Origin of the sequence: Frisingicoccus caecimuris (assembly GCF_004340975.1) — a bacterium.
In the GTDB taxonomy this organism is placed as follows: domain Bacteria; phylum Bacillota; class Clostridia; order Lachnospirales; family Lachnospiraceae; genus Frisingicoccus; species Frisingicoccus caecimuris.
Genome location: NZ_SLXA01000003.1, coordinates 57,672 through 173,014, shown reverse-complemented (window position 1 = coordinate 173,014; position 115,343 = coordinate 57,672). Strand labels below are relative to the sequence as shown.

At 43.7% G+C, this 115,343-nt stretch carries 105 protein-coding genes and 3 pseudogenes (2 of these 108 cut by a window edge); 14 read left to right on the top strand and 94 right to left on the bottom strand.

The genetic code is table 11. The features are described 5' to 3' along the window. The 3 genes from pepF to EV212_RS04900 form a co-directional block, all read left to right on the top strand. Nucleotides 1-1,678: the 3' portion of an oligoendopeptidase F gene (pepF, locus tag EV212_RS04910; RefSeq protein ID WP_132090008.1), read on the top strand. 125 nt of this gene lie to the left of the window's left edge; the window shows 1,678 of its 1,803 coding nt (coding positions 126-1,803); its start codon lies beyond the left edge, outside the window; its stop codon occupies nucleotides 1,676-1,678. A 227-nt stretch (nucleotides 1,679-1,905) separates the two neighbouring features. Next, the gene (locus EV212_RS04905) at nucleotides 1,906-2,244 is read left to right on the top strand and encodes a P-II family nitrogen regulator (RefSeq protein WP_132089724.1); all 339 of its coding nucleotides are present in this window, start codon (nucleotides 1,906-1,908) and stop codon (nucleotides 2,242-2,244) included. Between the two features lie 60 nt (nucleotides 2,245-2,304). Beyond that, complete coding sequence (locus EV212_RS04900; protein ID WP_132089721.1) at nucleotides 2,305-3,546, top strand: ammonium transporter; 1,242 nt, start codon at nucleotides 2,305-2,307, stop codon at nucleotides 3,544-3,546. Nucleotides 3,547-3,642: 96 nt separating this feature from the next. Here the strand turns inward: EV212_RS04900 and EV212_RS04895 are convergent, their stop codons facing one another. The 15 genes from EV212_RS04895 to EV212_RS04825 form a co-directional block, all read right to left on the bottom strand. Next, complete coding sequence (locus tag EV212_RS04895; RefSeq protein WP_132089718.1) at nucleotides 3,643-4,110, bottom strand: signal peptidase II; 468 nt, start codon at nucleotides 4,108-4,110, stop codon at nucleotides 3,643-3,645. Nucleotides 4,111-4,156: 46 nt separating this feature from the next. Continuing rightward, nucleotides 4,157-5,011, bottom strand: a complete 855-nt coding sequence (locus EV212_RS04890) for a putative manganese transporter (RefSeq protein ID WP_132089715.1) — start codon at nucleotides 5,009-5,011, stop codon at nucleotides 4,157-4,159. Between the two features lie 93 nt (nucleotides 5,012-5,104). After that, entirely contained in the window at nucleotides 5,105-7,099 is a 1,995-nt protein-coding gene (gene htpG, locus EV212_RS04885) for a molecular chaperone HtpG (RefSeq protein ID WP_132090005.1), read from the bottom strand. A gap of 131 nt (nucleotides 7,100-7,230) precedes the next feature. Beyond that, nucleotides 7,231-7,728 carry a DUF5721 family protein gene (locus EV212_RS04880; protein WP_132089711.1) on the bottom strand — a complete coding sequence of 166 codons (498 nt, stop codon included), beginning with the start codon at nucleotides 7,726-7,728 and terminating at the stop codon, nucleotides 7,231-7,233. 16 nt (nucleotides 7,729-7,744) lie between these two features. After that, on the bottom strand, nucleotides 7,745-9,175 hold the full coding sequence (gene purB, locus EV212_RS04875) for an adenylosuccinate lyase (RefSeq protein ID WP_132089708.1): 1,431 nt from the start codon (nucleotides 9,173-9,175) through the stop codon (nucleotides 7,745-7,747). A 16-nt stretch (nucleotides 9,176-9,191) separates the two neighbouring features. Then, the gene (purF, locus tag EV212_RS04870) at nucleotides 9,192-10,622 is read right to left on the bottom strand and encodes an amidophosphoribosyltransferase (protein WP_132089705.1); all 1,431 of its coding nucleotides are present in this window, start codon (nucleotides 10,620-10,622) and stop codon (nucleotides 9,192-9,194) included. Between the two features lie 2 nt (nucleotides 10,623-10,624). Further along, nucleotides 10,625-11,329: a phosphoribosylaminoimidazolesuccinocarboxamide synthase gene (gene purC, locus EV212_RS04865; protein WP_132089702.1), complete on the bottom strand. Its 705-nt coding sequence runs from the start codon at nucleotides 11,327-11,329 to the stop codon at nucleotides 10,625-10,627. A gap of 125 nt (nucleotides 11,330-11,454) precedes the next feature. Further along, entirely contained in the window at nucleotides 11,455-12,222 is a 768-nt protein-coding gene (locus EV212_RS04860; RefSeq protein ID WP_207669064.1) for a ZIP family metal transporter, read from the bottom strand. 101 nt (nucleotides 12,223-12,323) lie between these two features. Then, nucleotides 12,324-13,451: an aminotransferase class V-fold PLP-dependent enzyme gene (locus EV212_RS04855; RefSeq protein WP_132089699.1), complete on the bottom strand. Its 1,128-nt coding sequence runs from the start codon at nucleotides 13,449-13,451 to the stop codon at nucleotides 12,324-12,326. A 21-nt stretch (nucleotides 13,452-13,472) separates the two neighbouring features. Beyond that, a complete protein-coding gene (gene yedF / locus EV212_RS04850; RefSeq protein WP_330570454.1) occupies nucleotides 13,473-14,099 on the bottom strand; it encodes a sulfurtransferase-like selenium metabolism protein YedF in 627 nt (208 codons plus the stop codon). Between the two features lie 12 nt (nucleotides 14,100-14,111). Then, on the bottom strand, nucleotides 14,112-15,143 hold the full coding sequence (gene selD / locus EV212_RS04845; RefSeq protein WP_330570453.1) for a selenide, water dikinase SelD: 1,032 nt from the start codon (nucleotides 15,141-15,143) through the stop codon (nucleotides 14,112-14,114). 26 nt (nucleotides 15,144-15,169) lie between these two features. Beyond that, nucleotides 15,170-15,409, bottom strand: coding sequence for a DUF3343 domain-containing protein (locus EV212_RS04840; RefSeq protein ID WP_132089693.1), 240 nt, complete (start codon nucleotides 15,407-15,409; stop codon nucleotides 15,170-15,172). 96 nt (nucleotides 15,410-15,505) lie between these two features. After that, entirely contained in the window at nucleotides 15,506-17,581 is a 2,076-nt protein-coding gene (topA, locus tag EV212_RS04835; RefSeq protein WP_132089690.1) for a type I DNA topoisomerase, read from the bottom strand. A 50-nt stretch (nucleotides 17,582-17,631) separates the two neighbouring features. Next, nucleotides 17,632-18,762: a DNA-processing protein DprA gene (gene dprA, locus EV212_RS04830; protein WP_132089688.1), complete on the bottom strand. Its 1,131-nt coding sequence runs from the start codon at nucleotides 18,760-18,762 to the stop codon at nucleotides 17,632-17,634. Then, a complete protein-coding gene (locus EV212_RS04825) occupies nucleotides 18,753-20,363 on the bottom strand; it encodes a YifB family Mg chelatase-like AAA ATPase (protein ID WP_132089685.1) in 1,611 nt (536 codons plus the stop codon). Before EV212_RS04825 ends, dprA begins: the two co-directional genes overlap by 10 nt. Before the next feature lie 112 nt (nucleotides 20,364-20,475). Between EV212_RS04825 and dtd the strand changes: the two genes are divergently transcribed. Next, entirely contained in the window at nucleotides 20,476-20,922 is a 447-nt protein-coding gene (gene dtd / locus EV212_RS04820; protein ID WP_132089682.1) for a D-aminoacyl-tRNA deacylase, read from the top strand. Between the two features lie 49 nt (nucleotides 20,923-20,971). Here dtd and nrdR read toward each other — a convergent pair whose 3' ends face one another. The 3 genes from nrdR to ybaK all read right to left on the bottom strand — a co-directional run bounded on the left by nrdR (nucleotide 20,972) and on the right by ybaK (nucleotide 22,761). Then, a complete protein-coding gene (nrdR, locus tag EV212_RS04815; RefSeq protein WP_132089679.1) occupies nucleotides 20,972-21,421 on the bottom strand; it encodes a transcriptional regulator NrdR in 450 nt (149 codons plus the stop codon). 528 nt (nucleotides 21,422-21,949) lie between these two features. Beyond that, complete coding sequence (locus EV212_RS04810) at nucleotides 21,950-22,210, bottom strand: YlmC/YmxH family sporulation protein (protein ID WP_132089996.1); 261 nt, start codon at nucleotides 22,208-22,210, stop codon at nucleotides 21,950-21,952. An 80-nt stretch (nucleotides 22,211-22,290) separates the two neighbouring features. Further along, a complete protein-coding gene (gene ybaK, locus EV212_RS04805; RefSeq protein WP_132089993.1) occupies nucleotides 22,291-22,761 on the bottom strand; it encodes a Cys-tRNA(Pro) deacylase in 471 nt (156 codons plus the stop codon). A gap of 111 nt (nucleotides 22,762-22,872) precedes the next feature. Here ybaK and hisA point away from each other — a divergent pair, with 111 nt between their 5' ends. Further along, the gene (gene hisA / locus EV212_RS04800; protein WP_132089676.1) at nucleotides 22,873-23,664 is read left to right on the top strand and encodes a phosphoribosylformimino-5-aminoimidazole carboxamide ribotide isomerase; all 792 of its coding nucleotides are present in this window, start codon (nucleotides 22,873-22,875) and stop codon (nucleotides 23,662-23,664) included. Beyond that, entirely contained in the window at nucleotides 23,661-23,960 is a 300-nt protein-coding gene (locus EV212_RS04795; RefSeq protein WP_132089673.1) for a hypothetical protein, read from the top strand. Before hisA ends, EV212_RS04795 begins: the two co-directional genes overlap by 4 nt. Nucleotides 23,961-23,992: 32 nt before the next feature. Here the strand turns inward: EV212_RS04795 and sigG are convergent, their stop codons facing one another. The 14 genes from sigG to mraZ all read right to left on the bottom strand — a co-directional run bounded on the left by sigG (nucleotide 23,993) and on the right by mraZ (nucleotide 39,594). Then, nucleotides 23,993-24,772, bottom strand: coding sequence for an RNA polymerase sporulation sigma factor SigG (gene sigG / locus EV212_RS04790; RefSeq protein WP_132089670.1), 780 nt, complete (start codon nucleotides 24,770-24,772; stop codon nucleotides 23,993-23,995). 129 nt (nucleotides 24,773-24,901) lie between these two features. Next, on the bottom strand, nucleotides 24,902-25,579 hold the full coding sequence (gene sigE, locus EV212_RS04785) for an RNA polymerase sporulation sigma factor SigE (protein ID WP_330570467.1): 678 nt from the start codon (nucleotides 25,577-25,579) through the stop codon (nucleotides 24,902-24,904). Between the two features lie 84 nt (nucleotides 25,580-25,663). Next, nucleotides 25,664-26,179, bottom strand: a complete 516-nt coding sequence (locus tag EV212_RS04780) for a sigma-E processing peptidase SpoIIGA (RefSeq protein ID WP_165873301.1) — start codon at nucleotides 26,177-26,179, stop codon at nucleotides 25,664-25,666. Between the two features lie 413 nt (nucleotides 26,180-26,592). Beyond that, nucleotides 26,593-27,720: a cell division protein FtsZ gene (ftsZ, locus tag EV212_RS04775; protein WP_132089662.1), complete on the bottom strand. Its 1,128-nt coding sequence runs from the start codon at nucleotides 27,718-27,720 to the stop codon at nucleotides 26,593-26,595. A 95-nt stretch (nucleotides 27,721-27,815) separates the two neighbouring features. Beyond that, nucleotides 27,816-28,691, bottom strand: coding sequence for a cell division protein FtsQ/DivIB (locus EV212_RS04770; protein WP_132089659.1), 876 nt, complete (start codon nucleotides 28,689-28,691; stop codon nucleotides 27,816-27,818). 11 nt (nucleotides 28,692-28,702) lie between these two features. Beyond that, the gene (murA, locus tag EV212_RS04765; RefSeq protein WP_165873300.1) at nucleotides 28,703-29,986 is read right to left on the bottom strand and encodes a UDP-N-acetylglucosamine 1-carboxyvinyltransferase; all 1,284 of its coding nucleotides are present in this window, start codon (nucleotides 29,984-29,986) and stop codon (nucleotides 28,703-28,705) included. A gap of 62 nt (nucleotides 29,987-30,048) precedes the next feature. Next, nucleotides 30,049-31,173, bottom strand: coding sequence for a putative lipid II flippase FtsW (gene ftsW / locus EV212_RS04760; protein ID WP_132089990.1), 1,125 nt, complete (start codon nucleotides 31,171-31,173; stop codon nucleotides 30,049-30,051). 38 nt (nucleotides 31,174-31,211) lie between these two features. Beyond that, nucleotides 31,212-32,573, bottom strand: a complete 1,362-nt coding sequence (murD, locus tag EV212_RS04755) for a UDP-N-acetylmuramoyl-L-alanine--D-glutamate ligase (protein ID WP_132089654.1) — start codon at nucleotides 32,571-32,573, stop codon at nucleotides 31,212-31,214. A gap of 37 nt (nucleotides 32,574-32,610) precedes the next feature. Beyond that, a complete protein-coding gene (gene mraY / locus EV212_RS04750) occupies nucleotides 32,611-33,582 on the bottom strand; it encodes a phospho-N-acetylmuramoyl-pentapeptide-transferase (protein ID WP_132089652.1) in 972 nt (323 codons plus the stop codon). 80 nt (nucleotides 33,583-33,662) lie between these two features. After that, entirely contained in the window at nucleotides 33,663-35,423 is a 1,761-nt protein-coding gene (locus tag EV212_RS04745) for a peptidoglycan D,D-transpeptidase FtsI family protein (protein WP_132089650.1), read from the bottom strand. A gap of 88 nt (nucleotides 35,424-35,511) precedes the next feature. Beyond that, a complete protein-coding gene (locus EV212_RS04740) occupies nucleotides 35,512-37,464 on the bottom strand; it encodes a peptidoglycan D,D-transpeptidase FtsI family protein (RefSeq protein WP_243115461.1) in 1,953 nt (650 codons plus the stop codon). A 153-nt stretch (nucleotides 37,465-37,617) separates the two neighbouring features. After that, the gene (locus EV212_RS04735) at nucleotides 37,618-38,175 is read right to left on the bottom strand and encodes a SadB/YajI family lipoprotein (RefSeq protein WP_132089647.1); all 558 of its coding nucleotides are present in this window, start codon (nucleotides 38,173-38,175) and stop codon (nucleotides 37,618-37,620) included. Nucleotides 38,176-38,196: 21 nt separating this feature from the next. Further along, the gene (gene rsmH, locus EV212_RS04730) at nucleotides 38,197-39,132 is read right to left on the bottom strand and encodes a 16S rRNA (cytosine(1402)-N(4))-methyltransferase RsmH (protein ID WP_132089644.1); all 936 of its coding nucleotides are present in this window, start codon (nucleotides 39,130-39,132) and stop codon (nucleotides 38,197-38,199) included. Between the two features lie 24 nt (nucleotides 39,133-39,156). Then, nucleotides 39,157-39,594, bottom strand: a complete 438-nt coding sequence (mraZ, locus tag EV212_RS04725) for a division/cell wall cluster transcriptional repressor MraZ (protein WP_132089641.1) — start codon at nucleotides 39,592-39,594, stop codon at nucleotides 39,157-39,159. 263 nt (nucleotides 39,595-39,857) lie between these two features. Between mraZ and ychF the strand changes: the two genes are divergently transcribed. Beyond that, nucleotides 39,858-40,955: a redox-regulated ATPase YchF gene (gene ychF, locus EV212_RS04720; RefSeq protein WP_132089638.1), complete on the top strand. Its 1,098-nt coding sequence runs from the start codon at nucleotides 39,858-39,860 to the stop codon at nucleotides 40,953-40,955. Nucleotides 40,956-41,048: 93 nt separating this feature from the next. Further along, nucleotides 41,049-41,960: an Rpn family recombination-promoting nuclease/putative transposase gene (locus EV212_RS04715; protein ID WP_330570451.1), complete on the top strand. Its 912-nt coding sequence runs from the start codon at nucleotides 41,049-41,051 to the stop codon at nucleotides 41,958-41,960. 39 nt (nucleotides 41,961-41,999) lie between these two features. Here EV212_RS04715 and EV212_RS04710 read toward each other — a convergent pair whose 3' ends face one another. The 17 genes and pseudogenes from EV212_RS04710 to EV212_RS04630 all read right to left on the bottom strand — a co-directional run bounded on the left by EV212_RS04710 (nucleotide 42,000) and on the right by EV212_RS04630 (nucleotide 58,261). Continuing rightward, nucleotides 42,000-42,875 (bottom strand): DMT family transporter, encoded by an 876-nt coding sequence (locus EV212_RS04710; protein ID WP_132089632.1) that lies wholly within the window; start codon nucleotides 42,873-42,875, stop codon nucleotides 42,000-42,002. A 4-nt stretch (nucleotides 42,876-42,879) separates the two neighbouring features. After that, complete coding sequence (locus tag EV212_RS04705; protein WP_132089629.1) at nucleotides 42,880-43,593, bottom strand: thiamine diphosphokinase; 714 nt, start codon at nucleotides 43,591-43,593, stop codon at nucleotides 42,880-42,882. Beyond that, entirely contained in the window at nucleotides 43,590-44,249 is a 660-nt protein-coding gene (gene rpe, locus EV212_RS04700; RefSeq protein WP_207669071.1) for a ribulose-phosphate 3-epimerase, read from the bottom strand. The genes EV212_RS04705 and rpe overlap by 4 nt, the downstream gene beginning before the upstream one ends. A 2-nt stretch (nucleotides 44,250-44,251) precedes the next feature. Further along, nucleotides 44,252-45,130, bottom strand: a complete 879-nt coding sequence (gene rsgA, locus EV212_RS04695) for a ribosome small subunit-dependent GTPase A (protein WP_132089624.1) — start codon at nucleotides 45,128-45,130, stop codon at nucleotides 44,252-44,254. 11 nt (nucleotides 45,131-45,141) lie between these two features. Continuing rightward, the gene (gene pknB, locus EV212_RS04690; RefSeq protein ID WP_132089621.1) at nucleotides 45,142-47,307 is read right to left on the bottom strand and encodes a Stk1 family PASTA domain-containing Ser/Thr kinase; all 2,166 of its coding nucleotides are present in this window, start codon (nucleotides 47,305-47,307) and stop codon (nucleotides 45,142-45,144) included. After that, nucleotides 47,301-48,041, bottom strand: coding sequence for a Stp1/IreP family PP2C-type Ser/Thr phosphatase (locus EV212_RS04685; protein ID WP_132089618.1), 741 nt, complete (start codon nucleotides 48,039-48,041; stop codon nucleotides 47,301-47,303). Before EV212_RS04685 ends, pknB begins: the two co-directional genes overlap by 7 nt. Before the next feature lies 1 nt (nucleotide 48,042). Further along, nucleotides 48,043-49,098, bottom strand: a complete 1,056-nt coding sequence (rlmN, locus tag EV212_RS04680; protein WP_132089616.1) for a 23S rRNA (adenine(2503)-C(2))-methyltransferase RlmN — start codon at nucleotides 49,096-49,098, stop codon at nucleotides 48,043-48,045. 3 nt (nucleotides 49,099-49,101) lie between these two features. Continuing rightward, nucleotides 49,102-50,439, bottom strand: coding sequence for a 16S rRNA (cytosine(967)-C(5))-methyltransferase RsmB (gene rsmB, locus EV212_RS04675; protein ID WP_306812202.1), 1,338 nt, complete (start codon nucleotides 50,437-50,439; stop codon nucleotides 49,102-49,104). After that, complete coding sequence (locus EV212_RS04670) at nucleotides 50,429-51,142, bottom strand: zinc metallopeptidase (protein ID WP_132089984.1); 714 nt, start codon at nucleotides 51,140-51,142, stop codon at nucleotides 50,429-50,431. Before EV212_RS04670 ends, rsmB begins: the two co-directional genes overlap by 11 nt. 23 nt (nucleotides 51,143-51,165) lie before the next feature. Continuing rightward, the gene (fmt, locus tag EV212_RS04665; RefSeq protein WP_132089613.1) at nucleotides 51,166-52,095 is read right to left on the bottom strand and encodes a methionyl-tRNA formyltransferase; all 930 of its coding nucleotides are present in this window, start codon (nucleotides 52,093-52,095) and stop codon (nucleotides 51,166-51,168) included. Between the two features lie 2 nt (nucleotides 52,096-52,097). After that, nucleotides 52,098-52,571 carry a peptide deformylase gene (def, locus tag EV212_RS04660; protein WP_132089611.1) on the bottom strand — a complete coding sequence of 158 codons (474 nt, stop codon included), beginning with the start codon at nucleotides 52,569-52,571 and terminating at the stop codon, nucleotides 52,098-52,100. Between the two features lie 15 nt (nucleotides 52,572-52,586). Further along, nucleotides 52,587-54,812, bottom strand: coding sequence for a replication restart helicase PriA (priA, locus tag EV212_RS04655; protein WP_132089608.1), 2,226 nt, complete (start codon nucleotides 54,810-54,812; stop codon nucleotides 52,587-52,589). 95 nt (nucleotides 54,813-54,907) lie between these two features. Continuing rightward, entirely contained in the window at nucleotides 54,908-56,011 is a 1,104-nt protein-coding gene (gene rpoD, locus EV212_RS04650) for an RNA polymerase sigma factor RpoD (protein ID WP_132089605.1), read from the bottom strand. Between the two features lie 208 nt (nucleotides 56,012-56,219). Continuing rightward, a pseudogene (gene rpoZ, locus EV212_RS04645) lies at nucleotides 56,220-56,453 on the bottom strand (DNA-directed RNA polymerase subunit omega); the annotation flags it as partial. A 3-nt stretch (nucleotides 56,454-56,456) separates the two neighbouring features. Next, complete coding sequence (gene gmk, locus EV212_RS04640) at nucleotides 56,457-57,101, bottom strand: guanylate kinase (RefSeq protein WP_132089599.1); 645 nt, start codon at nucleotides 57,099-57,101, stop codon at nucleotides 56,457-56,459. Beyond that, a complete protein-coding gene (locus tag EV212_RS04635) occupies nucleotides 57,094-57,360 on the bottom strand; it encodes a DUF370 domain-containing protein (RefSeq protein WP_132089596.1) in 267 nt (88 codons plus the stop codon). Before EV212_RS04635 ends, gmk begins: the two co-directional genes overlap by 8 nt. Before the next feature lie 22 nt (nucleotides 57,361-57,382). Next, complete coding sequence (locus EV212_RS04630; protein WP_132089593.1) at nucleotides 57,383-58,261, bottom strand: YicC/YloC family endoribonuclease; 879 nt, start codon at nucleotides 58,259-58,261, stop codon at nucleotides 57,383-57,385. 196 nt (nucleotides 58,262-58,457) lie between these two features. On the opposite strand from EV212_RS04630, the gene EV212_RS04625 reads away from it, so the two are divergent. Then, the gene (locus EV212_RS04625; protein WP_132089590.1) at nucleotides 58,458-60,203 is read left to right on the top strand and encodes an Rqc2 family fibronectin-binding protein; all 1,746 of its coding nucleotides are present in this window, start codon (nucleotides 58,458-58,460) and stop codon (nucleotides 60,201-60,203) included. A gap of 54 nt (nucleotides 60,204-60,257) precedes the next feature. On the opposite strand, the gene EV212_RS04620 is transcribed toward EV212_RS04625, so the two are convergent. From EV212_RS04620 to EV212_RS04445, 37 genes and pseudogenes are all read right to left on the bottom strand, one after another. Next, the gene (locus tag EV212_RS04620; RefSeq protein ID WP_165873299.1) at nucleotides 60,258-60,914 is read right to left on the bottom strand and encodes an SGNH/GDSL hydrolase family protein; all 657 of its coding nucleotides are present in this window, start codon (nucleotides 60,912-60,914) and stop codon (nucleotides 60,258-60,260) included. Nucleotides 60,915-60,918: 4 nt separating this feature from the next. Continuing rightward, nucleotides 60,919-61,905 (bottom strand): helix-turn-helix domain-containing protein, encoded by a 987-nt coding sequence (locus EV212_RS04615; protein ID WP_207669063.1) that lies wholly within the window; start codon nucleotides 61,903-61,905, stop codon nucleotides 60,919-60,921. Nucleotides 61,906-62,079: 174 nt separating this feature from the next. Next, nucleotides 62,080-62,622 (bottom strand): hypothetical protein, encoded by a 543-nt coding sequence (locus EV212_RS04610; protein ID WP_132089582.1) that lies wholly within the window; start codon nucleotides 62,620-62,622, stop codon nucleotides 62,080-62,082. 58 nt (nucleotides 62,623-62,680) lie between these two features. Next, a complete protein-coding gene (locus EV212_RS04605) occupies nucleotides 62,681-63,634 on the bottom strand; it encodes an alpha/beta hydrolase (protein WP_132089580.1) in 954 nt (317 codons plus the stop codon). Nucleotides 63,635-63,698: 64 nt separating this feature from the next. Continuing rightward, a complete protein-coding gene (locus EV212_RS04600) occupies nucleotides 63,699-64,217 on the bottom strand; it encodes a GNAT family N-acetyltransferase (RefSeq protein ID WP_132089578.1) in 519 nt (172 codons plus the stop codon). 139 nt (nucleotides 64,218-64,356) lie between these two features. Continuing rightward, on the bottom strand, nucleotides 64,357-65,250 hold the full coding sequence (locus EV212_RS04595) for a helix-turn-helix transcriptional regulator (RefSeq protein WP_132089575.1): 894 nt from the start codon (nucleotides 65,248-65,250) through the stop codon (nucleotides 64,357-64,359). A gap of 245 nt (nucleotides 65,251-65,495) precedes the next feature. Further along, complete coding sequence (locus EV212_RS04590; RefSeq protein ID WP_132089574.1) at nucleotides 65,496-65,783, bottom strand: DUF1905 domain-containing protein; 288 nt, start codon at nucleotides 65,781-65,783, stop codon at nucleotides 65,496-65,498. A 4-nt stretch (nucleotides 65,784-65,787) separates the two neighbouring features. Beyond that, nucleotides 65,788-66,687, bottom strand: coding sequence for an aminoglycoside 6-adenylyltransferase (locus EV212_RS04585; protein ID WP_132089571.1), 900 nt, complete (start codon nucleotides 66,685-66,687; stop codon nucleotides 65,788-65,790). A 404-nt stretch (nucleotides 66,688-67,091) separates the two neighbouring features. After that, entirely contained in the window at nucleotides 67,092-67,937 is an 846-nt protein-coding gene (locus EV212_RS04580) for a tocopherol cyclase family protein (protein WP_132089569.1), read from the bottom strand. Nucleotides 67,938-68,189: 252 nt separating this feature from the next. Next, complete coding sequence (locus EV212_RS04575) at nucleotides 68,190-69,425, bottom strand: ABC transporter permease subunit (protein ID WP_243115458.1); 1,236 nt, start codon at nucleotides 69,423-69,425, stop codon at nucleotides 68,190-68,192. After that, the gene (locus EV212_RS04570; RefSeq protein WP_132089566.1) at nucleotides 69,406-70,308 is read right to left on the bottom strand and encodes an ABC transporter ATP-binding protein; all 903 of its coding nucleotides are present in this window, start codon (nucleotides 70,306-70,308) and stop codon (nucleotides 69,406-69,408) included. Before EV212_RS04570 ends, EV212_RS04575 begins: the two co-directional genes overlap by 20 nt. 112 nt (nucleotides 70,309-70,420) lie before the next feature. Further along, a complete protein-coding gene (locus EV212_RS04565) occupies nucleotides 70,421-71,830 on the bottom strand; it encodes a sensor histidine kinase (protein WP_132089563.1) in 1,410 nt (469 codons plus the stop codon). Beyond that, nucleotides 71,820-72,524 (bottom strand): response regulator transcription factor, encoded by a 705-nt coding sequence (locus tag EV212_RS04560; RefSeq protein WP_132089560.1) that lies wholly within the window; start codon nucleotides 72,522-72,524, stop codon nucleotides 71,820-71,822. The genes EV212_RS04565 and EV212_RS04560 overlap by 11 nt, the downstream gene beginning before the upstream one ends. A gap of 779 nt (nucleotides 72,525-73,303) precedes the next feature. Next, nucleotides 73,304-73,660, bottom strand: a complete 357-nt coding sequence (locus EV212_RS04555) for a hypothetical protein (protein WP_243115457.1) — start codon at nucleotides 73,658-73,660, stop codon at nucleotides 73,304-73,306. After that, nucleotides 73,644-74,576, bottom strand: coding sequence for a nucleotidyl transferase AbiEii/AbiGii toxin family protein (locus EV212_RS04550; protein WP_132089557.1), 933 nt, complete (start codon nucleotides 74,574-74,576; stop codon nucleotides 73,644-73,646). The genes EV212_RS04555 and EV212_RS04550 overlap by 17 nt, the downstream gene beginning before the upstream one ends. Next, nucleotides 74,576-75,184 (bottom strand): type IV toxin-antitoxin system AbiEi family antitoxin domain-containing protein, encoded by a 609-nt coding sequence (locus tag EV212_RS04545; RefSeq protein WP_028087997.1) that lies wholly within the window; start codon nucleotides 75,182-75,184, stop codon nucleotides 74,576-74,578. Before EV212_RS04545 ends, EV212_RS04550 begins: the two co-directional genes overlap by 1 nt. A gap of 239 nt (nucleotides 75,185-75,423) precedes the next feature. Then, a pseudogene (locus tag EV212_RS04540) lies at nucleotides 75,424-75,774 on the bottom strand (23S rRNA (uracil(1939)-C(5))-methyltransferase RlmD); the annotation flags it as partial. Between the two features lie 27 nt (nucleotides 75,775-75,801). Further along, nucleotides 75,802-76,824 carry a virulence RhuM family protein gene (locus tag EV212_RS04535; protein WP_132089554.1) on the bottom strand — a complete coding sequence of 341 codons (1,023 nt, stop codon included), beginning with the start codon at nucleotides 76,822-76,824 and terminating at the stop codon, nucleotides 75,802-75,804. A gap of 16 nt (nucleotides 76,825-76,840) precedes the next feature. Further along, nucleotides 76,841-76,993 carry a hypothetical protein gene (locus tag EV212_RS13420; RefSeq protein WP_165873298.1) on the bottom strand — a complete coding sequence of 51 codons (153 nt, stop codon included), beginning with the start codon at nucleotides 76,991-76,993 and terminating at the stop codon, nucleotides 76,841-76,843. 42 nt (nucleotides 76,994-77,035) lie between these two features. Continuing rightward, the gene (locus EV212_RS04530) at nucleotides 77,036-77,770 is read right to left on the bottom strand and encodes a hypothetical protein (protein WP_132089551.1); all 735 of its coding nucleotides are present in this window, start codon (nucleotides 77,768-77,770) and stop codon (nucleotides 77,036-77,038) included. Nucleotides 77,771-77,925: 155 nt separating this feature from the next. Beyond that, a pseudogene (locus EV212_RS04525) lies at nucleotides 77,926-78,237 on the bottom strand (hypothetical protein); the annotation flags it as partial. A gap of 171 nt (nucleotides 78,238-78,408) precedes the next feature. Then, nucleotides 78,409-80,418: a DUF262 domain-containing protein gene (locus EV212_RS04520; protein ID WP_132089548.1), complete on the bottom strand. Its 2,010-nt coding sequence runs from the start codon at nucleotides 80,416-80,418 to the stop codon at nucleotides 78,409-78,411. A 1-nt stretch (nucleotide 80,419) separates the two neighbouring features. Further along, complete coding sequence (locus EV212_RS04515) at nucleotides 80,420-82,111, bottom strand: DUF262 domain-containing protein (protein ID WP_132089545.1); 1,692 nt, start codon at nucleotides 82,109-82,111, stop codon at nucleotides 80,420-80,422. Between the two features lie 62 nt (nucleotides 82,112-82,173). Then, nucleotides 82,174-83,655: a 23S rRNA (uracil(1939)-C(5))-methyltransferase RlmD gene (gene rlmD, locus EV212_RS04510; protein ID WP_243115455.1), complete on the bottom strand. Its 1,482-nt coding sequence runs from the start codon at nucleotides 83,653-83,655 to the stop codon at nucleotides 82,174-82,176. A 145-nt stretch (nucleotides 83,656-83,800) separates the two neighbouring features. Further along, nucleotides 83,801-84,421 carry a rubrerythrin gene (rbr, locus tag EV212_RS04505; protein ID WP_334295608.1) on the bottom strand — a complete coding sequence of 207 codons (621 nt, stop codon included), beginning with the start codon at nucleotides 84,419-84,421 and terminating at the stop codon, nucleotides 83,801-83,803. Between the two features lie 21 nt (nucleotides 84,422-84,442). Next, a complete protein-coding gene (locus EV212_RS04500) occupies nucleotides 84,443-86,698 on the bottom strand; it encodes a thiamine pyrophosphate-dependent enzyme (RefSeq protein ID WP_132089536.1) in 2,256 nt (751 codons plus the stop codon). Further along, a complete protein-coding gene (locus EV212_RS04495; RefSeq protein WP_132089533.1) occupies nucleotides 86,695-87,795 on the bottom strand; it encodes a 2-oxoacid:acceptor oxidoreductase family protein in 1,101 nt (366 codons plus the stop codon). The genes EV212_RS04500 and EV212_RS04495 overlap by 4 nt, the downstream gene beginning before the upstream one ends. A gap of 81 nt (nucleotides 87,796-87,876) precedes the next feature. Beyond that, nucleotides 87,877-92,256, bottom strand: coding sequence for an acyl-CoA dehydratase activase (locus EV212_RS04490; protein WP_132089530.1), 4,380 nt, complete (start codon nucleotides 92,254-92,256; stop codon nucleotides 87,877-87,879). A 135-nt stretch (nucleotides 92,257-92,391) separates the two neighbouring features. Next, nucleotides 92,392-93,156: an ABC transporter ATP-binding protein gene (locus EV212_RS04485; RefSeq protein WP_207669062.1), complete on the bottom strand. Its 765-nt coding sequence runs from the start codon at nucleotides 93,154-93,156 to the stop codon at nucleotides 92,392-92,394. Next, nucleotides 93,149-94,156 (bottom strand): ABC transporter ATP-binding protein, encoded by a 1,008-nt coding sequence (locus EV212_RS04480; RefSeq protein WP_132089524.1) that lies wholly within the window; start codon nucleotides 94,154-94,156, stop codon nucleotides 93,149-93,151. The genes EV212_RS04485 and EV212_RS04480 overlap by 8 nt, the downstream gene beginning before the upstream one ends. A gap of 1 nt (nucleotide 94,157) precedes the next feature. Continuing rightward, nucleotides 94,158-95,009: a nickel transporter permease gene (nikC, locus tag EV212_RS04475; protein WP_132089522.1), complete on the bottom strand. Its 852-nt coding sequence runs from the start codon at nucleotides 95,007-95,009 to the stop codon at nucleotides 94,158-94,160. Further along, nucleotides 95,009-95,956, bottom strand: a complete 948-nt coding sequence (locus EV212_RS04470) for an ABC transporter permease (protein ID WP_132089519.1) — start codon at nucleotides 95,954-95,956, stop codon at nucleotides 95,009-95,011. The genes nikC and EV212_RS04470 overlap by 1 nt, the downstream gene beginning before the upstream one ends. A 12-nt stretch (nucleotides 95,957-95,968) precedes the next feature. Beyond that, nucleotides 95,969-97,561 carry an ABC transporter substrate-binding protein gene (locus tag EV212_RS04465; RefSeq protein ID WP_132089517.1) on the bottom strand — a complete coding sequence of 531 codons (1,593 nt, stop codon included), beginning with the start codon at nucleotides 97,559-97,561 and terminating at the stop codon, nucleotides 95,969-95,971. Between the two features lie 181 nt (nucleotides 97,562-97,742). Beyond that, nucleotides 97,743-98,678: a DMT family transporter gene (locus EV212_RS04460; RefSeq protein ID WP_132089514.1), complete on the bottom strand. Its 936-nt coding sequence runs from the start codon at nucleotides 98,676-98,678 to the stop codon at nucleotides 97,743-97,745. After that, nucleotides 98,675-100,111, bottom strand: a complete 1,437-nt coding sequence (gene glgA, locus EV212_RS04455) for a glycogen synthase GlgA (protein ID WP_132089512.1) — start codon at nucleotides 100,109-100,111, stop codon at nucleotides 98,675-98,677. Before glgA ends, EV212_RS04460 begins: the two co-directional genes overlap by 4 nt. Nucleotides 100,112-100,193: 82 nt before the next feature. Beyond that, complete coding sequence (gene spo0A / locus EV212_RS04450) at nucleotides 100,194-100,994, bottom strand: sporulation transcription factor Spo0A (protein ID WP_132089509.1); 801 nt, start codon at nucleotides 100,992-100,994, stop codon at nucleotides 100,194-100,196. A 226-nt stretch (nucleotides 100,995-101,220) separates the two neighbouring features. Beyond that, a complete protein-coding gene (locus EV212_RS04445) occupies nucleotides 101,221-102,309 on the bottom strand; it encodes a M23 family metallopeptidase (protein ID WP_132089506.1) in 1,089 nt (362 codons plus the stop codon). 145 nt (nucleotides 102,310-102,454) lie between these two features. Between EV212_RS04445 and EV212_RS04440 the strand changes: the two genes are divergently transcribed. The 3 genes from EV212_RS04440 to EV212_RS04430 are packed head-to-tail and all read left to right on the top strand — an operon-like array spanning nucleotide 102,455 to nucleotide 104,783. Then, nucleotides 102,455-103,120, top strand: a complete 666-nt coding sequence (locus tag EV212_RS04440) for a TetR/AcrR family transcriptional regulator (RefSeq protein ID WP_132089503.1) — start codon at nucleotides 102,455-102,457, stop codon at nucleotides 103,118-103,120. Beyond that, nucleotides 103,117-103,998: an ABC transporter ATP-binding protein gene (locus tag EV212_RS04435; protein WP_132089501.1), complete on the top strand. Its 882-nt coding sequence runs from the start codon at nucleotides 103,117-103,119 to the stop codon at nucleotides 103,996-103,998. Before EV212_RS04440 ends, EV212_RS04435 begins: the two co-directional genes overlap by 4 nt. After that, entirely contained in the window at nucleotides 103,995-104,783 is a 789-nt protein-coding gene (locus tag EV212_RS04430) for an ABC transporter permease subunit (protein WP_132089498.1), read from the top strand. Before EV212_RS04435 ends, EV212_RS04430 begins: the two co-directional genes overlap by 4 nt. A 184-nt stretch (nucleotides 104,784-104,967) precedes the next feature. Here the strand turns inward: EV212_RS04430 and EV212_RS04425 are convergent, their stop codons facing one another. Together EV212_RS04425 and EV212_RS04420 are read right to left on the bottom strand one after the other, a co-directional pair. Then, nucleotides 104,968-105,786, bottom strand: coding sequence for a Cof-type HAD-IIB family hydrolase (locus tag EV212_RS04425; protein WP_132089495.1), 819 nt, complete (start codon nucleotides 105,784-105,786; stop codon nucleotides 104,968-104,970). A gap of 3 nt (nucleotides 105,787-105,789) precedes the next feature. Then, nucleotides 105,790-108,609 (bottom strand): P-loop domain-containing protein, encoded by a 2,820-nt coding sequence (locus tag EV212_RS04420; protein WP_132089492.1) that lies wholly within the window; start codon nucleotides 108,607-108,609, stop codon nucleotides 105,790-105,792. A gap of 339 nt (nucleotides 108,610-108,948) precedes the next feature. Between EV212_RS04420 and EV212_RS04415 the strand changes: the two genes are divergently transcribed. Both EV212_RS04415 and EV212_RS04410 read left to right on the top strand, forming a co-directional pair. Next, the gene (locus EV212_RS04415) at nucleotides 108,949-110,358 is read left to right on the top strand and encodes a Y-family DNA polymerase (RefSeq protein ID WP_132089489.1); all 1,410 of its coding nucleotides are present in this window, start codon (nucleotides 108,949-108,951) and stop codon (nucleotides 110,356-110,358) included. A gap of 53 nt (nucleotides 110,359-110,411) precedes the next feature. Next, entirely contained in the window at nucleotides 110,412-110,840 is a 429-nt protein-coding gene (locus tag EV212_RS04410; protein WP_132089486.1) for a hypothetical protein, read from the top strand. A 66-nt stretch (nucleotides 110,841-110,906) separates the two neighbouring features. Here EV212_RS04410 and EV212_RS04405 read toward each other — a convergent pair whose 3' ends face one another. The 6 genes in view from EV212_RS04405 to EV212_RS04380 are tightly spaced (at most 45 nt apart) and all read right to left on the bottom strand, a layout consistent with a single transcriptional unit that may run on beyond the window. Continuing rightward, the gene (locus tag EV212_RS04405; protein WP_165873297.1) at nucleotides 110,907-111,080 is read right to left on the bottom strand and encodes a hypothetical protein; all 174 of its coding nucleotides are present in this window, start codon (nucleotides 111,078-111,080) and stop codon (nucleotides 110,907-110,909) included. Between the two features lie 45 nt (nucleotides 111,081-111,125). Then, nucleotides 111,126-111,338, bottom strand: a complete 213-nt coding sequence (locus EV212_RS04400; protein ID WP_132089480.1) for a hypothetical protein — start codon at nucleotides 111,336-111,338, stop codon at nucleotides 111,126-111,128. Beyond that, nucleotides 111,319-112,650: a hypothetical protein gene (locus EV212_RS04395; RefSeq protein WP_132089477.1), complete on the bottom strand. Its 1,332-nt coding sequence runs from the start codon at nucleotides 112,648-112,650 to the stop codon at nucleotides 111,319-111,321. Before EV212_RS04395 ends, EV212_RS04400 begins: the two co-directional genes overlap by 20 nt. 4 nt (nucleotides 112,651-112,654) lie before the next feature. Continuing rightward, nucleotides 112,655-113,947, bottom strand: coding sequence for a type IV secretory system conjugative DNA transfer family protein (locus EV212_RS04390; RefSeq protein ID WP_243115454.1), 1,293 nt, complete (start codon nucleotides 113,945-113,947; stop codon nucleotides 112,655-112,657). Then, complete coding sequence (locus EV212_RS04385; RefSeq protein ID WP_132089475.1) at nucleotides 113,944-114,540, bottom strand: ClpP family protease; 597 nt, start codon at nucleotides 114,538-114,540, stop codon at nucleotides 113,944-113,946. The genes EV212_RS04390 and EV212_RS04385 overlap by 4 nt, the downstream gene beginning before the upstream one ends. 14 nt (nucleotides 114,541-114,554) lie before the next feature. Beyond that, a protein-coding gene (locus EV212_RS04380) for a hypothetical protein (RefSeq protein WP_132089472.1) crosses the window boundary here: on the bottom strand, nucleotides 114,555-115,343 show its 3' portion. The gene runs 243 nt beyond the window's last position; only the last 789 of its 1,032 coding nucleotides appear in the window; its start codon lies off the right edge, out of view; the stop codon is at nucleotides 114,555-114,557.

The following is a 115,343-nucleotide window of genomic DNA, read 5'->3' as shown; positions in this document are numbered from 1 at the left end:
CCCTATTTTGGCCTCTTATCGGGGCAAGATCAGCCAATCTGCCGCGAACCTTTACGCTTATCTGAAAGAAAAGGATGCACAGCTTCTAGTCGTTGACCGGCTCTACAGCTACGCCTTCCAGTATTCGGATCAGGATACGGCAAATACAACTGCCCAGGCCATGAAGAATCAGGCGCTTGGACTGTACACCCGGCTCTTTTCAGCTATCTCCTGGGAATCACCGGAGATTCTCACCCTCACGCAGGAGCTTCTGAATGACTGGTATGCGGAAGAACCAGGCCTTGAAAATTATCGGCATTTTCTCAATGATACCCTGCGCCAAAAAGCTCATACCCTTTCAGCCGGAGAAGAAGAACTTCTTTCTTTAAGCGCTGATATGAGTTACGGTCCACAAACTATTTTCAATATGTTTAATAACGCCGACTTACATTTTCCTGCCATTGATGACGGAAACGGCCACCCAATCGAAGTCACCCACGGCCGTTTTATCACACTCATGGAAAGCCGGAACCGTCAGGTGCGTAAAGATGCTTTTAAAGCTCTCTACCATACCTACGGCGCCTATAAAAATACCCTGGCCGCGGCCTACAGCGCCAATGTAAAAAAAGAACTTTTTTACACCCGGGCACGAAAGTACACTTCCACCATGGAAGCGCATCTTGACAGTTATCACATCCCAACCGCCGTATATACTCAGCTCATTGATACGGTCCATAGCTTCCTGCCGTCTATGTACCGTTATGTGAATCTCCGAAAAAAACTCCTTGGCCTGGATGAACTGCATATGTACGATGTTTATACACCGATCATTGAATATCATTCCCCGGAAATTCCTTTTGAAAAGGCTAAAGACATTGTCCTTGAAGGTCTCGCTCCGTTGGGTGACGACTATTTAGCCCTTCTCCGGGAAGGCTTCGACAATCGCTGGATCGATATTTATGAGAATCAGGGAAAACGCAGCGGCGCCTATTCCACCTGTGTCTACGGCACTCACCCTTACGTCTTACTGAATTACCAGGGAAATCTGGACAATGTTTTCACTCTGGCACATGAGATGGGGCATTCCCTCCACTCCTGCTATACCAATGCCACCCAGACCTATGTCAATTCCAATTACACCATTTTTGTAGCTGAAATTGCCTCCACCTGTAACGAATACCTGCTTATCTCGCATTTACTGGAAAAAGCAGAGAGCAAAGAAGAAAAAGCCTACCTTTTAAACCATCTGCTGGATCAGTTTAAAGGGACCCTTTTCCGCCAGACCATGTTTGCCGAATTTGAAAAAATCACTCACGAAAAGGAAGCGGCCGGGGAAGCTCTGACCTGTGATACACTCTGTGAAATTTATAAAGACCTGAATAAACTCTATTTCGGACCGGACATGGTCATTGACGATGAAATTGCCATGGAATGGGCGAGAATTCCTCATTTTTACACCCCATTCTATGTCTACCAATATGCCACCGGCATTTCGGCCGCCATCGCCTTCGGCCGTCGGATTCTGTCCGGTGAGCCCGGCGCTCTTGCCGACTATAAGCGTTTTTTAAGCGGCGGCTGCTCCATGGACTGCATCGATTTACTGAAATCCTGCGGTGTCGATATGACCACCACCGAACCGACAACGGCAGCTTTACAGGTCTTTGATACATGTCTGGGTGAACTTGAAAATTTGTTTTGATAAATTGTTTGAAAATTTTTCGGATTTTTAAAAAAGTTTGTGGGGTTTTCCCAAAAATAAATTTTTTGTCAATTTTCAATTGACTTTCCGAATTTTGAGAATATAATAAAACACAAGTTAAGACAAAGACGTCTTCAGATGGGAAACCTCATCCGAAGGCGTCTTTTTCTTTTTGCTGAACAGGGATGGTCCGGTTCCGCAGGAAATATCAAGAGGAGGAAAAGCATATGAAAAAATTAGAAATGGTCATCAAACCGGAAAAGCTTGAAAACTTAAAATCAATTCTTGATGATTCTCAGGCAAGTGGTGTCATGATAACCAACATTATGGGTTATGGTAACCAGAAAGGTTTTACCCGGATGTACCGCGGAACAACCTACGCTGTCAACCTGCTTCCAAAGGTAAAGGTTGAAACCGTTGTCGCTGATGATGCCGCCGAGGAAATCATATCCCGGGTAGTCAAAGAAATTACAACCGGTAATTACGGTGATGGAAAAATATTCATTTATGATGTTCTGGATGCCGTTCGTATCCGTACAGGCGAGCGGGGCACAGACGCTCTTTAGAATTTTTGCCCCAAACATGTTGCTTTACGATTGCTTTTATTTTAAAGGAGGCTACCCATTATGGAATATAATTTATTAGATATTGTATGGACAATGATCGCCGCATGTCTCGTCTACTTTATGCAGGCCGGATTCGCTATGGTAGAAACGGGCTTTACCCGGGCAAAAAATGCCGGTAACATCGTTATGAAAAATATGATGGACTTCGTTATCGGTTCCATTGCTTTCTATCTCATCGGTTTTGCTTTAATGTTCGGTCAGGGCAATGGAATCATCGGTTTATCCGGTTTCTTCGATCCTTACAGCCTTGAATCTTCTCTCCAGTCCGGACTTGGTCTGGCGCTTCCGATTGGTGTATTTATGATTTTTCACACTGTATTCTGTGCAACTTCGGCAACAATTGTTTCCGGCGCCATGGCTGAGCGTACAAAGTTCTCCGCCTATCTGGCCTACAGTGCATGTATCAGTATCTTCATCTATCCGATCACCGGGCACTGGATCTGGGGCGGCGGTTGGCTGTCCTCCATCGGTTTCCATGACTTTGCCGGTTCCACAGCCGTACATTCTGTCGGCGGATGGTGTGCTTTGATCGGCGCTGCAATCCTTGGACCTCGTATCGGAAAATATCGTGCAGACGGTAAACCAAATGCCATTCCAGGACATAATCTTCCACTGGGCGCTTTGGGAACATTTATTCTCTGGTTCTGCTGGTTTGGATTCAACTGCGGTTCTACAACCGCTGCTACTCTGGAACTTGGCAATATCGCCATGACAACAAACCTGGCAGCAGCAGCAGCGACCTTAGTTGCTCTCTTCTTCACATGGATTCGTTACGGAAAACCGGATATTTCTATGACAATGAACGGTGCGCTTGCCGGTCTGGTCGGTGTGACTGCCGGCTGTGATATCGTATCTAATTATGGTGCGCTTGCCATCGGTGTCATCTGCGGTTTTGCTGTTGTTCTTGTTATCGAATTTGTTGACCGTATTCTTAAAATTGATGACCCTGTCGGTGCCACCGGCGTTCACTGGGGCTGCGGTATGCTCGGTACGATTCTGACTGGTGTATTTGCAAAATCTTCCGTCCTTGAAGAGTACGGTATGAGCCGTATCCAGTTCATCGGTGTGGAAGTCCTCGGTGTTGTTGCTGTCGGTGTCTTCACAGTCGTTATGGCCTTCATCATCTTTAAAGTCATTGACAAAACCATCGGACTTCGTGTTACCGAACAGGAAGAACTGGATGGCCTTGACGGACACGAACACGGGAGCAGCGCTTACGCAGATTTCCAGATTAAATTATAATTATCTCTAATCCCTTTTAAACTCTATACATACAAAAAGACCTGCAATTTTCTCACCACAGGTCTTTTTGTTTTTGATATCAATTTAAAATCTTCTTCAACAATCCCGGGACAGCCCCTCCCCCAGAAGCAACAACAGAGTCCCCGCAAACACGGCCAGATCGCCCACATTATAAATCACGTTACGGAACTTCTCCGTACCTACATTAAAACGGATATAATCGGTCACCTTACCCGATTTCAATCGCTCATAAGCATTGCTTCCGGCGCCTCCAAGCATCATCGAGAGCCCCAGTTTCTGGAGGCTGTGTCCACGTTTTCCGGCAACCATCATCCAGGCTCCGGCCAGACTTCCAACACCAAATACGGTCATCCCTTTCAAAAGCTCCGGGTTATCGGCCATCGCTCCGAGCATGGCGCCTTTATTGAAATACTTTGTCAGAATCACCTTGTTTCCGACCAGATTTTTCCGGCTGCGTTCCGCCACATTCTCTTTCACATAATCTTTAATGATCAAATCTCCGCCGCAAATGGCTGCTGCAAATCCCAAACATCCCATAGCCATGATTCATCTGCCTCCTCATATTTATCATGTGCAGTATAAACAAATTTTATAATGTAATTCCAAGAAAATCAATAGCGATTCCGGCAGCAACACCGATCACATATAAAATTACAGTAATTTTTAAATTCTCTCTCAGAGAATCATTGGTCCGGTAAAGAACGATCAGACCGACACCGGCGCCGACCAACAGTCCTGACATCATAGCGCCCAAGCTCATGGCCCCGTCTAAATACAGTTGAGTAATCACCACCGACGCCGCACAATTCGGTATAAGCCCCACAATTCCGGATATCAGAGAGCCGATCAGCGGCTGGTTTAAAACGATTTCTGTCAGACTTTCTTCACCGATCCCGGCAATGACTAAATTTAAGATAAAAGAAACAAGAATGATAAAGAAAAAAATCTGAGCCGTATGCACAAAGGCCGATTTTAAAATACCATCCTCACAATGGCAATGATCATGCTCACACATATGGTGAATATCCATTTCCTGTTCCGGTTCTTTTTTCACCATCAAAAATATAACATCCACAAGAAACCCGGCCGCCATACCAATGACCACCTTCATTCCAAGCACAGACAAAATAACTTTTACCGGTACCTGCTGTGAAATGAATACCGGAAGCATCTCATCCGATGTGGAAAGAAAAATGGCAATCAATGTACCGCGGGTAATGACCCGCCCCGCATACAAACTGGCCGCCGCCGCCGAAAAACCGCACTGTGGAAAAATGCCGGCAATACTTCCGATAAGAGGGCCGAATCTTCCAGAGGCCTGAACCACCCGCCGGGTACCGGCGCTCATCTTATGCTCAATATATTCCATAACAATGTAAGTTACAAATAAAAAAGGTAAAAGGCGGATACCGTCCATTAGCGTATCCAGAATAATATCGTACATTGCAAACCTCTTTTCCTGTCTGTCGATAGTAACTTTTTTATATTATCCTATGGATATTGCCTTTGTCAAGTATCCGCCTTTGTTTTTAATATGTTATTTTGTCAAAACCATCATGATCTTATTGCTCCGTTCAATAAATGCGGTCATGGCCGAAGCTTCCAGCGGTTTATGACTGAGTAAAGCCAGATCATAGAGCTGCTGGCAGATCATATCCGTATATTCACCATCTGTATGCTCCAGCACGTACTGTACCAACGTATTGTTGGCATTCAGAATCAGTGTTTCACCCTCATTACCAAACATGCTCATATCTGTCATACCATACATCTTCATCATATCCTGCATCCGGCGGCTCTCTTCATTTAAAGTAATCATAGAGGAAGTCTCTGCGTTCTTCAACTTCTCTACCTTGACCTGGATATTATCCCGTCCGAGAGCCTTCTTAAAGATATCGGTCAATGTCTTTGTATTTTCCTCCAGGACTTTGCCGTCTTCCTCATTGACCTCTTCTTTGAAAATATCTGCCAGGTCCGTATCGATGCGATGGAATTTTACATTTTCCTCATCCTGTTCCAGAACGCTGATGAATGGCTGGTCAATGGCATGTTTCAGAATGACCGCATCCATCTCCTGCTCCTTAAACATGTTGATATACTGTCCCTGCTGAACTTCATCCGTCACATAGAATACCTGGTTCTCATGTTTTTCTTTGGCAGCTTCCAGATAATCCTTCAAAGTCAGATATTTGCTTTCCAGGTTCTTATAAAGGATATAATCTTTCATCTTGCCTTTGAACTTTTCATCTTTAATATAGCCATATTTAATGAAAGGACTGATATCATCCCAGTATTTTTCATAATTTTCCCGGTCGGTCTTGCACATACCGGAGAGCTTGTCCGCCACTTTCTTCGTAATATAATCGGAAATCTTCTGAACAAAACCGTCATTCTGAAGAGCCGAACGCGAAACATTCAGAGGAAGATCCGGACAGTCGATAACGCCCTTTAAGAGCATAAGAAATTCCGGAATGACTTCTTTAATATTATCCGCGATAAATACCTGGTTATTATACAGCTTAATCGTTCCCTCAACAGCCTCATATTCCAAATTCAGTTTTGGGAAATAGAGAATACCCTTTAAATTAAACGGATAATCCATATTCAGATGAATCCAGAACAATGGCTCTTTATAATCATTAAATACTTTCCGGTAGAAAGCCTTATACTCCTCTTCCGTACACTCATTCGGATGCTTTGCCCAGAGCGGATGAATATCATTGATCAGGAATGGACGACGATGAATCTTTGCCATCTTTTGCTCCGGTGTGATCTCAACCGTTTCCTTTGTCCCGTCCTCATTCTCTTTTTCCTCTGTTTTGGCCGGTTCCGTATAATATTCAATAACTTTGTCTGTGTCAAGAATATCTTCTTCTTTTACGTTCTGAGTTTCCGGTTCACCGCCTTCTTTGGAAATATAAATTTCCACCGGCATGAAAGCACAGTATTTATCCAGAACTTCTCTGGCCCGATATTCATTAGCGAATTCCAGGCTGTCTTCATTCAGATACAGTGTGATCTCTGTACCGCGGGTTTCTTTGTCCCCTTTAGTCATAGCGTATTCTGAATCGCCGTCACATTCCCAGTAAACCGGTTCGGCATCCTCTTTGTAGGAACGTGTCTGAATCGTTACACGATCCGCAACCATAAAGGCCGAATAGAATCCCAGGCCAAAATGTCCGATGATCTGGTCTTCATTCGTCTTATCCTTATATTTTTCCAGGAAATCCGTAGCACCGGAAAAAGCAATCTGGGTAATATATTCTTTCACTTCATCGGCTGTCATACCGATACCATTATCCCGTACGATCATTGTCTTATCTTCTGAATTAACGATAACTTCAACTTTCAGCTTTTCATCCTCGGCAATTGTACATTCACCCATCATCTCCAGCTTTTTCAGCTTTGTGATTGCATCACAGCCATTGGAAACTAATTCTCTGACAAAAATATCATGATCGGAATATAACCATTTCTTTATGATTGGAAATAAATTTTCACTGTTAATGGATAAACTTCCCTGTTCCTTTATTGTCTCTGCCATTAAAATCACTCCTTAAAAATTATAAACTAATTTTTTATCTGAAACATATTGTAATACCAGTTTATCCGATTGTCAACAAAAAATTAGCACTCACTTTAAGCGAGTGCTAATTTTCTTGTTTACATCTGCTCCACCGTTATATGATTCTGTTTAAAATACTGACAGACTGTATCATCCCAACACTGTTCCAGTGTTTTATCCATCACAAAGGTCTTATAAGAAACGCCGGAGGTACACACCAGTTTCTCATGGTCATAAGTAATATTCATAAACAAGCCGCCCATATCCTCCGGATTCACCGGAAGGTGATGCCTCTCCAGAAGCCACCGGGTATTCTCATCCGAAAGCTGAAATACGAGTTTAAAACGGACCGGAAGCTTATGCCCTTTGATCAATTGAAAAGCAAAGGGCTTCACCTCAGACCAAAGACACAGTTTCCGTCCCGCCAAAGCTTCCCACTCCTCCGAATCGAAATAAGGGCGGTTTAAATAACCGCCCAAATGAAATTCTGTGAATGTCTGAATCTCTCCGTCCCGCAGATAGAACTTATCAAACATCGTCCCGGTAAGAATTCCCGCCATGAAATTTTTAATATCCAAAACGGATAATCCAATCATGCGCTACCACTCCATATTATACATTAATCTCTGCCATCATACCGAGAACCTCTTTATTCTCATCCAGAATCGGCTGAATGACCTCATTCAAAAATTCTGTTACCTGTTCCGGCGCACGTCCGACAAAGTTTCTCGGATTCATAATGGACTGTAACTCTTCCATCGTCGTTCCGAAAGCCGGGTCAGCTGCAATACGCTCCAACAGGTCATTTGGCTTTCCTTCGACTTTGACCATACGTCCTGCTTCCATAGAATGGGTACGAATACGTTCGTGAAGTTCCTGACGGTCCCCGCCGCGTTTTACTGCATCCATCATGATATTTTCAGTTGCCATAAATGGCAGTTCACTCATCAGACGCTGTTCGATCACCTTTGGATAGACAACAAGGCCGTCAACCACATTCATATACAGGTCCAGCACACCGTCAATAGCCAGAAATGCTTCCGGCACACTGAGCCGTTTGTTGGCCGAATCATCCAGTGTTCTCTCAAACCACTGAGTTGCTGCTGTGATCGCCGGATTCAATACGTCGATCATCACATATCTGGAAAGAGATGCAATACGTTCACTGCGCATCGGATTCCGTTTATAGGCCATTGCTGAAGAACCAATCTGACTCTTTTCAAACGGCTCCTCAATCTCTTTCAAATGCTGAAGGAGACGAATATCATTAGAGAACTTATGCGCACTCTGGGCAATGCTGGCAACAACATTCAGCACGCGGGTATCCAGTTTTCTTGAATAGGTCTGACCCGATACCGGATAGCAGGCGTCAAAGCCCATTTTCTGTGCAATGCGGCGGTCCGCTTCTTTACATTTATCATGATCTCCGTCAAATAATTCCAGAAAGCTGGCCTGAGTTCCGGTAGTACCTTTGGAACCAAGCAGTTTTAACTGGGAAATCATATAATCCACATCGGATAAATCCATGACCAGATCATTTAACCAGAGACTGGCACGTTTTCCAACGGTCGTCGGCTGTGCCGGCTGGAAATGGGTAAATGCCAGTGTCGGAAGCTCTTTATAGGTATCTGCAAATTTTGCCAGCTCACTGATCACATTCAAAAGCTTTTTGCGGACTAGATACAATGCTTCACGCATAATGATCACATCCGTATTATCACCTACATAACAAGAGGTCGCTCCCAGATGGATGATACCCTTTGCTGTCGGACACTGCTGTCCATAGGCATACACATGAGACATAACATCGTGACGTACTTCTTTTTCTCTGGCCTTTGCCACATCATAATTAATATCATCCTTTGCCGCCTTTAACTCAGCAATCTGTTCCTCCGTAATCGGCAGGCCAAGCTCTGCTTCTGTTTCAGCCAGGGCAATCCACAATTTTCTCCATGTCTTGAATTTCATATCCGGAGAAAAGATATACTGCATCTCTTTGCTTGCATATCTTTCCGATAACGGACTGTGGTATCTATCATTCATGTTTTATCCTCCTAAATTAAAATTCCATATCCCCGCGAATATCCCGGGTCGGCGGTGCCAACGGATAATCCCCGTTAAAGCAGGCCTGACAATATTCCAGACCTTCCACCATCTCACCCATGCGGTCCAGATCCAAATAGCCAAGGGAATCCGCTCCCATCATCTCACCAATCTCTTCCACCGTATAATGATTGGCAATGAGCTGATCTCTATTTGGAATATCCGTACCAAAATAGCACGGATATTTAAACGGCGGTGAACTGATTCTGACATGAACCTCCGTTGCCCCTGCATTCTTAAGCATCTGGACAATATTGCCGCTGGTCGTTCCGCGGACGATTGAATCATCAATCATAATAATACGCTTTCCCTTTACCGCATCTTTTAAAACATTCAGCTTGATCTTAACACTCTGCTCTCTCATGCTCTGTTTCGGTTTAATAAAGGTTCTGCCAACATAATTATTTTTTACAAAAGCCCGGCCATACGGAATTCCCGATTCCAGGGCATATCCCATAGCCGCATCATTACCCGATTCCGGCACACCAACCACCAGATCTGCTTCCACCGGATGGGTCTGGGCCAAAATCTTTCCGGCCATGATTCGGGAATTAAACACACTGACCCCATCGATGACACTGTCCGGGCGGGCAAAATAAATATATTCAAAAATACATCGGCCGGATTTCTCAGCCAGATTACAATAGCGCCGATCCGATGCCAGACCTTCTTCATTAATGACAATAATCTCTCCCGGTTCTACATCCCGGATAAATTCCGCACCGACCGTGTCAAGTGCACAGGTTTCCGATGCTACCACCCATGTATCGTCTCTTTTTCCAATACAGAGTGGTTTAAAGCCATACGGATCCCGGGCTGCGATCAATTTCCGCGGACTCATGACGAGAAGGGAATAGGCCCCCTGAATATATGGCATTGCTCTGAAGACCGCTTCCTCAACAGAAGGGCAGTGCACCCGCTCCCTGGCCACCAGATAAGCAATCACTTCGGAGTCAATCGTTGTCTGGAAGATGGCGCCATTCTTTTCCAGTTCCTCACGTAGATCCACTGCATTGACCAGATTGCCATTATGGGCAATGGCGAGCTGTCCTTTGACATATTTGGTCACCAATGGCTGAGCATTGGCGCGTACACTGCTGCCTGCTGTCGAATACCGGACATGACCGATGGCAATATCTCCATGAAGTTTATCCAGATTTTCCGGCGTAAATACCTCATTGACCAGTCCCATATCCTTATAATATCGTATATCTCTGTTTTCACTTACCGCAATGCCGCAGCTTTCCTGACCACGGTGCTGTAATGAAAACAATCCATAATAAATCCAGGAAGCAATATCCCCGCCCTTTGTGTTATAAGCACCAAAGACACCACATTCCTCATGGAGTTCTTCTTTTATCTGACAGGAGTCTTTCTGCTTGATCATAATTATAATCCCAGTCTTCTGTAAACTTCTTCGTAAGCTTCTTCTACCCGTCCCAAATCTCTTCTGAAACGGTCTTTATCCAGTTTCTCATGGGTTTCCGAATCCCAGAAGCGGCATGTATCCGGCGAAATCTCATCCGCAAGGATGATCTCACCTTTATAACGTCCAAACTCTACCTTAAAATCAATCAAGTCAATATTCTTTTCAGCAAAATAAGCCACAAGAATTTCATTGATCTTAAATACAAGTTCTGTAATACGATCAATTTCTTCCCGTGTAGCCGCACCAATGGCAATCGCATAGTAATCATTGATCATCGGATCGCCCAACGCATCATTTTTATAACTGAATTCCAATGTTGGTGCAAGAAGGCGGAAACCTTCTTCAATTCCAAGCTTTTTAGAAAAACTTCCTGCAGCCACATTACGGACGATAACTTCCAGCGGAACAATTTCTACTTTTTTTACAGCTGTTTCTCTGTCGCTTAATTCCTCTACAAGATGCGTCGGAATGCCTTTTTCTTCAAGCATTTTAAAAATATGGTTGGTCATCCGGTTATTTACAACACCTTTACCGACAATCGTTCCTTTTTTTTCACCGTTAAATGCGGTTGCATCATCTTTATAATCAACAATTAATACGTCTTCTACATCCGTCGTATAAACTTTTTTTGCTTTTCCTTCATACAACATTTCTAATTTCTTCATTTGAATCTGACCTCTTTCTTCCATATGCTTTTCCGGTTGTTATATCCGCCCTTATTCTATCGCAATATTTTTTTTAAATCAATAGATTCCCCATTAAAATTACTTATAAAAAATCGCGGCATCACTTATAAAGACAAGGCAACATCCAGAATCATCATAATCAAAAACCCCGCCATGCTTCCTATGGTTCCCCTGTGGGACCGTCCCGAATCATTGGCTTCCGGAATCAATTCTTCCACAACGACATAAATCATGGCTCCTGCCGCAAAGGATAAAAGCCAGGGCATCGCCGGCCGGATAAAACCAGACACCAGTACGACCATCATCCCGAACATCGGTTCCACAGCCGCAGATAAAACCCCATAAAGAAAGGCTTTCTTTGCCGACATTCCTTCCTGTCTCAGCGGTAAAGAGACTGCTGCACCTTCGGGAAAATTCTGGACACCAATCCCCAGAGCCAGAGCAAAGGCAGCCGCGTATAATTCTCTCTGGTCTATATTCTGGGCTGCCAGAGCAAAGGCCAGACCAACAGCCATCCCTTCCGGAATATTATGGAGTGTCACTGCAAATACCAGTAAATTCGCCCGATTCGTCCAATTTGTACATTTTGCAAAAATGCCATCCACTATCAAAAGAAACAGGCCGCCGAAAAGGAAGCCGAGGGCGGCCGGAACCCACGGCAAGCCCCCCAATGCCTCAGCCTGCTCAATGGCCGGAATAATCAGCGACCATATGGAAGCGGCAATCATAATTCCCGAAGCGAACCCGAGAAAAATTTTCTGGAGTCCCTCATTTACCTGTTTTCGAAACAAAAATACGGTTGCCGCACCGGACACCGTCATCAAAAATGCAAATCCGGTTCCCAGGGCGGCCCAAATCAAAGATTGTATCATGGTCTCCCACCTTTTTATTTAAATTTTCCACGAACAGCCAAACTCTGCCTGCTTATATTTATGATATGGAAAATTTAATATCCGGTGAGAAGGTTCCTGCATCAATAATTTCTCAGAGCCGATATAGTCGCTTCCACCTCATCCATTGTGTTAAAATTTGAAAAGCTGAATCTCACGATTCCCTGTGCTTCCGTTCCAAATCTCCGATGCATCAATGGCGCACAGTGGCCTCCCGGACGCGTACATATCTCATATTCCCGGGCCAGCCAGTCACTCACTTCCGCCGAATCCTCATCTCCAAGATTCAGTGCGACAATGGGAGCTCTCTCCATCACTGAATAGTCTCCGTAAAATCGAATACCAGGAATATCCTGCGCCCTTTGATAGAACTCACGGGCTAAATTCTGCTCCTTTATTCGAAGCGTGTCCATTCCCTGTTCCTGAATAAAAGCTATCGCGGCCTTTAAGCCCGAAATTCCATGACCATTTAATGTCCCTGCCTCCAATGCTTCCGGCATTTGAAGTGGATGAATCTTGTCAAATGTCTTTATGCCGCTGCCTCCGGTGACCAAAGGACGGACCTGAAGTCCTTTGCGCACACAGAGGCCGCCGGTCCCCTGGGGTCCCATAAGGCTCTTATGTCCGGTAAAGCATAAAACATCCACAAAATCTTCCTGCATATCTATAGGAAATATTCCCGCTGTCTGGGAGGCATCCACCACAAAAAGAGTGCCTGCCTCCCGGCACCATCCACCGATTTTCCGAATGTCGTTGATATTTCCCGTCAAATTCGACGCATGTGTACAGAATACGGCCCTGGCCCCGAAATCAATTGCCTGTCTCATAGCCGCCATATCCAAACGTCCCAGATCATCCGTTCCGACAATTTCCAGACAGATTCCCTGCCGTTCCATTTCATACAAAGGACGGAGCACGCTGTTATGCTCCATCACCGTGGTAACAACCCGATCGCCCGGTGTCAGTATGCCTTTGACGACCATATTCAGACTTTCTGTGGAATTCGCCGTAAAAACGACCTGCTCCGGGCCATCCCCATGGAACAGATTCGACAGCATCTGACGGGTTTCAAAGATCATCCTGGCCCCTGTCAGCGCCGCCGTATGTGTACCCCGGGAAGAATTTCCCAGAGTTGTCAGCGCCCGGCACACTGCTTCGACCACCTGAGCCGGCCTGTACAGGCTGGTTGCTGCGCTATCCAGATAAATCATCCCATCTCCCCCAAACGTTTCTTATGGACGAATAATCTTTTTAGCCTGCAGGAGACTTTCTGTAATATCATACATATTCGTCACACTGCCGACCCGAAGCTTGTCCTCCAAATGATAGTGATTCAGACATGTACCGCATGTCAAAATTTCTGCCCCCTGAGCTTCCAGTTCCTTCAAATCCTCCAGGGAATCTGAACCTTCACAGGAAAGAAATGCGCCACTGTTATACATCAGCACCTTCTCAGGGAGCTGTTCCTGATGACTGACCGCATAGATAAAACCTTTCATGAGAAGTTTTCCCAGGACCTCATCTCCTGAACCCATCTGATCCGAAGAAAGAACGATCACCAGACCGTTGGATTTTCCGTCCGGTGTACAGGCAATCATCTCCGGTTTCTCTTCCGGTACGGAGACTGAAATCTGCTCCTTTGCTCCAGCTTCAATAACAACAGAAAATTCCCGTTCACCCTTCTTTTCAGCCGCCGATTTTAATTGTTTATGTTTCGCCATTTTTGTCAGATTCTGAACTGCGATTTCATTGTCCACGATCACCTCGATCATTTCTCCCGGTGCTGCCTCTGCCAATGCCTGTTTTGCTTCAATGACCGGCATCGGACACTGCTTTCCACGTTCATCTAATTTTCTCATTTCCATCCACCCCTATCCTCTTACAATAACTGTTTTTTCTTTTCTGGCTGTCACCTGACCTACAATATTACACGGCAATCCAAGTTTTTTCAGCTCTTCAAGTGCCGCCGCTCCATCCTCCGGCGGCATACTTACCAACAGACCACCGGATGTCTGGGCATCAAACAGGATTTCCTCCATCGCAAAACTGCAGTCGACAAATGCTATCTGACTTTCCACATGATTCCGATTTCTCTGACCTGCAGCCGTCAGGTAAAACTCCTCCACATACTCGGGACACTCCGGTATATACGGAATAGCCGAAGCATCAATACAGGCGCTGTACTGATCTGTCAGCATTTCACACAGATGCACGAGAAAACCAAATCCGGTCACATCCGTACACCCATGCACCTGATACTTTTTCATAATTTCCGAGGCATACTTATTCAGTGCAGTCATAGACTTTACAGCCAGCGCCATGGCGCTTTTTGAAGCTTCCCCGAGACGATTTGCCGTACAGACAATCCCTGTCCCCAAAGGCTTTGTCAGCAGAAGCACATCCCCTTCTTCACAACGGTTGTTTGCAAAAATCTTCTCTGGATGAATGACTCCTGTGACGGACAGGCCGTATTTTACATCCGCATCTGCAATCGAATGGCCGCCGGCCAGAACACCGCCAGCCTCCCTGACCTTCTCGCTTCCTCCCAATAAAATCTGTCCGAGAACATTCAAATCCATGGTTTCAGGAAAACAGACAATATTCAACGCCGTTTTTACCTCACCGCCCATCGCATAAACATCGCTCAGCGCATTGGCTGCTGCTATCTGTCCGAAAATGTACGGATCATCCACCATTGGCGGAAAAAAATCCAGTGTCTGGACAATTGCCAAATCCTCTGCCAGCTTATACACCGCCGCATCGTCTGAATTTTCATAACCAATCAAAAGATTCGGATCCTCTACTTTAGGTATCTGACTCAGCACCCTGCTCAGAACGTCAGGTCCAAGCTTTGCTGTACAACCTCCGCCTTTACAAAAAACAATCGGTTCCTGTTCCATCATTCACTCCCCATTCTAAAACATTTTATCTATAGCAAAAGCTCATAAACCCCTTCAACTTCAATTCCTTCCTGAGATATCATTATTTCCAGCGCTGTCTTCGAATCCGGAACCGCTGCCCAGGCCATTCCACATCCGGCAGATATCTGTTTCGGCACCGGAATAAGCCGCCCGTCCAGACCATCCCGTTTACAGCACTGCTCCATCTTAAGAGCCTGAACCGTCGACGGAAATGTAACTACCACTTTCATCCTCTTAACTCTTGGCATAATCATCTACTCCTCTCCGGACTTATCGAAAAAACAAATATACAAAAAGTCCCCTGTTGAGTCCATTGTGATGGCCCTGACAGGGGACAGTCTTGTCTATGATTCTTTTTCTTCCCGATTTTCCCGATATCCGCAGGTTACATCCGCACATACCAGTTTCTGCCCTTTTATCAGCAGTGCATTACCGCACTTTGGACAACTTTTTCCAGAAGGCCTCTGCCATGTCATAAAATCGCACTCCGGATTATTTTCACAACCGTAATATTTACGTCCTTTCTGCGTCTTCCGGATAACAATATCCTTACCGCACTTTGGACAGCTTACGCCTATTTTTTCAAAATATGTTTTTGTATTTTTACACTCAGGGAACCCCGGGCATGCCAGAAACTTTCCGTGAGGTCCATATTTAATGACCATATGACGACCGCACTGGTCACAGATCACATCTGACACTTCATCCTCAATCTTTACCTGTTCCAGTTCCTTTTCGGCAGTCTGAACAGCCTCTTCTAAATCCGGATAGAAGTTGCGGACAACTGTCTTATAATTGACACAGCCCTCTTCAACTTTATCCAAAAGAAATTCCATATTCGCAGTAAAAGAAACATCGACAATACTCGGAAATGCATCTTTCATAATCTGATTTACTACTTCGCCAAGCTCAGTCACATAAAGATTTTTATTCTCCTTCGCCACATAACGACGGGCAATGATGGTCGTGATCGTCGGCGCATAGGTGCTTGGCCGTCCAATTCCCAGTTCCTCCAATGTCTTAACAAGGGAAGCCTCTGTGAAATGTGCCGGTGGCTGAGTAAAATGCTGTTTTCCTTCAAAATCATTGAATGAAAGCTGACTATCCTCCGTTAATTTCTTTAAAAGGACATTGGATTCCGCCTTATCCTCCGTATGCTTATACACCGAAAGAAAACCTTCAAATTTAATCTTTGATGCCGTGACTGTGAAAATATAGTCATTACAATTAATTTTAACATTTGTCGTCCCATAAACTGCATCGGCCATCCGGCTGGCAACAAATCGGCTCCAGATGAGCTGATACAGCCGAAACTGGTCTCTGGACAGGGATTCCTTAATCTTTGTCGGCGTCAGTTCACTATTGGACGGGCGGATCGCCTCATGGGCATCCTGGATCTTCCCGCTGTTTTTACTGTCTTTCATCTGACCGATCACATACTCCGGTCCATAGGCATCGCCGATAAACTGACGCACTGCGGCATCCGCTTCCTCAGAGATACGGGTGGAGTCTGTTCTAAGATAAGTAATCAGACCAACCGTTCCATTTCCTTTAATATCCACGCCTTCATACAGCTGCTGAGCGATACGCATCGTCTTCTGTGTTGAAAAATTCAGCAGCTTAGAAGCCTCCTGCTGCAGGGTACTCGTTGTGAACGGCAATGGCGGTTTCTTTGAACGCTCGCCATTTTTTATATTATATATCTTGTATGGATGACCGTCCAGATCCGCCAGAATTGCCTCTAACTGTTCTTTGGAATGAATCTCCATTTTTTCCTTATCTCTGCCGTAGAATTTGGCTGTCAGGGGCTTTTTCTCCCCCTTAACATCCAGCAGGACATCCAGTGACCAATATTCCTCCGGAATGAAGGAATCGATCTCCTGCTCTCTGTCACAGATAATACGAAGGGCTACGGACTGCACACGACCGGCGCTCAATCCCCGTTTGACCTTCGCCCAGAGCAGCGGGCTGATCTTATATCCCACCATACGGTCCAGTATACGCCGGGCCTGCTGGGCATCTACCAGATCCATATCAATATCTCTGGCCTGTTTGATAGAATTTTTTACAGCTGTCTTTGTAATCTCATTAAATGTAATACGATGTATCTGTTTCTGTTCCAGTTTCAAAGCCTGAGCCAGATGCCAGGAAATTGCTTCTCCCTCCCGGTCCGGGTCAGTTGCAAGATAAACTTTATCCGCTTTTTTTACTTCTTTACGAAGCATGGCAAGAATGTCGCCTTTTCCGCGAATCGTTATATATTTCGGTTCAAAATCGTTTTCAATATCAATTCCCAACTGGCTTTTGGGTAAATCACGTACATGTCCATTTGACGCAACTACCCGATAATTCGATCCAAGGAACTTATTAATGGTTTTGGCTTTCGCAGGAGATTCCACAATAACCAAATATTTAGCCATAATACGCCTCCACTATCTCATCTCTATTGTCAAAACCTTTTTATACACGCCTAAATGCTGCGTATATACAGGTTTTTTCCCATCGGACGTATCCACCCTTCCAGTTCAAGATTGAGCAAAGTCTTCCAGGTTTCCGATAAAGTAAGTCCACACTCTGCTGAAATGGCATCCACATCTTTTGGGCTTAAACTTAAACTAGCATACACCAATTGTTCTGAATTATCAAGTGCAAGTTTTGTTTTTCCATGCCAGCTTTTCAGACCATTCGAGGAAATGTCATAATCCTCCGCAATATCTTCCGGCTTAAAAACAAGCTTGGCCCCGCTCTGAATGAGTTGATGACAGCCCTGGCTTAATGCATCGTTAAAGCGCCCGGGCAGAGCATAAATATTTTTTCCCTGTTCCAGTCCGGCTTCCGCCGTAATAAGGGCGCCGCTTCGCTCCCTTGCTTCAATAACAAAAATTCCGTCAGCCAATCCACTGATAATCCGGTTACGCATCGGAAAACGCCAGGGCTCCGGCTTCACATCCAAACCATATTCACTTAAAATTCCACCCCGAACCTTCATCTGTTCAAAAAGACTGTAATTTTCCCTCGGATAACAAATATTCAATCCACATCCGAGTATGCCCCACGTCTGTCCCGCTTCGAAAACATTCTCCGGTAAACTCCGGCTGTTCTCTAATACCCCCCGGTGAGCTTCTCCATCCACGCCCCGGGCCAATCCACTGATAACATCGATTCCCATTTCCGCAAGCGCCCCGGCAAAGTATCTGGCGGAAGCCAGACCATATCCACTGGCTTCTCTCGCTCCCACGACAGCAATCATCGGCCGCTTTTTTTCAGGAAGATGACCATAGTAAAACAGCCCGGCCGGTGCGTCATAAATATGTCTGAGCTTTTCCGGATATTCCCTGTCTATACGACATACAAAATGACCGCCTGATTTTTCAAGCCGGGACATATCCCGCCGCAGCAGTGTTTCATCCTTTTCCACACACTGCTCAAGCCGTTTTCGGATGTTCTCACTTAAGCCCTTAACCTCCGTATATTGTGAGTTTCTTCCATAATAAATATTCTTCGCTGTTTTAAAATATCCCAATAGTTTGTCAATAGAACGAACACCAAGCCACGGACGGCTGCACATCCAAAACCAACATTCTCTTTCCGTCAGCCCCATAGGCCACCTCCATAGGTTTCATCAGGCAGTCGATACCCAACAGCTTCTGCCACATGCTCCATCTGAATTTTGGGGCTTCCTTCCATGTCACTGATGGTCCTGGCCACTTTAAGAATCTTCTGATAAGTTCTGGCAGATAAATGAAATTTTTCATATGCCTTTTCCAAAAAGCGCTGTGTCTCCTTGTCCAGGCCACAATATTTTTCCAGCATCTGTCCTTCCATTTCGCTGTTATATCGGATATTTTCTCCGGAAAATCTTTCCTTCTGTATCTGTCCGGCCCGTTCTATCTTCACCTGCATTTGGCGACTATCCATGCCGGAACCTTCGTCGGTCATATGACGATAATCCACACGGCGAATATATACACACAAATCCAAACGTTCCAGCACTGGTCCACTGATCTTCGCCATATATTTCTGAATTTGGCTCGATGTACAGCGACAGCGCTTTCTGTCCGGATAATATCCACAGGGGCAGGGGTTCATGGCCGCTACCACCAGGGGCTTTGCCGGAAAACAAAAATCTCCCCGTACCCGATGAACAAAGACCTCCCCGGATTCCAACGGCTGACGCAAAGATTCCACTGCACTTCTTGAAAACTCGGCAAATTCATCCAGAAATAAAATACCTCCATGAGCAAGACTGATTTCCCCCGGAGTCGGAGTTGCTCCACCCCCAACGAGCGCTTTGTCAGATAGCGAATGATGAGGTCTCCGAAAAGGGCGGCAGGTCATCAATCCACTTCCCGGTTTCAGTTGTCCCGCTGCGCTGTGAATCTTTGTCACCATCATCTGTTCTTCAAACGCCATCTCCGGCAGGATATAGGGAAGACGCTCCGCCATCATTGTCTTTCCACTCCCCGGCGGCCCAATAACAAGTAAATGATGATGCCCGGCCACACAAATCTGCATGCATCGTTTCGCCGTCTCTTGCCCGCGGATATCCCCAAAATCCATCGGATATTTTCTCTCTTTTTCATTTTTTTCCGACGTCGGAACCAATATTTGAGATAGTTTTCTTTTCCCCTGGAGATGATCAATGACTTCCGAAAAAGTTCTGGCGCCAAAGACCCGCATTTCAGATACAATCGCCGCCTCTTCGGCATTTTCCACTGAAACAAAACAATTACTGAACCCCTCTTTTACAGCCTGGCTGACCATCGAAAGAATCCCTTTGACCGGAACAAGTGTACCATTTAAGCCCAGTTCACCAATAAATATACTGTTTTCAAGAAATTCTGGAGAAACATGCTCAATGCAGCATAGAAGCGCCACAGCAACAGGCAGATCAAAACCGGTTCCTGACTTTCGAAAATCGGCAGGCGCCAGATTAATCAGATAGCGCTTGGGAGGCAGTGAAAAACCTGAATTCCGCATGGCGGTACAGATCCGCGCACCAGACTCACGAACTTCCGAAGACAGTTCCCCTACAATCTGAAATGCCGGAAGACCGTTGCTCATGTCCGCTTCTACCCGGACAATGCATCCTTCAATACCCAAACAAAGCGCACTATAGACTTTACAAAACATAAATCCCTGACCTTTCTCTCGAAAGGCAATACCTGATTCTACTTTATCAATTTGTACGCCATTCTTCAACTATAAAGCATCTTCCTTTTTTTACATTTTTCATCTCATATTTGACGCTGCCGCTCCCGCCAGATATAATAAAACCAGGCCGCATACGGCCGAAGGGAAAGGAGTCATTACGATGAAAGCAGTTATACAGAGAGTCAGCCGGGGCAAAGTAACGATCGACGGACAGATTCACGGAGAAATCGGCAGAGGATTTGTTATCCTTCTTGGTGTAGCCAAAGATGACACCACAGAAGATATGGACTATCTGATCAAAAAAATTTCCGGACTTCGTATATTTGAAGATACCGAAGGAAAGATGAATCTTTCCTTAAGAGATGTCGACGGCCAACTTTTGATCATCTCCCAATTCACATTATTTGCAAATACAAAGAAGGGAAATCGGCCAAGTTTTATTGATGCCGGTCTTCCTGAGCCTTCCAAAGCTTTTTATCTGGATTTTATAAAAGCCTTCCGAAATCTGGGATTCACCGTAGCCGAAGGTGAATTTGGCGCAAACATGGCTGTCGAGCTGGTCAATGACGGACCTGTGACGATTATCATTGATTCGAAAAATAAATAGCAGAAAACAGGCGGAATCCCTCAAAAAAGGATCCCGCCTGCATAAATTCTTATTTTAAAATTTTTTTAATCTCATCCATAAAGGTGTTCACATCTTTAAATTCACGGTACACAGAAGCAAAACGGACATAAGCTACTGCATCCAGATCCTTCAGCCGATTCATAACAACCTCACCAATATCCTGAGCCGGAATTTCCCGCTCTTCCCGATTAAAAATTTCTGTTTCAATCTCATCAACCAGTTTATTGATCTGATCCGCCGAAATCGGCCGTTTATGGCAGGAGCGGATGATACCTGAAGCAATCTTCTGCCTGTCATAAGGCTCCCGGTTGTTATCCTTTTTAATGACAATCAAAGGAATCGTTTCAACTTTTTCATAGGTTGTAAACCTTTTCTGGCAGGCATTACATTGTCTGCGCCGACGTATGGAATTTCCATCTTCCGCCGGACGAGAGTCAATAACTTTTGAATCTGCCTCCCCACAAAATGGACACTTCATCTTTTTACCCTCCTCAATAAATTCATTATAATCGAGGAAATAAAGGTGGTCAATAAAAAAATCCCTTTGAATGTCGTTTTGTCGGTCTTTATATCAGAAGGTCTTTTGTAATCATTGTACAGACTTTCGTCAGATTTTGTGAAATAGTTTTTAAAATATAGCTGCTATATCCTACGTGCGTCCAAAACTGTTCGGATATCAAAGTTTCAAAAACTCCAGAATATTTAAGAAAAAATCTAACCTGCTTTTTCGGGAACTTCTATTACAGACATTTTTTCAAACGCCCATAGCTTCAAAAATGTCTGATTTTATCCCCGAAAAAGCAGGTTGTTTTTTTACAAATATTCTGGAACATTTTTACCATTTGATATCCGAACAGTTGCGTTCGCGTAGGATATAGCAAATAAGCATTTTTAAACTATTTCACAAAATCTCGAAAGCTGGCACGTATTACAAAAGACCTTCTGATATATTTCCGATAAAGCGGCATTCAAAAGCATTATTTTTGTCCGCTTTTATTGTTCTTTTTTATCCTTCGCAATGGCGCATGATCTCCTCCATGCAAACGTCCACCAGAATGATATCCGCACCAATCTGCCGGACGCATTTCCAGCCAATTACATATTCTGTGTCCCTGCCCAGAAGACCGCACCATTTTCCCTGACCGGGAATGATCAGCTGACAAATGTTTCCCGTCTTGGGATCAAATTCCACATCCACCACAAAACCAATGCGCTGACAATCCCGAACATTAATGACTTCTTTCTGGCGAAGTTCGCAAATACGCATGCTGCACCCCATAAAATACTTCTTAATTTTATGTTATGCGCCACTTTCCGTCCGGTGACCACCGGATTTGCTTTTACTTTTTATTGGGTAACATCTGCATAAACTGCCTCGGTAAAATCTTTTAATTCTTCCGGATGAATAATAATCTGCATTCCCCGGACACCGCCGCTGACAGCGATCTCGTCATAAAGCATGGCCGTTTCATCAATCCATGTCGGGTATTTTTTCTTCATACCAATAGGCGAACAGCCGCCGCGTATATAACCGGTCAAGCCAAGCAATTCTTTGACATGGGTCATTTCAATTTTTTTATCTCCGGCCGCTTTCGCTGCCTTTTTCAAATCCAGCTCCATAGTTACCGGAACACAAAAAACCATGATGCCCTGCTTATCCCCACGAACAACAAGGGTTTTGAAAATCTGGTCCGCCGGAAGGCTGACCTGGGAAGCCACGTGCTCTCCGCTCAAATGTTCTTCATCAAATTCATAGGTTTCTATCCGAAAAGCTATGCCTGCCTGCTCTAAAAGCCGCATGGCATTCGTTTTATTGATATCGGCATCTTTCTTTTTTGCCATTCTGATCGCTCCTTACTTTCCTTTTTCTTGCAATACGGAGTAAATTATACTATAATTTTTCTCATAATTCCAGTGAGGTGTATGAAAATGCAATTCAGACCATGTATCGATATACATAATGGCAAAGTGAAACAGATTGTCGGCGGCAGTTTAAAGGATGCAGGCAACCAGGCTAAAGAAAATTTTGTGTCGGAACAGGATGCGGCCTGGTATGCCAGCCAATACAGGAAAGATGGGATCCACGGCGGTCATATCATTTTGCTGAACCCGGAATCTTCGGAATACTATGAGGCAGATGTGGCTCAGGCCCTCGGCGCCCTGACAGCCTATCCGGGCGGACTTCAGATTGGAGGCGGTATTCATCCCGGAAATGCCCGCCGTTTCCTGGATGCAGGAGCTTCCCATGTCATTGTAACTTCTTATGTCTTTAAGGATGGTAAAATCCATTTTGACCGTTTGAAGGATCTGGCGGGACTGATCGGCAACGAACATCTTGTTCTCGATTTAAGCTGCCGAAAAAAGGACAACGACTATTATATTGTCACTGACCGTTGGCAAAAGTTTACATCTGTGAAAATGAACCTGGAAACTATGGAAATGCTGTCCCCATACTGTGATGAATTTTTAATTCACGCTGTCGATGTGGAAGGCAAGGCCTCCGGTATTGAAAAGCCATTGGCAGAGCTCCTCGGCAGCTTTACTGCCCGTCCGGTCACCTATGCAGGCGGAGTGGGTTCTTTTGAGGACCTTCGCATATTAAAAGAACTGGGACAGAACCATATCAATGTGACCATCGGCAGCGCGCTGGATTTGTTCGGCGGTCCGATTCCCTATGAAACTGTCAAATATCTTGGAACAGAAAACGAGGTGGCATTATGATTGATATCAAAGATGTTATGCCCATTTCCTTTTTAAAAAAGGAACCCTTTACCGGCAGCTATCAGGGAATGCGATACCGAATGGAAAAATCAGAAATCCCTCTTGCTGAGAATTCAGAAGAGAAAAAAATCGTCTTAAAAATCTGTATATGGCCTCAGCCCTTTTGTTTTGACAAAACCGACGAGACAAAAAAGACGTGGGAAACCTTCGAATTTTCGCCGGAAGGACTGACCCAGGCCGTCAACTGGCTGAATATAAAATATAAAGATGAAAAAGAACGCTGGACACGGGATTAATTTCCTGTCCGGCGTTCTTTATTAAAATATTTTTATTGTTGAAGATAATTTCGCATACTTTTCAGAGCATTTTTTTCAATTCTGGAAATCTGCGCCTGGGATATGGAAAGTTCTGAGGCCACTTCCATCTGAGTTTTTCCCTGATAAAAACGCATTTTGATAATTTTCCGCTCCCTGTCACCAAGCTTATTTATGGCTTCCTGCAAGGCAATATTCTCAACCCAGGCTGCCTCCGTGTTTTTCGGGTCCCTGACCTGGTCCATAATACACAGTTTATCGCCGCCTTCCGTATATACCGGTTCATATAAAGATACGGGACTCTGAATCGCATCCATGGCAAAAACAATATCCTCTTTGCTGATACCAATTTCCCCGGCCACCTCCATGACCGAGGGTTCCCGGTTATTCTTTTTGATAAATGCCTCTCTGGCATAAATTGCTTTATAGGCAGTATCACGGAGAGAGCGGCTCACCCTGATACTGTTATTATCCCGAAGATACCGTCGGATTTCACCAATGATCATCGGTACGGCGTAAGTCGAGAATTTTACTCCCTGGCTCAAGTCAAAATTGTCGATAGCTTTCATCAACCCGATACAGCCAACCTGAAATAAATCATCCGGATTTTCATTGCTGTTGGAAAAACGTTTAATGACACTGAGTACCAGTCGGAGATTTCCCTTGATATATTCTTCCTTTGCCTCCATATCTCCTGCTTTAATACGTAAAAACAAAGCTTCCTTCTCCTCTTCTTTAAGGAGAGGAAGCTTTGACGTATTAACACCGCATATTTCAACCTTACCCTGAGCCATAATAAGAATCCTCCTTACCACACTTGTTTGTCAACTGAAGTACAGTAAAGATTTTTCACATTATGAAATTTTATTATACGGTTTTCTTAAAAATAAAAAAATTATTGGGGCTTGACAAAAAAGAGGTTTTCAACTCATTTTGCTGATTTCTTTTTTTAACCGGTTCATAATTTTTTTCTCCAGACGTGATATATAGGATTGAGAAATGCCGAGCAGATCTGCTACTTCCTTCTGTGTCCGTTCATATCCGTCCTTCGTATTCAGCCCAAAACGCAGCTTGATGATCGTCTGCTCTCTTGGAGACAGCTTATCAATTGCTTTATTTAAAAGCATACGGTCAACTTCTCCCTCAATGCCTTTATAAATAACATCCTCTTCTGTGCCAAGAATATCTGACAAAAGAAGTTCATTGCCATCCCAGTCGACATTCAGCGGCTCGTCAATGGACACTTCCATGCGCGTCTTATTATTCCTCCGCAAATACATTAATATTTCATTTTCAATACAACGCGACGCATAAGTCGCCAGCTTAATATTTTTTTCCGGATTAAATGAATTAATCGCTTTGATCAGTCCAATTGTTCCTATAGATATTAAATCTTCCACGCCGATTCCCGTATTGTCAAATTTTCTGGCAATGTATACAACCAGTCTCAGATTGTGTTCAATCAGTACTGCCCGGCCATCCTTTTCCTTTTCCGTTCCAAGCATTCCTATAGCTTCCGCCTCAGCTTCATTTTCCAATGGCACCGGCAATACATCTGCGCCTCCGATATAAAAAATATCTCCACCACTTTGACGAATCATCTTCTGAGGATTCCGACGCGCCGCGTATCGGAATTTTCCCGGTAATGCTGCACTACATATCATAACTTGCTCCTTCCGCACACATTACTTTTTCAGAATATCCGGATGCACAATAGCACTAAATTCCCCACTTTGGCTAAGTTTTCCTTTATAAATGCCAACAATGCACCCACTCTGCTCATATTTTCGTCCCTGATTTTGAAAAATCAGCTTATCCACCGTAACTCCCAGTAGCACTCCATGTTTTTTCCCAATGGAGTGATACGGAATCGCCCGAATTCCCGGAATAACCGTTCCATTCTTCAGGCAGGTCTTTAGACGTCCATATTCCACCAGACAAACCGGTTTGCCGGTCAGCGGTTCATATAAACAATTTCCCGTATCTAAAAGCGCTTTGATGGTCACAATACGTCCGTTCAGATGTATTTGTAGATTTCCACTGCAATTTTTTAATCGATATTCTCTTGTAAAATGGGTGTGGTAGAAAATGATTGGGCACAAACTTCCGATCAGAAAGAAGCACCCGCATAAAAGAATCTGGTGGTGAACAGATTTTATCGGATGAGAATGTGAGAAAGAAAACTTTATTCTATTTGACAAGCGGTTAATAACGGGTTCAAATCACCTCCTGAAAATGATTGATCCTATTATAACGCAAAGGAGAAAAATATTTTGTCAAACGGTTGTCCCGGTTCCATAAAATGTTTCCGCCGCTTTCTACAAAACGTGCAAAAAAGAAAACAAAAAAGTGTTCTTTTCCAAACCTTGAAACGGTTTTTCAAAGAACACTTTTTTGTTATTAATGAAGTCCGGTCGTGTCGCCAGAAATGCAAAACGAATCTCCATCATTTTGGTGATTTTCGCAGTGCTTACCTATATAGACCGACGTGAATAAGAAAAAGCATCCCGCAACTACTCTTCCAAATTCAGGATGGTTTTTCCTTCCTTTTCCCATGAAAAAATGCCTCAGGAAACCGTTTGACGGGATTTCCTGAGGCATTTTGTGCTAAATATTATTTCTTCTGTAAGAAACTTGGAATCTGGATGGTACTTGTACCAACAGTCGTCTCACTCTTTGTGATCGGTGTTCTCTGAGTCGGAGCCGATGTCTTGAATGAAGATGCACCGCTGTTAAATGCTGGACGCTCATTTGCTTTCTTCATGAAAGTCGAAGTCTGTCCGGCACTCTCCTGTGCTTCCAGGCCAGTTGCGATAACTGTGATCGAACATGTATCCGGTGTGCTTTCATCATACATCGCACCAAAGATGATGTTTGCAGATTCGCCCGCCAGCTCTTCAACATACATAGCCGCTTCGTTTGCTTCAATAAGGCCGATATCACCGGAGATATTAATAACGATATCTGTGGCACCTTCAATCGTTGTCTCAAGCAATGGACTTGTCGTAGCCTGTTTCACAGCATCCAGAGCTTTTTCATCACCATGACCTTCACCGATACCGATATGGGCAATACCCTTGTCTTTCATGACTGTCTGGATATCTGCAAAGTCAAGGTTGATCAGTCCTGGAACATTGATCAGGTCAGTGATACCCTGAACACCCTGCTGCAATACTTCATCCGCTTTTTTCAGAGCTTCCGGCATAGAAGTCCGACGATCAACAATTTCAAGTAATTTATCATTTGGAATGATAATCAATGTATCTACATTTTCTTTCAGATTTTCGATACCCATATTGGCATTTACCATTCTCTGCTTTGCTTCAAAACGGAAAGGTTTTGTAACAACACCAACCGTCAGACATCCCAGGCTCTTTGCAATACCTGCAACTACCGGAGCTGCACCAGTACCTGTGCCGCCGCCCATACCGCAGGTAACAAATACCATATCGGCGCCTTCGATCAATTTTGTCAATTCATCCACGCTTTCCTCAGCAGCCTTTGCTCCTACTTCCGGTTTTGCTCCAGCGCCAAGTCCCTTTGTCAACTTTTCGCCAATCTGAACAAGCTGATTGGCCTTGCATAACTGTAAAGCCTGTCTATCTGTATTTACGCCAATGAATTCTACACCGACAATATTTTCTTCGATCATTCGATTTACTGCATTATTTCCGGCACCGCCGACACCAATGACAAGTATTTTAGCTGCTGCATCCATTTCGTTTGTTTTTATCTCAAGCAAGGTAGTTCCTCCTTTTAATATTAATATCTTTTTTCTCAATTTGCACTATCATATTATATAATATAGTTTTTCGTAAAAATAATCAACCGTTTCTTTTAATTTTCTTTCGTAAATATAATAGAATTTTTTGTCGAATCATAGTTCTCCAGATGCAATATTCCCCGAATCTGGTCTGTTTCCTGCATATTAAGGAGTTCTGGCAGTATATTGGCCAATTCTGTGGCTTTTCCTTCCAACAGAACCGGCGCTCCAAACCCTATCCGGATTGCTTCATTTATATAGACTGTAAAATATCCATCTTCTCCAATCTCTATCTCTTCTGGGGCAATATCATGATCCACAAGCAGCTGGCATAATTCTATTACTCCTTTGTAGACTGTCCGATTTTCTATGGATATAGTCTGACCGATCTCCAGGTCGCCGGCTTCAGCACCTGTGATCAGCGGAACTGTATCCCTCCGCTCAGACAACACCTCCTGAACCACACCATTATCATCAAAATAGAAATAGTTTTTTCCCTCTTTCAGGCATCCAAGAATATCCGTCTCACCAACTTCAATACAGATCATATTTCTATTTTCTATTTTCACCTGAACATCTTCCAGAAATGGAATATCCTCCACTTTGTACCTGAAATATTTCAAATAACAGATTAATGTGTTCGGAGCATCTTCAGGAAAGCCAATCCGTGTTTTAATTTCATCGGCCGTGTAATTTTTATTACCGATCACCCGGACTTCCTCCAAACGAAAGCCATAGATCACAACACCCACGGCCACCGCCAAAATGATAAATATGCCAGCAATGATTTTCAGTCCGCGATGGCGTTTTGGAATAGTTCTTCTATCCCTTTCCTTATCCCAAACGGCTTCCCCATCTTCATCATTTTCCAATTCCTGTTCTAAATCTTCAAAATCTTCAAATTCTTCAAACTCTTCAAGCTCTTCATCCTGATAATAATTCTTATCCACGGTATATCCACCTATTTTCCAATAATCTCACCCTTACGGGTATCCCTGCAATGTCGAATTTCTGCACCAAGTTGTGTCAAATCTTTGCATATATCCTGATAACCACGTTCTACAAAGATGGAGTTCTCGACGATAGTATCACCTTCCGCCATCAGGCCCGCAATTATGAGCGCCGCTCCGCCCCGCAAATCTCTTGCAGATACATGACAGCCCTTTAATTTTCCGACGCCGCAGATCACAGCCCTGTTATTTTTTATTTGTATATCCGCCCCCATTTTCCGAAGTTCTTCAGCCGTCCGGAAACGATTTTCAAAAATATGCTCATAAATCGTAGTTTCTCCCCTGGCTGTGGAGAGGACCGCCATCAGTTGAGATTGCAGATCCGTTGGAAACCCCGGAAATGGTTGGGTATGAATATCTTCAATCGCAAAAAGCCTCCGGGCAGATTTGAGAAAAATTCCCCGGTCCGTCATTCGGACTTCACACCCCATGGCTTCACATAAATGCAGCAGGCAGTGGATATGCTGCTCTGCCACATCAAAAAGTTCAATTTCGCCGCCGCTTCCGGCAGCTGCTAACAGATAGGTACCAGCGACAATCCGATCTGTCATGACCGTGTATTCAGTGTCCCGCAACGGACATTTGCCCAAAATGCCGATTCTGTCCGTCCCGGCGCCGTAAATACTTACACCCATCGCCTCCAGAAAACCGGCAAGGTCTGTCACTTCCGGTTCCTTCGCCGCATTTTGTATCCATGTAATTCCCTCGGCCATTGCTCCGGCCATCATCAGATTCTCCGTTGCTCCGACACTTGGATAAGGCAGTACGATTCTCGCTCCTGATAATCCATCGGTCTCACAATAAATCTCCCTATCCTGTTCCTCAATATGTACACCCATCTGTTCTAAAGCCCGCAGGTGGATATCTACCGGACGCGCTCCTATGGTACAGCCTCCGGGATAATCCAGGACCATATGATGGCAGCGCCCCAACACTGCTCCTAAAAGCAAAATTGAAGAACGCATCTTTCCAATACATTCCCGTGAAAGATTTTCCAGATGGATTTCCGACGCATCAATGCGAAGCATATCTCCCTGATGAACTACCTCACAGCCAATACTGCGAAGTATTCTCACCATGTATTTTACATCCAGAATATCCGGACATCCCCGGATGACCGTCACTCCCTGATGTAAAAGTGATGCGGCAATAATGGGCAGAGCCGCATTTTTTGATCCATGCACATGAAGCTGGCCGCTGAGCGGCCTGCCGCCAGATATCAGATAGGATGACACATCAATTACCTCCGAACACAGACTATAACATATTCTATGCGGAAGTCTTTTAAATGTTCCTGTTATCGTTTAAATTTAATACTCCGCGAAACGCTCAATATTAACCCTACTTCGCAGAGAAGAAAGGTAACCGACGTACCGCCATAACTGATGAACGGCAGCGGTATCCCCGTATTCGGCAGTGTATTCGTAACAACACCGATATTAATGATGACCTGAAGGCCAATCTGGGCCATAACCCCAATAACAATAAGGGCACCATACAGGTCCGGTGCATTATTTGCAATAATCATACATCGCCAGAGCAGTAAAATAAATAACAAAATAATGGCAATGGCTCCGAACAGCCCCAACTCCTCACAAATAATTGAAAAAATCATATCATTGTGAGCTTCAGGAACATAGGAAAGCTTCTGAATACTCCGTCCCAGGCCTTTGCCAAAAACACCGCCGGAACCAATGGCATAGAGCGCCTGCCGTGTCTGGTAGCCATACTCGGAAGTCTCCACATGCAGCCAGGCTTCGATACGGTCCATACGGTAGGCCGCCACCTGCAGGAAGATAAACATAACACCGATACCGGCCCCGACAACACCAAAAAATATTTTATACTGATTGCTTGCAACAAAAATAATAATAAATGAAATTCCTAACAGAATGATTCCCGTACTCAGATTGGAGACTGTAACAAGCAGAACCATCGGAAGCGCCAGTGCAAAGCATTTGACAACCCCCCGCCAGCTCTTAAGCTGTTTTACCGCCTGGCTCGCCACATGGGCAAGGAAAATGATCAGTACAGCCTTTGCCACCTCGGAGGGCTGGAACTGGATCGGTCCAATCTGAATCCATCGACGCTGTCCGTGACTGGCCACACCGGATATAAGAACCAAAACCAAAAGCAGATTAATGACAATATACGCCATAAACGTAAACCGTTTCCAAAAATGATATGGAATACGACTGATCACCGCCATTCCTGTCAATCCAAGAACCGCCATCATACACTGCCGCTTCAGATAAAAAAAGGAATCCCCGTTATTTTCAATCTGTGAATTGTAAGCACTAGTACTATAAATCATTACAAGGCCAAAACAGACCAGAAAGATAACGATGAACAACAGACTATAATCAAAATACTTTTCAGTCTTTACCCGGGCTCTCTTCTTTTTTTCTTCAGTTGCTGTCATTTCCCGCGCCACGTTCATCACCTCTACTCTCTCAAGTTTCAATCCGCCAGTTTATGGACAAATTCTTTAAACATTCGTCCCCGCTCTTCATAACTCTTAAACATATCCCAACTTGCACAGGCTGGAGAAAGCAATACCGCATCTCCCTTCTCAGCCTTTTGTGAACAGACCTTTACTGCCTCTTCCAGGCTTTCTGTCATGATTATATTTTCAAATCCATGACGACGGGCACATTCGGCAATTTTATTTGCCGTTTCTCCAAGGAGCACAAGATAACGCACCTTATCGCCGAAGGCTTCTATCCATTCGTCATAGGTACTCTGCTTATCATAACCGCCGCCGATGAGCAGTGTCGGACGTACCATCGCCTGGACCGCTTTAATAGCCGCATCCGGATTCGTTCCCTTAGAATCATTATAATAGGAAACTCCCCGTTTTTCTGTCACATACTCAATCCGGTGTTCCACACCCATAAATGAGGTGATCGTCTCCCGGATTTTTTCCATCGGCACGCCAACACACCGTGCCATAGCCACAGCCGCCATGATATTTTCCATATTATGAAGGCCGAGAATTTTGAGTCCGCCGGCACTGCAGATAACCTCCAGAGCACCGTCACAGGCATAATAGATTTTCCGATCATGGAAAAAATATCCATTCTCCAAAACCTGAGTGCTGGAAAAATAGATTACCTGAGGTACAGCAGTTTCACCGATGGCCCGGGTCAATGGGTCGTCATAATTAAGAATGACATAATCTCCGGCCGTCTGATTTTTCATGATATTTTTTTTAGCATTAACATAGCCTTCCATTGTGTGATGTCGATTCAGATGGTCCGGCGTCAAATTCAAAATAGCACTTACCTTTGGATGAAATTCATCTACGGTTTCCAACTGAAAACTGGAAGTCTCAGCCACCACATAACCTTTATCCGTTGTATCCATCGCAACACCGGCATAGGATGTTCCAATATTTCCCACAACATGAACTTCTCTGTAATAATTTTTCAATATTTCCCCCACCAGTGTGGTGGTCGTCGTCTTTCCATTTGTTCCGGTAATTGCAAGAACGGTTCCCTTTGCAAACTGATCCGCCAGTTCGAGCTCACCCCAGATCAGGACCCCCGCATTCCGCATTCGGTTCACAAAATCCACATCCGTCGGAATTCCCGGGCTCAAAACAGCGATATCCAATGTACGGATAATTTCATCCGTCAACTCACCGATAATAATCTTGATATTTTTTTTCTCAGGAAGCTTTGCCTGGATTTCTTCGGCTGTGAGTTCCCTATTTCCATCGTAAAGAATCAAATCTGCATTTGTTTTCATAAGCAGCCCGGCTGCGCCTATCCCACTGATTCCCGTGCCGGCTACAAGCACCGTCTTATTTCTCAAATCCATATGTGTTTTCCTCCCGTTCATCCCGATTTATTTTCTATTAAAGCGCTAAAAAACCAATAAGACATAAAATAGCTGTCACAATAGAAAAAATAGCAACAACCTTTGTCTCCGGCCAGCCGCACAATTCAAAATGGTGATGAATTGGCGCCATTTTAAAGAATCGTTTTCCTCCGGTCTTTTTGAAATATGTCACCTGAATCATAACAGAAACAACCTCGACCAGATAGATCAAGCCAAAAATGATGATAAATAACTGCATATTCATCATACTGGCTGTGGCAGCCACAAAGCCGCCCAGGGCCAATGACCCTGTATCTCCCATAAAGACTCTCGCCGGATACACATTAAACAATAAAAATCCTAAAAGGCTGCCTGCGACCGCCGCTGTTATCGGTGATAAGCCGCTGTTGATTCCCATGGATACCACGGTGAGGAATACAGCCACCAACACAGTCACGCTGGAAAGCAGGCCGTCCAGCCCATCTGTAAAATTGGTTCCGTTCACTGTCCCAAGAAATACAATAAACATAAAGATAATGAACAGCCACCATGGCAGATGGATGTATAATCCATTTTCAAAACCACCAGTAAACGGAATGAGAATTCCGGTACCAGCATCTGTGAAATTCATCAAATAATAGATAAACACACCTGTGATCACGAACTGTCCTGCCATCTTCTGCAAAGGCGTCAGCCCGAGATTCCGTTTTTTGACCACCTTAATATAGTCATCCATAAAACCAATAATACCAAATCCCAGTGTAGAAAAAGCAACCGGTATAATGGCCGGATAATCTTTCATATAAAACAGTGATGTGACGATCACACTGACAATAAAAATGACACCGCCCATGGTCGGAGTTCCTGACTTTTTCTGATGAGCTTTTGGTCCCTCATCGCGAATAAACTGTCCAAATTTTAATTTTTGAAGAAATGGAATGACTACAGGGCACAACAGTGCGCTGATCACAAAAGCAATGATTGCCGGTAACACAATTGTATATTTCATAATGACACCTCTCGTTGAATTCTTTCGTATTCTGTCCAAATTAAGAATTATAATACCTTACCCTAACCTTGTAAAGTCTTTCAGGACAAATCGTCCCCTGTTTCTTCCTGTGTCTCTTCCTGTTTATCCTCAGGAAACAGATAGGGCAGGACCATTTCATAAATTTCACTCATCACAGGCGCTGCGATCGTACCGCCATAATAGGTTCCCACCGGCTCATCGATCAGAATGATACCAATGATCTTCGGATCTTCCACCGGTGAAAATCCGATAAAGGAAGCAATATACTTCCCGGAACCCCTCGGCAATTTCTGGGATGTCGCAGTTTTTCCCCCGACATCATATCCGGCTACCTGACCATTTTTTCCGGTACCCTCAGATACGACCAATCCAAGCAATTCTTTCATCGTCTCCGATGTTTCTTTGCTGATTGCCCCGCTTTTTACCGGATAATCGAAAACCGTCTGCGTATTTCCTTCCCCATCGGTCGTATACATACCCAAATGAGGAGTTACCAGATTTCCTCCGTTAATGACTGCACTCACCGCCCGAAGAAGCTGCAGAGGCGTAATCTGAAAGGACTGACCAAAGGATATGGTCGCCAGTTCCACAGCGCCGACATTTTCTATCTTATGCATGATAGAGGTAGCTTCTCCCGGAAGATCCACTCCGGTCTTCTCAAACAGCCCAAGCCTTTCAAAATATTCATACAGGCCTTCAATCCCCACCCGGGCTCCCACATCCATAAACACCGGATTGCAGGAATTCATAAAGCCCTCGGTAAAGGTTTCACTTCCATGCCCACCCGTCTTATGACACCGTATTTTCCGGTCCGCCACGATCCGAAAACCAGGGCATGAAAATGTATCATTTAAGGTTACCACATTTTTTTCCAGAGCCGATGTGGCCGTAATGATCTTAAATGTGGAACCGGGTTCATATGTATCATTAATGCAGCCATTACGCCACATTTGATTCAGTAAATCCTGAGTATTAACACCTCCATCATCTGTAATGGAGTCAATCAGTGTAAAAGGCTCATTCAGGTTGAATTCCGGTACATTGACCATGGCATAAATCTCACCATTCTGTGGGTTCATAAGGATGACCGAAACGCTTTTTGCCTGTTTCTGCTTCATGACTTTTTCAGCCACCTGAGTGACATAGGATTGAATATTATAATCCAGACTCAGGTGAAGACTCTCACCCACCACAGGATCCACCCGGGTCTCCGCACTGTTTTCAACTTCGATTCCCCGGACATCTGTCACCGTCAGAATTCGCCCTTCGTCTCCCTGAAGATAATCATCATACATGACCTCCAGACCGATGATCCCCTGATTATCGCCACCGGTAAATCCAATGGTTTTTGCTGCCAGTGCATCAAATGGATAATATCTGGAATAATCCTCATCCACCATAACACCGGCCAGTTTATAACTTCGGATCAGATCACCGGTTTCTTTCGGAACATTTGAGCGGATTCTCTCAATGGAAGATACTTTTTCCACCCGCTTCCGGACCTTTTCCTCATCCATCTCCAGTGTTTCAGACAACACCTGAATGACTGCTTCCGGATCCGTGATCTGATTGTGAATGACGGAGATGGTACATACCGACTGATTTGTAGCAAGAGCCACTCCATTTCTGTCGTAAATAATTCCTCGTTCCGCTTTGATTACCCGCTCCCTTTCATGCAGATCATCCGCCCGCTCTTTATAATGTTGGGAACGATTGACCATGATATACCACATGCGGGCAAGGAGTACCGCCAGCAAAAATATCAGCATCAACAGGACAAACAGCATTTTCCTGCGCTGATAGGTTTTTGTTGTTTCCATGAAACATGAAACCTTCCTACGGACATTTAGTATACTATATTAATATTCTTCCGTGTTTATACCATCCAGGTCTGTTTATTCCGTCGAATCACTCGAGTTCAACATAACCATCGCCAGCTTCATCCACTATTTCGTTATCCTCTATATCTTCATCTTCTGTATCTTCATTTTCAATCGGTGTACCATCTTCATTTGTTTCTGGCTCTGCACCCCACTGATAATTTCCCGGATCACCACTGGTCTCTTCCGATCCTTCGCCATTATTTGGGAATATCTGAAGATAAGGAAGGACCTCCTTTAGAATATCGCCGGCCATTTTTGTCGGAGCACTGCTGTCTTCCTGATTATCCTGAAGCTCATCAATAACAACATATACAACGACCTGCGGATCTTCTACTGGTGCAAATCCAATAAAGGATACGACATATTTTCCGGTACCACGCGGTACTTTTTCTGCCGTACCGGTCTTGCCGCCGATGGTATAACCGTCAACTCTGGCCGCTGTACCCGTGGTATACACGCCGTCATCAGCAACAGTCTGATGCATAGCTTCCTTCAGCCAGTCACAGGTTTCTTTTGAAAGGGTATTGCGCACAAGTACCTTATCAAAGGACTTCACTACATGACCGCTTTCTGTTGTAATTTCTTTAACTACATGGGGCTGATAATAGTGTCCGCCATTTACAATTGATGAAAAGGCCGCGATCATCTGAACCATCGTCAGGTTAAAGCCCTGTCCAAAAGCACTGGTCGCCAGTTCAAAGCTTCCCATCGTGGATTCATTAAATACCAGACTTTCTGCTCCGGCTTCTCCCGGCAGATCAATTCCCGTCGCCCGGCCAAAACCATACAAACGATGGTATTTCAGCATATCTGTTGTTCCAATCCGATTTCCTATCTGCATAAGAGCGTCGTTGCAGGACCACATGATTGCCTCCTGAAGCGTCGTCGTTCCATGTCCGTAGGTATAATGACACGGAATATGCTGCGTGCCCACGCCATCAAAAAGGTCCTCTCCGCCATCGCATAAGAAACTGTCCCCGGTAGAAACTTTATTCTCATCCAACGCCGCGCCGATCGTCAATGGTTTCATCGTTGAACCTGCCTCAAATGTATCGCTGACACAGAAATTCCGCCATACATCATACAGAGCATTCGTTTCTTCCTCATCGCTCATATTTGCAATCTCTTCTTCGCTGTAATATGCTGACAAATCCCTTGGTGAATTCAGATTAAAGGTCGGTGAATCTGCCATTGCAAGAATTTCTCCCGTATTCGGATTCGCCACAATGACACCCGTATGCTTGCTTCCCCGTTCCTGGCCCAGCTGTGCCACATACTTTTCCACAATCCGTTGAATATTCAGGTCAATGGTCGATACTACATTATAACCATTGATTGCCGCCACTGTCGTACGCTCAAAATCAGATTCGTCCGACAGATATCCGTATTCCCGTCCATTCGTCCCATTCAGCATATCGTTATAATAGCCTTCCAGCCCCCAGGTCCCCTGATTGCCGCTGACTGTAAAACCGATCAGAGAAGCAGCCAATGAGTCATAAGGATATTGCCGCAGGTATTCCTCTTCAAACCAGATACCTTTAACCAGTGCACTATCCTTCTGATCCTGCTCATCCTCCGAATTCATAAAGTCCTGATAAGCTTTTACCGTATCGTAATCTAGTTTTTTAGCCAAAACAATGTAACGGCTGTCCGGATTCTCATCCAATGCATCATAAACCGTTTCTTTGTCTATGCCAAAATACTCTTCAATAGCTTCTGCCGTCGGTTTCTCACAGTCGCCATTGGAATTTAATACGACATAGGGATCCAGCACCAGATTATACACCTTTTCACTGGTTGCCAGAACCGTTCCATTTCTATCCTTAATGTCTCCCCGCTTAAAGGGAATACTTTTACTATCATAATCCATCTGCGCCATAACAATACGCGCATATGTATCGCTGCTGGATAAATTGATATACAACAATCGTCCGATCAAAACACAAATAAATATGAGCAGCACAATAAAAACAATCAACAATTTTTTTCGATTGTTGTTGCCAAACTTCTTTTCCTGTTTTCTACGCTTTTTTCTTATAGGTCGCTTCGGGAATTGATTTTGATTCACCAAGATGTCACACCGCCTATCTATCTAAGTAAAAGCCCTCAGTAAGCTGAGGGCTTTCATATTCTAGTCATCCGCCGGAATCTGTCGATATTGCTTGACATAATCCTGATTTTCGTTGGAATAATAATGGATCTGCCCTTCCGTAATAGCCGTCATGCCAAATTCACCAACGGCCCGCTGATACACTTCTGACAAATCAACCGCACTGTTAATACGTTCTTCCATCGCCACATTTTCATTTGTAATAGTACTCAATTCAGATTTCAGGTCGGATACCTGCTGACTTGTACGAAGGACCTCATTTTGAAGGCTTAAATAAAAGACGCAGGCGGCTACTGTCACTACAACAGAAAAAATCAAAAACAATGTATAGGTAAGATTCAGACGTAATGCACGCTCCTGATTTTTACGTGCTATTTCTTTTTTTCTGCTTTTTTCCGCGTGACGACGACGTTCTTCTGCAGTCAGACGCCGTTGTCCGGCCGGCCATCCTTCTGCTGTCTGTCGCCGACGTCTGGTTGGATGTTCTTCCGGCGCCGCCTCCAATTTGCGAACGGTGCTGCCTTCGACATAATATCCTGTCGGCCGCATCTGCTGTCGTCTTCTTCTGTTGTCCGTCATAATCACCGCCCCTTTCCTGAATTATCTGCGTTCAAAAACACGCAGCTTTGCGCTCTTAGATCTCGGATTCATCTCCAACTCCTCCTCTGACGGGAGAATCGGTTTTCGTGTGACTACTTTTCCCAGAGATTTTTTTCCGCAGACACACGTTGGAAAATTCGGAGGGCATTCACATGGATTCTCACATTTACGGAAAATGTTTTTCACGATCCGGTCTTCCAGAGAATGAAAAGTAATGATACAGATTCTTCCATTTTTATCAAGGAGTTCCACCATTTCATTCAAATGGCCCCGGAGCACTTCCAGTTCCTGATTCAGTTCAATCCGAATCGCCTGAAAGGTCCGCTTGGCCGGATGTCCACCCACAGCCCGAAATTTCATTGGAATCGCCGCCTTAATGATCTCTGTCAGCTCATCCGTCGTTTCCACCGGCTTATCTTCTCTGGCGCGTACAATATGTTTCGCTATATTCTTAGCAAATTTATCCTCACCGTAATCCCGGATCATCCGGTATAATTCCATCTCACTGTAACCATTGACAATGTCTCTGGCCGTTTTCTCCTGCCGCTGATCCATACGCATGTCCAGCGGTGCATTCTCTCTGTAACTGAACCCCCGCTCTGCTGTGTCCAGCTGATAGGAGGATACGCCCAAATCCAGGACAATGCCATTCACCCTGAAAATTCCAAGGTCACTTAACACCTGTTTCATGTCACTGTAATTGCTTCGCACAATCGTGACTTTATCGCCAAAAGGTCTCAACCGTTCGCCTGCGGCCTCAATAGCTGCCGCATCCTGGTCAATCCCGATAAAATGTCCTTTTTCGCCAAGCCGGCTGCACACCTGAAAAGCATGTCCTCCACCTCCAAGGGTCCCATCGACATAAATGCCGTCCGGCTGAATATTTAAATTATCAATCGTTTCCTCCAGCAAAACAGATTGGTGCCTGAAATTCAATCGTACCACCTCTTTCTTTTGCTGCTATAAAGAAATTCCGATGTCTTCCATATGCTGAGCGATATCATCCATATCATCCACATCCACATCGTTGATTTCTTCCCACTTATCCTTGCTCCAAATCTCAATACGATTAGAGACGCCGACTAAAACGGCTTCTTTTTCAAGCTTTGCAAATTCTCTTAAATTGGCCGGAATTAAAATACGGCCCTGCTTGTCAATTTCACATTCGGAAGCTCCTGCCAGAAAAAACCGGCTGAACTTACGGGCATCTTTGTTGGTCATCGGAAGCTCATGGATCTTACTCGTAAAGCTTTCCCATTCTTCCGTAGGATACACAGAGAGACAGCCATCCAGCCCCTTCGTCAGAAAAAATCTTTCACCCAAAGATTCTCTCAATTTTGAAGGAACGATCAGTCTGCCTTTAGCATCTAACGTATGATTATATTCACCAATAAACATACAGACCACCTGTCTCTCACTTTTGGCTCCTATGGAAACCAACTTTCACCACTTTGTTTCACTTTCTCCCACTTGTAGTTTTATTCTATATTATTTGGATTGAGATAGCAATACCAATTTTGGTTTTTTCAAAAAAAATTCATTCTTTTTTAATACATTATGAATCATATGGTTTTTTTCTAAAATATATGATAAAATGGGTGAGAATGTGTGAAGAAGCGGCATTTTAACTGCTGCTTTTATATAAGAAAGGACGTATGAATATGAAATTAGGTATTGTCGGTCTCCCGAATGTGGGTAAAAGTACCCTCTTCAATTCGCTAACAAAAGCCGGCGCTGAATCTGCCAACTATCCATTTTGTACGATTGATCCAAATGTGGGGATTGTTTCCGTACCGGACCACCGTCTGGATGTACTGGCCGATCTTTATGATTCCGCTAAAATTGTTCCGGCCGTCATTGAATTTGTGGATATTGCCGGTCTGGTGAAAGGAGCCTCCAAAGGCGAAGGTCTCGGGAACCAGTTTCTCTCCAACATCCGCGAGGTTGATGCCATCGTCCATGTTGTCCGTTGTTTTGAAAATGACAATATCGTCCATGTGGACGGAAGCATCAATCCATTAAGAGATATCGAGACTATCAATCTGGAATTAATCTTCTCCGATATTGAAATTATGGAACGCCGCTATGCCAAAGTAAGCAAAGGCGCCCGCAATGATAAAGCCCTCGCCAAAGAAGCCGACCTGGTCAAACGAATTATCGACCATCTGGAAAGCGGTAAAATGGCCCGTTCTCTTGAAATTGATGACGAAGAAGAACAGGCTCTTTTGCAGAGTTTCAATCTTCTTACAGGCAAACCGGTCATTTATGCGGCCAATGTTTCCGAAGACGACCTGGCCGATGACGCCGCCAGCAATGAATTCGTTGCTTCCGTTCGGGAATATGCGGCTTCAGAAGGTTCCGAAGTCTTTGTCATCTGCGCCCAGATTGAGCAGGAAATCGCCGAACTGGACGATGATGAAAAGAAAATGTTTCTTGAAGATCTGGGGCTTTCCGAATCCGGTCTGGAAAAACTTATCAAAGCCAGTTACCGTCTGCTCGGCCTGATCAGCTACCTGACCGCCGGACCAACCGAATCCCGTGCATGGACCATTAAAAATGGCACCAAGGCACCTCAGGCCGCCGGAAAGATCCATTCCGATTTTGAACGCGGATTTATCAAAGCCGAAGTTGTCAGCTATGACGACCTGATGGCCTGCGGCACTTACAACGCCGCCAAAGAAAAAGGACTTGTCCGTATGGAAGGTAAAGAATATGTGGTAAAAGACGGAGATGTGGTCCTGTTCCGATTTAATGTATGAGAAAATGGCTGTTGCACGATTTTCGTGCTGCAGCCACTTTTATTATCCGCTGTTTACTTTTTTTCTTAATTCAAATATAATGTAAATATACAAATGAATAAAATCTCCCTGATATACAAAAGAAGGAACATACGAACACGAGAAAAAGGAGTAAACAATATGTATCTTAAAGCATGGGAGAACTTGGATATTACCGACGATTTTCTTTTTGGCAAGGTCATGCGGAATCCTGAAATCTGCAAACAAATGATTGAGGCTATTTTGGATATTCACATTGAACGTATTGAATATCCTGAGGAACAAAAGGTTATTGATATGACCGCGGATTCAAAAAGTGTGAGACTGGACGTTTACGTCAAAGACACCAAAGATGTTATATATAACATCGAAATGCAGCCCGTAAAAAAAGACAATCTGCCTAAACGCAGTCGCTATTATCAGGGCATGATTGATTTAAATCTTATCGAAAAAGGCGATTCGTACAAAAATCTCAATCAAAGCTACGTTATTTTCATTTGTTGTTTTGATTTATTTGGACGTAACCAGTGTATGTACACATTTGAAAACCACTGTATTGAAGAACCGGATATTTCCCTTAACGATGGCACCGTAAAAATTTTCTTAAATTCCAAAGGCAATTTATCCGGCAAAAATACAACACTTAAAGCGTTTCTGTCATACATAAATAACGGCACCTTAGCCGAAGATAGTTTTATTACATCATTGGATCACGAAGTAAAAAAAGCCAAGGAAAATCTGGAATGGAGGCGAGAGTATATGACATTATTTATGCGAGATCAGGAAAATAAGGAACTGGGGCGTTCTGAAGGCAAACTCCTGAATACCATTGCTCTTGTACGTAAAAAGCTGGTCAAAGGTTTGTCTCCTGAAGATATCGCGGATATTCTTGAAGAAAATGTAGGAACCATCGAAATGATGACACATTTCATTCTCGAATATCCTGAATACAGTGATGAAGACATTTTAAAAGAATTCAAAAAATAACAACAGATAGGGGGATAGCAACTTCGCATTGCTATCTCCCTATTTCCCTGTGTTCACGCGCGCCGTTGTATCTACCTGCGAATAGATGGCAACACCGCCGATAGCGATGACTCCGCCAATGATGACCAGTATTCCCGGAATCTCTCCAAAAATAAAGAAGCCAAAAAGAGACGAGAAGAAGGACTCCATCAGCTTCACAGTTGATATGTAGGAAGCGCTGAGATATTTCAGTCCCCAGCTATAAACGCTATGCCCCAAAAAAGTACAAAAAATCGTCATTCCAAAAGCAGCGCCATAGTTCACCAGTCCATAACCGGTGAAAGCTGTCCTCGAAATAATCATCACAAGACAGACGGTCAGACAGGCAAATCCATATACAAAACATGTATAAACTGAGGTGGATATATGGGTTCTGCAGGCTCTTCCAAACAATGTATAGGCCGACGCAAAAAAGGCCCCGAGCAAAGCAAGGATATCTCCAAAAATCACATTGCTCCCACTACCCATGTCAGAAACTGCAATCAACACCGTACCGAGAAAGACAGCTCCAATCCCCAGTATCCCTTTCACAGGAATCTTTTCCCCACACCATAAAACCAACGTCAGGGAAACAATAAATGCTTCCATATTAACAAGAACAACGGAGGCGGCGATACTGGTATATTTCAGTGATTCAAAAAACACGGTGAAATGCAGACCAAGAAACAGACCGCCGCAGGCACAGAAAAGAATATCCCTCGCCTTTAGATTCTTTATTTCATCGCGAAATTTTACCAAAAGCACCGGCAATAAGATCAAAATAGCGAAAAGCATTCGGTAAAACACAAGAACAATGGACGGCGCCGATGCCATGCGGACAAAAATGGCCGACATGGCAATGCTCACCGTCCCCAAGATCATTCCAATTTTTTTCATCGTTTTAATCCCTGGATAAAATCATCCATGCCAATCCTTCCTCTATAGTGATTCGGCCTTTTTCAGCAACAAGTTCATTACTTACACAAAGGCTTTCGCCGAAATGGGTATTTGCCTGATTCAGCGGATATTTAAATCCTTCCAGCGTAATTCCAGATAAATCCATAGTTGCCGGAACGAGGGACATATATTTTCCAAAAATTCCCTCTTTTTTCAGTTCACAGCCTCCCCGAATCATCTGAATCTGATTGTTCTTGTCGATCAATATTCCCTGAACACCGGCCTCCATAATATTTTTAAGCATCTGGAGATTGGCCAGCACATGATCCAGACGGCTTCCCGTACCTCCTAAAATGTGGAGAATCTTTTCATCGGCCGATTGAGACATTTTACACGGACAACTGCTGACTGTCGTCTCCCTGCAAGGATTCTCATCAAACAACTGCAGCGCCAGCTTCACTGCAATATCAGTGTCTGTATAATCCTTCTCGGGAATAAACTGATGCACACAGATATCCTTCCGGTGCACATATTTTTCCAATGTTCCGCCATCAATGGTATCAAAATCACCAACCAGATGGGTAATGGTCATTCCGGCTCTGTCGGCAAAGGCCAGGCCGCCGTCGACAGCAATCACCTCATCATATTTACTATTTTTTAAAAAAGAGAAGGCAAAATCGTCATCGATATTGCCTCCTGTAATGATCAATACTTTCATTTGTATTTTTTAAATACCTCCAGAAATCCTTTGACATTATCTTCCACGGAACCTTTATAGACCGCTGAACCTGCAACAAAAATATTGGCTCCGGCTTCAATGAGCATCTCCACATTGTCCAACGTTACGCCGCCGTCCACTTCAATATCCACATCCAAATTTCGATCTGAAATCATCCGACGCAGCCGACGTACTTTATCCGTTGTTGTTTCAATGTATTTCTGTCCGCCAAATCCCGGATTGACACTCATCAAGAGAACCATATCCACTTCCGGCAGAATCTCTTCGATTGCCGAAAGAGATGTCGCCGGGTTTAAAACCACACCGGCTTTAATACCATAACTTTTGATGACCTGAATTGTCCGGTGGAGATGTTTACAGGCCTCTGCATGGACCGTGATCACATCCGCTCCCGCATCCGCAAACTCTTTGATGAACCGCACCGGTTCATCAATCATCAAGTGAACGTCAAACACCTTATCCGTCACCGGCCGGATGGCCTGAATCACCGGCATTCCAAACGAAATATTCGGCACAAACTGTCCGTCCATCACGTCAATATGAATATACTCGGCACCGGCCTGAGCAGTTCTCACCACATCCTGACCCAGATTTGCAAAATCCGCCGATAAAATCGACGGAGATAAAATCAACATCATCAATACCTCCTCTGTTCCTTCAACTCCTGATACATCTGCGTATAACTTTCATAGCGCACCCGACTGATCTTTCCTTCTTTGAGCGCCCGTTTCACACCGCAATCCGGTTCGTTTAAATGATTGCATCCTGCGAAACGACATTCTTCCTCATAAGAAAGAAATTCGGGAAAATAGAGTTTCAATGTCTCATCTGTAAAATCATTTAAATAGAGAGAGCTGAATCCCGGTGTATCAAAAAGATAAGTTTCCTCACCGAGATAAAACAGTTCAGAATGACGGGTCGTATGCCGCCCCCGCTTAATCTTTTCGCTGACAGCTCCTGTCTCCATTCCGGCCTCCGGCAATAACCAATTCATCAAAGACGACTTCCCAACTCCGGAAGGTCCGGCCAGGACGGTCGTCTTTCCGTTAAGCAAAGTTTTTAATTCATTCATTTCAAGAGACTCTTTCACACTGACAAAAAGCATCGGATACCCACAGGCACGATAAATGTTTTCCAATTCCTCCCGTCTGGACCTGTCGATCAGGTCGCATTTGTTAAATCCGATGAGCGTCGGAATGTGTTTATAGGTCATCTGAATAAGAAATCGATCTAAAAGTCCCAGATTCGGCTCCGGCTGAGCAGCGGCAAAAAATACCAATGCCTGATCGATATTTGCCACTGCCGGCCGAATCAATTCATTTTTTCGGGGTAAAATATCCCGGATATTTCCTTTTTTATCCGTCTCATCAAGAATATCAATCTCCACATTGTCACCCACCAGGGGTTTAACTTTCCGGTTTCTGAAAATTCCCTTTGCTTTACATTCATAAATTCCCTGGTGCTCGATGTGGATATAATAGAATCCGCCGATTCCTTTAATAATCTTTCCCTGCATAGACGCCTCGACTAACTAAAATAAATCGAATAGGACGCGAACTGAACACCCTCAACATAGGCGCGTACCGTTGCGGAGGTTCCAAGTTCGCCACTCACTGTCGTACCCCATCCGGAATCATAAGCATCTGGAGAACTGCAGTACGCCGCATATACAGTTTCAACACGGCCGTCAGCATATTCCACCTGAACGGTTACCGTACCCGAATCGAATGCGGCCTGGTCTCCAATGTCATGACCAAACGGATTATCGCCCGGCATATAGACAGATGCGCTTCCCTCTGCCGGTTCCGTTTCTTTCGGACCCGTACTTATGACAAGGTCCACATAGGTTCCTTTATCCACCTGAGAATTGGCATCCAGTCCCTGTCGGATAACATAACCTACCTCTACGCTATCACTGTTCTCGTAGGATACACTGCCCACCTGCAGATTTACATTCGAAAGAGCAGCTGCAGCGTCATCATAACTCTTGTTCACAAGATATGGAACTGTTGTTTTGCCTCTGCCCTTGCTGACTGTCAGGGTCACCGTTGTGCCAAGCTTTACCTTCTCTCCGGATACCGGAGATGTTTTAATAACATGATTTTCTTCTACTGAATCATCCTCTACGTTCTCTACCTTTACCTTCAGGCCCATGCCTTCCAACTGAGATTTTGCCGCCTCCAGAGACATATTGACCACATCCGGCATGTCAGGAGATTCATTGCCCTTGCTGACAAACAAAGTGATAATTGTTCCCTTATCTACCTTTGCACCCGCCGCCGGTGTTGAACTGATAACAACACCTTTCTCTATGGAATCATCTTCTTTTTCCTGAATCTTATAATCCAGTTCCTTTTCCTGAAGAAGTGTAATGGCTTCATCCTGAGTCTTTCCGGCGCAATCCGGCACTGAGACCTGACGGCTTTCCGTCGAGATATTTCCCGATGTGCGGGTCGATTTCGTTGTATTGCCAAAACCTCCGAACAGACCTCCGGCCCGTCCGATCAGGAAGAAAATAACAATCACGATAATTACCGCACCTACGATGCCAAAAATGGTCATTGTCTTATCCAGTGCCGGATTGACATCGTCTTCATCCTCATCCTCTTCTATGACAGGCTCCGGTTTCTTTGGCTTTGGTTTCTTACGTTCATGATGATTATCATATTCTTCATATTCTTTACGCTCTTCTTCCAGCTGACGGCGCCGCCGTTCTTCCGGTGTCAGCCGTTCTGCCCGTCTGGCCGATTCCCGGTCTTTATGAAGAGATGCGTTGCGAAGTTTCTGTACATCATTTTCATCCATGACCACCGTCGTACTGTCGCCCACGCCACCGGACGGAGTTACCGTGCCGATGACCACATAGTTGCCATCCGGTTCTGCCAGAGCCCGGCGCAGATCCATGATCAGCTCTTTTGCTGAACTATAACGCAGATCCGGCTTTTTCTGAGTACACTTGAGAATAATCCGTTCCACACTCCGCGGAATATCCGGATTCAACTGTCTCGGCGGTACCATATTACCCTGAATATGCTGAAGCGCCACAGACACATTGTTCTCACCATCATAAGGTACTTTTCCGGTGACCATCTCATACATCGTGATACCCAAAGAATAGATATCACTCTTCTCATCACTATAACCGCCTCTGGCCTGCTCCGGTGAAATATAATGCACCGAACCGGCCGCATTGGTCGTCACCGTCGTCGAATCCGCCGCCTTGGCAATACCAAAGTCCGTCACTTTTACTTTGCCGTCTCTGGACATGATGACATTCTGCGGTTTTATATCTCTATGAATAATCCGGTTGGCATGGGCGGCTCCCATACCGGAAGCAATCTGAACGGAAATATTCAAAACTTCCCGGATATCAAGCTTTCCTTTTCTTTCAATATAATGTTTCAGAGTGATTCCCTGAACCAGTTCCATAACAATATAATAAATCCCGTCTTCCTCACCAACATCATAGACATTGACAATATTCGGATGGGATAATCCGGCGGCCGATTGAGCTTCCACCCGGAATTTTTTTACAAATGTAGCGTCTGCACTGAATTCCGGCTTCAAAACCTTCACAGCGACAAAACGATTCAATTTCTGGTCTTTGGCTTTATACACATTCGACATGCCGCCAGCGCCGATTCTGCCGACAATCTCATATCTTCCCGCCAAAAGCGTCCCTGCTGTTAACATCTATTCACCTCCACATCAAAAGGGTCAATAACAATGACTGCAATATTATCTAAACCGCCGTTATGTTTGGCTTCATCGATCAATTCATCGACCACATCGCCAATATATGTATTCTTTACAATATCAAACAGCATATCATCTTCAACCATATTTGAGAGTCCGTCCGAACACATGAGAATCTGATCACCTCGTTCCAGATCCACCTCAAAGAAGTCAATCTTGGCATTCTCTGCTGCTCCAACAGCCCTCGTGATGATATTTTTATCCGGATGATTCCTGGCCTGTTCCTTTGTCAGTTCACCGGCTCTCACAAGTGTTGCAACAAAGGAATGATCCTCTGTTACCTGATTAATCTCTTTATCAAGAAGATAGAGACGACTGTCTCCGATATTTCCCACAAAAAGCTGATCCTCCTCAATATAGGCTACGACCATCGTCGTCCCCATACCTCTCAAAGATTCATCTTCGGCCGCCTTCTCGATCAGTTTACGATTGGCATATTTCACGCCCTCATCCACCATACGAATCAAAGCGTCCGGTTTTGAAGTTTTTATATATTCCAAAAAACATTCTACGGCATATCGTGAAGCAAAATCGCCCGCATTATGGCCACCCATACCGTCAGCCACGATGAACAGATTCGGGAAAGCGCCCACCGGTTCCTGAGAATAATATATAAAATCCTGATTTATTTTCCGGACCAGACCTACATCTGTTTTTCCATATACCCGCATCCTATACCTCCTTTTTTCCAGTCTGAGTCATATATCTGCGGCGTAACTGGCCACAGGCTGCCTGTATATCCCGACCCATTTCTCTTCTTATAGTAACATTTCCCCCATATTTTTCAAGGTTATTTTTGAAATTCACAATGGATTTCCTGTCAGACTGGATATAATCCCGCTCCTCCACCGGATTAATAGGAATCAGATTCACATGCCACATGAATCCCTTCAAAAGATGTGCCAGCGCTCTGACGTCCTCCGGCGAGTCATTCACGCCGCCTGCCAGGCTGTATTCAAATGTCAGCCGCCTGCCATTTGTATCGTAATAATAGCGGCAGGCTTTTAAGAGTTCTTCAATCGAATATTTATTGGCGATCGGCATCATGGATTTTCGTTTCTCATCATTGGATGCATGCAATGAAATTGCCAGAGTCATCTGCAGATGTTCATCCGCCAACCGATAAATTTCCGGTACAAGTCCACAGGTAGAAAGGGTAATGTTTCTCTGACTGATATTCAGCCCTTTGTCATCAGAAATCATCCGAATGAACCGGACGGCCGCATCATAATTATCTAATGGTTCTCCGGTTCCCATAATGACCACATTGGAGACGCGCTCACCCGACTCTTTTTGTATTGCATACACCTGTCCAAGCATCTCTGCCGCTGTCAAATCACGTTCCAGGCCCAGAAGTGTAGACGCGCAGAACCGGCAGCCCATACGGCAGCCAACCTGAGAAGAAATACAAACAGAATTTCCGTGTTTATATTTCATCAACACACTCTCAATAACACTGCCATCTTCCATCCTGAAAAGATATTTTCGGGTGCCGTCGATGTTCGAAACCAGACGGTCGACCATCGTCACCGGATAAAGCGTCGCTTCACATTTCAGACGTTCTCTCAGATTTTTCGAAAGATTCGTCATCTCATCGAAACTCTGAACCAGTTTCACGTGCATCCAATCATAAATCTGACGCGCCCGAAATTTTTTATCGCCGAGTCCGTCCGTTACAAAATGTTCCAGCTCATCCAAAGTCATCGATCTGATATCTGTTTTTTTCATAATCTATCTCCTTCGGAACCGGGCAATGAAAAATCCATCTGTGCCATATTCTCCCGGCATCAGCTGGATATAGCCCTGATCTATCGTATTGGAAGAAATTCCTTCCGGCAAAAATTTTTTTAAAGACTCTGTCTCAAAAGGGAAATGCTCCTGAAACCACCGAACATTTTCTTCATTTTCCTCCGGATTCACTGTACACGTACTGTAGATCAGACAGCCTCCCGGTTTCACATAATCAGAAACCACCGTCAGTATATCCCGTTGCAGTTTGGCCAGGGTTGCTATATCCTCCCGGTTCACCCGATATTTAATATCCGCCTTCCGGCCGATCACACCAAGTCCGGAACAAGGCAGGTCAGCAATGACCACATCAGCCATTTCCTTATCCTCCGGGACATATACAAGTGCATCCTGACATTCGGCCTGAATATGATCCGCATTCATCCTCTGAATGTTTTCTTCAATCAATGCGACCTTTGATTCGGTAAGGTCTCTGGAAATGATCCGCCCACCGCCGGTTAAAAGCTCGCTGATCTGAATACTTTTTCCGCCCGGAGCCGCACACACGTCGATCACCCTGTCTGTCGGTTTCACCCCGGCCGCCTTTGCCACCAACATGGAACTGACATCCTGAACAGTACAGATTCCCTCTCTGAATTCCATAAGCGCCCCGAGATAATTCAATCCTTTCAGTGAAAATGCTTCCTGAACTAACGTACTTTGAACAGCTGTAACGCCCTGAGCCTCCATTCGCCGAATAAAATCTTCCGGCGGCAGCCGATGTTTACACAATCGGACGGTCAGCGGCCGCTCCTCCAGAAACCATTGGAACATTTTTATCGTATTTTCCCTGCCATAACATTCCGTCCAGTAATCCACCAACCACTCCGGCTGAGAATAGTAAATCGACAGATTATCCTCTGGCAATTTGGATTTTTCCGGATTCCGAATCATATTGCGGAGAATTCCATTGACAAAACCAGAAAGATTTTTGAACCCCCGCTTTTTCGCCAGCTTTACCGCTTCATTACATACGGCTGATTCGGGAACCCCATCCATATATTTGATCTGATAAACCGACATCCGTAAAATTGTCCGAATGACCGGTTTCATTTTCTTTACCCTTACACTGGAAAATCGGTCAATCATCCAGTCCAGCGTCATCCTGCGTTCCAGTGTCCCCCGGGTCAGACGACTGATAAACCCCCGTTCTCCGCTGCCGAGATACTGGTACTTTTCCAGCATCCGCCGAATCGCCACATGGGATGGTGCCTGTTCTCTTTCAATCTCCAGAAGCAGATCACAAACGATATCCCTTAAATTTTCTGAATTAGTCATCATCACGCCGTCCTCTGCCGCCAAATAATATCAGTAATCTCAAAAGTTGTAAAATGCTCGCCGCAGCTCCGGCCACATAGGTTAAAGCCGCTGCACTCAGGACCTTTCTAGCCCCCTCATTTTCATCACCCTGTAAAAGTCCGGTAGAAGAAAGAATTTTAAGTGCTCTGGAAGATGCGTTAAATTCCACCGGAAGTGTGACCAACTGAAAAAGAACCACTGCAAAAAAGAGAATGATTCCGGCACGAATCAGGAACTGATTCCACCCCATCAAAACACCGATCAAAATCAACGGCCAGCTGATGGTCGAACCAAAATTGCAGATTGGCACAAGAGACGCCCGTATCCGAAGCGGTGCATAATCCTGCTGGTCCTGAATGGCATGTCCGCATTCATGCGCAGCAACACCAATTGCCGCAACACTGGTTGCTCCGAAAACACTGTCGGACAACCGGAGTACCTTGGCCGCCGGGTCATAATGATCCGTCAGACTTCCTGAAATTCTCTGGACACTGACATTATAGATACCCGCCTGATGAAGAATCGTTTCCGCCGCCTGAGCACCGGTGATCCCACGGAAATTTCTCACCCGGTCATACCGGGCAAAGGTAGATTTCACTCTGGCCGAAGCCCACATGGAGAGCAAGGCTCCAATAAGAATTAAAATATAGGTAGGGTCGAAATAAAACCCCGGATAATAATACATACCACCATACATAGAAACCCCTCCTATCCCAGTATTTCTCCTGCTGTCAACGGACATCCCCGAAGAAAAGCACCAGCGTCCATCCGCTTCTTGCCTTCCATCTGAAGTTCCAATATCTGAAGCGCACCATCCCCTGTCTGGACAGTGAAGCCTTTTTTATCCACTGCCAGAACCTGGCCCGGCACAGCCTCTCCGCCCGGAACGACTCTGGCCTTCCACAACTTCATCGTTTTATTATTATAGGATGTGTAAGCGCTCGGCCACGGATTCAAACCACGGATCAGCCGTTCAATCTCTTCTGCCCGCATAGAAAAATCAATCTTTCCAAGGGATTTATCAAGCATGCGGGCATATTCCCCGCTCTGACTGTCATCCTGCTTTTCCGGAACGATTGTTCCGGCCTCAAGTCCTTTCAGCGTCTCAATCAATAAATCGCCACCGAGAACACTGAGTTTATCATGGAGGCTTCCTCCGGTCTCATCTTCCGCCAGAGGCACTTCTGCTTTCAGCAGCATATCCCCCGTGTCCAGTCCCACATCCATCTGCATTGTCGTCACTCCGCTGACCTTTTCTCCACGGATGACGGCCCACTGAATTGGAGCCGCTCCCCGGTATTTCGGAAGAAGTGACGCATGAACATTGACACAGCCGTATTTCGGAATATCCAAAAGTTCTTTTGGCAAGATCTGACCAAAAGCGACGACCACCATCACATCCGGATTCAATGCCCGCATCTGTTCAATAAATTCCGGCTCTCTGGCCCTTCGCGGCTGATATACAGTCAGACCGTGTTCCAGGGCCTTTTCCTTCACCGGCGTATAGACAACCTTCTTTCCTCGTCCCTTGGCCTTATCCGGCTGAGTGACCACACCGACCACTTCATGGCCGGCTTCAATGATACACTCCAATGTCGGTACGGAAAAATCCGGCGTTCCCATAAAAACAACTCTCATGCTCATTCACCTTCTTCATAGACAACATCTTTCAGCCCACCTTCAACCTTCTCAATGTAAAGGTGTCCGTCCAGATGATCAAATTCATGGCACATGGCCCTTGCAAAAAGTTCGGTTCCTTCCACTTCAAATGGATTCATATTCTGGTCCAAAGCCCGTGCTTTTACATAATTCGGGCGGGTAACCACACCGGATTTGCCCGGTACACTCAGACAGCCTTCCTCTCCGGTCTGTATACCACTGGATTCAATAATCTCCGGATTAATAAATACATAAGGTCCCTCGCCCACATCAATGACACAGATACGTTTTAATATACCCACCTGGGGCGCTGCCAGACCCACGCCATTTTCATGGTACATCGTATCCAGCATATCACCGATCAATTCCTTTGTCCGCGGTGTAAGCTCCTTGACTTCTTTTGCAACTTTATTTAATACAGGGTCTCCCTCATATCTCATTTTTCTGAGTGCCATCGTTCTTCCTCCATTTTAATACAAATTCATCGGATTGATATCAAACTGAACGTTCATCTCCCGGAACAGGGTATCGCTGTGAATAAGCGACTGCGCCCGCTTCCGGCACTGAATCAATCCATTTATCTCGTTGCTCTTTATATAAATCACCTTTCGGTAATAATCCTTCTCTTTTGCCCGGAAGCCATCTGCCGGGGGCAGAACCTGAATTTCTTCATCCGCCATCACTCCCGCAAGAAGGATGGCTCCTTCTCTGGCCATCATTTCATCCATATGCTCCACAACCACCGCCATCATATGGCCTGCCGGCGGATAATGCATCAATCGCCGATATAAAATCTCCTGACGGTAAAAAGCTTCATAATCCTGAGCCGCCGCACAGGTTACCGCATAATGCTCCGGCTGATAGGTCTGAATCACTGCCAGGCCCGGCTTTTCGCCCCGGCCTGCTCTTCCTGCCGCCTGGGTCAATAACTGAAACGTCCTTTCTCCGGCCATATAATCCCCGGAAAACATGGACAAATCTGCTGCCAGAACACCAACCAATGTCACGTTTGGAAAGTCATGCCCTTTGACGATCATCTGGGTTCCCACCAAAATATCCGCCTCTCCTTTGGCAAAGGCCTGAAACACTTCTATGGAACTGTTTTTCCGTCGCATCGAATCTCTGTCGGCACGAAGAATCCGTGCCTGAGGGAATCGCTTTGCAAGCATCTCCGCCACCTTCTGCGTCCCCATGCCAAATGCTCCGATATAGCTTGAACCACACTCGGGACATTTGTCCGGCATCGGCAATGTCATCCCGCAATAGTGGCATTTTAAAAGATTTTGCTCCGCTTTATGCAGCGTCATGGAAATATCACAATGGGGACATCGAATGACATGACCGCAGCTCCGGCAGGATATAAATCCCGCATATCCCCGGCGGTTCAAAAACAACAGAATCTGTTCCTTTCTTTCCAGCCGCTCTTCCATCTCTTTCTGAAGCCTCCGACTGAAAATCGAGTAATTTTTCTGTTTTAATTCTTCTCTTAGATCAATGACACAGGTTTTTGCCATTCCCGGCCCTCCGGCCACTCGATCCTCAAGTCGATGCAGTCCATAGATTCCCCGCATGGCCCGGTCGTAGGTGACTACTGACGGTGTCGCTGAACCGAGAACCACTTTTCCGCCGCACATCTCCATTCGCTGAATCGCCACATCCACCGCATGATATTTCGGCGTTGTATCACTTTTATAAGCTCCGTCCTGCTCTTCATCAACAATCAGCAATCCCAAATTGGGAAAAGGGGTGAACAGAGCGGAACGAGGACCGATCATAATATCAATTTCCCCATTTTTTGCCTGGATATACTGGTCATAGCGCTCGCCATCCGACATTCGGGAATTCATGACCGATACCCGGCGTCCAAATCTCTGCCGAAAACGTGCAATGTTCTGATAAGTCAGAGAGATCTCAGGAATCAGCACAATCGCCTGTCTGCCCGACGCCAGAGTCCGCTGGATCAACTGCATATAAACCTCTGTCTTGCCGCTCCCCGTAACACCATAGAGCAGATGAACCATCCGCCCATCTTGACAAATGCCCTCTACTGCCTGCTGCTGTCCCAGGGTCAGATGCACTGTCTTCCCATCCTTCGCTCCCGAATAGGGAATCCGGTAATCCGAAGCTTCCCTCACTTTGATCCAGCCGTGTTTTACCAGCGTCCGCAGAGCAGCCGTCGGCGACGGCACTTTCTTCTTCATCTCAGTTTCAGAAATTCCCTGTCCCTCATTGTCGTCCAGCAGTAATGCCAGCAGCGCAACTCTGGATGCAAATCTTGGCTGAACCGCCAGTTTTTTCATCTCAGACTCGGCTTCGGCCCTTGATACAGCCAGGCAATAGACTTTTTTCGTACCGCCCCGAACTTTTCTCCGAACGCTCAGCACTGTTTTTAAGGATTGGGCGTGTGTACATCCATACATCCGGCTCATCCAGTCTGCCAGTCGAATCATCTGGGATTCCACCACCATAGAGCCTTTCTGGATGCTCTGTATTTCTTTTAATTTATCCGGCTCATACTCCGGTTCTTCAGAAAAACCTATAACATAGCCCCTGAGCACTCGATTCCCCTTTCCAAAGGGAACCAGCACCTGACTGCCGACCTGAATATCCGACACGAGTGTCTCCGGCACAATATACTGAAATACCCGATCCAGCGCTTCCAGAGATATATCCACGATAATATCTGCGTATTTCACTCTGTACCTCCAGTATCCTTTTTTGAACAAGAATACCGCAGATGACCTCGCTTTAAAACGCAGGCATCTCCGGTATCCCACAGTTCGTTATAATATTATGCAAGAAAATCCTTTAACTTCTTGCTTCTCTGCGGATGACGAAGCTTCCGAAGCGCCTTCGCCTCAATCTGACGAATACGCTCACGGGTCACAGAAAATTCCTGACCAACTTCTTCCAAAGTTCTGGCCTTTCCATCTTCAAGGCCAAATCTCAGACGGATGACCTTCTGTTCTCTCTCAGTCAACGACTGAAGCGCCACCTCCAACTCTTCCTTCAGCATCTCATCCGCTGCATGCTGTTCCGGCTGAAGTGTGGATTTATCTTCAATAAAATCACCCAGATGGCTGTCTTCTTCCTCACCGATCGGTGTATCCATAGATACCGGTTCTTTTGATATCTTCAAAATATCATCTACTTTTTCCACCGGAACACCCATCACCTTTGCAATTTCTTCCGAAGTTGGTTCACGGCCATACTCAGCCAGTAATTTACGGGATACCCGAATTGTTTTGTTAATTGTTTCTACCATATGTACCGGAATACGAATGGTTCTGGAATAATCGGCCAGTCCACGGGTAATCGCCTGACGAATCCACCAGGTCGCATAGGTGCTGAATTTATAACCTTTTGTATAATCAAATTTATCAACAGCCTTCATCAGTCCGATATTTCCCTCCTGAATAAGATCCAGGAAGCTCATTCCACGACCCACATATCGTTTAGCAATACTTACAACAAGGCGCAGATTGGCCTCTGTCAGATGTTTTTTGGCTTCTTCATCGCCTTCGCCCATCCGCCGGGCCAGCTCAGCCTCTTCCTCCGCAGACAGCAACTGAATATTACCGATTTCTTTCAGATACTGGCGCACCGGGTCTTCAATATTAATACCATCCGGCACAGATAAGTCTGTATCATCCACATGCACTTCATCCTCATCATCTAAAAGAAATTCCGCATCGCTGTCATCATTACTGACTCTCAGAACATCGATTCCCTTGCTTTCCAGATAATCAAATATCTGCTCACTCTGGTCCGCGTCCAGGGACATACTGCTAAATGCATCCATAACTTCCTGATATTCAAGGACATTTTTTTTCTTTTTAGCATTTGAAACCAGTTCTTCCAGTTTTTTTGTAAACAATAACTTATTGTCTTCCATACAAAATTCCCCATATCTCTATTTTCTGCAGTACAATTAAATTATAATGAATTTTTCGTCATATAACAATACGAATTGTAAATTTAATTTGAATTTATGCTTCTGTTTCAGTCTCTGCTTCATCGGTTGTTTCTTCGGCTTCTTCTGATATTTCAATCTCCTCTTCTGAAATATCCTCAGCTAAATCCAACATGTCACCGCCGATTTCCTCGTCTTCACCAAGAATCTTAATTTTTCCCGAATACAATTCTTCAACAGCAATAGACAACGGTTTTTTCCCCGCAGCATCATCCACGAGTGGCTCAGCACCGGAAATCAGCTGTCTGGCCCGCTTTGCCGTTGCAATGACGATGGAGTAACGGCTCTGGACTACCGGAGCTTCCCCCTCTTCCACACCACTGTTTACAACTTCTATTAAATCTGAATATGATGGATGTAACATAAATTATTCCCCTTTCTTATATGCGGCAAGGCCTTCTGTCAATTGTTCAACCAATTCCCCGCCATAAACAGCTTTTCTTTTTTCAGCCTCAATGATCTGGTGGATGTCTTCAGCACATTCAACCACCTTTCCATTCTCATTGAGAACGATATAATCGTACTTATCCATATAAGTAACTTCTTCGGAAGCCCGTGACAGACGTGACAGGATGACTTCTTCTGTCTCTGTTCCACGTCCTCTGAGCCTTGCTTCCAGTTCTTCGGCCGTCGGCGGCGTCACAAAAATCAACACCGTCTCCGGATAGCGTTCTTTCACTTTCAAAGCGCCCTGCATCTCAATCTCCAGTATAACAGAAATTCCCTGACTCAGCTTATTGAACACAAAATCCTTTGGAGTTCCATAATAATTATCCACATAGCAGGCATGTTCTAAAAACCGTTCCTCCTGAATTCTCTGCTCAAAGACCGATTTATCCAGGAAAAAGTAATGTTGTCCATCAACTTCGCCTTCCCGTGGTATCCGTGTCGTTGCTGAAATCGACAGGCAGTATTCCTGCTCATGCCTTGTCAAAAGCTCTTTGACAAGCGTCCCTTTACCGGCGCCGGAAAATCCCGAAATAACTGCCAGTATACCTTTTTGATCATTCATCTTCCTCATCCTTATTCACAACCTTGCCGGCGAAACGCCCGGTCAATGTCTCCGGCTGCAGAGCCGAAAGCACCAATTCATTATTTTCCATGACGATCACCGCTTTTGTCCGGCGTCCCTGAGTGGCATCAATGGCCATTCCTGCATCCTTTGCATTCTGGATCATCCGCTTGATCGGCGCCGAGTCCGGATTGATAATAGCGATCACCTTACTGGTGTTCACCACATTGCCAAATCCTATATTCATAAGCTTTCCCAAAAATCATCTCTCCTGTTCAGGATTATTCAATATTTTGTATCTGCTCTCTGACTTTTTCAATCTCTGTCTTCAGATCAATCGCCCGATTGGCCACTTCCAGGTCATTGGCCTTGGATAAAATCGTATTGGCCTCCCGATTCATCTCCTGAGCAATAAAATCCAGCTTTCGCCCGATGCTGCCGCCTTCCAGCAATGCCTTCCGTGTACTTGTAATATGGCTGCGCAGACGGACGATTTCTTCATCCACACAGATTTTATCTGCAAATATGGTCGTCTCTGTGATAATGCGGCTTTCATCGATCGTGGAATCGCCAAGAAGTTCTTTTACTTTGGCTTCCAGACGCTGACGATGTTCTACAAGAATCTCGGGCGAACGCTTTTCAATGAAATCCACAGCTTCAAGCATACCGTCCAGTTTACTGATCAGATCATTTTTCAGGTTTTCACCTTCGACCAGACGGGTCTCCACAAACTGTTCGCTGGCTTTATGAAGGGCTTCCTCCAAAACGCCCCACAGTTCATCCGTATCTACTGTCTGCTCTTCCAGCGTAAGTACATCCGGATAACGTGATAAAGAAGACACCCGTACATCATTTTCAATGCCAAACTGTTCACTCATCCGCTGCAGGACACCCACGTATTCTGCTGCAAGCTCTTCATTATATTTAAGGACCATATTATTCTCCGTATAATCCTCATAAGTGATGAATACATCCACCTTACCCCGCTGGATGTATTTTTTCAGAAGATTTCGGATGCCTGCCTCAAAAATGCTCAGCTTTTTAGGCATCTTAATATTGATATCACAGTAGCGGTGGTTGACCGCCTTCATCTCAACCGTAATCTTCTGACGTTCGTTTGCGATTTCGCTTCTGCCGAAACCTGTCATACTTTTCAACATTACATGGTTCTCCCATCTATTTAATTTGTAAGTTATATCTTTCCATAGTAAGGCTATTGTATAACCATATCAATTTATTATAATTCAAATAAAAATTACCGTCAATAGTTTCGCCCGCCATCTCTTGTACAAAATTTTAATATTTGTTATACTAAAAAAGATTTTTTAATCTATATTTCAATGAAGGAGAACACTTATGGCTTTTGATGGAATCGTAATTTCCAACCTTGTATGGGAACTGAGCGAGCGGCTCACTGACGGCCGCATTAATAAAATATATCAACCGGAAAACGACGCAATTGTTCTGACGATAAAAAATAACCGGAACAATTATCGTCTGCTGCTCTCCGCCAGCCCGTCCCTGCCTCTGGCCTATCTGACAGAAGACGCCGGAACCAACCCGATGGTAGCGCCGAATTTCTGTATGCTGCTCCGAAAACATATCAGCGGAGGCCGTATCGTTTCCATCGTTCAACCGGAGATGGAACGAATTTTAAAATTTGAGATTGAGCATTTAAATGAATTGGGTGATTTATGTACCAAATTCCTCATTGTGGAACTGATGGGCAAGCACAGTAATATTATTTTCTGCCAGCCGGACGGCACAATTATTGACAGTATCAAACATATTTCTCTCAATGTCAGTTCGGTCCGCGAAGTCCTGCCGGGGCGCAGCTATTTCATACCGAACACCATGTTAAAAATGAATCCTCTGACCATCAGCGCCGATGAATTTATTGAAAAGACGTTATCCAAACCGCTGCCTGTGGGAAAGGCCCTCTACACCAGCCTGACCGGTATCAGCCCGGTCATTGCCGAAGAAATCTGCTTCCGTGCTTCCATTGATTCGGGAATGAGCACCAGCGGACTGAGCGATGCAGAAAAGCTTCATCTGTTCGGTGTTTTCAGCCGTCTTATGGAGGATGTTGAAAACCATTGTTTCACACCGTTGATCATTTATCGCGGCAAAGAACCCATAGAATTTTCTGCTCTGACGCTGACATGCTACGGCGACTGCGAAAGTCATGCCTTTGATTCTATTTCCACAGTGCTTCAGACCTATTATGCGGAGAAAAATGCAACGAGCCGCATCCGTCAGAAATCCCACGATTTGCGTCATGTGGTGAATACCGCACTGGACCGTACCCGTAAAAAATATGACTTACAGTTAAAACAATTAAAAGATACGGAGAAACGGGAAAAATACAAAATTTATGGTGAAATGATCAATACCTATGGTTACGGACTGGAAGAGGGCGCTAAAAGCATGACCTGTCTTAACTATTATACCAACAAAGATATGACCGTTCCTCTGGACCCCCAGCTTACACCTCAGGAAAATGCAAAAAAATATTTTGAACGCTATGGAAAATTGAAACGTACTTTTGAAGCCCTGTCCACTCTGACAGAAGAGACCCATGACGAGATGGAACACCTGGACTCTGTCAGTACCGCTCTGGATCTGGCCCAAACCGAAGGGGATCTGGCTCAGATTAAAGAAGAATTGATTCAGGCCGGTTATGTGAAACGTCATACCGGCGGCAGAAATGTAAAAAAACAGAAGCTGACCAGTCAGCCTCTCCACTATATCTCTTCCGACGGTTATGACATGTATGTTGGAAAAAATAATCTCCAAAATGAAGAACTGACCTTTAAATTTGCAAACGGCGGTGACTGGTGGTTCCATGCCAAAGGAATCCCCGGTTCCCATGTAATTGTCAAATCCGGCGGAGACGAGCTTCCCGACCAAACCTTTGAAGAAGCCGCCCGTCTGGCTGCTTACTACTCGAAAAACCGGACCAGTGAAAAGGTGGAAATTGACTATATCCAGCGCAAGCATGTTAAAAAGCCAAACTCGGGAAAACCGGGATTTGTCATCTATCATACCAATTATTCCATGATGATCGAACCGGATATTTCAAATATCCAATCCGCCAAATAAAACAAAATCGGACCCCAAGGTCAAAAAATGACCAAAAGGGTCCTTTTCTTTCAATCACCCGTATATGATCTCTCTGACCTTTTCTGCCAGAGCCTCAGCCAATCTTAAATGGCCTTCCTCCATCAAATGTATACTATCTGCCTCCCCAGGTTCCGCCACCAGAGCCGCATCAAAAAATTCACAGCCAAACTGTTCCGCGACAAGCTTATACCAGCGGGCCATACGCTTTGAATTTTCAACAGCAGCTTTGCCCTCAAAAAACTCGGCAAAAGGAGAGGTCTCTATCCCCTGACCCATATGTATTGGTGACACAATGAGAATCTTTGTATCCGGCTGATCACATTTATATTTCAAAAAACCTGTCAGCCTCATCATCATATTTTGAAGGCCTCCGGCGATATCTCCCGCCGGAAGATGAAATTTCTTCTTTAATTCATTGGAACCGAGCATAATGATCAACATGTCGAAAGGTACATGACTTTCCACCATCGGCAGGACATAATCCATTCCCTTTTTATTGCCCCATTCCCATGGGTCCTCACAGGAAATGGTCCGTCCATTCTGCCCTTCTTCAATAATCTGATATTCATCGCCTAATATCTGCTGCATTCGCATCGGCCATCGGGTATTTTCATCATAACGACCGCCTGTCACCGGATTGTATCCCCATGTATTTGAATCTCCAAAACATATAATCCGTTTCTTTTCCATAGTTTCATCTCCTTCGATATATTGCCTGTACAATGCCATACAAAGCAGCAAATAAAACGCCCGCCACCGGCCAGACAATCCAACTGATCTCCCAGTTATTTAAATAAAAGCTGATTCCAAGATAAATAGCCGTTACCAGACACCAGTAAATTCTTGGAAAATAAGAAGTTTTCCGGCCAAGTGCCTTCTTTTCTTCTGTATAATCCCCCCGTTGGAGCAGTTTTTCATAACTTTCATGAACCATACCATAACGAACAAAAAGATGTACGCCGATGCAGATCAAAATCAAAAGAATATCCACACAGCAGACATAAACAAATTCATCCTCTGTAAGTCCAAAGGCCATAAGCAGGGGAACGACTCCGATAATGCACAAAAACACGCCGATCGTCACAACTACACGAAATTTTGGTTCAAAAGTTCTCCGCTTTTCTTCTACCATTTCCGCAAGACTACGTTCTATAAATATGGCTTCTTTTTCCAGATATTCAAATTCGGAAAGCTGCATTCCATTAAGAATCAGAATGGCAACCCCAATGGCGACCAAAACCAAAAGAATGGTCACGCCAAGGCCTCCGGCCATATTCTCCGTCAAACGGGTATGTTTATATTCCGCCACTCCACCTAAAAACATCAGCGGAACCGGAGACAAAATAAATAAAGAAACAGCAAAAGCAATCCGCCCGGACAGCTTTTCTGTCAAATCCATAAACAAATTCGCCTCTTTCGCCGACACCCGGCGTGCGGATGGCTCCGACATTTCCTCAAAAACTTCGGATACATTGCTGGAAATTTCCCGAACATCATCCTTCAGCAAATAATCTGTTGTCACATCGAAAAGTTCACTGAGCCTTAGGATCTTATCCAGATCCGGTATGGATGCCCCCAGTTCCCACTTGGAAACCGACTGTCTGGATATATCCAGTTTGTCTGCCAGTTCTTCCTGGGACCAACCTTTTCTTTTTCTCAACAATACAATTTTTTCTGCCAAAACCATCCTCTACTACCTCTCTTTGTCTTATTTCTGACTTTAGTTTAACAGAATTTACAGTTGACAACCACCAAGTGCGCTTGGAAATGTTGCACCTGACAGTTGCATCCACCATTTATTGTCATGTTTTCGCAAAGCACAAACGGCCCTCCGGATGAAGGGCCTGCAATAGAATCAGATGACATTATAAGCAATCTGTTTTTGTGAGAAAAGGCACTCGAATCCGTCCAGCAGATGATTCGGCAAATACAGAGATTCCTTTTTCTTTAACTGAACCGCTCCGGACTTTGATAATACCTCAGCCACAAACTGAGAACAAAAATATGCGTTTTCAAACTTATGCGGAATATGCAAAAGGCACAATATAACGCCGAGACGCGAATAAGTATAGATATCTTTCTGCTCCAGAAATCGCTGGATTTCTTCTGCTATATCATGACAGATACTTTCAGGCACCCGCATGCGTATACAAACGCTGCCTTCTTTTCTCCGCCTGGATTTCCTTTTTTTCGGTTCCTCAACAACAACGCCCTTGCCGTTAAAGCTGTAGAACACCTCTTCCGTGCCATCAATAGACAAAGACGCATGAGAATAACCACTTCTGCTGATCACCCGAATGAACCGTCCAAACCAGTCCGAGTATCCCGTCAGCAAGATGGTGATCGTCTTCATTCGCTCCTGTTTTCTCTTTTTCTTTTTAATTCCTTTTTTTCCCATTAATTCATCCTAACCCATTTTATAAACTATATGTCAAATAACTGTCATCCATGATCATTCACTGCGAAAATCCCATTAAATCCGTTTCCTTCTCCATCAGAAAACAATTGATTAAATCATAGGTTTTTTTCACCTGTGAAAAACGAACCGGTAAAGAAAAATATCCGTGAAGTGCGTTCGGCATTCTGAAAATCTTCACCTTATTTCCTGCTGTCTTCAGCGCCTTTCCATAAGCCTCTCCTTCATCCCGCAGCGGACAATATTCTGCTGTAATGATCAATGTGTCCGGCTGATCGGTAAAGCTCTTTGCCGCCAGCGGCGCATAATAGGGATTCATCAAATCTTCATCCGATGAGCGATACAACTCCATATAGTCCCGCACACGCTTTGTCGTCAACAGGTAACCTGTGCCATTTTCCCGCACCGAAGGAAACGGGGAAGAATCTGAATGATCATTTCCCGCAGCCGGATAGATGAGTATCTGACGGGAAGGAAGAAATTCTCCCCGATCACGGGCCATCAGCGAGACGGCTGCCGCCAGATTGCCTCCGGCACTATCTCCGATCAGCACGATTTCCTTTGCTTCCGTTTCCAAAAGGTTCTCATCAAGAAATATCTCCCTTGTGACCGCATAACAATCCTCCAGCCCGGCCGGAAACGGATGTTCCGGCGCCAGCCTGTAATCCACGGAAATGACCACACGTCCTGTCTGATTTGCCATATCGGCGCAGACAGCATCATAGCTATCAATACTTCCGGTCACCCATCCGCCGCCATGAAAAAATATAAGTATTCCCTGATGTTCACGGGCGGAAGGCATAAAAATCCGTACCGGTACCTCATGGTCTCCGTTGATCACCTTATGCTCCCAAATGTGATAGAGCGACGGCTTTCTCAGCCGTCTTGCGGAAATCTCTTTCAACCACCGTTCCATTTGATAACTTTTTTTAATATCCGCTTCCGAATAGGACAGCACAGACAGGGCCGCCCGCATCGCTTTATTAATTGCCATAAATACCTCTTTTTCCAAATTGTAACAGACAGAGGAGAAGATTACAATCTTTTTAAACAGATTGTCACAATTTCTTTTCCAGACATACAAGCTGAACGCCTATAATTCCATTAAACGTACACGGAACAATCCCCACTTCCCTGTAACCCAGTTTTTTATAAAACTGCCGGGCACGTGTATTTTTCTGATTCGTATCCATCCTCAGATAATTGCAGCCATGCTTTCTGGCAAAGTCTTCATAAAAAGAAACAAACGCTCTGCCATATCCGCGATTTTCTATGGTTGGCGATACCACCAGCGTATGTAATACCATGACCTCCTGTTCTTCGGCATCATATTCCCAATCCGCTTCTGCATAGGAAGGTTCCTGCTGCTGATTCAATCTTCCCGCCGCCACAACAACACCATCTTCTTCCAGCACATACAGATCACCCATTTGCAGAGCCATTTCCGCCGTTTTCTCTGTTGGATAGATATCTCTTATCCATCCGATCGTCACTCGGCCGGCCTCTTCCTCCGTATGAATTTCATCATAAATATGGGAAACCGCCTGAATATCTTTTTCTGTTGCTTTTCTGATCATAAAGTTTATCCCCACAAATTTAATAATTTTTAAACGTATACTTTAGTATAATTGATACCGGATATGAAATCAACAGGGTATTTTTTTGAAATCAGGCTGGCAGGTCCAAATGCCGATCCTGCTGCACTTTCTGCATCTTTTACAATCTGCTTCTTCCCCTGTCCGTGCAGATCACAAGCTCGCTCTTTATGCCATTCAGCTCTATAATATTCTCCGCATCAGGTGTGTCAAACCGTTCTGTCTGCCGTCCGCCGTTCTCATAAGAGATGCTTGTTCCGATGCCCTTCGTAACGGCGGTAAAGACGGCATTCTCTGGGATATGGATTTTTGAGGTTGCCGACACTTGGTTGATCGCGACCTCCCCATTTAAGGAACGGCAGACAACCTCCATATCCAGATTGCAGTTTATCTCTAATGTGCCAGAAACATCCTCCAGAATGATGTTTGGTGTCTTTACATCAAGCTCTATACTGTCACACTCCAAAGAACGGATTTCCACGCTCCCTGCATGAACCGCACATTCAATTTTCCCGATATAGGGTGACGGGATTTGGACGAAGATACTGACTGCTTCTTTTGCTGCCGCTTCGGATACACCGTTCCTGCGATTTACATCCACATCAATCCGTTTTCGGATGTCGTCAATCTTCACTTTAAAATCATTCTGGAGCGTGGAGAGGGTATTGGATGCCAGACGGACACGGATTTTCTCGCCCTCATAGCCTGACATCTGGAATTGCCTTGCCCCTCCAAACTTCATGTCGTAACGTTTTGGCTCATCAATATCGTACTCTGTAACACTCTCGAAAAGATACTCTGTCGCTTTTTGGGTTCCCCTTTCGTTAGAGAGCAGCTCGTCAATGGAAATGTCAAACAGGGTGGAAATTGCCATGATGTTCTCAATGTCGGGAATGCCCGCATCTGTTTCCCATTTTGTAACCGCCTGTCTTGATACACCGAGCTTCTCCGCTAACTGTTCCTGCGACATTCCTGCCTGCTTACGGATGGATTTCAATTTTTCTGCAAATGTCATATTCATGACCTCCTTATTTTGATATACACAGTATAGAAAAGCGTATTTTACATTACAAGCAAGCAGGGATTACATTTCGTTTTTTCCGCTACTTTGCGTGGCATTTCCTTCAACTCTGACGGAATCGGGCTGCGCCAAAATATAACCCTCCACCGTTTCCGGTGCTTTCCCGCAGTAATGGCTCTGGTTCTGCTTTTTAAAAGTACGCCCACACTTCGGACATGTCCACATCTTCCCGACCGCCTTTATTCCCTTTCTCTCACTGTCACCCTTACACTGTCACCTGGCTGCTTCCCGATCCGGGAACGTATCTCTTTCCGTACACCTATAATATAGCAGACACTTCCGTCCGCATTTTTTACTCCCATATTTACAATACTGCCGTCATATTCTTCTCCGTCAAATGTGGCGTGTACTTTTACCCGTCCCCGTCCGAATTCTTTCCTGATATCATAGGGAAAAATGACATAAGCGCCGCCTGTTTCACCTGCTCCATAAAGCAAGGATTCATATTCATACACTGTACGGTTCACTACTTCACCTCATCCAATCTGTTTTCTCCAGTGTAGCCAGTTGAGTTCTTATATTCTTCATATATCCACATGCTGCTTCCTCCGCAGTATATGGATATGTAGCTTCTATTGATTCTCCTACCCAAATAGCAACATCATGAAATAATTCAATTGCAACCTGGATCGCACACCAAAAATTCTCATATTCTCCATTTGTATATGTTTTTAAATATCTCTGATAAATTGCTTCTGAAAGATACTTTTTAAAGTATTTGTTTAACTTTCCAGTTGAAACCGAAAAATCTGTACGCGTACCAATATACCAATTTAACATTAATTCCATCATATTTCGCACAAGTGTATTATAAGTTGTCATAGCAAATGGCATTTCATCTCTCGCAATTCCTTTTGATACATCACAAATACACCAGAAAAATTCATTACAACAGCCTTGAAATTGTTTTATAGAAGGTTTCTTAACAAAAAAATCTTCATCTGTTGGTGCTGGAAGTTCTGGTAAACAACCAATTTTGTCTAATAGCGGCAGATAAAGTTTATTTCGATTAGTTCCTTTATTCAGTGCGTTAATTGTTTCTATCCCAACATCAATACGATTACCGTCACTAAAGAGTAATAACCATGAATAACTTTCATCATAGTTGGCTCTGATACCGAATCTTTCTCCGTAACCATAATCATCATCTTGTTCTTGCTTTAATACCACTTTGCCAAAAAAATTAATCCAGGAAGTATCCATTATAAAACTGTCTGTTTCTTTTACAACATACATAATATCAAAATCTCTATAAATATCTTTAGGTACTTTAGGATTTGTTCGTGAACCTTTCATATATGCTGCTAAAATCCTGTCATCCTGTTTTGCTTTTGTGATAATTAAACTCATCATTTCTTTCTCGCTTCGCATTTTGAATCCCTCACAAAAATGAATCATTAAAAACTTTATGATTCTATCCTACAAATTCCAGTTTATCGCTGACTTCATTGTAGCATAGCGATGTTATAAAATCCATGGAAATGTCTGTGACTATAGACAATCATGAGCGGCAAAAGTCTTTTTACAGACACTGCACAATTCGTTTTACATTGCCATTCGATACGGAATAATACACAATCAACATTCTTTTTTCATCCTGTCCGCACTTCTTGCTATTCCACCTGCTTACTGTCCGCCGGATACATCCATCAAAAAGCTGTCATAGGCGTCAAATTGTCTCCGCCCACATTTCGCAAAGCGACTGATTGATTCTTATATCGTATTATAGTTCCATTTTCGGAGCGTAATCTTCAGCAAAGTTTTCTTCCACGTCATCAAGAAAAATATTCAAATTCAAAAGATGCCTTGTCTGTTTCGAAAGCAAACAGAATACAGCCCTCTTTGCGAAGTCTGTAAAAAGCCCGGCAGGATGCACTTTCGTGAATTGTCCTTACCATGTCTCCCTTGGCCGGAGCCTTAAGAGGCCGTTCAGATGCTTCCAACAGCCGAACATCCAATTCCAGATTGCCCTGTATAATCCGGACCATCTTGTTTTGGATTCTAACAACTCTGGCTCCCAGATAAGTGGCGATCCTGTACTCTTTCCCCAGCCATAATATAGCACCTATAATACCGGTAAAATGAATCCCTGCCATGGGAATATCCGCCACTGACAACATTAAAGCCCCACCTTGGAAACAGCACTGCGTCCATATATACTCTTTTGGAAATGACCGGCCCTGATCTCCTTCCCAATATCCCCATGCATTCCGAAAAGAATATTTTTGTCCATTAATACACACATTTCCCCTGACCGAATGGCGCATACTCCGCACACTGTGGCGGCATTCCATAAAAGGCACTAACGCAAACGGCCCCATAATATCATATTTTAACGGACATAGCGGTCCAAAATCCAACTTTCCCCTAATAGTCAACTGCGATGTCTGTATTGCCAGATGAATGCCTTTTTCACCAAATTGATTTTCTCCAATAAAAATATTCCTTCTTGTCCGTCGAAATAAATCTGCACTAAACATAACTGTCCAGGCGTCATTATCCGTAATGACCTGAATAGAGCAGGTGCGTTTGTTCCCTTTGTTGTGAACGGCAGGTATCACCGCTAAGGTCTGTGTATCAGATTGACATTTTAAATACCAGCCAAAAAAAGAATTATACATATGCTTATCTCCATGAAAAAATAATACTTATTTTTCCATGGATAAGCCTGATTTATTCATCTTAGAGAATTCTGCTGCCGTATGTCCATGAACTACATGATAGTAGTCGGAACAAGCTGGCAATTACATCACGGTCCAAAATAAACTCCCAGGCATGTTTCAAGTTTAAAATCTTTTACACGCAACAATAACGATTATCGCCAAGACCGAACCGTTGATTATCAATCTCTTTCTATTCACATTCATGCCTCCTTATAAAACTTGATGCTTTTTAAAGCCCAGCTTTGCAAGAGGAAGCATACAAACAGTCAGTACCGCATACAAAATTGTCCTTGTGGAAAATGCGTCCAGTACCAAGCTGCCTAATTGATAGGAAATATAAGAGCCAAATTGAGGCTGAACCGCGTAGTAAGGCAGCAGGAACAAAGTTAAATTGTAAACGCCTGTTGTTCCGTTTGCAGAAAGAAACATTGGAATAAACAGCACAGGCACAAGTACGATCAACACAAGATAAGGACTTCTCATCTTTGAGGAAAGTACCAGTGTCAGACCAATCATGGCAAACAGGACAAAGTAAATCACGCCCAGATTGACCAGGATTCCCTGCAGGAATGTAAATGGATAAGGGATTGATGTACCTGCAATCTGCATGGGAAGATTCCAGCCATCCACGCCAAACGCCGCAAGGGGCAATCCAAAGGCCACAAGGATATGAATGGTAAATGCAAGAAGCCCAAACAGGTAGGATGCAATGATCTTTGCAGTCGTCAATTTTGTTTTTCCATACTTGCCCGACAAAATGACCGCATCTGTTCCAGCCTGATACTCGCCGGAAAATACGGGCGCAAGGACAATGCAAACAGCCACTATTGCGAACATTAACAGTTCAAAACAGGTATTAATGGTAAGCCATCCCTCATAATATCCATACTGGAATGGTGTTTCTACCTGGCTGTTCATATTCTGCCAGTATTCTTTCTGTTCATCAGACAATCCACGGGACGAATCATTTAACAGAGCAGCTATTTTTTCCTCCCTTGCCTGATAGAAGTTTGCGCCGTTCGCTATATCCACATCCGGCAGGCTACTATACCAGGCCGTTACTCCAGGGGCAGCATAGGTGGATGCAATCGTTTTTAACAGTTCTTCCCGTGGTGCTATATCATTCCAGTACGCATCTCCAATTAAAAACTGATCTGTTCCGTCAAATCCCACATTATCAGGATTTTCAAAAAGCTCCTGTACTTCACGGATTGTTTCGCTAATGTATTCATCCGTCAGAGGAACGGAAATCTGCGAATACTGCTCCTTTGTATAAGCAATACCATCCAGGCCCTTGATTACTCCATCCGCATTGTAGGTCTGATACTGCAAAATCGGCAGGCCAAAAAGAAAAACCGTTAATAACAGGCTGACGGTCATCACAATAAACGTAGATTTCTTACGCAGAATTTTCAAAAACTCATACTTAACCAGCGTTTTCATCATATCCACCCCTTTCGTTCTGCACTTCTTCGCCAAAATGGTACAGGAATAAATCTTCCAAACTCGGTTCAACGGTGTAGGCATCTGCCGCCGGAGCTGCTTCATTCACGATTCGCAAGCGCACTTTATTGTTTTCGTGGTGCAGATTGACAACGCAAAATCGCCTGCTATATTCATCAGCCCTCCGGTCATCAACTAAAACTTCCCATACTTTACCCCGGATACCGTCAGTAACCGTAGACATTGGTTCTTGCAGTAAGAAGCGTCCCTGCTTCATCATCAAAATTGCGTCTGCAATATAGGAAACATCGGAAACAATATGCGTTGACAGAATCACGATCTTTTCCTTTGCAAAGTCTGAAATAATGTTGCGGAATCGTACCCGTTCTTTCGGGTCAAGCCCCGCCGTTGGTTCATCCAAAATCAAAATTGACGGATCATTCAGTTCAGTCTGGGCAATACCCAAGCGCTGCTTCATGCCACCAGAATAAGACTTGATTTTCTTATCCGCCATATCATGCAGGTTGACCATATCCAGCAGCTTTTCCGTTTTTGTTCTGGCTTCTTTCGAGCTGAGACCTTTCACTGCCGCCATATAAAGCATAAACTCGCGGGCCGTAAAATCAGGATAGAAACCAAAGTCCTGGGGCATATAACCCAAATGAGTATAATACTGTTCTCCCAATTCCTGCATGGTCTTTCCATTCAGACGGATGCTGCCGGAAGTAGGCTTCAAAATGCCGCAGATCATTCGCATCAAAGTCGTTTTTCCCGCTCCATTTGCGCCAAGCAAGCCATACACGCCAGGAACTAAATTGACGCTTATATCGTCAACGGCACATTTGCTTCCATATTGCTTGCACAAATGCTGTAATTGCAGTTCCATACAAAACCTCCTGTTGGTTGTTATTTAGATCACATTATAAAAGATGGATGATCTATGCTTACAGCATAAACCATCCATCTTATCGCTGGCTTCTCCGTATCTTAATTTCATCTTAATTTGCAGGGACCAGAATTAAAAATTCCGTACCCTCGCCTGGCTTACTCTTAACTACAATATCTCCGCCGTGGAGTGTGACAATCTGCTTTGCGATTGCCAGGCCAAGGCCACTGCCCTCTGGCTTTTCTTTGGTATTTGTTCCCCGATAATACCGATTAAACAGGTTCGATTGTTCTTCCTCGCTCATACCCACACCATTGTCCCGGATAGAGATGTGAATACCACTTTCCTGTGCTTTTGTAATGGATATGGTCACTTTCGTTTCCGGGGGATTATGAACCAGTGCATTGACAATCAGATTTTGAACCGCCCGCCGGAACAGGTCGGGGTCAACCGCAGAAGTAAACTCCGGCAAATTACTTTCAAATTCTAAATCACGGCCGGAATAGGTCGGGTCGTTTGTAATATCAATCACTAACTCCCTTAGATAACGCACCAAACGTACCTGCCTGGGGTGAAATGGAAAGGCCCCGGAATCCAGTTGGTAGGTCAGCTTCAAATCATTTATCAGTTTTTCTACATGATCGACATTTTTCAGAATAATAGAACCATATTCCTGTACGGTCTGGCTTTCCGCTGCGGCACCATCCGCAAGTAATTCCGCATAACCCTTAACAGGAGATAGCGGCGTTTTCAGATCATGTGTAATGTTAGTAATCCATTCCTGACGTGCCCGCTCTGTACTTTCTTTGAGCTGGTCACTCCGCTGAATCTCCGTATCCATTTTGTTTAGTGCGGCATAAATGCTGCTGAAGATGCCTTTTTCCTGTGAAGACCGATAGGTGCGGAGTGAAATACTTTCGATGCCTCTTGTGATTTTTCCCATCTGACGGGTAAGCCAAAAGCCATAGACAAGAAATGCGGCAGCAACCACACAGAGGACAAAAAATATCGCCATACGGAATATAGGTGAAAGACGCCCGACGGTCTCACCATTATAGTACAGCATATATTTTCCAATGGGGTAGGGGAATCCAACAAGATAGTTATAGACTTCCCCGGACGTTTCATAGCTGCTCACAAAAACTGTATTTCCATTCTCGTAACCACTCGTTCCAAATGCGATCAATTCAGACACAGAGTAGCTTGTCGGGTAGTTCTCCGGCTTATGATAAGAGAAAATTTCCTGCCCGGATTCATCAATCACCTGAATCCATAAACCGTATTCGTCCAGTCGTTCCAGCCCTATGTCTTCTATTTTCAGTTCCCCATCCTCATATTCAATCCAGGCAGAAAAATTCTCTGTAAAACGGTTCGGCCAGTTAGCCAAACTCAAGCCCTCCGGTTCGGGAATCGAAAAAAGATAATAATAGAGACCGATTGCCGCAACAGCAGCCAATAATACCAGAGAACAAAGAAAAACGAATATTCTCAAAAGAGGATTCATCTTGTGTTTACTTTTCATAAGGGTTCACCAACTTGTAGCCCAAGCCTTTCATCGTAATAATGTATTGTGGCTTTGTAGGGTTGTCCTCCAGCTTCTCGCGCAGATGCCGGATATGCACCATGATTGTATTATCACAGCCGAAGCCGTCCTCTCCCCAAACTGCTTCATATAAACGCTCACGGCTGATCACCCGTCCAATATTTTGTGACAGATAATGCAGAATTTCAAACTCTCGGGCAGTAAGTTCCAATTCTTTTTCATTCTTCATAACCCGGCAGCCCTCTGGATCGATTACTAATTCTCCAATCGTGATGATATGCTTCTGTACTGGTTCCTGTTTATATTCAGCACGGCGCAATTGTGCCTTAACTCTATATGCCACTTCTTTCGGGCTAAACGGTTTTGTTACATAGTCATCCCCGCCAACAGCCAGACCAAGTATTTTATCTAATTCATCATTCTTAGAGGAAAGGAACAAGATTGGACAATGTGAGAACTGCCGGATTCGTTTGCATACTTCATAGCCGTCAATCCCCGGAAGCATAATATCCAGAATAATAACATCCGGCTGAATTTGCTTGCAGATACTTACTGCATCAAGCCCGTTATCAACTTTCGTAATATCGTAATACCCTTCTCTGTTGAGAGCTTTTTCAAGCAGATTTAAAATATCCACCTCATCATCAACGAGCATGATTCTATATTCATTCATCTCATATCCACCTTCCCAACTGTGACATTTGTTTTTATCATTCTAATCTGTAAAGTATATCATCGTGTCCTTAATGTGTTCTTTGCGTAATCTTAAATTAACCTTAATTGATACCGAATAAGCAAGTCAAACCACCCTGAGCTTCCGGGAATGTTCTGAAAAAATGAAAGAGGCCAGTCAGACCCACGCCATCAATAGTACCATTGGAAATATTGCTTTCATGAATACATCTCTAAATCTCATCCTTATCATCCGCCTTTCTTACTATCACACTCTAACAATCAAATAGCCACTAATTTTCAAATTTTTCCCGAAAACGCAAAAGAGCTGCCAACACTTCCGCACATCAGCAACTCTCCCTATAGTCCTGTTTAATTATGATGTCTTGTTCTTTTCCTTCTCTGCATCTTTGATTCTATAGTAATCTTCCATATCCAGACTCAATTATATATAAGTATCAGGTTTTGATTTTCGGTTGCTCAAGAGGCAGACCGTTTCCACATGCGGTGAAAGTTATTTCTTATACTATTTAGAATTAGTATCCCCTTATGCTAAATTGTTTTTATCACCGTAGGAGGATAGGCAATTAGTAAACGGCAAAGAGTATTTACTGCTTCTTCTAATACCGTCTATTGAAGTTTTGGCAGCTTCAATCGTAAAGTTATCTAATATTTCCAAAAGACGACTTTCGTCATAAGAGTCACCGAAAATTCTATTATATTGATTCCTGAATGTTTCTTCATTTTTCTTAGAGATAGCTCCTATATCTTTTAGGCGTTTTAATTTCTCAGTCTTTTTTTATTATTCCAACTATGAAACGAAGAATCACTTTGAATTGTAGCTGTAGTACTGAGTATATAATTAGAAAAGTTTTTTACACGCTCATAGTCTACATACCAGTTTGCAAGTGTCTTCCAAAAATCTATATCTCTGTCCGAAATAGATTTATTACCAAAATGATGTTTTACTTTTCTCTGAAAGCGACCACCCACATCATTCATAATGCTCACATCACCATTTGTCTCAATTTGCAGAGTATCGCCATCGTTCAATTCAAAGCAATCTCTTAAAGCTATTAGATACTGGTATATATCACCAGCTTTTTGCAATGTTGCATCATTAACTGCTCTTGTCACGGTCAATAACTCCCTTCAGATTTGACCATTTTCTCGCATTGCTTTTCCAGATATTTTGCCATTCTTTCTCATTCACTATCGCATCAAACACAGGCTCAAGAAAAGTCTGGATTTCCGCAATAACAAATGAAAACTCAAGCGTGTTCTCTTTTATGGTTTTCAAAAAGAATTTCCAACGCTTCTGCATATCTTCATCATCGGCAAGTGCAACAACACGCTTAAAACTGTCTCTATCATAGGGAGTACCACGCCGCTGTAAGGTTTCAAATACAGCTGCCTGCAATTTTGCACCCTCAAAATCGAATGTCCTTGAGAGATAATAAATATCATAAAAATCTTTCATTCTGCCTGTCAATTCAAAGCGTTGCAGTATGGCATCAAACTTCTCGGCAATGGTGCTTTCAAGAGAATAGGTTTTGATTACAGGTGCTTCAAAATCAGGAAGCTGAGTGTTGATTGTGCGTTCTTCGGCACGGGGGACTATAGTATCACCCACGCCTATATCAACATTAAACGGCACACGCACATTTTTTATTTGAGCAATAATCTGCGTACTGATACCGTGATATTTTCTTTGCGGAGAAATTTCCTCAAAGCCTTTTGCTCGCATTTCTATATAATCGTTACCTGTCGGTGTGTCGATGATTTTACAAATCAAATCTTTTACATCATCTATTGAATTAGAGTATCCACGGAGCAGGAAATCGACATCAATGGTAGCTCGACTTTCAAAATTGGTTAGAGTATAAATAAACAATCCACCTTTGAGTATTAGTGTATCCTCACACCCAGATTTTGATAACTTTCTCAAAAATTCTTCCTGCACAAAAAGTTGTAAGCATTGCTGATAGCTGATATCAGAGGCTTTTGCTTTATTTCTCAGCTTTGCCAGAACGGAAGCTGCTATATCTGCCATTACAACCACACTCCAATTAATTCTTTTACACGCGTTTGAACACGCAAAACCTTCGCATATTCTATAAGATTCGGTATATTCTTTTTCGGGTCTTTAACATAGCCCTGTACTGCTTTATTAAAAACCTCCTTATCCATCTTGTTCATATTTCGCAGCACATCGCAAATAGTACGGTCACGGTCATAAATGCGGACTTTGTGGAAATCAATTTCACCTTCGGTTTCGCCCAGCGTAACCAACTCTGACTCTACACGATATGCCTTTATAAACGGATAATCGATTTTTGTTCGCCGCTTAGAGACATTTTTATCTATTGCAAAGTTCCATTCAGCAGGATTTCTGTCACTGTATCTATAATAGAATAGGGCAGTCTCCATACAGAGCACTGCATCGGGAAACAATCGATTGATAATGACAACTTCACTTTCTCCATAATCTTGAGTCCAGTGATAGTAACCTCGCCTGACTCTTTCAATCAATCCTTCGTCTAAAAGTTGTTTTATATCTGCATAGTATAACTTTGAAGCTGTAAGTTCAGCAGTAGTCATAACATAATTATGACTGCTAAACAACATTCTCAGTGTCTCAATATCTTTATTCTGAAGCATATCTTCACCTCTATTTAATCGCCCCTAATTAAATCAATGATTGGGCACTTTACTATATTATATTTGATTTTTCTCTTTAAGTCAATAATAGCAAAGTGAACGCTTTCAATTGTATCAATTAGGCAGTTTAGTACAAAATCTGTCCTCCGCTTTTATAACCAAATAAAATATTGGTCAACGAAAAGACAAATATGTAAAAAAATAAGCGTACCACTGTTTTTATGATACGCTCATCATTATTAAATTACCTCAAAATGCTTCAATGCATCCTTTGTTGCTTCAACCTTCTCTGGAGTCGGATGCTTTCTCGGCTGTTTCAATTCCTCTACCGCATTAGGAGCATCGTACATCAGCAAGCCCAAATCTCTTTTTACCTCTGCGATATATGCGGTATGCACTTTGAAGCCATATTTTGCTTCTATGTACTCCTTAACCATTTTGTAGGTCACTCGCTCTTTCGGCTTGTACGCTTCGGCTCTCTTGGCGATATTATCAAGCGGCACTTTGCCCTCACCCACGCCAAACTCCTCTTTTACGTTGATTACACTATCGGTTTTTTTGTGGGAAAGCATTACAACCGTCTCAACATGATTATCGTTGTCCAAACTTATTTCCTGTTAATTCTTACTTTTTTTCTTCACTGTACTCTGAATATTTTTAATACTTTCCAAATATTCTTTTTCAACCGGCGACAAGTTCTGTGCCTGATATTTCCTATACTCTTCTGTTGCTTTTTCGATTGCCTGTGTATGACTAATCGTTCCAGCTTCCTGCAACACCTTTTCTCCTGTAGTTTTTAAAACATTATCAAGGTGTTCCACATAATCTGCCATATACATAGGATTGTGACGCATAGCTTGAATCTCCGCAAAATCAAAATATCCCGATACAATATTATTTAGGATTTTTAACTCTTCATCATTGAGATAATTTTTTGCAATACTGACATCTTTCAATACAGGAAAATCACCAGAAAAACTTTTTAATCCCATAAAAGGCTGACTGGCATCCGCACGCTCATATATAACTTCTGCCGCTGTATGTCCGTGTGCTGCATAATGTAATTTATTTTGCACCATTTTAAAAAACGCAATGGATTCACTACTCTTGGGATTATAGTCAACACTTGTTGCATAAAGATCAAGCACCTGTCGGTACATAACTTTTTCAGATGAACGGATATCCCGAATACGGTCTAATAACTCTTTCCAATAATTACCGCCACCCAGATTTTTCAGCCGTTCATCATCCATCGTAAAGCCTTTTATCATATACTCTTTCAAACGTTCAGTAGCCCACCGACGGAAATTAGTAGCAATTTTAGATTTTACTCTATATCCAAGAGAAATAATCATGTCAAGATTATAGTGTGTTGTATTATAGTTTTTTCCATCAGCCGCAGTTGTTCGGAATTTCCGAACAACTGAATCTTCTTCCAGTTCTCCTTCTTCAAAAATATGCTTGATATGCTCACTGATATTAGATTTGCTGGTTTGATAAAGCTCACATAATTGCGCCTGCGTAAGCCAAACACTCTCATCTTCAAACTTAACATCAATTTTTGTATGCCCATCCTCCGTTTGGTAAATGATGATTTCGCTCCCTAAGATATTGGAATTGTCTTTTTTATTCCCCACCATGCATGCATTTCTCCTATCATTCTACTGATTTACAGCCCTCCAGGAAATCCGAATATATGTTCTTTTTGATTCTACCATTATGCCGCTCTAAAATCAACAAACAATTAACATACTGCTTGGCTGCAGCTATGGCATTAAGCAGTCCCTTTTCGTTATCTTGTACGCACATATAAGTATCTCCTTATTTATTGAAGTTTTTATTTATATGAAGTCATTCATCCCATGTGTTACTACTTTGCTCTGAATAGTCATTCTCTTTTTTCTCTATATTCTTTCCTGGTATATGAAATGTAGAAAACAGTGGTAAGGCTTTCTTTTCTGAACTTCCAATTTTCTTTTGTTTCTTATCATTCAAAAACGCTTCCTGCTCCCGTCTCAGCCTCTCGAACTCATATATAGCGTCTGCAACTTGTATCCCATTGCCATAGAAGCAAAATGCGTCATTCGCTTTAATAACAAGTGCGGTAATGTATTCAACGCCAGGAGTCGTTATTTCATTCAATTCAGCGTATAACTTGTCCTCTTTATAGACCTCCGCTGTTCTTCCGTCATCCCACAGCATCTTAGCTGGTATGTCATCAAGATATGCCGTAAATGCTCTTCCCGCAAGATTGACACATTGATACTTTTGTCGCTTAAAGGCTTTTAACTTCAATTTGTCCGCAATTGTATAAATGACTGCACCACTAATGTCTTTTCCCAATGCTTCTTTGAATGTTTTCGCCTTATATTCGCCCAACTCAGACTTGTGACCCTGTTGTCCGATAATGGCTGCATAAGGCTCCATGTAAGCAAATTCATATTTCTTTCCCGATATTGCCGACATCAATAACTTCTTGGATTCACGAAACACCGGACGGAAAATAAATTCCACTTGGATCGTCCGAAAATCCTTGATTGCAGAGATGGCAATGCGTGTTCCACATATATTAAAATATTCAGTCATAAACAATTCCCCCTATTCTCGCTTGTTTTCATTGTAATGGAACGTAGGATTAACGTCAATTTCTCCAACAAAATTTCCTTTTGGAATTATGCTGAGAGCACCTGCATAAAAGGATTTGTAAATCATGCGATGCAGGATTACTTGTAGACACCCATCTATATCATTGCAAAATGTTTCAACGCTTTCATAATCGCCTTTTCCTTCTCCGGCGGGCATTGCGGTTGCTTGACATCTTCAGACTTCGGCTTATTATAATTCTCACGCTCGATGATACCGCACTTCTGTTTCACCTGTGCGATATACAGGCTACTGACCTTCAAGCCGGTATGCTCCAGCACATAATCCTTGATCTCTTGATAGATAGCTTTCTTCTCCGCATCGGTCAAATCCAGCTCGTCCATATCCAGCTCAACTTCAATATGCTGAGTCGATTTTAGTTTGGACAATAAACACACCGTCTCAACATGAGTACCAAATCAGAACATATCCCCACAAAATCATGGAAATATGGGCAATATTTATACAGTACTAATACTGCTCGTGCGTCCCTTTTCTAACAAAATATAGATTTCATCAATTTTGCACCACACTGATGCAAAATTCTTACGATTAACCTAATTATACTCTTAAATTTCATATTATTCTATTTTTGTTCCACCATCTATATCACGTGGACGTCTACTTTTAAGCAAATAGCAAAATGAATTATCATCTGGGATGGCAATATATTTTGAAGTTCCACTTAATAAAGTCTCTTCCTTAATTAATCGCCTTTTCCAATTAGGCATATCCTTTGGGAAAATAAATTCCCTTAAAATTTCATCATATGTTTTTTCAGTGAGCAATAATACCAATTTCTTAAAATACTCTTTATAATCACTCCCGATGAAATACTCTATTTCTCTAAATTGAACAAACAATTTACGTTTAACAGCTTGTCCAACATTCCAATAAGACCACCAGTAATGATAAAATTCATATTTCCCATCTACTTCAATTGTAAGCATGGTTCTTCTTAATTCATCAGTAAGTTTATCTTCACTATTAAAATAGTCACTAAATACATTACAAACTTTCCGCAAAATATCCCACTCTATACTATTGATATCTCCATTATATCCTGCACATTGTAATGCAAATGTGATGCGACCTCTTAACAATTCATTATCTTCAATTTTGAAGAGCAATTCTTTATATTGTGGATATTCCTGAATTATATTCGCTTTCACAATTTCTTCCTTGATTTGTTCTTTTGCAAATGTAGATTTAACAGGAGTAGTTGATAAATACTCATATATATTAGAACATCCCGAAGACAATTCATGTACTAAATTAATTGCACCTACGAATGTATCTGGGCTTCTAACAATATCGGGTCTTTTTCCATCAGAATCAATATCACCACGTGAAACAATATTACGCACTACCCTAATCCAATCCTCAAAACTAGTTTGGTCAAACAAACTCCCACAATGTATCAAGTATTCCGTTTGCGCAAAGAAAATAACTTTATGAGTATAAGACGATGTTGCAGTTCTAGGATTACTTCCCTCAATTAATACCTCATGGGTAATACTCTTTTTAGGTGCATGCCGCCATAAACAAAAAGGTATGTTCAATATTTGTAAATCTATTGTGCTATACAATTCATAACAAATACATATATAATTGAAAGTATCTTCATTAATATAGTCTACTAAATTCCTTGCAAAAGAATCTTCTTGTGTTCTTTGAATAATTTCATTTCTCTGCTCTGGTTTTACTGCAAGTTTTCCTAATGCCGCATTTGTCATCACAAGTGTTGAAATCAATCTCATGTGTGATATATCCACGCTATGTTCATATTGGAAATTATTCCATATAAAGTCGGTCCAATATGTATCTATTTTTAAAGAAAAACAATCGGCAACTTTTTTTCCTTCTTCCCACTTATGCCGAAGAATCTTTGACTGTAATTCCGCTTTTAAATTTTCAAACGGAGTCAATAATCGTCCACGAGCATTCATTTTTATATACAAATCATCTGATAATCCGAAATCTTCCAATATTAAATAGTAAAAAGTAATTATATTCTTTTTGGTTAATAATTCCCATAAATTAGGTATATCCTTGAATTCATGATGAATATCATCAATTGTTTTTAACATAGCTCGAATGGTGCTATCCTGTTTCCATGACAAAAAGAACCAGTTAGAGTCTTCAATAATTTCTCTTATAGATTCATCTCCATTATCAAAATTTATAGGTTGCACAACTAATTCTCGGCAAAATTCTCTTGAAGAAATTCTTGTTTCATATGTAAAATGTGACAGTATTTCATTTATCTTTTTATTCTCATCAAGTTCCTTCTTGTATGCATACCAATGTAACAAATACAAAGTCGTCAATCGTTGTTGTCCATCTAACGGTTGAAAAATAGATAACTTTTCATTGTTTTCATTTACTACATTTCCGTATATAAAATCCAGGTTTAATTCCTGAGAATTTAAAATAGCATTTTTTATTGCCAAAAGAAAATTAACTCGTACAGTTTTATGTTCTTCTCTCCCTTGAGCGTAGTCTCTTTGTATGATAGGTATTTCAATCCGAAACTTATTTATCAATTTCCAAAACGAAAGATTTGATGCATTTTTTGATTCCTTTTCCATATTATTCAACCTCCATGTATTGGTTTAATACCATTGCCAAATCATCCTCATATTTTTGTCGATCATCCTCTGTCCAAAACGATATTTTCGGAGGATAATCGCTAAAATATTTTAGAAAAGTGTTTTTCGTACATAAAGGTACAAATCCTCCACTTTTATCTCTTTCAATTATTGTTTTTCTTTTAATTGGAAATACGGCATTTTTGTAACTTCTATTTGTAAATGAATCCAATAATGTAAGATTTGAAATACCATTAATATCTTCAATCACTCCTGTTTCCTGGTTGATTATCTTATAATTAAAATGATCATTTACCTGTTCAAACAACTGTTCAAATTCAGTATCATCATAAATATCACATGAATCTATATTTTTTAAAATATTCTTCCCGCCAGGAACACTTTTATCAACATATGGTTTTACATCATTAAGCCATTGTTTTCTCTCTGTTTTCTCAGGAATAGCATCTTTAAGCGAAGCAATATGCTCAATGTCCCATCTCTCTACTTTAAATGCATCAAAAGGAAAATATGATCTATCTTTATCGTTTTTAAGCATGGTTATAATATTGTAAAGTAGTAAAACAGATTTTGTTTTACTATCACCATATTGTAATTCCGTGAGGTGTGTTTTTTTATAATATGTTTTTATAGCATTATCCAGATAATCAGAAAAAGCATTTTTACTCATAGAATATGAATTCTCATACAAATCTGAAATGCTAAGAATTTTTACATATAAAACAAATCCAATTTTATGATACCATTCTCGCTTTTTAAACCATTCATCAAACCGTTGATAATGGTCTTTAACTTCCTTCCAATTAAGGTTAAGATTCTCCTGATCATGTTTCTGCATCCTGTTATTAAAAAATCTAAACGTCGCATAAGAATCTGCTTTTTGTTCTCCAGACATAAGATCAAAAATCAATTCAATACGATTATCTTGTTTTTGGACATCACTAAGAAAATACCAAAGTCTATCATCTTGAAGTCCATTTTCAATAGTATCCCATTCTGCCGCAATTTCAAATTGTCGCTGGCGAATTCTATCTGCATCTTCTTTTCCATAATTTGAACTATTCAAAAACAACGCTTTTATAAGTTCAGAATTCGTCAAACTAATTTTTCCAATATTAAGCCTTGAAAAGACAGGTATTGTATCTAATTCAGATGTTTCATACCATATAAACCTTGTATTAAATTTTATTTTTGATCTAAATGCGCCCTTATCAAAATCTTGATCTTTTTTTTCAAACCACTCCTCAATTGTTTTGTATGCCCTGCTAATATAATAAAAATCTATATTTGTATCGTTAAGTTCTTGAGGCTTTTTTAAGAAATCTTTTGTCCCTTTCCTAGTTTCATAATCAATTTCAAAAAGTAAATCCCTTTTATTTTCAACAAAATCCTGATTTAGATAAAAAAGGATAAGGTATACAGTTGTTAATCGTTGCTGACCATCAATTAATTCATAATCATCACTCAACCTCTTTTTCACAACAAGTGGTTGAAGGCAATACCATGTCTTTTCGTCACTATTAGGAATTTCCCTTGGTCTAAAATCATCAATATCATTCAACAAATCTGATACTTCTTGTTCTGTCCATCGATACCCCCTTTGATATGCTGGAACAAAAAAGGAACACTGACATAAATTATTTACGGTTTTTAAACACAGATTATTTTCCATACATATTTCCTCATCTTTTTATCAAAATTTTTGTAGCTTAATTTATAACAAATCTTCTCGCTTTAGATAATTTTATAATGCTTTAACGCATCCTTTATCGCTTCCACTTTCTCCGCCGTCGGATGTTTCTTCGGCTGTTTCAATTCTTCTACCGCATTAGGAGCATCGTACATTGGCAAGCCTAAATCTCTCTTTACCTCTGCGATATATGCGGTATGTACTTTGAAGCCGTATTTAGCTTCTATGTACTCCTTTATCATTTTGTAGGTCACTCGCTCTTTGGGCTTGTAACTTTCCGCTCTTTTAGCGATATTATCAAGCGGAACTTTTCCCTCACCTTCGCCAAACTCAACTTTTACGTTGATATGTCCGTCTGGCTTTTTGTGGGAAAGCAGTACTACCGTCTCAACATGTTCCGTGAAAGGAAACATATCTACCGGCCAGACGCCTTCTGCCTTGTACCCTTTTTCCTCGAGCCATTTAACATCTCTCTCTAAGGTCACCGGGTTACAGGAGACATAAACAACCGTCTTCGGACTCATTTTAACAAGAGAACTCAAGAAAGCTTCGTCGCTGCCGCTCCGTGGTGGGTCCATCAGCACCACATCCGGAAGGCGGACGCTCGAATCCCGTCGGGCCGCGTCAGCCAGCCTGACCATAAATCTTCCCGCGTCTTCACAGACAAACCGGATATTTTTAATGTTATTGGCTTTGGCATTGCCGATGGCATCCCGAACCGCATCCCGGTTCAGTTCAACCCCAACCACTGTATCCACATGATCGCTGGCCACTATACCAATGGTACCGATACCACAATAAGCATCAATAACATATTCTTTTCCGGTAAAACCGGCAGCATCGATCGCCTTTTTATACAGGATCTCCGTTTGAACCGGATTCACCTGATAAAAAGACTTGGCGGAAATACGGAATTTTTTACCGCAGAGCATGTCTTCAATATACCCCTTGCCGTATATAACTTTCTCCCTTTCGCCAAGGACCATACTCGTCCGCTTATCATTTATATTGTGAATGATTGTCGTAATCTGAGGATATTCTTTTAACAACGCTTTGACAAAATTGTTTCGGGATGGGAACACGGGAGAAGCCGTGACAATCACAACCATCACCTGTCCTGTGGCAAAGGCTCTCTTCACAAGGACGTGACGCAACAGACCATAGCCCGTATCCTCATCATATGTTTTAATCTTAAAAGATTTCGCCAGCTTACGTATCGTTCCGATGATCTCATCCGCCAGCACATCCTCAATCATACAGGATTCTACCGGGATGACCTGGTGCGTTCCTTCTTTGTAGACACCGGAAATAATATTCCCCTTTCTGTCCCTGTCAAAAACCGCATGCACCTTGTTCCGGTAGTGTTTCGGGTCCTCCATTCCCGCAATGGGATAAATCTTGCAATACTTACCCATCAGCTTTCCCACCATTTTTTCCTTTATCTTCAACTGTTCTTCGTATGGTACGCCCTGATAACGGCAGCCGCCGCATTTTTTATGTACCGGACAGATTTCTGTTTTACTCATTTTAGTAACCATTCCTTTCCAATATTTATGTTACAATAAAACAGAAGTGAATACAAGTGAAATGACCGCCGCACAGTGAAATGCTCGTTTTGATCAACAGATTTTGAGGGAACGGCAGAATCCCATCTGTCGTTCCCTCCATTTTTTAGCAGCCGCAATGGCAACCAACCTGAGAGAAATCAAAAGGCGCCATGACCTGTCGGATAAAGTACCCCTGATCATGCCGGCATACCGGACATGCCTTCGGTGCTTCTTTGCCAGTATAAATATAACCACAGTTTAAACACATCCAGGCGGTCTCCTGATCAGCCACGAAAAGTTTCCCCTGTTCCATGAGCTGTGCAAAATGCTCAAAGCGATCCGCATGGGTTTTCTCAATAGCAGCAATATTGTGAAAAAGATTTCCAATCTGGTCAAATCCTTCCTGTTTTGCTGTATCTCCAAAATGCTTATATACATCGTCGTATTCTTCCAGCTCATTGTGCTGCGCCATACGAAGCAGTCTGGATACTTCAGGGTCAATATCCACCGGATAACCGCCGTCGATGGCGATGGTCTCTCCGGCCATATCCTTCAAATGACTGTAAAATAATTTGGCATGTTCTTTTTCCTGGTCGGCCGTAAATGTAAATACAGTTTCAATCACATACAGGCCGTTCGCCTTTGCCTGGGAAGCTGCCATTGTATACCGGTTTCTTGCCTGACTTTCACCAGCAAATGCCCGCATTAAATTTTTCATTGTTTCACTTTCTTTGAAATCCATAATTATTCCTTTCTGATTTTAAATCTATAACAACGGATGTTCGGAAAGGGCTTTCAGCCGTTCCCATCGTCTGTCAATTTCCTTCTGAATATTTTCTGTAACACCTCTATACTGAGGTTTGATCAAATGACGTGTCCGCCCCATCATTGCGAGCCAGTCAGCTACCGGAATTTTTTTATTTGATTTTTCCGGATTATAGCTCAATGTGGTCTGTCCCTTTTCCACCTCATAAAGCGGAAAATAACAACAATCTACAGCTTTTCCGATAATTGTTCGCTCCTCATCCGGTTTATCGGACCAGTTAAGCGGGCAGGCCGACAACGCACGAATATATGCCATCCCTTCAGACTTGGCATAGACCTGAGCTTTGGCTGCCTTTTTTACAAAATCCGCCGGATTGGATTCTGCTGCCGTCGCCACATAAGGCATACCGGTAGCCGCCATAATAGCCGCCGTATCTTTATGGAAAAAGCTCTTTCCATACTGCTCCGGTCCCACATGGGATGTGGAACTTTTTGCTCCCATCGGTGTCGAATAAGACAACTGATAGCCCGTATTCATATATCCGCCATTATCATACTCTAACAAGATCAGATGGCTTCCCCTCAAGGCTGCGCCGATGGCCGAACCAAGACCAATGTCCATACCGCCATCGCCACTGACCATGACAAAGGTAATATCTCCTTCCGGATACTCGCCCCGTTTCTGCCGCTGTTTAAACATTTCCACCACACCGGACAAGGTTGCCGCACCATTTTGAAAAAGGTTATGAATATAAGGCACTTTAAAGGATGTCTTCGGATACCCGGTAGTTACCACCATGCCGCAGCCTGTCTGAAAAAGCATCACCACATGCCCTTCAATCCCCTTCAGCAGAAGATTCACATTGACCGGAATACCGCAGCCCGGACAGGCGCCATGGCCCGGGCTGAGTCGTTTTGGCATAACTGTCAATTCGTTGATCCGGGCGTTTTCAATCTGAACATGTCCATTCTCCGGATTCATACTCCGGCGGATAATTCCCGGTGATGCTGCCTCCTTCGTGATCGGCTCATAATACCGCATATCTTCCCGGCCGCCAAAACCTTTCGTCACACCGATATAATCGAAGGATTTTGCTTTTGGATTCTCCCCTTCCTGAAAAAGCATTTCCGCATCATCGGCATAAAAATCCTTACCTCCAAGACCGTAAATCCGACTGAGCACCCGAATATCATCATTACCTTTACCAAAACTTTGAAGCATGGCCTTAATTTCCAATGTCATATTTCCGCCGCCAGCGCCATAACTGTCCTGCCGGTCAGCGACAATAATTGTCTTCGCATTTTTACAAAGGGCATAAAGTTCTTCTGCCGGGAAGGGACGGAGTACGCTGGCCGTAAACACACCAACCTTCTTTCCTGCTTCCCGAAGCTTATTCACAGCGGAACAAACTGTGTGATAGGCAGAACCAAGAATAAAAACAGCGGTCTCCGCATCCTCCATCTGACTTTCCTGAACCGCTCCATAACTCCGTCCGGAAATTTTTTCATACTCTTCGTATATGGTCGGGAGCCAGTTAGCCGCCGATCTCATCGCCTGATGGAGCTGGTATTTATTATTGATAATGTCCGGCTCGTTCATATAAGAACCGATGGTGATCGGATGGTCCATATCCAACAAGTCCGCCTCCGCCTCCCGTTTGCCTATGAACGCCTGAACGACCTCATCTGACTCAAAGACCATACAACGCCGCTTCTGGTGACTTGTAAAAAAACCGTCAAAGGCAACGATAACCGGGAGATTTACCTTTTCTGCCAATTTCAGTCCACAGATATTCATATCATAAACCGCCTGAGGCGTATCAGCAAAAAGAATGATCCACCCGGTATTTAAAGCATACATAATATCACTGTGGTCTCCTTTGATTGAAAGCGGACCGGAGACTGTCCGGCATGCCACATTCATCACCATTGGAAACCGGGTACCTGATTGGACAGGCAATTGCTCCAATGCGTACAAAAGACCATTCGCGCTGGTCGCATTGAACACACGACCGCCACAGACCGATGCGCCATAACAGATTCCTGCCGCGCTGTGTTCACCCTCAGCCGCCACCAGGGAGATATCATGAAGCCCTTCTGCCTTCATGGCATCCAGATTTTCCGCAATCTGAGTCGACGGTGTAATCGGATAGTACCCCATCACATGATAATTAATCTGTTTAGCTGCATAGGCCGCCAACTCATTGCCGCTGTCAAAAAGCACTCTCTGCGGCTTAACTTCTGTTTTTTCCATCATCTGACACCTCCGTCATTCCGCCGTTCACTCATATAACTTTCTCCGGTAATCCAACCATCCGACGCCTTCTGTGTCCAATGAATATTCGAAGCCACCAGATCTTTGTCCGGCACAAACCACTGTGGATCCGGATGCTCCGCCTCCACCCCGACAACCAGTGCATTTACCGGACAAACGGAGACGCAGCGAAGACAGCCTTTACAATAGTGATAATCCAGGCCCCGATTCATCATTTGTTCCTTCCCCTTATAGGTTCCCTTTTTAAACTGGAACACCATATCCGGACATGTGGAGTCGCAAAGGCCGCAATGAATACATTTCGACTCATCAAACAATGGCATATAGCCGCTTCGGGATGGCGAAAGATCATTGGATGCCATACTGCCCGCCAAAGGATTTATTCCGCCGATCGGTGCATTTTCATAACCCCAAATCAACTTTTCCTGATGTCCCTCCGGAATGATTCCCCCGTTTCCTTTCCCGCGAAACTGACGAACCATCTCATACCCGGCCATAAATCCGTTTTGATTGATCTCCAAAAGATCCGGATACTTTTTGCCGACAGTTTCTTCAATCAACTTTCTTCCACAGGACATAAAATCCCGGCTTTCCCTATTCTGCCCCTTTACGATGTCTTCATCTTCCAATGCTTTCATCATGGCTCCGAGCATGATCATATTGATGCGGCTTTTCGTGCGCATGGCAATGGAGATGCCATCCAGATAATAAATCTCCCCTGAAAGCCACGGATAATTTTGTATCAGTGCCTCTGCATTTTTTTGTGTATTAATGACCATTTTGCGCGGCATTTCTAAAATATCCGGCCACGGATATTTCATCAGAATATTTTCCTGAAAAATACCAAGAATGTCCGGCTCCCGCACCGGACTGTTGATCAATATTTCCTTATCCCCATCGCACCAGCGTATAAACGAACTGACGGGTGAACCCCGTTTTTCAGAACCATAACTGGAAAACGCAGCGCCGTTAAGTCCGAGATATTTCACGCCCAGTTCACCGAGCATTTTCCCACACAGGTTGGCTCCCAGACCGCCCAGACTTTCCAGACGGATTTCAAAATAAGCCTTGTCCTTCATATTCCATTCCTGCCTTCCCTTGGTTTAGAGCTAGTATGTGCCATATTTTTTCCAAATATACACAAAAAGACACACGCCGATTTAAAAATCGTCGTGTGTCTTTGCATTCATGATCAACATCTGCAAACGGTTTTCCAGATTGGCAAAGCTGACATCCGGGTCATAATCCAATGGCAGAATCTGGGCATCCGGATAAATCTCTTTCAATCGTTTTGCCACACCACGTCCGAAAACATGGTTCGGCAGGCAGCCAAAAGGCTGCAGAATAACAAAATTCCGACAACCGTGTTTCGCGTGGTGAAGAATTTCACCCGGAATCAATACCCCCTCGCCGGCATCAAAGGTGTGATGCATGATCGGGTCACTGTCTTTGACCAAATCCGGCAGACGGCAGGCCGGTTCATACAACGGATGACGTTTTGCAATAGCGTCGGTCATATTGTGAGCCAGCTCAAAGAATTCATTCGCCGTATGAAACCAAAGTTTTTTCCCAAAAGGCCGTTTCAGATGATACTCCCGAATCTGGGAATCAAGAACAAAGTAAATCTTCCGGATGACATCGGTCATTCGGGCCTCAATAATCTCAAAACCGTTATGCTCCAGATAATCTTCAATATCGTGATTGGCACCCGGATGGAAATTCAAAAGATACTCACCCACGATCAATACTTCCGGTCTCCGATGCAGCCGATCATAACGAACTTCCTTCATAAGATCAATAGCCCTGGAGAATCCCCGTTTTGCCCCAAGTATGCCATGGTTCTGCAAACCATCAACAAGAGCATCCATCCCTTTCTCAAAAGCCCTGTTGGCACTTCCCGGCTCCAACTCATAAGGCCGTATTTTCCGAAGCAGTTCTTCCAGAGCATCAATCATCGGAAGTGCAATGGCAATACGCAGCGCCGAGAAAAGGTTCATTCGGAATCCCGGATGCAGATTGTGATAATCTTCATCATCGTTGGTCAAAATCGGTACATGGGCATATCCTGCATCATCCAGCGCCTTTCGAAGCAGAGCGCCATAGTGGGTCAGACGGCAATCACCAATATACTTTGCCATGCCGATGGCCACTTCTCTATCATCATATTTTCCACTCCGCAGGGCAGCCAGCGCCTCCCCAATGACAATCTGCGCCGGAAAACAAATATCATTATGCACATACTGTTTTCCTAAACGAATGGCGTCTTCCCGTCCAATATCCAAAGGAATCGCCTTTACATGCTGAGTACACAGAGCGGCCGACATGATACGACAGAAAGCATGGGAGGTATTCGGTACAAGAACAACCTTTTCTTTCACACCCTTCTTCGTCAATTTTTCCGGATAAGGGTCTGTCAGCTCCTCAATGCTCATTTCCTCATTCTGTCCCCGCCGCATAGCGACGGTTTCCACAAAGGAGCGGACACGGATACGCAAAGGTCCCTGAATATCGCTCTCATCTAATTTCAATATCAGCGGTATTTTTCCTGAAATTGCCTTCATCATGCGGATGATCTCATCCGACAGATAGGCGTCATGGCCGCAGCCGAAACTGACAATCTGTACATACTCCAGATGGGGGCTCTGCGCCGCCATGATGGCCGAACCAAGCATCCGGGCGTGATAATTGTTCACCACATCCAGACGACTTCTGCTCAAATCTACTTTTTCCAATCCCGGTAACGAATCTACTGTCAGCACCGGAATGCCCAAACGTGTAAACATAGCCGGCAGATCATGATTGACCAGAGCATCATTCTGATATGGGCGGGAAGCAAGAACAACGGCATAAGTGTCTTTACGCTCCACTTCATCCAAAATCGCCCGGGCAGCCGTCGTCAGTTCCTTATGAAAACTTTCCTGGGCCTCATCCGCCGCCTGAATGGCCGACGTTGTCTGTCCCGGTAAAATTCCAAAAGTTTCCTTCATATATCCGATCAGCTGTCTGTCCCGGTCGACCTTTCCATACCAATGGAATAAAGGTGTATCAAAAGGTACGCCCCACCGTTTTTCCGGATTATCCGAGTTCCGAATCACAAATGGATAGCCTTTGACCACTGCGCACATGGATTCGCTGGTCTTTTCCGTATTTTCCGAAGTTACTGTTGTAATGGACGGCATAAAAATCCGGTCCACCTTCTTCTCCACCAGGTTCCGGATATGACCATGAACCAGCTTGGCCGGAAAACATACCGTATCCGAAGTCACTGCTGACAATCCGTTTTCATACATCCTGCGGGTACTGTTATCCGATATCTGTACCTTAAATCCAAGAGACTTCCAGAAAGTTGTCCAAAACGGCATCGTTTCCCAGAAGGATAAAACCCTCGGAATACCAATGGTCACCGATTGTTCCGGTAAAATTTCCGGTGCAGGATATTCTTTAAATAACAATTCTTCACGAGTTCGGAACAGGTTCGGAATCTGGTGGACCGCCTGTTCTTTTTCCCGAAGTTTCTCACGTACATCTGTCTCGCGGGGATCTCCGAGAATTTCTCCCCGTTCGCAGCGATTATTCGTGACCCAGGACTTTCCATTAGAAAAGGTAACAATCGTCCGTTTACAATGATTTGCACAAAACGGACATGGGAAGTTGGATTCCTGGGAATAGGAAAAATCATCCATGGCATCCAGACCGATAAAGGTTTTCTCTGTCTGTCCCGCGCTGAAGCGCTCCTTAGTGAGCAGCGCCACACCGATGGCCCCCATAATTCCCGGGTAAGGCGCCCGAATAACCTCTTTTCCGATATACTGTTCCATAGCCCGCAATACCGCATCATTCTGGAAAGTGCCGCCCTGGACCACGATTTTATCACCAAGGGAATCCAGATTAGAAATACGGATAACCTTGGTAAATACATTTTCTATGATGGAACAACAAAGCCCGGCCATAATATCCGCCGGTAATTTTCCGTTACGCTGTTCCGTCACAATACTGCTGTTCATAAATACCGTACACCGGCTGCCAAGGGCTGCCGGATTTTTGGAAGAAAAGGCGGTTTCGGCAATTTCCTCCACCGGAATATGTAACGAGGCTGCAAAATTTTCAAGGAAGGAACCACAGCCCGAAGAACAGGCCTCATTAACTACAATATTGGTAATAATCCCGCTGTCCAGCCAGATTGCCTTCATATCCTGCCCGCCGATATCCAGAATAAAGGTGGCGTCATCCACATACTTTTCGGCGGCTCTTGCATGGGATACGGTCTCCACCACATGACACTCGGCGCCAAAAGCTTCGGCAAAAAGCAATTCGCCATAGCCTGTCGTTCCCACGGCAATGATATCCAGCCCCACTCCGGCTTCCCGGTAGCTGTTCCGAAGTGAAATCAATGCCTTCTTTGCAACATCCAGGGGATTCCCCTCATTCGGTGCATAAAAGGAATCGAGAATATTCTCGTCCTCATCCATCAAAACAAACTTTGTCGTTGTGCTTCCCGAATCAATGCCCAAATAAGCATGAACCGTCTGCCCCCGTTCCGGTTTTTCTAAATGATTTTCCGGCTGTTTGTGTCGTTTCAGAAAAGCCTCCTTTTCTTCCGTTGAAGCGAAAAACGGTTCGGCATGGCTCATAGCCTGACCGGCTTCCACGATACGGTTTTCCTGCAAAAGCTTTAAAATCCGCGGCAGCGAAACCTTCCTTTCATCTTCTGCAAACATCGTATCGAGTGACAAAGCTGCCCCATAGGCAATCATAATTTCCGGATGATCCGGTATGATCGCCTCTTCCGGTGACAAATTTAACCGTTCTATAAATACTCGGATCAATGTCGGATTAAAGGTGAGAGGACCACCCTCAAAAACGACTGGTTTCTCAATATCCAATCCCTGGGCCAGACCGCCAATGGTCTGCTTCGCAATGGCGTGAAAAGCAGACAAGGCCAAATCCTGTTTCGACACGCCCTGATTCAGCAGAGGCTGAATATCTGTTTTCGCATACACACCGCACCGCCCCGAAATATCATAAACACAGGTACCTCTGGCCGCAAGCTCATTAAATTCTTCAATCGGAACCTTTAAAATTGATGCGACTTCATCAATAAATGCCCCTGTTCCTCCGGCACAACTCCCATTCATACGCATATCCGCCACATTGAGCGAATTATCCGCCGCATCTCTGCTGAAAAATATCATCTTTGCATCCTGACCGCCAAGCTCTATGGCCGTACGGATATTGTCATAACGCTCTTTAAGAGCAACTGAATTCGCCACAACCTCCTGAATATACGGCACATCCAGGCTCTCTGCGATCAGTTTTGCTCCGGAACCCGTCAGGACCAATCGAACCTGAGCTTCCGGAAAATGTTCAATTAATTGATTTACAGCGTGGTATACACTTTGAACCTGAGCGGCATTATGCCGTCGGTAGTCGGAGAATACAATATCCCTGCTCAATGCATCGACCGCAACGATTTTCGTTGTCGTCGAACCCACATCCACGCCAACAAGAAGCTGCGCTTCCGGTATTTCCTTATTTAACATCTTTTGTACACTTTTCCTTACTTATCCTGAATACAACAAGGCCTTTCGACAACCTGCTCTACGGCAAATCATTAAAAGACCTTGCTGAACACTACTCTTCATTTTATCACTTTTTTTGAAATATACAAGTTTTCTTTAAACTTCCATATGGGCTGAAAGAAGCTTTTTTGTATATTCATGCTTCGGATTTCCAAAAACTTCCTCTATTGTGCCCGTCTCAACAATCTCTCCCTTATGCATCACCGCCACTCTCTGACAAACTGCCCGAATGACATCCAGATCATGAGAAATAAAAAGCATGGCCACATGATATTTCTCATTAGCCCTCAGAAGCAGACGAAGAATCTGAGCCTGGACCGAAACATCCAACATCGATGTCGGCTCATCACAGATCAGAAGCTTTGGATTCAAGGATAAGGCTCTGGCAATAGCAATTCTCTGGGCCTGACCGCCGCTGATCTCATGAGGATATTTATGCCACTGATCTTCGGAAATTCCGACCCGGCGCAACATATGACGAATCATATCTTTTTCACTTATATGACGGTCCAGATGATACAGCCGTATTGGCTCAGCACAGGCAAAATAAATATTCCGCCTCGGATGGAACGTCAATTGAGGATGCTGAAATACAAACTGTATCTGTTGACGCAGCTGATGCCATTCCCGGGCGTTTGCTTTCACCAGATTCTTTCCCTCAAAGGTAATTTCTCCGGAAGAAGGTTTCAAAAAGCCGCCGATCATCCGGGTGAGCGTCGTTTTTCCGCTGCCGCTCTCTCCGATCAGTCCAAAAATTTCTCCTGAATGTATCTGAAAAGAAACATCTTTTACCGCATCTACGCGCCGGTTTCCCAAAAAGCCGGAAGTATACGTTTTGCTCAAATGCGAAATCTCAAGCATTAAAAACCGCCTCCTCGATACATGGGCTCCGATAAGCCACTCCGCTCTCCTCAAATAAAAAGCAGCGGACCTGGCGCCCATTTCCATCCTCATACATTTCCGGAATATGACGACGGCACCGTTCCAGACACCGGCTGCAACGCGGTGCAAATCGGCATCCCGCCGACAGTTCGGAAAAGGACGGCATAAACCCCTCCATCACATGAAATCCCCGGGATGGCAGCGCATCGATCAACCCCTTCGTATACGGATGTTTTGGTTTATTTAAAATTTCATCCGCTTTTCCGATCTCAACCATCTGGCCGCAATACATGACCCCGATCCGGTCTGCAATCTGACTGGCCGCTCCGAAATCATGGGTAATGAGCATCATCCCACACTCCATTTCATCCTTCATCTGACGCAGCACATTGACCACCTCTTTTCTCAAGATCCAGTCAACAGCCTTGGTCGGCTCATCCACAATGAGCAGGCGAGGTTCGGCAATAACTCCCATAGAAATAAGCACTCTCTGGCTCATACCGCCGCTGAGCTGACAGGGATAGGCATGACAAATTTTCCGTTCTCCCGGAAGCTTCAGATGGGAAAAAATATCCCAGATTCGCGTTTGGATATTTTCCCTGTCCGCTTTTTTCTGACGATATCCACCGGTCACACATTCAGCAACCTGCTCGCCAACCACCATCATCGGGTCCAACGACGTAGATGGACTTTGAGGCACAGAAGCAATTTCTCTTCCTCTGAATTTCCGGAATTTCTCCTCCGATAATTTCAGGATTTCCTGATTTTTATAGTATATCTCACCATCCGTCACCGCATTCTCCGGAAGCAGATGAAGAATCGCGCTGCCGGTCACCGATTTACCGCATCCGGTCTCCCCTACAATGGCCAGAACTTCATTTTCGTATATATCAAAGGATATCTGATTCAATACCGGCACATGCTCATTGCCCATCAAAAACGCCACATCCAGATTTTTTATTTCCAGTAGTTTCTCCATATCAATCCGTCCTCACCACTTCTTTCAGCCTTGGGTCAAGCAAATCCCTAAGTCCATCACCGAGCATATTGAAAGCAAGTGCGCAAAAGGCAATTGCCAATCCGGGAAACAGAGCCATCCACGGAGCGTATTGCATGTAGTCCTTACCTTCACTGATCATAACCCCCCAGTCCGGTGATGGCGGCTGAGCTCCCAAGCCCAAAAAGCTCAATGAAGCACAATACAAGATAATCGTTCCGATGTCCAGCGACGCTAAAATAATAATTTTTGAAATAACATTCGGAAAAATATATTTTCCTAAAATCTGAACCGTACTATTCCCGATACTTCTAGCCGCCTCCACATACTCGGCATGTTTCAACATGAGTGCCTCTCCCCGGGCGATCCGGGCATACCGGGTCCACTGAATGCAGGTGATGGCAACGATCAGATTCGTCTGCCCCGTTCCCATCATTGTGGAAAGCGCCAGGGCAAAAATGATGGTAGGAAAAGCCAGAAGCACATCCACTACCCGCATGATCAGCATATCTGCCGTTCCTCCCATGTACCCTGAGATCATACCCAGGCTAACTCCAAGCGCGGCGCTGAAAAAAACAACAGTAGCCGCAACAGACAAGGAGACCCTGCTTCCCTCAATCACACGGCTGAAAATATCCCGGCCAAGATGATCTGTCCCAAAAATAAATTCCCGGCACGGTGCTATGAATTTTTGTGACAATTCCATTTTTGTCGGATCACAAGGTGCTAAAAACGGCGCAAAAATCGTTACCAATACAATGACAGCGGATAAAACAATCCCAATATACAAAATATAATTTTTTCGATTGACAATTTTTTTTCTTTGTCTTCGCATCAGGCATCCTCCCCGCCATATTTAAGTTTCGGATCCAGACATGCATAAATCATATCGACGATCAGATGAATCATGGCGTAGCCAAATGCGATGAGTAAAACGCATCCTTCGATCATCGGCGTGTCCTTCGCATTAATCGCATCGATCAAAAGTCCTCCCACTCCCGGCCATGAAAAGATATTTTCTATGATCACCGCTCCGCCAAGAACGTGACCAATTTGTAGTCCGATCACCGTAATGATCGGAGGCAGTGCATTTTTAAGCATATGCCGCGTGATAATCTTATTCCATTTAAGCCCCTTGGCTCGACAGACCCAAATATAGTCCTGGCCCATCACATCCAACATACTGCTGCGCATCATCCGGGTCGTCGCCGCCGTCATTCCCATGGACAATGTCACTGCCGGAAGGATAAGACTCTGCGGTCCCTGCATGCCGCCCACAGGCAGTAACTTTAGCTTCAGCGCACATATAATGATCAGAATGACAGCTACCCAGAAGGATGGAAATGAAGAAATCAACAGTGTAAACAGGCGTCCCGCATGATCCAGAAAACGATTGTGATGTAAAGCGCTGACAATACCAAAAGGAATCGAGATAACAATCGAAAGAACCACCGCCGCAAGACCGAGCCGAATCGTATTCGGGACACGCAGTTTCAGCATATAAGCCACCGGTTTATTATATTTATAAGATGTTCCCAGTTTCCCTTTGAAGGCATTGATAACCCACTCAAAATACTGTTCATAAACAGGCCTGTCCAGATCATATTTGCTCCGCACCCGTTCAAGATTATCGCTATTGACCGCGCTTTCGCCTCCGACAGAATATAAAATAGCCGTCGCCGTATCTCCCGGTGTCACATGAACAGTAAAATAAGTCAGGGTAGCCACCATCCAGAGTACGACCAAAACCGTCGCCATCCGTTTGACAATATATTTAATCATAAATAAAATCCTTTATTTTAAAGACGTTTCATAAGGTACAATAAAATCATGGGCCGCTGCATTATACCGAAAATTTTCCACATCTTTGGACAGGGCAAAGACTGCACCGTACAGAGCCGGAGTGAAGATTGCGGCATCCTCCTGGGCCAGCGCCTGGGCCTCTTTACTGTACTGATATTTCTCTTCCATAACTGTTGTCGCCCTGCACTCGTCCAAAAGTACGTTCACCGATTCATTGACATAGCCAATGTCATTATCTCCATAATAAGTATCCATATAATAAGCCGGTGTTGGTATGTAAGCCGATGCAGCCGAATTCAGGGCCATGTCGAAATCGCCATTTTGAATCAGCTCGTTCATGGCCGACCACTCCAGGATTTCCACTGACGTATCAATTCCGATATTCGCATAATACCCCTGAGTTGCCTGAAGAATCAGTTGGCATCCCGGCCGTTTTGTAAAAGTGATCAACTTAAGAGTCAGCTTTTCGCCGTCCTTATCCAGATAGCCATCTTTATCGCTGTCTGTATAACCGGCTTCTTCAAGGAGACTCTGCGCCTTATCCGAATCATAATCATAGGTATCCACATCTATATTGGCCCATGGCATATCATCCATCAATATTCCCTTTGGCACACCGCCCACACCGAGCAATACGTCATTGACAATTTCTTCTTTATTAATTGCATAAATGAGAGCTTTCCGCACCCGTTCATCCTGAAAAATATCTTTTTTCATATTATATTCATAAAAATAAGTCCGCGCCGTATTGAATTTGGAAACCTGTACATTTTCCGAACCGGCCAGAGTTTCCAGATCGCTGAAAGGCACATCAGAGGCGATATCGATTTCTCCGTTCTGTACCGCAAGACTTCGGGCACCGGCATCTGTGATACACCGCACAATTCGTCGGGTAACATTGGTTTCCACCGGCTGCCAGTAACCGTCATATACGGAACATTCAAATGTCCCGGAAACCTCGTCAAAAGCATCCTGTTTGAAATATCCGGTTCCCACGGCCTTAACGAAATTTCCGCTGTCATCCACAGAGGACGGGGCTACGACGACCGTTCCCACATAAGAAAGGGCCGCCGGCAGATCAGTCGTTTTTCGGGACGTTGTAAACTGCACCGTAAGATCATCGATAACTTCAACCGATTCAATAAATGTGGAACCAGCAAAAGCAGAATTATTTTTCAGTTCCCACTCCATGGACCATTTCACAGCTTCCGCATCCATATGCGTCCCGTCATGAAATGTCACATCGTCCCGCAGTTTAAATTCCCAGGTATTGTCACCTGTCATCGCCCATTCTGTCGCAAGATTCGGCTGTAACGTAAAATCTTCATCGGCATGAACCAATGTCTCGCACACACCAGCCACTTCTTTCAACATGGTCGCTGATGTAACATTGGCTACATCCACTGTTGTCAATACATCCGGGAATGCGATGCGAAGTACCTTTTCATCGGCTGAATTCTCTACTCCAGTCTCAGGACCTCCTTCGACTCCCGACGTTGTTTCCTTTGTTTCTGAACCGCAGGCCGCCAGTATCGAAGCACATATGGCGGCTGTTATTAAAATACTAATCATTCTTTTTTTCATAATTTTTCTCCTCAATTTTATCTAATAACAAAAAACCACAAAGGTCCGCACAAAAAAACAGCGAAACCTTCGTGGTTTCATTCATCTTATCTATCCTCTGGCCTTCGTGACCAGTCGATTTCAATTCTATCTTATATCTTATATACTGTCAATGAAAAAATCCATTCCCTGCTTACAAGTTTCAACATCTGTCTGGTTCCTTCTGTTCCCGATGGCTGATAACGATTCCAACCGTAATAAGGATCAACGCCGCACCTCCCTGAACAAGAGAAACCTGTTCGGATTCATGCAAAAGAACAGTCGAAAGCAAAACTCCGAAAACCGGTGTCATAAAGCAAAAAACTGCCACTCTGGATACCGGATTATATTTCAGAAGCTGGCTCCATATCGTATAAGCCATGGCCGAAGCAAACGCCAGATACAAAAGCATGAGAGCGGCCTTTGCGGAAAACACCGTAATCCGTCCGCCCATACAAAATCCCACTGCCATCATGACAATCCCGCCAATAAAAAACTGATATCCGCTTAACATGACCGGATTATCCGTTTTGGAATATTTCTTCATAATAACCGAAGAAAAAGCGTAAGCTACTGTAGAGAGAAGGACAAGTCCTTCACCTCCAAAGCTCATTGCCAGGACCATTCCTCCCGGTGTCAGATTGATCAGTACAACCCCGGCAAACCCAATGACACAGCCAAGTATTTTCTCCCGGGTCAACTTTTCCTGCCGAAAGATAAGACTTGCTGTTAATATGACGATAAATACATTTGAACCAACGATGATCGACGCCTTTGTTCCCGTCGTATTAGCCAACCCGATATAAAATAATATGTACTGCAAAATGGTCTGAAACAGACTGATCAATGCCGCATGTTTCCATTCTGCACCCGCTGGCTTTAGAAGCTTTCCTGAAGTAAAACTCCCAAAAAAAATGACCAGAATTCCTGCAAGGAAAAAACGACACCCCGCAAATAATATCTGGGCTGCCGTCTCTCCGGATGCGATCTGAAACCATTCATAACCAATCTTAACACCTGGGAAAGCGCTTCCCCAAAGGAAGCAGCTCACGGATGCCAAAAGGCATACCACCCAGGTCTTTTTTAAATATTCACTCATAACATCCGATACAGATCTTCATATCTGCGCGCTGACATATTCCAGGAGAAATCTGCAGCCATGGCCCGGTCGATGATCTTATTCCACTCCCGTTTTTTGTCATAATAGATATGCTTTGCATAATTGATAATATCCATCATTTCATGGGCATTATAATTCGCAAAACTAAAGCCCGTACCTGTAGATTCATATTCATTGTACGGCTGAACCGTATCCCTTAAGCCACCAGTCTCACGGACGATCGGAACCGTACCGTAACGCAGACTCATCAACTGGCTGAGACCGCAAGGTTCAAACAGTGACGGCATAAGAAAAGCATCACAGGAACCGTAAATTTTATGAGAACGTTCATCTGAGTAGAAAATGTTCGCCGATACCCGTTCCGGATATTTCCACGCAAAATGCCGGAACATATTCTCATACTTGCTGTCGCCGGTTCCGAGGACGACAAGCTGTGTATCCTCTGTACAAATCTGGTCCATCATGTAGGCTACTAAATCCAGACCTTTCTGGTCAGTCAGGCGGGACACAAGACCGATCATAAACTTATGTTCATTTTGCTCCAGTCCCAATTCAGCCTGCAGGGCCAGTTTATTTTTTACTTTCACTTTGCGGAAATTAATCGCATTATAATTACATGGCAGTGCCTGATCTGTCTCCGGATTATATTCATCATAATCGATACCATTCAAAATACCGCTGAGCTGTCCGGAGCGGGCGCAGAGAAGTCCGTTCAAACCCTCACCGTAGAACGGCATCTTGATTTCTTCCGCATAGGTCGGACTGACCGTCGTAATCCAGTCCGCATAGACAAGTCCGCCTTTCAGATAATTGGCATCCTTATAAGCTTCCAGTTTGTCCGGCGTAAAGAGATATCCCGGCAGACCGGTAATGTTCATAATATCTTTTGGATTCCAAGTTCCCTGGAATTTCAGATTATGAATCGTCATGACCGCTTTCATCCGGGCAAAAAAATCACCGCGGCAGAAATCTGTCTTTAAGTACACAGGCACAAGTCCTGTCTGCCAGTCGTGGCAATGGACCACATCCGGCTGGAAATCAATGAGAGGCAAAATCGAAAGGGCTGCTTTGCTGAAATAAGCAAACTTTTCCAAATCCCAGACACCATCTTCATACGGTTTATCTCCATAAAAATAATATTCATTATCTATAAAATAAAACGTAATTCCGCCCCACTCAAGTTCCATCACACCGACATATCGGTTCTCTCCAGCAAAATCCATATAAAAATGGGTCCGGTATCTCATCTGATTCCGGTAATGTTCGGGAATTGCCCGATATTTTGGGATAACAACACGGACATCAAATTCATTTTTGTTAAATGATTTTGGCAATGTGCCGGCAACGTCCGCTAATCCCCCTGTTTTTATAAACGGTACAGCTTCCGACGATACAAATAATATCTTCTTCATAAAAATCCGTTTCCTCCCTCAAACACATTTATTGTATATATTATACAATATTCGAGAGAATATTAAAAGATATTTATTTATTTTAACCCTTTGTTTTGTACTCTAAACGCATTTTATCTGAGATCAGAGCAATAAACTCCGAATTTGTTGGTTTTCCCTTTCCAGTATTGATCGTATAGCCGAACAGTTCATTAATCGTATCCATTTTCCCCCGGCTCCATGCCACTTCAATAGCATGGCGTATAGCCCGTTCCACCCGGCTCGGTGTCGTCTGATTCATTTTTGCAATAGTTGGATACAACACTTTTGTAATAGAATTTATGACTTCCCGATTTTCCACCGACATAATGATCGCATCCCTCAAATACTGATATCCTTTAATATGGGCTGGCACGCCGATTTCGTGAATAATGTTCGTTACATCCGTCTCAAGATTTCGGGGTGAATATTCGCTCACACCTTCAGATACCACGCTATGCTTAGTATGAACAAGCTTCGCTGTCTTATCCCTCTGAATCTGTTTTATTTTATTTAAAACGACCTCATTGTCAAATGGTTTCATAATATAGTAACTGGCTCCAAGGCCAAAGGCATCTTCCGTAATATTTTCCTGTCCGATAGCTGAAATAACAATAAATGCCGGTTTCTTTTTCAGATTTTTCTCCCGATTTACTTTTTGCATGACCTCAAGGCCGTCAAGTTTCGGCATAATCAGGTCAAGAAGCACCACATCCGGCTCTTTTTCCCGTATCAATTCCAATGCCTGAACACCGTCCCCGCCTTTTCCGACAACAGAAATACTATTGTCTTCACTCAAAATATTTTCCAAAAGCCCCAACATCCGCTCATTATCATCCACGATCGCCACATTAATTTTGCTCACCTTATTCTCCTCCTTCTGTCTTCGAAACTATTTGTATTATATTCTCTGAAAAAGGATTATCGCAAGACTAACCAATCGCAATCTTCGACCCCACATGACCCTATTTGACGCCGGATGACCTGAGTCGACATTTTTATGCAAAGATTCTTCTATAAAACATCAAATAATCTGCTAAACTTGCACTATGAAGCCTTTTTTGACGGCATCAGAACAACAGCCCTCCAACTCACGGTATCTCCATATCTCGTATCTGGTAACGCCTGCTCCACTCCTTTGTCTCATCATTCCGCACCACCTGGGAAGCATGTCGGGCAAGGAAACGCGTCAGTGGGTACACATCAATCCAGATTTCATTGGTACCTTCCCGCTGAGACTCATCGAAAATCAACTGCATTCCAAGATGTAAATGGTACACATCAATATTATTGGTATTCTCCTCCGCACTATAGCCAGTGCGTCCCATGTATCCGATTACATCTCCTGCCTGTACAACGTCCCCCTCTTCCAGCCCATCGGCATAGGGTCTGTCCTGTCTCAGATGGGCATAATAGTAATATCGTTTGCCGTCGAAACTGTCAATTCCAATCCGCCAGCCGCCAAACTGGTTCCATCCAAGAGCCCGGACCTTTCCGCCCTCAATGGCAATGATGGGCGTCCCAACTTGTCCCAGTATATCATGCCCCAGGTGGGTTCTCTGATAACCATAGCTTCTCGACGCTCCAAAATCATCATATTCTGAGTAAGGAAAACCTTTGGCGATCGGGCTAAAAGCCTTCAACCCATAGACCTGCTTCCAGACCGTATTTTTAACGTCCTCTTTTTCTGTGTCTTTTCCAGCTTCCACCCCTTCGGATACCTCTGTTGGCTGCTCCACCTCATAAACGCCGACCATACCGCCGAGCACCGCCTCATAGGCTTCCAGATAATAATCATAATATTTTAAATCCGCCGTCAAAGCTTCCATACCCTGAGCCTGAATCTTTTCCACCGCCGCCGCCATGTCTTTTTCCTTAAAACAACTGAAATCGCCGCCATACTGTACGGCCAGATAGGCCAGCAGCTCAATCCAGTTTACATGAACATCCGACATATACGTTCCGATGTCATAATCATAGGCCTGGCCCAACGCCTCATAACTCACATCAAAGTCGACCCACCGGATATAGTCTTCCCCCTCTGATGTTTCTTCAATATTTACCTCCACATTGACCGCCTCCCCCGATGACAGCCATTTCAGCGCCCCAAATCCGATCAAAAAAGCCAACAGCATCAACTCTGCCTGAACAACGGCATGGCTCCTGCTCTGTTCTTCCATGCGCCACCTCCACTATCCGATAACTTCATAATAATGTATGCGGCAAAAAGACCAATCATGAGCAACTTATTTTTTAAGGGCCTTCTCAAAAACGGTCAATCATACTATACTTAAATTAACCAGAACGGTTAACGGAGGTGTCCCTGTGAATGATAAATTTTTTTCTCTGCCGGAAGAAAAACAGCAGCGCATCATAAACGCCGGCTATCATGTGTTCAGTAAAAACAGCTACAAAAAAAGTCCTGTCGGCGAAATTGCCCTGACGGCCGGTATCAGTAAATCCCTGCTTTTTCATTACTTTCACAACAAAAAAGAGCTCTATCTCTTCCTGTGGAATAAAGCTGCTGAAATAACGCTGGAAACAGTAAAATCTTACGCCTGTTATGAAACGGAAGACCTGTTTGAAATGATGCGCCGGGGAATGTATGCCAAGCTGGCTGTCATGAAAAAATATCCGGATCTGACCGCATTTACACTGAAGGCCTTTTACGAAAAAGAACCGGAAATTGTCTTTGAAATTCAAAGAAGCTATGCGAATATCGTTCAAAGCAGCGCCGCCATTTTTATGCCGAAACTCAATCCGGCAGATTTCCGTCCCGGTCTGGACCTGGAAATGATCATCAAAACCATGTACTGGACTACGGAAGGTTATTTATGGAAGGTGCTGCAGCTGGATTCCTTTAATTTTGACCAACTGGAGAAGGATTTTCTGAAAATCCTGGACTTTTGGAAAATTGCCTATTGTCGTGACATACAAGAAGAATCAACGTCCTTCTGCCATGAAAAGCCAGTGAAAGGAGACACCAAATGAAAATTATTCAGACAGAAAATCTCACCAAATACTACGGTAAAGCCCGCGGAATCATCGACATGAATCTTTCTGTCGAAGCAGGGGATATTTTTGGCTTTATCGGCCCCAACGGTGCGGGAAAAAGTACGACGATCCGCACCTTGCTCGGTCTGATTTCGCCAACCTCGGGCAACGCCCGGATTTTTGAACAAGATATCCTGAAAAATCATATTGAAATTTTGTCCCGAATTGGATACATGCCCTCTGAAGCCATGTTTTATCACGGAATGCGAGTAGAAGATGTCCTTCGCCTGTCCGCTTCCCTTCACGGCAAAAACTGCCTGGCCGAAGCCCATCATTTGTGTGAACGCTTCAAATTGGATACAAAAAAGAAGGTTGAAGAACTTTCTCTCGGGAACCGAAAAAAAGTGTCCATTGTCTGTGGCTTTATGCACCAGCCAGACTTATATATACTGGATGAGCCAACCAGCGGGCTGGACCCGCTGATGCAAAAAGCTTTTTTTGAATTAATTCATGAAAGAAACAGTCAGGGCGCCACTATTTTCCTCTCTTCCCATATCCTCTCAGAAATCCAGCATCACTGCAAAAATGCCGCCATCATTCGGGAGGGCTGCCTGATTGCCTGCGATTCTGTAGAAAAACTCACAAATACAAAAGCCCGGCGTATTACGCTGCACGGTATTTCCTCGCCGCCCCGGTTGGAAAACATGAAAAACATATCCTGTACCGAAAACTCTGTCAGTTTTTTATATGACGGCAACATGAAAGTTCTGATTGCCGAATTGAATCAGATACCTATCACTGACATGACCGTTACCGAACCTGAACTGGAAGAAATCTTTCTGCATTACTACACAAAGGAGGCTGATCTTATATGACCCTCTTTCTTCACGAAATCAAACAAAACCGTCTGTCATTCCTGATCTGGACCTTCTCCATTGCCCTCATGCTTCTTATATGCATGATGATGTTTCCTGAAATGAACACCGGTATGGAGGATATGAACAATATGTTTTCCAACATGGGAAGCTTCACTCAGGCCTTCGGAATGGATCGCTTAAACTTCGGTGATGTCATGGGATTCTATGCCATCGAATGCGGCAACATTCTGAGCATCGGAGGTGGTTTCTTTGCTGCCCTTTTAGGCATCAACGCCCTCGCAAAAGAGGAAAAAGAACGGACCGCCGAATTTCTTCTGACCCATCCGGTCCGACGCCGGACAGTAATTTTTCAAAAACTTGCGGCTATTCTTTTTGAACTGCTCCTTATGAATGTATTTATTATGGCAGTATCCGCCGCATCCTTCGCTTTTATTGGTGAAGAATTGGCCATCCGAGAATTCCTGCTGCTCCACGGCGCCTATACCGTTCTCCAACTGGAGATTGCCTGCATTTGTTTCGGAATCTCCGCCTTTATCCGCCGCAGCGGTGTTGGTGTCGGCCTCGGTCTTGCCGCCCTGCTCTACTTCTTAAACCTCTTTAAAAATATCAGCAGTCAGGCCGAATTTCTGAAATACATTACACCTTTTGCCTACGCCGAAGCTGCCGATATCATATCTGAAAGTGCCATTGATATGTATCTGCTGGCCCTCGGTCTCATTTATGCCGCCGTTGCCGTCGGTGCAGCTTTCCTGAAATATACAAGGAAGGATATTACAGCGTGATATCGATATCCGTACCCTCTGCTTTTAGAAAGTAAACGTATCCGCCTAAGCAATTCATATTCCAACTTTCGCCAAATAAGTAATAGGATAAAAGATCGAGTATACCTGCTCCATCTTTTATCCTATCTTGTTTGATGGCTTAAATTCTAAGCATTCTATTCTTCCCCCTGGAGAACGACTTTTATCAAATCGAAAGGTTTCTTAATTCTCCTGGAAAAAATCTCTTAAGTGCATTCAATACACCCTCATCATCATTTGATGTAGTGATGTATTGTGCATTATTTTTAACTTCATTATCCGCATTTGCCATCGCTATTCCCATCCCAGCATACTGTATCATACTCAAATCATTCAGGCCATCGCCAATTGCAATCATTTCTTCGGGAGCAATACTGTATATTTGCCCAATCTGCCTCATTGCTTCAGATTTCGATACTCTGCGATTAAAGAACTCTAAAAAGGTTGGTTTGGACGTACAGTATGTCACTTCAGAAAACATGTCATCAGATAGTTCCTGCATCATTTTTTTTACTGTATCCACATCATCGTACCATAAAATCTTAGTTACACCTATATCCAGCACCTTTTCTATATCTATAAGCTTAATCGGTTCAACCCCAGAGAGTTTTTTATAATCGTGCATTCTGGAGTTCAACTTGTTGCCATAGAGCTGATTCCCTGCCCATATGCACATAGTTGTATCATAATGCAAACCCAATTCAAATATTCTTCTTGCATCAACGCTCAACAATCCTCTTTCAAACAAAGTTTCATATGACTCTGCATCAACAATCATAGAGCCGTTGTAAGTAATGACGGGGCCCCTAAGGTGCAATAGCGAATTGTATTTTTCTACTCCTTGAATTGGTCTGCCGGTGGATATAGTAAATATAACCCCCGACTTGACCAAATGTCGGATTGCATTTACTGTATTCTCTGTTATCAGCCCATTGCTGTCCAGCAATGTTCCATCCATATCTACTGCTATAAATTTATAGCTCACTTTTTATTTCTCCTCCCCAACAATAAAACACCAAACAAACTTAAGCCAATTAACGATATCCTGATTATCGCTTTTGAAGGTATTCGCCTTAAATCTGCTATCATTACTCATAAGCAGAGTATCTAACATCGCTATTTCACTTTTTTCCAAATAAGCATCTATCTTATCAGAAAAGTGTTTTGCAATCTCAAGATGTTTGGCGCTCTCATCTGCGTCTCCCTTCCAATACATTGCAATAGCATAATAAAACTCTATTTGAGATTTATCATAATTACTTTTTGCTATCTTAAGCAAATCAGGGTATATCTCAACAACACGGGAATAATCGCCGTTTACCGCATCAGCAAACATATTAACGTACAAATATCTGATATAATATCGGTCGGTTGTTTTAACCTCATCATATATCATTTTTGCATGATCTAAGTGTTGTTTAGCCAATTGAATTTTTTTCTGCCAAACAAGAGACAGGGCAACTTCCCTTTCAAACGCCGCAACATACAATTTCAACATTTTTTGATAATCAGCATCGGGTGCCAATTGGAGAGAGTCTTCAAGAAATTTCACAGCAAGGCATAGTTCTTCATATGCCTTTTCCCACTGGCATCTGTGGTAGTAAACTTTTCCGATCGTCTGGTGGGCAAGTGCAACCTCGTAGAAATCCGGGCAGCTACTCCCTGTGATTTCACATATTATTTTACAATGGTGAAGCGCATCATCAAAGCGAACGAGTTTCCTGCAACTAAGTGCAACCTCGTTTTCTAATTCGGTAATAACGGCATAGTTTTCTGGCTCATAGTATCGCTTTATAATATCAAGAGCAAGCTTCTCCGAATCCTCATATTGTTCGTTTATGTAATAATAATAAACACATCCCGCAAGAATCTCCAAAGAATCAATCTGCATGTATTCTGAAATTACATTATCGAAGCCTATGTCTTTAAGTTCGAAATATAGACCTGCATTGTAAAAATACCGTCTGTTCTTTACAAAAATGTGCTGAAATGTTTCCGACCGTAACACGTCATCAGTAAATTCCGGACAAACATCTTTAAGTGTTTTTATTTCAGCCAAATACTCACGAATGGCAGTATCTTGTCCCATTATTCTTATTCTTGATAACTGTAGATTGAGATCATTAAGCACCTCTACAGCCTTTTCCGGCATCCTGGATTTCAGAAAATGTTTCGCCAGATATTTTGAGACATATTCGTTGCTAATACCTGAAGAGAAAAATTTGCCATAATACTCACTCATTCTGGTGTGACCAGATTTTTCATTTACATAAAATTGACCACTCAAATCCTTGTTAACAACCCAGTCGATCAGGCTCTTATGTAATGGCTCAATGTACCCGTGAGTGGACGGGAACAGAACAAATATATGATCCTTAATATCATTGAAATCATACTCATCCATGTTTAATATATCGATAATTGTGTCATCACTTTGTGGTTCGTAGCAAACAGAAAGTATTTCCATCAGTGGTCTTATGTCTTTAGGATAACTGTAGGTTGTATCTTTAAGAAATATTCGCTCAAAATAATTAATATATATATTTGTAAGACCAACAGGAAAACTGTCGACATCGCTCAGGTCAAAAATTCCTCCTTCTACCGCTTTCACTATCTCAACGGCATATAAAAAATTTCCCTCTGACTTAGCCAGCACTTTTTCAATAATTCCACTTTGCTTTTTAGGGCTGTAGTCAGATAAGAACGGTTGGAGATTAAGATGTAAATAGCCTCTAACATCCTCCATATTCTCTTTTGAATCATTAACAATTACAACCGGGTTTAAATGTTTTAAGCGTCGAGTAATGTCTTGCTCTGGACGAGAGGTTATTACCAGTCTAAGCCATTGCGGTGTTTTATGAAAATCAGAAACAATCAGGTTAATCAATTCGTTCTTCATATTTTTAGTCGCCTCGTCCAAAGCGTCTATCACAATAATAACATATTCACTTGGCGCATGCATTTTCATTAGAGGTTCAATAAAGATATATTCAAACAGTCTCGAAGCACTTTTGTCGAGCAGTTTATCTAAGTCTGTCAACGACAGTAATTGCTGCCTGTATTCATCAATTTGAGTACTCAAATGGTAGGCTAATGACATAATAGCCCTTTTGGGGTTAGCACGTTCATCGTTGTTATATCTGCAGAAATGGATAGCCGCGATGTTTTTATTCTTATGACAAAGTTGAGATACGAATGCAGTTTTTCCTGATCCAGCCTGCCCAATTATAGCGAATACACGAGAATCTTTGGATTCGGTCAACCAACACTCAAAAGCATCAAAAAGCCATTCGCGTCCGTAGAATCTTTTAAGTGGGACTAAATAGCTCTCATTATCAAGCGGCTTCAATTTGTTGATCAAGAGGTAATTTGCATCAATATTATAGTCCAGATCCTTAAACCCATTAAGGATCTCAATCAGCTCACATTTTTTCTTCTGGTAATATTCTTCGTCTATTTTACCATCCGCAGTCGCATACTCACTCATATCCAGCCATTGTATTCTGGCAATCGAAATCGGTGGTGGAACATTCTGAATTTTTATAGGCATGATTTGCTTATTATAAAACCGCGCAAAGCTGATTTCATCCAAACAGTAACCATCCGGACGACGCATAGAGTAATTGGTCATAAAGATAACTACCCACTTTGAGGCCTGAATACCAGATTCAATCTTTTGTTCCCATTGACTTGAACCATAGAGACAATCATAGTCAATCCAAACATCAATGCCTTCTTTTCGAAGATCCTCAGCAATCTTTCTTATTAATCCCTCGTGTTCATCATGACCATAGCTGATGAAAATCATACTAAAACCTCCAATTCCTTTATTATTTTGGCAAGGTTTGACCGTTTCCAGTGCAGTATTTCTGTCATATTCCTTTTATTCCATTTTCGTACTATTATACATCCCTATTGCAGAAAATACAATTATGTTATATTCTAGAGTTTCCGCAAACTGTAACTAAAAAGTGAATATGTCTGCCCAAAGCACCAGTCTGCCACTTTTTTGAGAAATACAGAATGGCAGCCCTGTAAATAGAGGCACCTTATCATCATCCTCTTGACATATTCGAACTTTCGTTCTAAACTTATTCTATTAAAAGAACGTATGTTTGCTATCTTCTGGCAAAGAAAGGGGAGTCTCATGTCCAACATTTATATCGCTATTGATTTAAAAAGTTTCTACGCTTCCGTCGAGTGTGTTGAACGGGGGCTCGATCCACTGACGGCCAATCTGGTAGTGGCCGACGAGAGCCGCACTGATAAAACCATCTGTCTGGCTGTATCTCCCTCCCTGAAAGCCTATGGCATCCCCGGCAGGCCCAGATTATTCGAAGTGAAACAGAAATTGGAGCAGATTAAGGCATCCACCGGAAAAACGATTGATTTCATTATCGCCACACCCCAGATGCAGCGATATATCGATGTATCCGCCGACATTTACAATATCTATCTGAAATATATAAGCCCTTCGGATATTCATGTCTACTCCATTGACGAAGTTTTCATGGATGTGACATCTTATCAGTCTGTCTATCAGAACTCGGACGGAACATCCATGTCGCCCCATGATCTGGCAAAAGCCATTATTCTGGATGTGCTTAAACAAACAGGGATTACCGCCACAGCCGGAATCGGAACCAATCTTTATCTTGCAAAGATTGCCATGGATATCGTGGCAAAACATGTGGACGCCGATCGAGATGGGGTTCGAATCGCCGAATTGAATGAGATGGATTATCGAAAACTGCTTTGGGATCACCGCCCCCTTACTGCCTTTTGGCGCATTGGGAATGGTATTGCCAAACGACTGTCAGCAAATGCCATGTATACGATGGGAGATGTGGCAATGATGTCTCTCCATAATGAGGATTTATTATTCCGCCTTTTCGGCATTGATGCGGAACTGCTGATCGATCACGCCTGGGGTGTGGAACCGGTCACTATGGAAGATATCAAAAATTATAAACCAGACAGTAATTCCATTGGTTCCGGTCAGGTGCTTTCATGTGCCTACTCTAAGGATAAAGGGCGTCTGGTCGTCCATGAAATGACAGACAGTCTGGCACTGGACCTGGTTGACAAGGGGCTTGTCACCAATCAGATCGTACTCCATATCGGATATGACAGAAACTCAGAAAATTATTCCGGCCCAACGCATATCGATCATTTTGGCCAGTCTGTACCCAAACCGGCCCATGGAAGCGTGAATTTAAATTCTTATACTTCCTCTGCCATGGAACTCGGAACAACTGCGCTGTCACTCTATGACCGTATCGTAGACCCAAATCTGTCAATCCACAGACTGAGCGTCACTTTTAATAATGTTATTGATGAGTCCAGGGCAGTGACCTATGTTCAATACGACCTGTTTACCACGCCGGAAGAAATTGATGAAAAAGAACGGATTTTAAAACGAGACAGAAAACTCCAGCAAGCCATACTGGATATTCAAAAGAAATATGGGAAGAATGCTATATTAAAAGGCATGAGTCTGGAAGAGGGCGCAACGGCCATTGAACGTAACAACCAGATTGGCGGACACCGGGCTTAATAGCCGCCGAATCTGCTTCCAAAACTCATCAAAAATCCAAGGGAGGCATCTGTATGTCTTTAAATATCTCCAATCGATACGACGATATCATAAATCTGCCAAGGCCGGAATCCAAACATCCCCATATGTCCAACGCCGACCGGGCAAAGATATTTTCCCCTTTCGCTGCTCTGAAAGGTCATACTGAAACGATACGTAAAAAAGAAATCCTCCGTGTAAACAAAATTGACTTATCCGATGAAGCGGCTGCCACTCTCAACGAAAAACTTACCCTTTTAGAAAAAGGTCAGATGGTCACGATTACTTATTTCTTTTCTGACCCCGGACCTGACGGCGCCGGGGGAACCGCTGAAGGCATATATATAACCCTCTCCGGAATCATAAAACGTCTGGATTCCATTTCCAGAATTCTGGAAATCGACAATCATAAGATAAACTTTGATGATATCGCAGATATAAGGTCTGACAAATTTCCAACCTGATTGCATCACAAGTGCGCTCTTGCCCGAACCTGATGAACCGCTGACCATCACTATCCGGTCCATATATTAATCCTCTTCTGCTGTCCCGAACAGTTCTTCAATTCTTCGTTCCAGTTCTTTCTGAATATTCAGTTCCTCCTGTTCTGTTTTTCTGTGTGTGGCATTGTCATACACTTCTCTGTTACTGCCCTTTTTCTTTGCCTGGGATTCGGATATTCTAATGTTTTTCAGAAAATTCATGTGCTTATTATTCTTCACTGCTGCCTCCGTTTTCTTCTTACGGAATTATCTGAGCGTATGCCCGGATGGGCCTAAATTCTCCGTATCCTTCCAGAATTCCTCGTATGCGGCATCAACAGTCTGTACAGAAGTCGTACACCATCTTATTGAAGAGTTCCAGGCCAGCAGAAACACACCCCCACACACACCAATCACCAGAAGTAAAAGCAATATGTTTTCCTCCAGGATAGCTTTAAATCTATTCATCATCTTCTTCATATTCATCCTCCTCATCAAGGGCGAACCACGCATTGGATTTATTAACCATGCAGCTTACGATTAACAGCCCCATACTCATAGTATCCGCAATAATTCCAACCTTACCGGTAAATGGGAGTAAAATGGGAATCGGCACTCCAAAGGAATACAGAGTACCTGCCACAACACGGATTGCCAGGGAGACCCATGCCATGCAAAGCATTATGTCCCTTCCATCTTTACGTTTACTGCGAGTAAGCAACGCTGCTGCCGCCATCACAAATATGATTTCAACAATGATCAAGGCAATCGCCGAACACCAGCCACCATAAAACAAAGCGGCAAGCAACGGATTGTTCCTACATCTCATGAAATCCAGGATATACGGGTCCTTGAGAAGGACCAGGCTCTGACCAACAAAGGACGCATTTTCCAGAATTTTGTTTACATTGGAGATATAACTGCCGGGAATCGATGGAGCAAAAATATTCTGAACACCCATAAATCCGGCAAATGTCTGACCATTATAGGGGAGCATTGAAAGTAACATGATCCAGAACAATGCATATCCTATGAGCAAGGCTATGGTATTTCCCTTTTTATGAATATTCTTCCAAAGATAACCCCTAACAGCTAATATCAGAGTAAGTGTATTCATAAAGGCCATCTCTATCAGCCAGATATTCGAAAGTCTCATGTATAAAAGAAATCCCATCATCGTCAGGGCAAGTATCTGTATCAAACCGGAAGCTACAGCACCAGCTGAACACCGGCTTTCAGAAATTTTACGAATTATAAAAGTACTCCATACCGGAAACACCACCAGGATCAACATATCATAAATATATCTCTTATTAATCGTCCACCAACCAAGTGCCATATCATTGCTGTCACTGAATAAGTCAATACAACCGCCCCAATCCGCTGAAGCGAAAGAGAACAAACAAAAGACAGCCAGCACCAGAACAACAAGCAGAGATTTTCTCAATCCCGGACTCTGAATAACCATTTTTTCCCGGGTTTTTCGTGCAAATCCTCTCAGAAGGAATTCTTCCTCTTCCTCGTCATCCTCCCGCTCAGATACTTCTACTTCTTCATTTGAACCGTTCTGTTCTTTGTAAAAAAATTCAATTTCGTCATCCCAGACATACAGATTCCAGCCACAGATCAATGTTGCAGATAATGCCAATGCTGAAGTTGTAAGAACGCTGAATACCGATATCTCGCTATCACCGTTCGCTATGCCTGTAAATGTCCGAACCCAGATTAGAAGCAACCATGCCACAAGCATAATCACAGGACTCCATTTGCTTTTCAATAATTTCTCTATCATGAATTTAATCACCTCGCTGTCTGTTCATTTCTTTTGCAGCCTGCCGCTCATAGGCAGCTGTCACCTTCTTATACCTCACATCCTCGAAAATATTATAACGCTGTGTAAAAACAGGCTTCTGTCCTCGACGAAAAAGAATCTCAGCACCAATCGGCATGTACAAGATTTCGTCTAAAGGGCGATTTGCTCTCAGCGAGATATTTCTTCCTGTGTCAAGATCCATCGATCCCATATACACGATGGTATCGCAATTGTTAATGATAGTGGTCGACCTATCTTGTCCGTATAATGAAGAAAGCTGTGATTCTGACTGAATCAAAAGCGTACATGACAAGCCCTTCTCACGGAAAATCGAAATATACTGGTCGAACATATTCACGGGACATCCTGTTGCAAAGTCATCCGCTAAAATATCTACATAAACCGGGAGTTCTCCGCCCGGCTGTTCCTCGGCAAATTCGAACAATTCCTTAAAGGCAGTCCCATAAAACATACTGATAAAGCAGTTCAGAGATGGATTAACCGGGCTGGATGTCACGAACAGGACTGTCTTCTGAGAGGCAAGCTGTTCGAAATCCACCATCTTTTTCATATCAAACATTTTTCTGATTTCCGGAGTAAAAATAGAATCCATCGTGGTATTAAGACTTGAAAACACACAACTGCTGGTCCTGATCGGAAGCTGCTTAAAACTCTTCCAACAGTTCACTGCAAAACATGATGCATCTTTCTCCTCGAGATACTCAAATTTGTAATCGTAATTTGTCACAATGACACCGCTTCTCTCTTCAAAGGTTAACTTGTTATGGAAATCAAGAACATCTCCAAAGGTGGGATTGTCCACTGTCATGAGTATGTATGCGATTTCAGCGCTTAATAATGAAATAGCTGCATCATCCCAATATGGATCTGCTGTGGATTTCGCTTTCTGTGGATTCGCGAGCACGATACTTCTTGCCAGGAAAGTAATATCTGCGAACGAAGCTACATTTTTCAGTGGGTCAAATCCCACATTACCGCTGCCGGGATGAACAAAGTTCAGATCCCAAATCTGATACCCGCGTTTTTTCATTACAGGGGTATATTTTTTTACGATTCTGCGCTTTGTCACTGTAACAATCAGGCTCCGGCAGAATGTTTCCAACAGCCGGGGTTCAATCAGACTGACCGTTTTTCCACACCCAGAGGTTCCCACCGCTATAACGTTATTATTCAGCCCGGTGACATTGGAATCAGAGCTATATACACAATTTTCACCATCTCCCAGAATCATTCTGTCCATGCACGCATTAATCATAAACACACCTCCATCATTTCTTTAAAACTCTTGATACCGTCAGATAACCCCATATCCATTGCCTCCTGTGCTGTAAAGTAATGGTCATAAGACGTCAGCATATCAATTTCCTCCTCTGACTTTCCACTATGCTGAGCCAGGAGTTTATTCATCATGATCTTCGTCTCCAACAGGCTGTCAGAAATCGATTTGATCGAAGATGCATTTCCTCCGATTTTCCCTCCCAGGAGCGGCTCATGAAGCATCAACTTACTATGAGGAAGCATATATCTTTCCTTACCGCAAACAAATAATACCGCACCCATGCTATATGCACATCCCGCACAGAACATATGAATAGGCGCTTTAGAACCAACAATCACATCGTAGATCAGGAGACCATTATCGATTTCACCTCCCTGAGAGTTTATAAATACAGAAATCGGAGCCTTCTCATCCTCTGCATTCAGATACATCACCTGCTTCATAAAATCCAAGGCACTGTCTGCATTGATCTCTCCTGTGAGAAACAATCTGCGATCACTCATATGCTTTGACTCAATAGATACCGGTGTAATACCATTGCTGCCTTTAATCAGTACTGGTGCACTCATTATGCTTCACCTCCCTAAGCACTCCTTTCCATTTCTGCTACGCTCTGTCTTGCCGGAAGCCTGTACCAGGTACGATGACCATCCTTATCCAGTTCATAAAGATTCTGTAACGTCCTCTGGACGTATAACAAATCATCTGTATATAACAGACTGTCCTTCTCATTGATCAGGTCCCTGCTGCGAAGGTATTGATCAATCTTTACACAATGTTCATAAGACTCACCACAGATTACCAGCTGAGGCACCGAAGCATGTCCGTAATAGTTGTTCTCCCGGTAACGGGGATGATTCGCAAGGGTGTAATAACGAGTGACTTTATCCGCCAGCTTCCGCATGGAATGAGGCGTAGATCTGACCACCTCATACAGAAGAATAGACTCCTCATCGAGCTGAATATTCGCTGCTGTACGGAGAATGCAGCCATCCATAACAGGAAGTTTCTGCGCAAGGCGCATGGTTTCCATGATTCCAAAACGGTCGAGCGCAACACCGTTCATCAGATCGGCGAGAATAATCATATTGCCGACAAGGATTCTCTTCATATCCTCTGCTGTATCAAACAGTGCCAGTTCCTGTTTTTTCCTGGTGCTGATATATTGATTTCCCTTATTGAAAGTAACGCCTCTTTGGCGGGCTATCTGAAACCCTTTAAAGTCCAGATCATATACCTTTAATCCCCTAAGGGTATCTGATGCTTTGATCTCATACTCACGAATCACACGCAGTTTCAGCATCTTTTTCAAACGCCGGTCACTTCCAGCACGCTGAACATGAAGGCCACGAAGTCTGACAAACTGATAAAC

Excerpts from the sequence above, each read along its gene's own strand:
- EV212_RS04415 (WP_132089489.1), top strand. The coding sequence starts at position 108,949 with ATGTCCAACATTTATATCGCTATTGATTTAAAAAGTTTCTACGCTTCC.
- mraZ (WP_132089641.1), bottom strand. The coding sequence starts at position 39,594 with ATGTTTATTGGTGAATATAATCATACGTTAGATGCTAAAGGCAGACTG.
- rpe (WP_207669071.1), bottom strand. The coding sequence starts at position 44,249 with ATGTTGATTTTATCTCCGTCGATTTTATCGGCGGATTTTGCAAATCTG.
- topA (WP_132089690.1), bottom strand. The coding sequence starts at position 17,581 with ATGGCTAAATATTTGGTTATTGTGGAATCTCCTGCGAAAGCCAAAACC.
- nikC (WP_132089522.1), bottom strand. The coding sequence starts at position 95,009 with ATGCGAAGACAAAGAAAAAAAATTGTCAATCGAAAAAATTATATTTTG.
- purB (WP_132089708.1), bottom strand. The coding sequence starts at position 9,175 with ATGAATGATAGATACCACAGTCCGTTATCGGAAAGATATGCAAGCAAA.
- purC (WP_132089702.1), bottom strand. The coding sequence starts at position 11,329 with ATGAAGAAATTAGAAATGTTGTATGAAGGAAAAGCAAAAAAAGTTTAT.
- EV212_RS04735 (WP_132089647.1), bottom strand. The coding sequence starts at position 38,175 with ATGACGGACAACAGAAGAAGACGACAGCAGATGCGGCCGACAGGATAT.
- gmk (WP_132089599.1), bottom strand. The coding sequence starts at position 57,101 with ATGAATGATCAAAAAGGTATACTGGCAGTTATTTCGGGATTTTCCGGC.
- EV212_RS04515 (WP_132089545.1), bottom strand. The coding sequence starts at position 82,111 with ATGGAAAATAATCTGTGTTTAAAAACCGTAAATAATTTATGTCAGTGT.
- mraY (WP_132089652.1), bottom strand. The coding sequence starts at position 33,582 with ATGAAATATACAATTGTGTTACCGGCAATCATTGCTTTTGTGATCAGC.
- dprA (WP_132089688.1), bottom strand. The coding sequence starts at position 18,762 with ATGGGGCTGACGGAAAGAGAATGTTGGTTTTGGATGTGCAGCCGTCCG.
- EV212_RS04495 (WP_132089533.1), bottom strand. The coding sequence starts at position 87,795 with ATGAAGGACAAGGCTTATTTTGAAATCCGTCTGGAAAGTCTGGGCGGT.
- EV212_RS04435 (WP_132089501.1), top strand. The coding sequence starts at position 103,117 with ATGAAAATTATTCAGACAGAAAATCTCACCAAATACTACGGTAAAGCC.
- EV212_RS04685 (WP_132089618.1), bottom strand. The coding sequence starts at position 48,041 with ATGCGGGTATATGGAAAAACAGATGTAGGTCTGGTCCGGAAAATAAAT.
- fmt (WP_132089613.1), bottom strand. The coding sequence starts at position 52,095 with ATGAGAGTTGTTTTTATGGGAACGCCGGATTTTTCCGTACCGACATTG.
- sigG (WP_132089670.1), bottom strand. The coding sequence starts at position 24,772 with ATGGCTCAGGGTAAGGTTGAAATATGCGGTGTTAATACGTCAAAGCTT.
- EV212_RS04410 (WP_132089486.1), top strand. The coding sequence starts at position 110,412 with ATGTCTTTAAATATCTCCAATCGATACGACGATATCATAAATCTGCCA.
- EV212_RS04705 (WP_132089629.1), bottom strand. The coding sequence starts at position 43,593 with ATGAAAGTATTGATCATTACAGGAGGCAATATCGATGACGATTTTGCC.
- EV212_RS04890 (WP_132089715.1), bottom strand. The coding sequence starts at position 5,011 with ATGTACGATATTATTCTGGATACGCTAATGGACGGTATCCGCCTTTTA.
- rlmD (WP_243115455.1), bottom strand. The coding sequence starts at position 83,655 with ATGAGTAAAACAGAAATCTGTCCGGTACATAAAAAATGCGGCGGCTGC.
- EV212_RS04405 (WP_165873297.1), bottom strand. The coding sequence starts at position 111,080 with ATGAATTTTCTGAAAAACATTAGAATATCCGAATCCCAGGCAAAGAAA.
- purF (WP_132089705.1), bottom strand. The coding sequence starts at position 10,622 with ATGATCAAGCAGAAAGACTCCTGTCAGATAAAAGAAGAACTCCATGAG.
- EV212_RS04855 (WP_132089699.1), bottom strand. The coding sequence starts at position 13,451 with ATGATTTATCTGGATAGCGCAGCAACCAGCCTGTACAGGCCGGCTCAG.
- EV212_RS04810 (WP_132089996.1), bottom strand. The coding sequence starts at position 22,210 with ATGCGTATTTGCGAACTTCGCCAGAAAGAAGTCATTAATGTTCGGGAT.
- EV212_RS04420 (WP_132089492.1), bottom strand. The coding sequence starts at position 108,609 with ATGATTTTCATCAGCTATGGTCATGATGAACACGAGGGATTAATAAGA.
- EV212_RS04745 (WP_132089650.1), bottom strand. The coding sequence starts at position 35,423 with ATGGAAACAACAAAAACCTATCAGCGCAGGAAAATGCTGTTTGTCCTG.
- glgA (WP_132089512.1), bottom strand. The coding sequence starts at position 100,111 with ATGAAGAAGATATTATTTGTATCGTCGGAAGCTGTACCGTTTATAAAA.
- EV212_RS04795 (WP_132089673.1), top strand. The coding sequence starts at position 23,661 with ATGATTGATATCAAAGATGTTATGCCCATTTCCTTTTTAAAAAAGGAA.
- def (WP_132089611.1), bottom strand. The coding sequence starts at position 52,571 with ATGGCACTCAGAAAAATGAGATATGAGGGAGACCCTGTATTAAATAAA.
- dtd (WP_132089682.1), top strand. The coding sequence starts at position 20,476 with ATGAAAGCAGTTATACAGAGAGTCAGCCGGGGCAAAGTAACGATCGAC.
- EV212_RS04900 (WP_132089721.1), top strand. The coding sequence starts at position 2,305 with ATGGAATATAATTTATTAGATATTGTATGGACAATGATCGCCGCATGT.
- EV212_RS04390 (WP_243115454.1), bottom strand. The coding sequence starts at position 113,947 with ATGATTAATGCGTGCATGGACAGAATGATTCTGGGAGATGGTGAAAAT.
- EV212_RS04500 (WP_132089536.1), bottom strand. The coding sequence starts at position 86,698 with ATGATGGAAAAAACAGAAGTTAAGCCGCAGAGAGTGCTTTTTGACAGC.
- EV212_RS04625 (WP_132089590.1), top strand. The coding sequence starts at position 58,458 with ATGGCTTTTGATGGAATCGTAATTTCCAACCTTGTATGGGAACTGAGC.
- EV212_RS04470 (WP_132089519.1), bottom strand. The coding sequence starts at position 95,956 with ATGATTAAATATATTGTCAAACGGATGGCGACGGTTTTGGTCGTACTC.
- EV212_RS04670 (WP_132089984.1), bottom strand. The coding sequence starts at position 51,142 with ATGTATTATTATCCGGGGTTTTATTTCGACCCTACCTATATTTTAATT.
- EV212_RS04460 (WP_132089514.1), bottom strand. The coding sequence starts at position 98,678 with ATGAGTGAATATTTAAAAAAGACCTGGGTGGTATGCCTTTTGGCATCC.
- rsmB (WP_306812202.1), bottom strand. The coding sequence starts at position 50,439 with ATGATGACTAATTCAGAAAATTTAAGGGATATCGTTTGTGATCTGCTT.
- EV212_RS04445 (WP_132089506.1), bottom strand. The coding sequence starts at position 102,309 with ATGGAAGAACAGAGCAGGAGCCATGCCGTTGTTCAGGCAGAGTTGATG.
- EV212_RS04520 (WP_132089548.1), bottom strand. The coding sequence starts at position 80,418 with ATGGAAAAGGAATCAAAAAATGCATCAAATCTTTCGTTTTGGAAATTG.
- EV212_RS04605 (WP_132089580.1), bottom strand. The coding sequence starts at position 63,634 with ATGGCAATTAATAAAGCGATGCGGGCGGCCCTGTCTGTGCTGTCCTAT.
- hisA (WP_132089676.1), top strand. The coding sequence starts at position 22,873 with ATGCAATTCAGACCATGTATCGATATACATAATGGCAAAGTGAAACAG.
- EV212_RS04535 (WP_132089554.1), bottom strand. The coding sequence starts at position 76,824 with ATGGTGGGGAATAAAAAAGACAATTCCAATATCTTAGGGAGCGAAATC.
- EV212_RS04570 (WP_132089566.1), bottom strand. The coding sequence starts at position 70,308 with ATGGAACTGCAATTACAGCATTTGTGCAAGCAATATGGAAGCAAATGT.
- EV212_RS04895 (WP_132089718.1), bottom strand. The coding sequence starts at position 4,110 with ATGGCTATGGGATGTTTGGGATTTGCAGCAGCCATTTGCGGCGGAGAT.
- EV212_RS04880 (WP_132089711.1), bottom strand. The coding sequence starts at position 7,728 with ATGATTGGATTATCCGTTTTGGATATTAAAAATTTCATGGCGGGAATT.
- murD (WP_132089654.1), bottom strand. The coding sequence starts at position 32,573 with ATGGATTTGAGAAATAAGACGGTGCTTGTAGCCGGCACGGGAATCAGT.
- EV212_RS04585 (WP_132089571.1), bottom strand. The coding sequence starts at position 66,687 with ATGCGAAGCGAGAAAGAAATGATGAGTTTAATTATCACAAAAGCAAAA.
- rsgA (WP_132089624.1), bottom strand. The coding sequence starts at position 45,130 with ATGCAGGGAAAGATTATTAAAGGAATCGGCGGATTCTATTATATCCAC.
- EV212_RS04530 (WP_132089551.1), bottom strand. The coding sequence starts at position 77,770 with ATGACTGAATATTTTAATATATGTGGAACACGCATTGCCATCTCTGCA.
- EV212_RS04620 (WP_165873299.1), bottom strand. The coding sequence starts at position 60,914 with ATGGAAAAGAAACGGATTATATGTTTTGGAGATTCAAATACATGGGGA.
- EV212_RS13420 (WP_165873298.1), bottom strand. The coding sequence starts at position 76,993 with ATGTGCGTACAAGATAACGAAAAGGGACTGCTTAATGCCATAGCTGCA.
- EV212_RS04710 (WP_132089632.1), bottom strand. The coding sequence starts at position 42,875 with ATGAAAAAAATTGGAATGATCTTGGGGACGGTGAGCATTGCCATGTCG.
- EV212_RS04575 (WP_243115458.1), bottom strand. The coding sequence starts at position 69,425 with ATGATGAAAACGCTGGTTAAGTATGAGTTTTTGAAAATTCTGCGTAAG.
- EV212_RS04545 (WP_028087997.1), bottom strand. The coding sequence starts at position 75,184 with ATGCTTCAGAATAAAGATATTGAGACACTGAGAATGTTGTTTAGCAGT.
- EV212_RS04595 (WP_132089575.1), bottom strand. The coding sequence starts at position 65,250 with ATGACATTTGCAGAAAAATTGAAATCCATCCGTAAGCAGGCAGGAATG.
- EV212_RS04610 (WP_132089582.1), bottom strand. The coding sequence starts at position 62,622 with ATGGGAAAAAAAGGAATTAAAAAGAAAAAGAGAAAACAGGAGCGAATG.
- pknB (WP_132089621.1), bottom strand. The coding sequence starts at position 47,307 with ATGTTAACAGCAGGGACGCTTTTGGCGGGAAGATATGAGATTGTCGGC.
- EV212_RS04860 (WP_207669064.1), bottom strand. The coding sequence starts at position 12,222 with ATGATACAATCTTTGATTTGGGCCGCCCTGGGAACCGGATTTGCATTT.
- rpoD (WP_132089605.1), bottom strand. The coding sequence starts at position 56,011 with ATGGAAGACAATAAGTTATTGTTTACAAAAAAACTGGAAGAACTGGTT.
- EV212_RS04580 (WP_132089569.1), bottom strand. The coding sequence starts at position 67,937 with ATGTATAATTCTTTTTTTGGCTGGTATTTAAAATGTCAATCTGATACA.
- EV212_RS04905 (WP_132089724.1), top strand. The coding sequence starts at position 1,906 with ATGAAAAAATTAGAAATGGTCATCAAACCGGAAAAGCTTGAAAACTTA.
- selD (WP_330570453.1), bottom strand. The coding sequence starts at position 15,143 with ATGATGGAACAGGAACCGATTGTTTTTTGTAAAGGCGGAGGTTGTACA.
- EV212_RS04385 (WP_132089475.1), bottom strand. The coding sequence starts at position 114,540 with ATGAGTGCACCAGTACTGATTAAAGGCAGCAATGGTATTACACCGGTA.
- EV212_RS04465 (WP_132089517.1), bottom strand. The coding sequence starts at position 97,561 with ATGAAAAAAAGAATGATTAGTATTTTAATAACAGCCGCCATATGTGCT.
- EV212_RS04565 (WP_132089563.1), bottom strand. The coding sequence starts at position 71,830 with ATGAAAAGTAAACACAAGATGAATCCTCTTTTGAGAATATTCGTTTTT.
- EV212_RS04485 (WP_207669062.1), bottom strand. The coding sequence starts at position 93,156 with ATGCTTGAGATTTCGCATTTGAGCAAAACGTATACTTCCGGCTTTTTG.
- rlmN (WP_132089616.1), bottom strand. The coding sequence starts at position 49,098 with ATGAAAAAAACAGATATCAGATCGATGACTTTGGATGAGCTGGAACAT.
- EV212_RS04480 (WP_132089524.1), bottom strand. The coding sequence starts at position 94,156 with ATGGAGAAACTACTGGAAATAAAAAATCTGGATGTGGCGTTTTTGATG.
- EV212_RS04560 (WP_132089560.1), bottom strand. The coding sequence starts at position 72,524 with ATGAATGAATATAGAATCATGCTCGTTGATGATGAGGTGGATATTTTA.
- EV212_RS04430 (WP_132089498.1), top strand. The coding sequence starts at position 103,995 with ATGACCCTCTTTCTTCACGAAATCAAACAAAACCGTCTGTCATTCCTG.
- ychF (WP_132089638.1), top strand. The coding sequence starts at position 39,858 with ATGAAATTAGGTATTGTCGGTCTCCCGAATGTGGGTAAAAGTACCCTC.
- EV212_RS04395 (WP_132089477.1), bottom strand. The coding sequence starts at position 112,650 with ATGATAGAGAAATTATTGAAAAGCAAATGGAGTCCTGTGATTATGCTT.
- EV212_RS04600 (WP_132089578.1), bottom strand. The coding sequence starts at position 64,217 with ATGATCAGAAAAGCAACAGAAAAAGATATTCAGGCGGTTTCCCATATT.
- EV212_RS04550 (WP_132089557.1), bottom strand. The coding sequence starts at position 74,576 with ATGGCAGATATAGCAGCTTCCGTTCTGGCAAAGCTGAGAAATAAAGCA.
- EV212_RS04490 (WP_132089530.1), bottom strand. The coding sequence starts at position 92,256 with ATGTTAAATAAGGAAATACCGGAAGCGCAGCTTCTTGTTGGCGTGGAT.
- EV212_RS04400 (WP_132089480.1), bottom strand. The coding sequence starts at position 111,338 with ATGAAGAAGATGATGAATAGATTTAAAGCTATCCTGGAGGAAAACATA.
- EV212_RS04840 (WP_132089693.1), bottom strand. The coding sequence starts at position 15,409 with ATGCCAAGAGTTAAGAGGATGAAAGTGGTAGTTACATTTCCGTCGACG.
- ftsW (WP_132089990.1), bottom strand. The coding sequence starts at position 31,173 with ATGACAGCAACTGAAGAAAAAAAGAAGAGAGCCCGGGTAAAGACTGAA.
- EV212_RS04630 (WP_132089593.1), bottom strand. The coding sequence starts at position 58,261 with ATGTTGAAAAGTATGACAGGTTTCGGCAGAAGCGAAATCGCAAACGAA.
- sigE (WP_330570467.1), bottom strand. The coding sequence starts at position 25,579 with ATGATTCGTCAAAGTGGTGGAGATATTTTTTATATCGGAGGCGCAGAT.
- EV212_RS04715 (WP_330570451.1), top strand. The coding sequence starts at position 41,049 with ATGAATAAAATCTCCCTGATATACAAAAGAAGGAACATACGAACACGA.
- nrdR (WP_132089679.1), bottom strand. The coding sequence starts at position 21,421 with ATGAAGTGTCCATTTTGTGGGGAGGCAGATTCAAAAGTTATTGACTCT.
- yedF (WP_330570454.1), bottom strand. The coding sequence starts at position 14,099 with ATGAGAAAATTAGATGAACGTGGAAAGCAGTGTCCGATGCCGGTCATT.